This is a genomic window from Magnetococcales bacterium, from assembly GCA_015232395.1.
Lineage (GTDB): Bacteria > Pseudomonadota > Magnetococcia > Magnetococcales > JADFZT01 > JADFZT01.
Genome location: JADFZT010000002.1, coordinates 20249 through 135591, shown reverse-complemented (window position 1 = coordinate 135591; position 115343 = coordinate 20249). Strand labels below are relative to the sequence as shown.

The 115343-nt window shown below is 54.5% G+C and carries 90 protein-coding genes, 7 tRNA genes and 1 pseudogene (1 of these 98 cut by a window edge); 36 read left to right on the top strand and 62 right to left on the bottom strand.

The window, feature by feature from the left end:
• A protein-coding gene (gene uvrA, locus HQL52_01395; protein MBF0368083.1) for an excinuclease ABC subunit UvrA crosses the window boundary here: on the top strand, positions 1 to 2739 show its 3' portion. Its footprint begins 96 nt before the window's first position; 2739 of the gene's 2835 nt are visible here — the last part of the coding sequence; its start codon lies off the left edge, out of view; it ends in the stop codon at positions 2737 to 2739.
• Positions 2740 to 3253: 514 nt separating this feature from the next.
• On the opposite strand, the gene HQL52_01390 is transcribed toward uvrA, so the two are convergent.
• The 35 genes from HQL52_01390 to HQL52_01220 form a co-directional block, all read right to left on the bottom strand.
• Positions 3254 to 3787 (bottom strand): MucR family transcriptional regulator, encoded by a 534-nt coding sequence (locus HQL52_01390; protein ID MBF0368082.1) that lies wholly within the window; start codon positions 3785 to 3787, stop codon positions 3254 to 3256.
• A gap of 1231 nt (positions 3788 to 5018) precedes the next feature.
• Entirely contained in the window at positions 5019 to 6122 is a 1104-nt protein-coding gene (aroC, locus tag HQL52_01385) for a chorismate synthase (GenBank protein ID MBF0368081.1), read from the bottom strand.
• A gap of 4 nt (positions 6123 to 6126) precedes the next feature.
• Positions 6127 to 6909, bottom strand: a complete 783-nt coding sequence (locus HQL52_01380; protein MBF0368080.1) for an enoyl-ACP reductase — start codon at positions 6907 to 6909, stop codon at positions 6127 to 6129.
• A gap of 100 nt (positions 6910 to 7009) precedes the next feature.
• A complete protein-coding gene (locus HQL52_01375) occupies positions 7010 to 8179 on the bottom strand; it encodes an SAM-dependent methyltransferase (protein MBF0368079.1) in 1170 nt (389 codons plus the stop codon).
• An 84-nt stretch (positions 8180 to 8263) separates the two neighbouring features.
• On the bottom strand, positions 8264 to 9715 hold the full coding sequence (gene nuoN / locus HQL52_01370) for an NADH-quinone oxidoreductase subunit NuoN (GenBank protein ID MBF0368078.1): 1452 nt from the start codon (positions 9713 to 9715) through the stop codon (positions 8264 to 8266).
• Between the two features lie 106 nt (positions 9716 to 9821).
• Positions 9822 to 11306 carry an NADH-quinone oxidoreductase subunit M gene (locus tag HQL52_01365; GenBank protein MBF0368077.1) on the bottom strand — a complete coding sequence of 495 codons (1485 nt, stop codon included), beginning with the start codon at positions 11304 to 11306 and terminating at the stop codon, positions 9822 to 9824.
• A 46-nt stretch (positions 11307 to 11352) separates the two neighbouring features.
• Positions 11353 to 13272 carry an NADH-quinone oxidoreductase subunit L gene (gene nuoL / locus HQL52_01360; GenBank protein MBF0368076.1) on the bottom strand — a complete coding sequence of 640 codons (1920 nt, stop codon included), beginning with the start codon at positions 13270 to 13272 and terminating at the stop codon, positions 11353 to 11355.
• Between the two features lie 25 nt (positions 13273 to 13297).
• Complete coding sequence (gene nuoK / locus HQL52_01355; GenBank protein ID MBF0368075.1) at positions 13298 to 13600, bottom strand: NADH-quinone oxidoreductase subunit NuoK; 303 nt, start codon at positions 13598 to 13600, stop codon at positions 13298 to 13300.
• Entirely contained in the window at positions 13597 to 14193 is a 597-nt protein-coding gene (locus tag HQL52_01350) for an NADH-quinone oxidoreductase subunit J (GenBank protein ID MBF0368074.1), read from the bottom strand. The genes nuoK and HQL52_01350 overlap by 4 nt, the downstream gene beginning before the upstream one ends.
• Positions 14194 to 14209: 16 nt before the next feature.
• The gene (gene nuoI, locus HQL52_01345) at positions 14210 to 14707 is read right to left on the bottom strand and encodes an NADH-quinone oxidoreductase subunit NuoI (protein MBF0368073.1); all 498 of its coding nucleotides are present in this window, start codon (positions 14705 to 14707) and stop codon (positions 14210 to 14212) included.
• A gap of 13 nt (positions 14708 to 14720) precedes the next feature.
• Positions 14721 to 15749 carry an NADH-quinone oxidoreductase subunit NuoH gene (gene nuoH, locus HQL52_01340; protein MBF0368072.1) on the bottom strand — a complete coding sequence of 343 codons (1029 nt, stop codon included), beginning with the start codon at positions 15747 to 15749 and terminating at the stop codon, positions 14721 to 14723.
• Between the two features lie 132 nt (positions 15750 to 15881).
• A complete protein-coding gene (gene nuoG, locus HQL52_01335) occupies positions 15882 to 18281 on the bottom strand; it encodes an NADH-quinone oxidoreductase subunit NuoG (protein ID MBF0368071.1) in 2400 nt (799 codons plus the stop codon).
• Between the two features lie 16 nt (positions 18282 to 18297).
• Positions 18298 to 19578: an NADH-quinone oxidoreductase subunit NuoF gene (gene nuoF, locus HQL52_01330; protein ID MBF0368070.1), complete on the bottom strand. Its 1281-nt coding sequence runs from the start codon at positions 19576 to 19578 to the stop codon at positions 18298 to 18300.
• 178 nt (positions 19579 to 19756) lie between these two features.
• Complete coding sequence (gene nuoE, locus HQL52_01325; GenBank protein ID MBF0368069.1) at positions 19757 to 20269, bottom strand: NADH-quinone oxidoreductase subunit NuoE; 513 nt, start codon at positions 20267 to 20269, stop codon at positions 19757 to 19759.
• Between the two features lie 72 nt (positions 20270 to 20341).
• Positions 20342 to 21523, bottom strand: a complete 1182-nt coding sequence (locus HQL52_01320; GenBank protein MBF0368068.1) for an NADH-quinone oxidoreductase subunit D — start codon at positions 21521 to 21523, stop codon at positions 20342 to 20344.
• 38 nt (positions 21524 to 21561) lie between these two features.
• Positions 21562 to 22137 (bottom strand): NADH-quinone oxidoreductase subunit C, encoded by a 576-nt coding sequence (locus tag HQL52_01315; protein MBF0368067.1) that lies wholly within the window; start codon positions 22135 to 22137, stop codon positions 21562 to 21564.
• On the bottom strand, positions 22134 to 22637 hold the full coding sequence (locus tag HQL52_01310; GenBank protein ID MBF0368066.1) for an NADH-quinone oxidoreductase subunit B: 504 nt from the start codon (positions 22635 to 22637) through the stop codon (positions 22134 to 22136). The genes HQL52_01315 and HQL52_01310 overlap by 4 nt, the downstream gene beginning before the upstream one ends.
• Positions 22634 to 22990 carry an NADH-quinone oxidoreductase subunit A gene (gene ndhC / locus HQL52_01305; protein MBF0368065.1) on the bottom strand — a complete coding sequence of 119 codons (357 nt, stop codon included), beginning with the start codon at positions 22988 to 22990 and terminating at the stop codon, positions 22634 to 22636. The genes HQL52_01310 and ndhC overlap by 4 nt, the downstream gene beginning before the upstream one ends.
• A gap of 411 nt (positions 22991 to 23401) precedes the next feature.
• Positions 23402 to 26134 (bottom strand): CoA-binding protein, encoded by a 2733-nt coding sequence (locus HQL52_01300; protein ID MBF0368064.1) that lies wholly within the window; start codon positions 26132 to 26134, stop codon positions 23402 to 23404.
• 93 nt (positions 26135 to 26227) lie between these two features.
• Positions 26228 to 27499, bottom strand: a complete 1272-nt coding sequence (locus HQL52_01295) for a carboxylate--amine ligase (protein MBF0368063.1) — start codon at positions 27497 to 27499, stop codon at positions 26228 to 26230.
• Between the two features lie 198 nt (positions 27500 to 27697).
• Positions 27698 to 27774 (bottom strand) — tRNA-Asp (locus HQL52_01290).
• Between the two features lie 120 nt (positions 27775 to 27894).
• A tRNA-Val gene (locus tag HQL52_01285) sits at positions 27895 to 27970 on the bottom strand.
• Between the two features lie 79 nt (positions 27971 to 28049).
• A complete protein-coding gene (locus tag HQL52_01280) occupies positions 28050 to 28370 on the bottom strand; it encodes an HU family DNA-binding protein (GenBank protein MBF0368062.1) in 321 nt (106 codons plus the stop codon).
• 176 nt (positions 28371 to 28546) lie between these two features.
• A complete protein-coding gene (gene lon / locus HQL52_01275; protein ID MBF0368061.1) occupies positions 28547 to 31003 on the bottom strand; it encodes an endopeptidase La in 2457 nt (818 codons plus the stop codon).
• Between the two features lie 15 nt (positions 31004 to 31018).
• Positions 31019 to 32290 (bottom strand): ATP-dependent Clp protease ATP-binding subunit ClpX, encoded by a 1272-nt coding sequence (gene clpX, locus HQL52_01270; GenBank protein MBF0368060.1) that lies wholly within the window; start codon positions 32288 to 32290, stop codon positions 31019 to 31021.
• A 63-nt stretch (positions 32291 to 32353) separates the two neighbouring features.
• Positions 32354 to 32950, bottom strand: a complete 597-nt coding sequence (gene clpP / locus HQL52_01265; protein MBF0368059.1) for an ATP-dependent Clp endopeptidase proteolytic subunit ClpP — start codon at positions 32948 to 32950, stop codon at positions 32354 to 32356.
• A 642-nt stretch (positions 32951 to 33592) separates the two neighbouring features.
• On the bottom strand, positions 33593 to 34918 hold the full coding sequence (tig, locus tag HQL52_01260; GenBank protein ID MBF0368058.1) for a trigger factor: 1326 nt from the start codon (positions 34916 to 34918) through the stop codon (positions 33593 to 33595).
• Between the two features lie 289 nt (positions 34919 to 35207).
• Positions 35208 to 37985 (bottom strand): response regulator, encoded by a 2778-nt coding sequence (locus HQL52_01255; GenBank protein MBF0368057.1) that lies wholly within the window; start codon positions 37983 to 37985, stop codon positions 35208 to 35210.
• Between the two features lie 141 nt (positions 37986 to 38126).
• A complete protein-coding gene (locus tag HQL52_01250; protein MBF0368056.1) occupies positions 38127 to 41204 on the bottom strand; it encodes a filamentous hemagglutinin N-terminal domain-containing protein in 3078 nt (1025 codons plus the stop codon).
• A gap of 387 nt (positions 41205 to 41591) precedes the next feature.
• Positions 41592 to 42602, bottom strand: a complete 1011-nt coding sequence (locus HQL52_01245) for a hypothetical protein (protein MBF0368055.1) — start codon at positions 42600 to 42602, stop codon at positions 41592 to 41594.
• A gap of 525 nt (positions 42603 to 43127) precedes the next feature.
• The gene (locus tag HQL52_01240) at positions 43128 to 43484 is read right to left on the bottom strand and encodes a thioredoxin family protein (GenBank protein ID MBF0368054.1); all 357 of its coding nucleotides are present in this window, start codon (positions 43482 to 43484) and stop codon (positions 43128 to 43130) included.
• A gap of 391 nt (positions 43485 to 43875) precedes the next feature.
• A tRNA-Leu gene (locus HQL52_01235) sits at positions 43876 to 43961 on the bottom strand.
• Between the two features lie 129 nt (positions 43962 to 44090).
• Positions 44091 to 44166: transfer RNA gene (locus tag HQL52_01230), tRNA-His, on the bottom strand.
• A 97-nt stretch (positions 44167 to 44263) separates the two neighbouring features.
• Positions 44264 to 44339 (bottom strand) — tRNA-Arg (locus HQL52_01225).
• Positions 44340 to 44450: 111 nt separating this feature from the next.
• Positions 44451 to 44527: transfer RNA gene (locus HQL52_01220), tRNA-Pro, on the bottom strand.
• Positions 44528 to 44810: 283 nt separating this feature from the next.
• Between HQL52_01220 and rplU the strand changes: the two genes are divergently transcribed.
• The 9 genes and pseudogenes from rplU to HQL52_01175 all read left to right on the top strand — a co-directional run bounded on the left by rplU (position 44811) and on the right by HQL52_01175 (position 51189).
• Entirely contained in the window at positions 44811 to 45116 is a 306-nt protein-coding gene (gene rplU / locus HQL52_01215) for a 50S ribosomal protein L21 (protein ID MBF0368053.1), read from the top strand.
• A 79-nt stretch (positions 45117 to 45195) separates the two neighbouring features.
• Entirely contained in the window at positions 45196 to 45453 is a 258-nt protein-coding gene (rpmA, locus tag HQL52_01210; GenBank protein MBF0368052.1) for a 50S ribosomal protein L27, read from the top strand.
• A 34-nt stretch (positions 45454 to 45487) separates the two neighbouring features.
• Positions 45488 to 46720: a GTPase ObgE gene (gene obgE / locus HQL52_01205; GenBank protein MBF0368051.1), complete on the top strand. Its 1233-nt coding sequence runs from the start codon at positions 45488 to 45490 to the stop codon at positions 46718 to 46720.
• Positions 46717 to 47874, top strand: coding sequence for a glutamate 5-kinase (locus HQL52_01200; GenBank protein MBF0368050.1), 1158 nt, complete (start codon positions 46717 to 46719; stop codon positions 47872 to 47874). Before obgE ends, HQL52_01200 begins: the two co-directional genes overlap by 4 nt.
• 131 nt (positions 47875 to 48005) lie before the next feature.
• Positions 48006 to 49274, top strand: coding sequence for a glutamate-5-semialdehyde dehydrogenase (locus tag HQL52_01195; protein ID MBF0368049.1), 1269 nt, complete (start codon positions 48006 to 48008; stop codon positions 49272 to 49274).
• 13 nt (positions 49275 to 49287) lie between these two features.
• Complete coding sequence (gene nadD, locus HQL52_01190) at positions 49288 to 49980, top strand: nicotinate (nicotinamide) nucleotide adenylyltransferase (GenBank protein ID MBF0368048.1); 693 nt, start codon at positions 49288 to 49290, stop codon at positions 49978 to 49980.
• Positions 49977 to 50335, top strand: a pseudogene (gene rsfS, locus HQL52_01185) (ribosome silencing factor). Before nadD ends, rsfS begins: the two are co-directional and overlap by 4 nt.
• A 36-nt stretch (positions 50336 to 50371) precedes the next feature.
• Positions 50372 to 50812: a 23S rRNA (pseudouridine(1915)-N(3))-methyltransferase RlmH gene (locus HQL52_01180; GenBank protein ID MBF0368047.1), complete on the top strand. Its 441-nt coding sequence runs from the start codon at positions 50372 to 50374 to the stop codon at positions 50810 to 50812.
• 50 nt (positions 50813 to 50862) lie between these two features.
• On the top strand, positions 50863 to 51189 hold the full coding sequence (locus HQL52_01175; protein MBF0368046.1) for a hypothetical protein: 327 nt from the start codon (positions 50863 to 50865) through the stop codon (positions 51187 to 51189).
• A gap of 245 nt (positions 51190 to 51434) precedes the next feature.
• Here HQL52_01175 and HQL52_01170 read toward each other — a convergent pair whose 3' ends face one another.
• From HQL52_01170 to HQL52_01160, 3 genes are all read right to left on the bottom strand, one after another.
• Positions 51435 to 52268, bottom strand: a complete 834-nt coding sequence (locus HQL52_01170) for an SDR family oxidoreductase (GenBank protein MBF0368045.1) — start codon at positions 52266 to 52268, stop codon at positions 51435 to 51437.
• A gap of 306 nt (positions 52269 to 52574) precedes the next feature.
• A complete protein-coding gene (locus tag HQL52_01165; protein ID MBF0368044.1) occupies positions 52575 to 53189 on the bottom strand; it encodes a flavin reductase family protein in 615 nt (204 codons plus the stop codon).
• A gap of 128 nt (positions 53190 to 53317) precedes the next feature.
• A complete protein-coding gene (locus tag HQL52_01160) occupies positions 53318 to 53587 on the bottom strand; it encodes a hypothetical protein (GenBank protein MBF0368043.1) in 270 nt (89 codons plus the stop codon).
• A 484-nt stretch (positions 53588 to 54071) separates the two neighbouring features.
• Between HQL52_01160 and HQL52_01155 the strand changes: the two genes are divergently transcribed.
• Both HQL52_01155 and HQL52_01150 read left to right on the top strand, forming a co-directional pair.
• On the top strand, positions 54072 to 58091 hold the full coding sequence (locus HQL52_01155; protein ID MBF0368042.1) for a hypothetical protein: 4020 nt from the start codon (positions 54072 to 54074) through the stop codon (positions 58089 to 58091).
• Positions 58092 to 58228: 137 nt separating this feature from the next.
• Positions 58229 to 61729 carry a hypothetical protein gene (locus HQL52_01150; protein MBF0368041.1) on the top strand — a complete coding sequence of 1167 codons (3501 nt, stop codon included), beginning with the start codon at positions 58229 to 58231 and terminating at the stop codon, positions 61727 to 61729.
• Positions 61730 to 61770: 41 nt separating this feature from the next.
• Here the strand turns inward: HQL52_01150 and HQL52_01145 are convergent, their stop codons facing one another.
• From HQL52_01145 to HQL52_01135, 3 genes are all read right to left on the bottom strand, one after another.
• Positions 61771 to 62541 carry an SPOR domain-containing protein gene (locus tag HQL52_01145; protein ID MBF0368040.1) on the bottom strand — a complete coding sequence of 257 codons (771 nt, stop codon included), beginning with the start codon at positions 62539 to 62541 and terminating at the stop codon, positions 61771 to 61773.
• Positions 62542 to 62748: 207 nt separating this feature from the next.
• Positions 62749 to 62946, bottom strand: a complete 198-nt coding sequence (locus HQL52_01140; protein MBF0368039.1) for a hypothetical protein — start codon at positions 62944 to 62946, stop codon at positions 62749 to 62751.
• 357 nt (positions 62947 to 63303) lie between these two features.
• Complete coding sequence (locus HQL52_01135) at positions 63304 to 64068, bottom strand: sel1 repeat family protein (GenBank protein ID MBF0368038.1); 765 nt, start codon at positions 64066 to 64068, stop codon at positions 63304 to 63306.
• A 636-nt stretch (positions 64069 to 64704) separates the two neighbouring features.
• On the opposite strand from HQL52_01135, the gene HQL52_01130 reads away from it, so the two are divergent.
• Positions 64705 to 66723 carry a tetratricopeptide repeat protein gene (locus tag HQL52_01130; GenBank protein MBF0368037.1) on the top strand — a complete coding sequence of 673 codons (2019 nt, stop codon included), beginning with the start codon at positions 64705 to 64707 and terminating at the stop codon, positions 66721 to 66723.
• Between the two features lie 437 nt (positions 66724 to 67160).
• On the opposite strand, the gene HQL52_01125 is transcribed toward HQL52_01130, so the two are convergent.
• The 6 genes from HQL52_01125 to HQL52_01100 form a co-directional block, all read right to left on the bottom strand.
• Positions 67161 to 67481, bottom strand: coding sequence for a hypothetical protein (locus HQL52_01125; protein ID MBF0368036.1), 321 nt, complete (start codon positions 67479 to 67481; stop codon positions 67161 to 67163).
• Between the two features lie 90 nt (positions 67482 to 67571).
• Complete coding sequence (locus HQL52_01120; GenBank protein ID MBF0368035.1) at positions 67572 to 68444, bottom strand: hypothetical protein; 873 nt, start codon at positions 68442 to 68444, stop codon at positions 67572 to 67574.
• A gap of 112 nt (positions 68445 to 68556) precedes the next feature.
• Positions 68557 to 68871 carry a hypothetical protein gene (locus tag HQL52_01115; GenBank protein ID MBF0368034.1) on the bottom strand — a complete coding sequence of 105 codons (315 nt, stop codon included), beginning with the start codon at positions 68869 to 68871 and terminating at the stop codon, positions 68557 to 68559.
• 183 nt (positions 68872 to 69054) lie between these two features.
• A complete protein-coding gene (locus HQL52_01110; GenBank protein ID MBF0368033.1) occupies positions 69055 to 70443 on the bottom strand; it encodes a glutamate--cysteine ligase in 1389 nt (462 codons plus the stop codon).
• Between the two features lie 290 nt (positions 70444 to 70733).
• Positions 70734 to 71192, bottom strand: coding sequence for an NfeD family protein (locus HQL52_01105; protein MBF0368032.1), 459 nt, complete (start codon positions 71190 to 71192; stop codon positions 70734 to 70736).
• Positions 71192 to 72124: an SPFH/Band 7/PHB domain protein gene (locus HQL52_01100; GenBank protein MBF0368031.1), complete on the bottom strand. Its 933-nt coding sequence runs from the start codon at positions 72122 to 72124 to the stop codon at positions 71192 to 71194. Before HQL52_01100 ends, HQL52_01105 begins: the two co-directional genes overlap by 1 nt.
• 139 nt (positions 72125 to 72263) lie before the next feature.
• Here HQL52_01100 and HQL52_01095 point away from each other — a divergent pair, with 139 nt between their 5' ends.
• Positions 72264 to 73799, top strand: coding sequence for an NAD-binding protein (locus HQL52_01095; protein MBF0368030.1), 1536 nt, complete (start codon positions 72264 to 72266; stop codon positions 73797 to 73799).
• A gap of 72 nt (positions 73800 to 73871) precedes the next feature.
• Here the strand turns inward: HQL52_01095 and argB are convergent, their stop codons facing one another.
• On the bottom strand, positions 73872 to 74756 hold the full coding sequence (gene argB, locus HQL52_01090; GenBank protein MBF0368029.1) for an acetylglutamate kinase: 885 nt from the start codon (positions 74754 to 74756) through the stop codon (positions 73872 to 73874).
• Positions 74757 to 74914: 158 nt separating this feature from the next.
• On the opposite strand from argB, the gene HQL52_01085 reads away from it, so the two are divergent.
• The 7 genes from HQL52_01085 to HQL52_01055 all read left to right on the top strand — a co-directional run bounded on the left by HQL52_01085 (position 74915) and on the right by HQL52_01055 (position 80727).
• Entirely contained in the window at positions 74915 to 75610 is a 696-nt protein-coding gene (locus HQL52_01085; GenBank protein ID MBF0368028.1) for a TIGR04211 family SH3 domain-containing protein, read from the top strand.
• Between the two features lie 16 nt (positions 75611 to 75626).
• Positions 75627 to 76376, top strand: a complete 750-nt coding sequence (locus HQL52_01080) for a DUF1538 domain-containing protein (protein MBF0368027.1) — start codon at positions 75627 to 75629, stop codon at positions 76374 to 76376.
• Between the two features lie 4 nt (positions 76377 to 76380).
• Positions 76381 to 77166, top strand: a complete 786-nt coding sequence (locus HQL52_01075) for a DUF1538 domain-containing protein (protein MBF0368026.1) — start codon at positions 76381 to 76383, stop codon at positions 77164 to 77166.
• Positions 77167 to 77170: 4 nt separating this feature from the next.
• On the top strand, positions 77171 to 77518 hold the full coding sequence (locus tag HQL52_01070; protein ID MBF0368025.1) for a P-II family nitrogen regulator: 348 nt from the start codon (positions 77171 to 77173) through the stop codon (positions 77516 to 77518).
• 350 nt (positions 77519 to 77868) lie between these two features.
• Positions 77869 to 78276: a CBS domain-containing protein gene (locus HQL52_01065; protein MBF0368024.1), complete on the top strand. Its 408-nt coding sequence runs from the start codon at positions 77869 to 77871 to the stop codon at positions 78274 to 78276.
• Between the two features lie 45 nt (positions 78277 to 78321).
• The gene (locus HQL52_01060; GenBank protein ID MBF0368023.1) at positions 78322 to 79938 is read left to right on the top strand and encodes a 4Fe-4S dicluster domain-containing protein; all 1617 of its coding nucleotides are present in this window, start codon (positions 78322 to 78324) and stop codon (positions 79936 to 79938) included.
• Positions 79939 to 80361: 423 nt separating this feature from the next.
• Positions 80362 to 80727: a hypothetical protein gene (locus tag HQL52_01055; protein ID MBF0368022.1), complete on the top strand. Its 366-nt coding sequence runs from the start codon at positions 80362 to 80364 to the stop codon at positions 80725 to 80727.
• A 152-nt stretch (positions 80728 to 80879) separates the two neighbouring features.
• On the opposite strand, the gene HQL52_01050 is transcribed toward HQL52_01055, so the two are convergent.
• The 8 genes from HQL52_01050 to maf form a co-directional block, all read right to left on the bottom strand.
• Positions 80880 to 82031, bottom strand: coding sequence for a formylglycine-generating enzyme family protein (locus tag HQL52_01050; GenBank protein MBF0368021.1), 1152 nt, complete (start codon positions 82029 to 82031; stop codon positions 80880 to 80882).
• A gap of 110 nt (positions 82032 to 82141) precedes the next feature.
• On the bottom strand, positions 82142 to 83767 hold the full coding sequence (locus HQL52_01045; protein MBF0368020.1) for a DUF3369 domain-containing protein: 1626 nt from the start codon (positions 83765 to 83767) through the stop codon (positions 82142 to 82144).
• A 37-nt stretch (positions 83768 to 83804) separates the two neighbouring features.
• Entirely contained in the window at positions 83805 to 86609 is a 2805-nt protein-coding gene (locus HQL52_01040; GenBank protein MBF0368019.1) for a PAS domain-containing protein, read from the bottom strand.
• Positions 86610 to 86765: 156 nt separating this feature from the next.
• Positions 86766 to 87233, bottom strand: coding sequence for a rhodanese-like domain-containing protein (locus HQL52_01035; protein ID MBF0368018.1), 468 nt, complete (start codon positions 87231 to 87233; stop codon positions 86766 to 86768).
• A gap of 836 nt (positions 87234 to 88069) precedes the next feature.
• Positions 88070 to 90274 carry a response regulator gene (locus HQL52_01030; GenBank protein MBF0368017.1) on the bottom strand — a complete coding sequence of 735 codons (2205 nt, stop codon included), beginning with the start codon at positions 90272 to 90274 and terminating at the stop codon, positions 88070 to 88072.
• Positions 90275 to 90479: 205 nt separating this feature from the next.
• Positions 90480 to 91295 carry a prolipoprotein diacylglyceryl transferase gene (locus HQL52_01025; GenBank protein MBF0368016.1) on the bottom strand — a complete coding sequence of 272 codons (816 nt, stop codon included), beginning with the start codon at positions 91293 to 91295 and terminating at the stop codon, positions 90480 to 90482.
• Positions 91296 to 91443: 148 nt separating this feature from the next.
• Positions 91444 to 92196, bottom strand: coding sequence for a hypothetical protein (locus HQL52_01020; protein ID MBF0368015.1), 753 nt, complete (start codon positions 92194 to 92196; stop codon positions 91444 to 91446).
• Positions 92197 to 92242: 46 nt separating this feature from the next.
• On the bottom strand, positions 92243 to 92953 hold the full coding sequence (maf, locus tag HQL52_01015) for a septum formation inhibitor Maf (GenBank protein ID MBF0368014.1): 711 nt from the start codon (positions 92951 to 92953) through the stop codon (positions 92243 to 92245).
• Positions 92954 to 93193: 240 nt separating this feature from the next.
• Between maf and HQL52_01010 the strand changes: the two genes are divergently transcribed.
• The 6 genes from HQL52_01010 (at position 93194) to HQL52_00985 (ending at position 99804) form a co-directional block, all read left to right on the top strand.
• Positions 93194 to 94186 carry a polyprenyl synthetase family protein gene (locus tag HQL52_01010; GenBank protein ID MBF0368013.1) on the top strand — a complete coding sequence of 331 codons (993 nt, stop codon included), beginning with the start codon at positions 93194 to 93196 and terminating at the stop codon, positions 94184 to 94186.
• 79 nt (positions 94187 to 94265) lie between these two features.
• Positions 94266 to 94342, top strand: a tRNA-Pro gene (locus tag HQL52_01005).
• 185 nt (positions 94343 to 94527) lie between these two features.
• A complete protein-coding gene (yhbY, locus tag HQL52_01000; GenBank protein ID MBF0368012.1) occupies positions 94528 to 94878 on the top strand; it encodes a ribosome assembly RNA-binding protein YhbY in 351 nt (116 codons plus the stop codon).
• A 229-nt stretch (positions 94879 to 95107) separates the two neighbouring features.
• Positions 95108 to 95404 (top strand): hypothetical protein, encoded by a 297-nt coding sequence (locus HQL52_00995; GenBank protein ID MBF0368011.1) that lies wholly within the window; start codon positions 95108 to 95110, stop codon positions 95402 to 95404.
• 219 nt (positions 95405 to 95623) lie between these two features.
• Positions 95624 to 99403 (top strand): response regulator, encoded by a 3780-nt coding sequence (locus HQL52_00990; protein MBF0368010.1) that lies wholly within the window; start codon positions 95624 to 95626, stop codon positions 99401 to 99403.
• Positions 99404 to 99405: 2 nt separating this feature from the next.
• Positions 99406 to 99804 carry a response regulator gene (locus HQL52_00985; GenBank protein MBF0368009.1) on the top strand — a complete coding sequence of 133 codons (399 nt, stop codon included), beginning with the start codon at positions 99406 to 99408 and terminating at the stop codon, positions 99802 to 99804.
• Between the two features lie 836 nt (positions 99805 to 100640).
• Here the strand turns inward: HQL52_00985 and HQL52_00980 are convergent.
• Positions 100641 to 101582, bottom strand: a complete 942-nt coding sequence (locus HQL52_00980) for a chemotaxis protein CheV (protein ID MBF0368008.1) — start codon at positions 101580 to 101582, stop codon at positions 100641 to 100643.
• 185 nt (positions 101583 to 101767) lie between these two features.
• On the opposite strand from HQL52_00980, the gene HQL52_00975 reads away from it, so the two are divergent.
• The 4 genes from HQL52_00975 to HQL52_00960 all read left to right on the top strand — a co-directional run bounded on the left by HQL52_00975 (position 101768) and on the right by HQL52_00960 (position 106494).
• Positions 101768 to 104344: an ABC transporter substrate-binding protein gene (locus tag HQL52_00975; GenBank protein MBF0368007.1), complete on the top strand. Its 2577-nt coding sequence runs from the start codon at positions 101768 to 101770 to the stop codon at positions 104342 to 104344.
• Entirely contained in the window at positions 104341 to 104994 is a 654-nt protein-coding gene (locus tag HQL52_00970) for a response regulator (GenBank protein MBF0368006.1), read from the top strand. Before HQL52_00975 ends, HQL52_00970 begins: the two co-directional genes overlap by 4 nt.
• A 703-nt stretch (positions 104995 to 105697) precedes the next feature.
• Positions 105698 to 105964, top strand: a complete 267-nt coding sequence (locus tag HQL52_00965) for a hypothetical protein (GenBank protein ID MBF0368005.1) — start codon at positions 105698 to 105700, stop codon at positions 105962 to 105964.
• A 101-nt stretch (positions 105965 to 106065) separates the two neighbouring features.
• Entirely contained in the window at positions 106066 to 106494 is a 429-nt protein-coding gene (locus HQL52_00960) for an IS1 family transposase (GenBank protein ID MBF0368004.1), read from the top strand.
• Positions 106495 to 106834: 340 nt separating this feature from the next.
• Here HQL52_00960 and HQL52_00955 read toward each other — a convergent pair whose 3' ends face one another.
• Entirely contained in the window at positions 106835 to 107173 is a 339-nt protein-coding gene (locus tag HQL52_00955; protein MBF0368003.1) for a PilZ domain-containing protein, read from the bottom strand.
• Positions 107174 to 107684: 511 nt separating this feature from the next.
• Between HQL52_00955 and HQL52_00950 the strand changes: the two genes are divergently transcribed.
• Positions 107685 to 108035, top strand: a complete 351-nt coding sequence (locus tag HQL52_00950) for a glycine zipper family protein (protein MBF0368002.1) — start codon at positions 107685 to 107687, stop codon at positions 108033 to 108035.
• 98 nt (positions 108036 to 108133) lie between these two features.
• Positions 108134 to 108853, top strand: coding sequence for a hypothetical protein (locus tag HQL52_00945; protein ID MBF0368001.1), 720 nt, complete (start codon positions 108134 to 108136; stop codon positions 108851 to 108853).
• Between the two features lie 158 nt (positions 108854 to 109011).
• Here HQL52_00945 and HQL52_00940 read toward each other — a convergent pair whose 3' ends face one another.
• From HQL52_00940 to HQL52_00930, 3 genes are all read right to left on the bottom strand, one after another.
• A complete protein-coding gene (locus HQL52_00940; protein ID MBF0368000.1) occupies positions 109012 to 109779 on the bottom strand; it encodes an ABC transporter permease in 768 nt (255 codons plus the stop codon).
• A 25-nt stretch (positions 109780 to 109804) separates the two neighbouring features.
• Positions 109805 to 110713 (bottom strand): ABC transporter ATP-binding protein, encoded by a 909-nt coding sequence (locus HQL52_00935; GenBank protein MBF0367999.1) that lies wholly within the window; start codon positions 110711 to 110713, stop codon positions 109805 to 109807.
• A gap of 425 nt (positions 110714 to 111138) precedes the next feature.
• On the bottom strand, positions 111139 to 111534 hold the full coding sequence (locus tag HQL52_00930) for a cytochrome c family protein (GenBank protein ID MBF0367998.1): 396 nt from the start codon (positions 111532 to 111534) through the stop codon (positions 111139 to 111141).
• A gap of 307 nt (positions 111535 to 111841) precedes the next feature.
• On the opposite strand from HQL52_00930, the gene HQL52_00925 reads away from it, so the two are divergent.
• From HQL52_00925 to HQL52_00915, 3 genes are all read left to right on the top strand, one after another.
• The gene (locus HQL52_00925) at positions 111842 to 112267 is read left to right on the top strand and encodes a hypothetical protein (protein ID MBF0367997.1); all 426 of its coding nucleotides are present in this window, start codon (positions 111842 to 111844) and stop codon (positions 112265 to 112267) included.
• A 2-nt stretch (positions 112268 to 112269) separates the two neighbouring features.
• Positions 112270 to 112878 (top strand): sigma-70 family RNA polymerase sigma factor, encoded by a 609-nt coding sequence (locus tag HQL52_00920; protein ID MBF0367996.1) that lies wholly within the window; start codon positions 112270 to 112272, stop codon positions 112876 to 112878.
• Between the two features lie 164 nt (positions 112879 to 113042).
• The gene (locus tag HQL52_00915; protein MBF0367995.1) at positions 113043 to 113870 is read left to right on the top strand and encodes a hypothetical protein; all 828 of its coding nucleotides are present in this window, start codon (positions 113043 to 113045) and stop codon (positions 113868 to 113870) included.
• Between the two features lie 147 nt (positions 113871 to 114017).
• On the opposite strand, the gene HQL52_00910 is transcribed toward HQL52_00915, so the two are convergent.
• The gene (locus HQL52_00910; GenBank protein MBF0367994.1) at positions 114018 to 115196 is read right to left on the bottom strand and encodes a response regulator; all 1179 of its coding nucleotides are present in this window, start codon (positions 115194 to 115196) and stop codon (positions 114018 to 114020) included.
• Between the last annotated feature and the right edge of the window lie 147 nt (positions 115197 to 115343).

Genomic DNA, 115343 nt, shown 5'->3' with positions numbered 1-115343 from the left:
GGCGTCTCCGGCTCCGGCAAATCCTCCCTGGCCTTCGACACCCTGTCGGCGGAAGGGCAACGGCGCTATGTGGAGTCCCTCTCAGCCTATGCCCGGCAATTTTTGAGCATGCGCTCCAAACCCGACGTGGATGCCATCGAGGGTCTCTCCCCGTCCATCTCCATCGAACAAAAATCCACCTCCAAAAACCCCCGTTCCACGGTGGGTACGGTGACGGAGATTCACGACTATCTGCGCCTGCTCTTTGCCCGCATCGGCAAACCTTTCTGTCATGGCTGTGGCGATCCCATCGAAAGCCAGACCATCAGCCAGATGGTGGATGCCCTGCTGGATCTGCCGGAAAAAACCCGCATGCTCCTCACCGCTCCCATCGTCATGGGTCGCAAGGGAGAGTATCGCAAGGAGTTTGCCCAGCTGCAAAAACAGGGATTCACCCGGGTGCTGGTGGATGGCGAAACCCATGAGATCAATGAAGTCCCAGCCTTAAACCGCAAAATCAAACACACCATCGCCGTGGTGGTGGACCGGCTGGTGGTCAAACCCGGCATTGAAGCCCGACTGGCCGACTCCCTGGAGACCGCTCTGGGACTCACCGAAGGCATTGTCAACGTGCTCATTCCCGGCGCCGAAGCCCGGGAAATTCTCTTTTCCGAACGCCACGCCTGCATCCGCTGCAACATCTCCTATCCGGAAATCGAGCCCCGGCTCTTTTCCTTCAACAATCCTTTTGGGGCCTGCACCCGCTGCGGTGGACTGGGTAGCGAAGAATATTTTGACCCGGAACTGGTGGTCCCCAACCCCGACCTCACCCTCCGGGGTGGAGCCGTCGCCCCCTGGGCCAAACCCACAGCCCACCAATCCCGGGAAATTCTCTATACCGTGGCCGAACATTTCGGCATCGACATCCGCACCCCCTGGACAGATCTGCCCGAAGGGGACCGGGAAGTGTTGTTAAACGGCGGTGGGGAGGAAAAAATCCGTTTTAAATATCGCGGTTTTCGACGCCGACGGCGCACGGTCCACCAGCAGTGGGAGGGCATTCTCGACCTGCTGGAAAAACGCTATGTCGAAACCGAATCCGACGAAGTGCGGGAAGAGTTGCGCCAATATCGCTCCGGCTCCCCCTGCCCCACCTGCCAGGGACAGCGACTGCGCAAGGAAGCTTTGCATATTCGGGTGGGCCAAAAAAACATCGCCGAATTTTCAGCCCTCCACCTGGACCACGCCCAGACATTCCTCCACGACCTGAAGCTCACCCCCCGGGAAACAGAAATCGCCCGGCGAATTCTCAAGGAGGTGCAGGACCGTTTGGGTTTTCTCATCTCCGTCGGCCTCGATTATCTCACCTTAAACCGCTCAGCAGCCACTCTGAGCGGTGGGGAAGGGCAGCGGATACGCCTGGCCAACCAAATCGGCTCCGGGCTCACAGGGGTGCTCTACATCCTGGATGAGCCCAGTATCGGTCTCCACCAACGGGATAACCGCCGCCTGCTGGATACCCTCTTCAAGCTTCGGGATCTGGGGAACACCGTGGTGGTGGTAGAACACGACGAAGAGGCGATCCGCTGTGCCGACTATCTGGTGGATATGGGACCGCGAGCGGGAGAGCACGGGGGAGAGGTGGTGGCCAGCGGCAAACCTGAGGTGATCACCCAATCGGCCAACTCCCTCACCGGCCAATATCTCTCCGGCAAGTTGACCATCGCCATCCCTGAAAAACGGCGAGAGCCGGACCTGAAACGGATCATCTCTCTGTCAGGAGTCGCCACCCACAACCTGCGCAAAGTCGACGCCACCCTGCCTCTGGGGCTATTCAACTGCATCACCGGGGTTTCAGGTTCCGGCAAATCAAGTCTGATACTGGATACCCTCTACCCGGCTCTGGCCCAACGGCTCCACTCCGCCCGGGTCGCCTCCGGCGTGTTTGACCGGATTCAAGGGCTCTCCCAGCTGGACAAGGTGATCCACATCGACCAATCCCCCATCGGTCGCACCCCCCGCTCCAACCCAGCCACCTACACCGGGCTCTTCACCCCCATCCGAGAGCTCTTTGCAGCGGTTCCCGAGGCCCGGGCCAGGGGTTATAAGCCGGGACGCTTCAGCTTCAACGTCAAGGGAGGCCGGTGTGAAGCGTGTGCCGGTGAAGGCCTTTCCAAAATCGAAATGCTTTTTTTACCGGACATTTTCGTCACCTGCGATCTGTGCGATGGCTCCCGATACAACCGGGAAACCCTGGAAATTCTTTTCAAGGGCCTCTCCATCTCCCAGGCATTGAATCTCACGGTGGAAGAAGCCCTGGAGCTCTTTACCGCCTTCCCGGCCGTACGCAATAAACTCAGCACCCTGATGGATGTCGGCCTCGGTTATATCCGCCTGGGACAGGCCGCCACCACCCTCTCCGGGGGGGAGGCCCAGCGGGTCAAAATTGCCCGGGAACTCTCCAAACGCGCGACGGGCCGAACCCTCTATATTTTGGATGAACCCACCACCGGCCTGCACTTTGACGACATCCGCAAGCTGTTGGAGGTGTTGCAACGACTGGTGGAATCAGGCAACACCATCGTCGTCATCGAGCACAACCTGGATGTCATCAAGTGTGCCGACTGGATTATCGACTTGGGACCGGAGGGGGGTGAAAAAGGGGGATGCGTGGTGGCGGAAGGCTCCCCGGAGATCGTCGCCAACAAAAAAGGCTCCTGGACTGGAAGCTACTTGAAAACCATCCTGGAAAACCAATAAAACCCGCTTTGGCAGCAAAGACAATTCTGATGAAGAAAACAAAATACCGTTCCTACAGTCAGCATCCGTTTAGCCCTGGTATAGCAGGCCCACCTTAAGAATTGGACACTCTTCTCTGACGCGTCCCCCCTGCAAAAGTGAGGATCCAGGGAAATAATGATGGCCCTCAAGAAACAATCAACTCTTCAGAAAATCAGGTGAAGGTGGTCAAGGTTTGGAAAGGTTCGTGCCAAGCCCCCTATTCCCACCTTCGCGGCAATAACGGCAAAAGTGCAACGGTATACATCCAGCTCTTAATGGGAATGGCTATAGAAAAAACAGCCCCACCGCCAAGCCCTCCCTGGCGATAATCTCCCACGACCACTCAACCAGCCCTGAACCAAACGGGTGTCCAAAAAAACGCCAAAAAAAACGGGTCTTCCCCATGGAAAGGCCCGTTTTTTTTATCCTAATCATCAATCCTTCAAACCGCCTGCCCACCCCTTGCAGCAATCAGAATCCAGCTATCCACCTGTTAGGGTTTGTTTTTTTTTGAACGCTTTTCCTTGCGGGATTCACGCAGCTTTTCCCCCAATCCGGCATCAATAGCCAACTGGCGCCGTCGAGCGGAATAGGAGGGTGAAACCAGAGGAAAATCTTTAGGCAAGTCAAACATCTGCCGATAGTCATCGACATTGACCTTGTGGGAGCGGGTCAGATGACCTTTGAGCGCCTGACAGGCCTTGCCGCAAATCAGGCAGGTTACCGCATCTTCCCGTACAGCCTTATCGATGGCGACGGCAGGCTTGGGCTTGATTTTAGGAGCAGGTTTGCGTGAAGTTGCTGCAATGCTTTTTCCTTCGGCACTATTTTTTTCCTGTTTGGCCGACTCGTCAGCTATCGGATGAGGGACCGGATAAGCCATCTCCTCAAGTTTTCCCCCGGAGAGGCTGCTCAGGGTGCCGTAAATTTGATTAATCAAACCGGGCACCTCGTTAGCTCGTATTTCATTATTTGAAACGTAGGCACCGACAATCTCGGCGGCGTGCTTGACTAAATCAGATGACATCTCATTTCCCTTTCTTTAATTAAATCCCTTCTTACTATAATTATTTTTTTTCTTTTCCAATTGTCAAGAAGTTTTCTGGTTTTTTCCCTTTTATAAAGTCGAAATCACCAACGCCAGGATGTTCCAACACCGACTCAATCAAGAAACGGTCTCCTTTCCAACCAGACCCATTTCGCTACTGACCTCTTCTTCCAGTTCTATACCAGACACTTTCAGGACCAATTTTTACATTTTTTTCTTGTCATAAATTCCTGCAAGGCATGAAGATCCTGAATCACGATATCCCTTTGAAACGATATAGGATTGAAAGTTCCGGGACAGGAATTGATAAGGGATCATTTCCCATACTTCCAGCAGTTAAAACAATCCAGGCGACATCTCGACCTCAGGCTGGAAGAAACCGAAAAATGCCGACACGATCAAACCAACGGCATTTCTGGATAAGGCCCTTCCCTCTTCCTGTAACTCCAGAAAAAATCCTGAAAAATATCGAGAGCTTTCAAGGACTACCCGGCTTATTTCAAAAGGCAGGGTGATGGCATTAAAAATGGGGATCTCTACTCACCTGCCATGGGAGTAAAAAAACCTGGAATAATCGTCAATTTTTTATTGAGGCAAAGCTGGCTGGTGAGGTCTGTCATTCTGCCAGAGCCCCGCATTTCAATGTCTATTTAGATCAGGCTCCTACCTTACCCCTTTGCTTGGCCTCTTTAATCAGAAATCGTTGGCAAGGAATGCCAGATCCCAGCCTCAAGTTGGCCCAACACTCAAAATAGCAAGATAGGCTGGACAGCCCACTCCCCATGAGTCCTACTGGATCATATGTTTTCAAACCAAGAACGGTCTGCAAATCATGACCACCTCCTTACCTTGGGAGGGTGCCAAGCCGGAATGGCCTACCTCTCCACCGGCCCCCTGAAGGGATAAATAAGACATAAAATTATCATCAAAAAACTGTCCGTAAAATACAATTGTACTTTTATGTCAGATGATAGCCCATATAGGGTGGGCATGGTCAAGGTGAATACCAACTAAGGAGAAATTTTTTCTCATAATCATTGCCTCACATCCTTATCGACAGGAGGCTGACTGGAATGGTGAGGGAAAATCGGGACAGGAATGGTGGGAAAATTCCCCGCAATACCAAGAGAACAGGGAAAAAGGAGGACAAAAACAGGATGTTTTTGTGAACGACGGAAAATGAAGAAATGGATCTCCAGGCAGGGGAGGGTCAGGGCATGAAGGTCCCTGTAACAAGCTCATTACGGCTTTTGAACTGTAAAAAATGATCGATCAACACCAGAGCGACCATGGCTTCAGCAACAGGCACAGCCCGAATGCCCACGCAGGGGTCGTGGCGCCCTTTGGTAACGATCTGGGCAGGGTTGCCATGGATGTCTACGGTTTGTCGGGGCACGCTGATGGAAGAGGTCGGTTTGACGGCCAGGCGCATCACAATCTCCTGGCCACTGGAAATCCCCCCCAGGATCCCTCCCGCATGGTTACTTGAAAATTGAACCTCCCCAGTACCATCACCGGGAAACATTTCGTCAGCCATAGCCGATCCGGTGCCATCGGCTGCAGCCATGCCAGCACCAATTTCGACCCCCTTAACGGCGTTGATGGACATCAATGCCTTGGCCAAATCAGCATCCAGTCGATCAAATATCGGCTCCCCCAATCCAGCCGGAACCCCTTGGGCCACGACCTCCAGCAAGGCCCCCACTGAATCCCCTGCCTTGCGAATGGCGTCAAGTTCGTCGGCAAATTGTTCTGCCGCCAGGGCATCAGGACAAAAGAAAGGGTTGCGCCCCACCTCCTGCCAATCCCACCGCGCCCGGTCAATTTTATGACCTCCCATACCGATCAGAGCACCGCGAATGGAGATACCTTGGCTTGAGAGCAGCTTTTTGGCAATCCCCCCGGCAGCCACCCGCATGGCGGTTTCCCTGGCTGAGGAGCGCCCCCCACCCCGGTAATCCCGAACCCCATATTTTTTCCAGTAGGTATAGTCGGCGTGACCAGGCCGAAAGAGATCCTTGATAGCGGAATAATCCCGGGAGCGCTGATCGCTGTTTTCGATGAGCAGACCGATGGGGGTGCCCGTGGTGACCCCTTCGAACACCCCGGAGAGGATGCGTACCTGGTCCGCTTCCTGGCGCTGGGTCGTGTGACGGCTTTGACCAGGCCTTCGACGGTCGAGATCAGTCTGAAGATCCTGCTCAGTCAGGGGTAACCCTGGAGGACACCCTTCCACCACCGCGCCGATGGCAGGGCCGTGGCTCTCACCAAAGGAGGTCACTCTGAACAACAGTCCGAAACCGTTACCAGACATACCGTCAGTCATCCACCGCCTTCATGCCGACGATGTGATAACCAACATCGACATGGAGAACTTCACCAGTGATTCCACTACCATGATCAGAGAGCAGGAAAAGGGCCGCCTCACCCACTTCGGAGGCATCGACGTTGCGTCGCATGGGGGCGTTATCCCGGTTCCAGTTCAATATGGATTTAAAATCCCCAATACCGGAGGCGGCCAGGGTTTTGATGGGACCGGCGGAGATGGCGTTGACGCGAATACCACCAGGGCCCAGATCAGCTGCCAGATAACGGGTGCTGGCCTCAAGAGCCGACTTGGCCACTCCCATGACATTGTAGTGGGGCATCACCCGCTCGGCCCCCAGATAGGAGAGCGTCACCACGCTGCCCCCCGCTTTCATGAGAGGAGCGGCCTCTCGACAGATAGCCGTCAGGGAATAGACCGAAATATCCATCGCCAGGTGAAAACCTTCCCGGCTGGTCTGGACATAGTGACCCTTTAATTCCTCTTTATTGGCAAAAGCAACGGCGTGCACCACAAAATCGACCCCACCCCAGCGTGCTCCCAGTTGCTCGAACACCTCTTTTATTTCAGCATCAGAGCCCACATTACAGGGAAACAACAGGTCGGATTCCACCTGTTCGGCCAATGGGCGAACGCGTTTTTCCAGCGCCTCACCCAGATAGGTAAAGGCCAGATCAGCCCCTTCACGGTGGCAGGCCCGAGCAATCGCCCAGGCAATGGACCGCTCATTGGCTACCCCAAAAATCACACCCCGCTTGCCATTCATGATGCCCATCACACCAACCTCTGCGCCATTGATTGATGACCTGTCATTGACCGATCCTATGCCGACTATTGTTTAAACTTGTCATAATCTATCATCAATGCTTGGCGGATCAAAGGCGATCACGTTGATTGTTCAATCGGAAACCCAAAAGCCCGCCGATTTCCATCCCTCTTCCCTGGACCAAAACCTTGAATCGCTCCCCCATCTCCTGGGGCAGGATAAGACGCATGACAGCTTGTCGAAGCTCAGCCCCCTTGGCGGAATCCAACCCTTCCTTCGCCAAAACCATCTCCAACCGCTCCAACATGCCAACACCCATCAGATACCACGCTTGGGTTGTATAGCCATAGGTGGTAAGCCCGCCCGCCACACCAGATCGGGCCAAGGCTGAAAAATCCACATGCGCCGTCAGATCCATCTGCCCCGGATAGAGCAGGGGGTCATCTACCCGATGGTGCCCCCGATGGCCTACAAGGGTTCCACCTGCCCGCAACGGCGCATAATATTCCCGACTGGTGTAGCCATAATCGATCGTTACCATCAGGCCTCTGGCTATCTTGCCCGCCATCTGCTCCACCCATCGACAGCCAGGAAGCCCCACCTCGGTACGATAGCCTACAGCCAGATCCACTCCAATCGACTCAAAATAGTTTGAAACAAGAGGTGACACAGGTTCAATCAGGTTGGTTTCAAACCCCTCCCCCCCTGAAACCACAGCCAATTCCTTGAGCCCCTCCGTGGTCATTTCAACCCAGTGCACTGGAAAGGCATCCAAAAGTTCATTGGAAAAAATCACCCCATGAATCGACCGATCGGCCAATTCATCAGGATCGCTCAACCACTGAACCTTTTCCTCCTCCAGTAGCATCTCCTGAAGATATTTTTTTTGCTCGGAACGAAAATCGGGGCTTTTCTCCAATAATATATAGTGCAGAGCAGCATTAAATTGAGGAAATCTTTTGGCAGTCCGCAAGATATCTCCAGCAAGGCGGCCACTTCCCCCCCCACCTTCCACCACCTGAAAAACAGACGGCTTGCCCAAGGCTTCCCAGACCCGGATCCATTCCAGAGTCAACAACTCCCCAAACAGGGAGGTCATTTCCGGGGCAGTGACAAAATCCCCTTCACGCCCCAGGCGGGTTCTGGCCCCCATATAGTAGCCATGCAAAGGGTGGTAAAGAGCCAACTCCATAAAACGCCTGAAGGGGAGCTTCAAGCCAAACTGATCCATCTCCTGCCGGATCGTCGCTGCCAAGGGAAAAGTGGAAGAATCACTCATGTCAAAAAACAGAAACCCCCCTGCCTTGATCCAGCAGAGGGGTTGATTTTTCAGGAGGAAGGTTCATTCAGATACGGTCGCGTATCATAGAAAGTTCTGAATGGATGCCTCTGTCCAGGAGAGAAGATACCCGGGGAAGATTCCCCACACCAGAACGACAAAACTGCTCACGGCGATCACCACGCGACTGTAGGAGGTAACCGGCATTTTGAAATCATCTTCGGCTTGGTCGAAGTACATGAATTTGACAATGCGAAGATAGTAGAAGGCACCCACGGCGGAGAAGAGCACGCCCATGATGGCTACTCCCAGCATGCCGGACTTGACGGCGGCCATGAAGACATAAAACTTACCGACAAATCCTGCCAGAGGTGGGATGCCTGCCATGGAAAACATAAACATCGCCATAAGAAAGCCAAGGAGCGGTCTTTTATGGGCCAAGCCTTTATAGTCGGTAATGGATTCGCCGAACTCCCCATCGTGATTCAAGACCAGGATCAGAGCAAAGGCTCCCAGGTTCATAAAGATATAGATGGCGAGGTAGACCAGAACCGCTTGAAAACCCTCAGCCCCCCCAGCAGCCAATCCGATCAGGGCATAGCCCACATGACCGATGGAGGAGTAAGCCAACATGCGTTTGATGTTGGTTTGTACGATGGCGGCAAAGGCACCTACAGCCAGTGACAGCAGAGCCAAGAGCTGGAGAATGGTGCTCCACTGCTCCTGCAAATGGCCAAAAGCCCCGGGTAGGATGCGATAGATAGCGGCGAAGGCGGCGAGTTTGGGAAGAACCGCCATGAAAGCTGTCACCGAGGTGGGTGCCCCTTCGTAAACGTCAGGTGCCCACATGTGAAAGGGTGCAGCGGCAATCTTAAAAGCCAAACCGGCGATCACGAGAACCAGACCCAGCCCCAACCCGGCACTCAAATGTCCTTGTTGCAAGATGGCAGGCAGCTCACTAAAGAGAGTCGTGCCGGTGTTGCCATAAATCATGGAAATGCCGTAGAGGAGCAGGCCGGAAGCAAGGGAGCCCAGCAGAAAATATTTAAGACCCGCCTCGTTGGATTTGGGATCGTCCCGACGATAAGCAGCCAGGATGTAGATGGAGAGGGACATCAGTTCAAGACCAAGGTAGAGGGTGAGAAAATCACCGCTCGAAGCCATGATCATGGCACCCAACAGGGAAAACAGGGTCAGAACGTAGAATTCACCGTTGGCTATACCGATTCGCTTGGAGTAGTCCCACCCCAGAAGAATCGCCATGATGGTGGCCAGATACATCAGCACCTTCATGAAGACTGAGAAATAGTCGGCGACAAAAAAGCCGCCAAAGGTGGTCTCAACCGCTTGACCATTCCCCCCAACAATGGAAAAGAGGGCTGCCACGGCTATTGCTGCGATGGCGGCCAGCCCTATCTTGCGCTGGCCGTCCTTGCCCAGCCAAGCGCTTGCAAGCAGTAGTGCTGCACCAGCCAGGGTGATGATGATTTCGGGCAGAAGCAGCGAAAGATCGATATCCGGCATTTGGACTGGCATTTCTTTCAGAGGCTCCAAAGCAGTCGGGTCATTGAGGTCTCACACCGGGAGAGCTTTCAACTGCCCTACGATTGGTATGAATAGTGGGTCCCTGGAAGTCCCGTCTTCAATACATGGCCAGGGCGGCTGATCCTGTTTTTACAGTATTGGCCTGAATCAGCAGGTGCTCTACAGAGACGTGGAACATATCCAAAAATGGTCCGGGATAAAATCCAATCCAGAAGACCAACACGATCAACGGCACGAACATGGCGATCTCCCGCTTGTTCATGTCCATCATGGCCTTGACATCGTCGTGGCGAATGTCACCTAAGACCACTTTCTTATACATCCACAACATATATGCAGCACCAAGAACCACACCTGTAGCGGCCACAGTCGCCACCGCCTTGTTGGCTAGAAAGGCTCCGACAAGAATCAGGAATTCTCCGACGAAGCCGTTGGTGCCAGGAAGCCCAACCGAGGCCATGGTGAAGAGCATGAAGATAACAGCATAGACCGGCATCCGTATGACCAAACCGCCGTAGCGGGCAATCTCCCGGGTGTGGAGTCGATCATAGACGACACCAACCAATAGGAAGAGTGCGCCTGAGACGATACCGTGGTTGACCATCTGAAGAATGGATCCTTCCACCCCTTGTTGATTCAGGGAGAAAAGCCCCACGGTGACAAACCCCATATGGGAGACCGAGGAGTAGGCGATCAATTTTTTCAAGTCGGACTGAACGAGGGCGACCAGCGCGGTATAAACGATGGCCACCATCGAAAGACCAAAGACGAGGGGCACGAAAAAGCGCGTGGCATCTGGCAACATCGGAATGGAAAAACGCAGGAAACCGTAGGCACCCATTTTCAGCAGAATACCAGCCAGGATAACGGAGCCTGCTGTGGGGGCTTCCACATGGGCGTCCGGCAGCCAGGTATGGAAGGGCCACATGGGCACCTTGACTGCGAAGGATATAAAAAAACCTAAAAAGATCCAGGCTTGGAAGTTGAAGCCAAAGGGAATCTCCATCAGATCCGGAATGGAGAAGGTGCCCCCTTTGATGGAGATGGAGAGCACGGCGATCAACATCAACACCGAGCCAGCCAGCGTGTAGAGGAAAAACTTGAGTGCCGCGTAGACGCGCCTGGGTCCCCCCCACACTCCGATGATCAAAAACATCGGAATCAACATCGCTTCCCAGAGGATGTAGAAAAGGACGAAATCGAGAGCGCAAAACACCCCAATCACGAAACTTTCCAAAGCCAGGAAGGCGATCATGTACTCCCGCACATGCTTCTGGATCACATCCCATGAGGCCAAAATACAGATGGGCGTGAGTAGAGCGGTGAGGAGAACAAATGGCAGACTGATGCCATCGATGCCCATGCGGTAGTAAACCCCAAAGGCGGGTAGCCAGTTGGCTTCTTCAGTAAACTGAAAGGTCGCAATAGTTGTGTCGAAGCCTGCATAAAGCCGCAAGCAAAGCAGAAACGTCAGAACCGACGTTCCCAGAGCGACTTTTTTGGCAAGTTCGACGTTGTTCCGGACCAGAATGAAAATGGCCAGGGCGCCGATCAGTGGTAGAAAAGTAACCAGACTCAGCATAGCCTAAGATTCCCGCAGGGGCTTTTGTTCACTAAGGGTCCGAACATCAGGGATAGAAGGTCACGAGCGCCATGACACCGATGATCATGGCAAACGCGTAGTGGTAGACATAGCCAGTTTGCAGCTGTCCCATCCCTTTGGCCCATCGCACGACAGTAGCGGCGAGGCCATTGATGCCATATCCATCGATAATGTTTTCATCACCGGTTTTCCAGAGCCCTTTGCCGATGGACTTGGCAGGCTCGATGAAGATCCGACTATAGAGCCGGTCGAAATACCAGGCGTTCACAAGGAAATTGTAGGTCTTGTTCCATTTGGCAGCCAGGTTGCCTGGTATATGCGGAGACTTCATGTAGAGGATGTAAGAGAAAATCACCCCCAACAGAAACATACCGAAGGGCAGCCACTTAACGAAAAAGCCAACATGATGGGCATTTTCAAGGGCGTTGTGACCAGGAGCCAACACAATGGCATCACCAAACCAGCCAGCATGAATCATCGGCAGCCCGATCAGCCCGGCAAAGACCGCACCAACTGACAGCACCAAAAGGGGCCCCCGCATGGTCCATGGCGCTTCATGGGCGTGATCATAAGCGTGCTGATCAGCCGGTTTGCCGTGGAAGGTCATGAACACCAGTCGGAATGAGTAGAAGGTGGTCATACCAGCGGCAATGATACCCAAAATCCAGGCATACATTCCCGGACCTGTATGTGCTGCAAAGGCGGATTCGAGTATGGCATCTTTGGAATAAAAACCGGCGAAGAGGTAGGGAAATCCGGTCAGGGCCAAGGTGCCAATCATCATGATGGCGTAGGTGATGGGGATTTTTTTGATCAGCCCCCCCATCTTGCGCATGTCCTGTTCGTGGTGCATGGCGTGAATCACTGCACCGGCCCCAAGGAAGAGCAGGGCTTTGAAGAAGGCATGGGTCATCAGGTGAAACATCGCTGCAGCGTAGGCAGAGACACCAGCGGCGAAGAACATATAGCCCAGCTGGGAACAGGTGGAGTAGGCAATCACCTTCTTGATGTCATTTTGTACCATCCCCACGGTCGCAGCAAAGAAAGCTGTCGAGGCTCCGACGATGGTGACGACCATCAAGGAGGTCTCGGAAAGCTCGAAGAGCGGGGAAGCACGACAGACCAGGAAGACACCGGCAGTCACCATGGTGGCAGCGTGAATCAGAGCAGAAACCGGGGTCGGACCTTCCATGGCGTCGGGGAGCCAGACATGGAGCCCAAGCTGAGCCGACTTACCCATGGCACCGATGAAGAGCAACAAGGTGATCAGGGTGATGGTCTCAACCTGCCCGAAGATCAAAAAGTCGACGGTCTGGGGATATTGCCCGGTCCCGGCCATCTGAAACACCTCTTGGTAGTTGAGGGTTCCAAAGACCATGAAGATGGCAAAAATACCCAGAGCGAAGCCGAAGTCGCCAACCCGGTTGACCAGGAAAGCTTTGATGGCAGCATTACAGGCGGACTCTTTCTTAAACCAGAAGCCAATCAGCAGATAGGAAGCCAGACCGACCCCTTCCCAGCCGAAGAAGAGCTGGAGAAAGTTGTCGCCGGTAACCAGCATCAGCATGGCAAAGGTAAAGAAAGAGAGATAGGCGAAGAACCGGGGGTTATCCGGGTCATCTTCCATGTAGCCAACCGAATAGATGTGGATCAGGGTCGATATCCCTGAAACAACGATCAGCATGATGGCGGTCATCCGGTCGATCAAGATACCGAACGAAACCTTGAAATCCCCAGAGACGATCCAGGAGAACACCTCCTCGTGGATAATCGGGCCATCTCCCACGGCAACTTGAAAAAAGACCGTGATGGATAACAGTGTGGAGAGCAGCATGCCGACAATGGTCGTCATCTGACACATCCACTTACTGAGATACCGACCGAAGAGTCCGGCAATCAGTGCCCCGATCAGGGGAAACAGAATGATGAAAAGGTTCTTGCTCATACCCTCGTATCCAACTCCGTCAGGGTCAACCTTTCAGGGAATCGATATCTTCGACATCGATGGTGTTGCGGCTACGGAAAAAGGTGACCAGAATCGCCAACCCGATTGATGCTTCCGCTGCTGCCACGGCCAGGACGAAAAAGGTAAAGATTTGCCCTGTTATGTCCCCCATGAAGTGGGAGAAAGCCACAAAATTGATGTTCACTGAGAGGAGGATCAACTCAATGCTCATCAAGATGAGGATGACATTCCTCCGATTCAGAAAAATCCCGAATACGCCGATGGTGAACAGTAAGGCGCTCAATACTTGATAGTGGGTCAAGCTCATGGTTTGGACGCCCCTTCACCAGATGCCACATCTACCAGCTCGATGGCATCGTCGCGGGTTCTGGCCAACTGGTCGGCGATATTTTGCCGTTTGGCCCGAGCCCCTTCCCTAAACGTCAGTGCCACGGCTCCGATAATGGCAACCAGTAACACTACCGATACAATCTCAAAGGGGTAGAGAAAACGTGTGAAAAGTACCCGCCCGATTTCCAGGGTATTTTCCACCTCTACGCCACCTGCCTCCACATGCGTCCCATGATGACTTAATGCGATGATGACCATTTCTGCCAGGATGACCAGCCCCACTGTGATTCCAAGGGGCAGATGCTTGACCGCTCCTTGACGCAGTTGGGCAAAGTCCAAATCCAGCATCATCACCACGAACAGGAAGAGGACAGCCACCGCTCCCATGTAGACCATGATCAGGATGGCGGCCAAAAACTCCGCTCCGATCAGCACAAAAAGTGCGGCGGTGGTGAAAAAGGTCAGCACCAGGAGCAACACCGAATGAACGGGGTTCCTGACCGTGATAACGCCCAGGGCGGCTACCACGGTGATCAGTGCAAACAGGTAGAACACGAAATCCGCTACCATTGCAGGGTCTCTCCAGCTACCGGTACTTGGCGTCTGCCTTGAGGTTTTCGTTCAGTTGTTTTTTCCACTGCTCACCATTGGCCAGCAGTTTGTCCTTATCGTAAACCAGTTCTGCCCGGGTCTCGGCAAAAAATTCAAAATTGGGACCCAGGACAATGGCATCGACAGGACATGCTTCCTGACAAAAACCGCAGTAGATGCATTTGCCGTTGTCGATGTCATAAATACTTGTGCGCCGATCAGGGGCTTCGCTTTCGATATCAATTTCGATAAAGATCGCTTGCGCCGGGCAGATCGCCTCACACAACTTACACGCTACACAGAGTTCTTCACCCGTACCATCATCCCGTCGCAGTGCATGCTCTCCCCGAAAACGCGGGGATTGGGGCGTGCGCTCCTCCGGATATTGAATGGTAATCTTGGGTTTGAAAAAATATTTCAGCGTTACGCCCATCCCGGCAAAAAGCTCCCGGAGGGCCAAGCTACTGATGAAGGTTTTGATATCCGCGCCCATGATCATAATCCTCCTATGCCTTGCCGATCAGGTGAAGAACGGTTCCGGTGAGGAAAATCCAGAACAGTGAGATCGGCAGGAATACTTTCCATCCCAGTCGCATGAGTTGATCGTAGCGATAGCGCGGGAAGGTAGCTCGCAGCCAAAGGAAGACAAAGAGCAGGAAACCCACCTTGGCGAGCAACCAGACCAGTCCCGGAATGAAGGAGAGGAAGGCCACTGGGGGCAACCATCCACCGAGAAAAACGATGGCACCAACGAAGGAGACTAAGATCATGTTGGCATATTCCCCCAGGAAAAACATCCCGAAGGTCATCGCCGAATATTCAACATTAAATCCGGCTACCAACTCCGGATCAGCCTCTGGCAGATCGAAGGGCGCGCGGTTGGTCTCTGCCACGACGGATATGAAGTAGATGACGAAGAGAGGCAGGAGCGGAATGATGTTCCACATATCTGCCTGTGAAGCAACAATTTTGCCCAGATTGAGGCTACCGGCCAGCATCACTACCGGTATAAGGGTAAACCCCATGGAGACTTCGTAAGAGACCATCTGTGCCGCTGAACGAATCGCTCCCAGGAAGGCATACCTGTTGTTGGAAGCCCAGCCCGCCATGAGTACGCCATATACCCCCAGTGATGAAATGGCGAGGATATAGAGCAGGCCTACGTTGATATCGGCCAAAACCAGTTCGGGGGAGAATGGAATCACCGCCCAGATCACTAGTGCCGGTATCAGCGTCAGGGTGGGAGCCATCAAGAAGAGCACCTTATCCGAACGTTCTGGAATAAGGGTTTCTTTCATGAAGAGCTTGACCGCATCGGCCATGGGTTGCAGGATTCCGAAAAATCCGACCCTGTTGGGGCCGATACGCACCTGCATGTAGCCGATGACCTTGCGTTCCGCCAAAGTCAGGTAAGAGACGGCAGTCAGGACCGGTACCAGAACGACCGTGATCTTGATCACCACCCAAACCAGGGGCCACAGAATTCCCAGATAACTCTCTCCGAGACTGTGAATCTGTTGTAGAATTTCAGCCATTCTTTAAGCTCACAGTGCCTTCAGATCGTTTCTTGGTTTCACCGCCTGTTCTCTCTTGCAGCGAAACAACCGTCAAACGGGCAGCCAGCAGCCCCATCCAATGGATCCACCTCTCCCCCGAAGGGGAGTTAATCATAAACCGACCAAACTGACCGACGGGAGGCCTTCACCGCCAGAGCTTAGCCCTTGAACCAAAGCGTCTGCCTGGCCGTAGGAGCCAAACAAAACCCCTGAAGGAACGTCACCGTCGATGAGAGCTTCCAGCTCAATGCTCTCTTCTCCTTGAATGAGGCGTACCTTCTGACCATCTTGAATTTTTTTGGTTTGGGCATCTTCAGGGCTGATCCGTATACGGGATCCACCGGCCAGAAGTCCCATCACTTTGGAGCGTCGTGAAACGTTATCGTCTTGGTAAAAGGAGGGTTCGAAAACCAAAACCATCCCGTCACCTGAAACTTTTCGTTTGCCATCAGCCGGTTCGAGACCAGTCGTTACCGGGCTGTGATCGCAGGCCGGAGCCATTTCGTCCTTACCCAAGGTGTCCAGACTGTAGCGATGATCCGCCTCGGCCATGGCCTTTCGAAGGGCCTCTATGGTGTTGTAGCCAAGCGGGGCGGCAAATCGGTCACTCAGAGCGCGCAAAATACGCCAATCCTCTTTGGACTCAATGGGTCCCATGATGGCTCGTGGGCTCCGTTGCACCCGCCCCTCACAGTTGGTCAGGGTGGCGTCACGCTCTCCGGGGGCTAGCCCAGCCAAAACCACCTCGGCATTCTGGGCAGCCTCGGTATCAAAGGCCCCAAGATAAATCACTTGAGCCTTTTCAAGAGCCTGTTTGGCCAGTTGGGTATCAACGGCGTCAAGCCCCGGGTCACCACCCAGAACAAAAAGGACTTTGATCTCTCCTGCTGCTGCTGCTGCAAGAATTTTCCGAGCGTTATAACCCTGACTATCAAGCTTTCGGTAGCCAGGACCGCGATGGGGTACAACCCCCAGATCCAGTGCCGCAGCATTGCTCCGAGCGGGAATCCGGTTAAAACCATTCCACTCGCTGCCAAGGGCACCCAGTTCATTCAGAATAGCAACGGTACGCCGCCGTAGGGTTTCAGCCTCGGGATGGTTAACCGCATATTCCCCCAAAATGATGGCCGGTTTTTTAGCAGCCTTAAGGGCTTGAGCGATAGCCCCGGCCTCACCTTGGGCAGAACCGTTTTTAATCCCTTGCTGAACATCCGCCAGAAATCCAGCTTCGCTCCCTGGGCTGAGAACGACTCCCTGAAGGCCAGGCAGATTGCTTTCCAGTGTTCTGGGATGAACTGCAAAAACCTTGGCACCCGCAACGATCGCTTTTCTCACCCGTAGATTGAGAAGAGGAACCTCATAACGACTGTCCAGACCAACCAGGATAATCGCATCGGCCTGCTCCAGCTCTGCGAGCGGAGTGTTCATCAGGAGGTCGGCCCGGGTCAGAATTGTATCGTCGGAGCTGAAATCCCGTTGCCGCAGACGATGGTCCAGATGTTGGGTTCCGATGCCATTTCGCATCAGATCCTGAAAGGCAAATAGCTCTTCAGCCCCCTGCCCTACATCTGTAGCCAGTCCGGCTACTTCTTCGGGTTTAACACCCTTCAAGATTTCTGCTGCACGGTTGAGGGCATTCTGCCACGACGTTTTGCTAAGCCCTTCCCCGTTGCCAACTCGGATCATCGGTGCTTCGAGGCGCTCTTCACCCAGTCCGTCGTAGGCGAAGCGGCCTTTATCACAGATCCAGCTGATGTTGATGGGCAGACAAGGTACCGCCATCACCCGCTTGACCTGGTTATCCATCTGGTCGGTACGGGTACGGCAACCAACAGGGCAGTGACCACACACCCCGAAGGTGCTTTTCAGCTCCCAGCCCCGGGCTTGAAAATGAAAGGGCTTGAGATTGAGAGCACCCACCGGACAGAGTTGTGCCAAGTTGCCGGAAAGTTCTGAAGAGAGGGTCTTCTCAACGTAGGTTCCGACCCGCATGTGATCACCACGGAATACGGCACCCATCTCTTCAACGCCAGCGATTTCGGCAGAAAAACGGATACAGCGCGTGCAGTGAATACAGCGGTTCATCTCGGTTTCGATCAGATGGCCGAGATTGGGGTTTTTCAGCTCACGCTTGGTTTCGTGGTACCGGGAGCGATCACGGCCATATTTCATGGCCAAATCTTGGAGTGAACATTCCCCGCCCTGATCGCATACCGGACAATCCAGGGGGTGGTTGATCAGCAAAAATTCCAGAACCCCGGAACGGGCAGTCTGAACCATCTCGCTGTCGGTCTTGACCACCATTCCGTCGGTGACCGGCATGGCACAAGAGACCACAGGCTTGGGCATTTTTTCTACTTCCACCAAGCACATCCGACAGTTTCCGGAAATGGAAAGCCTGGGGTGGTAGCAAAAATGGGGGATGGGGATTCCGAGCAACTTGGCCGCCTCCATGATGGTGGCACCCGGCTCGACGTTGATCTCCTTCCCGTCGATGATCAAAGTAGGCATTTTGTCAGTTCGCTCCTCACCCCACCATGCAGCGGCCGTGTTCGACGTGGTGGACGAACTCGTCCCGGAAGGCCTTGATGGCCCCAACCACCGGCATGGCAGCGGCATCTCCCAGGGCACAGATCGTTTTCCCCTGGATATTCACACAGACATCCAAAAGAAGATCGATGTCCTGATGTGTTCCTCGACCCGACTCAATTCGTTCCATGGTCTGGGCCAGCCAGCCGGTACCTTCCCGGCAAGGTGTACATTGCCCACAGGATTCGTGGCGATAGAATCGGGAGAGCCTGGCAATGGCGCGTACGATGCAAACCGATTTATCCAGCACAATCACCGATCCAGCACCCATCATGCTACCCGCTTTGGCCAAACCATCGTAGTCCATGGTCACTTCAGCACAGATATCCGCCGTCAGTATAGGTGTGGAAGAACCACCGGGAATCACGCCCTTGAGATTTTCCCACCCACCTCGAACGCCCCCTGCATAATCATTGAGCAGAGTCTTCAAAGGAATGCCCAGTTCAACCTCGTGCACACCGGGCTTGTTGACATGCCCGGAGATTGAAAAAAGCTTGGTTCCGGAAGATTTGGCTACACCCAGTCCAGCGTACCACTCTCCGCCATTCGCCAAAATATCGGGAATGGAGGTGAGAGTCTCCACGTTGTTGATAACCGTGGGACAGCCCCAGAGTCCGATATTGGCTGGAAACGGTGGTTTAAGGCGGGGTTGGCCCTTTTTGCCTTCCAAGGACTCGATCAGCCCGGTTTCCTCACCGCAGACATAGGCACCAGCTCCCCGATGAACGTTCAGTTCGAATCGAATGCCCTTGCCCTGAATATTGTCACCCAGGTGGCCTGCCTGATAGGCTTCGTCTATCGCAGACTGGAGGCGTTCAGCCTCACGAACAAACTCGCCACGGATGTAGATATAGCCCCGTTCAGCTCCTACCGCGTAAGCGGCGATGATCATCCCCTCAATCAGCAGGTGGGGATCGTGCCGAAGAATTTCCCGATCCTTACAGGTGCCGGGTTCACCTTCGTCGGCATTACAAATCAGATATTTGGGCCTTGGATCATCCTGGGGAATAAAAGACCATTTGAGCCCCGCTGGAAACCCAGCACCACCCCGCCCACGGATTCCGGACTTCTTGACCTCATCGATGACTTCCTGGCGACTCATGGCGAGTACCTTGGCAGCAGTCGAATAGGTTCCCTGGGCTTCAGCCACAGCAAGCGTGTGGCTGTTTTCCAGGTGAATATTCTTATAGACGACCTTGATGGTCGAGGTTTGGCTCATGTTCGGTCTCGTCCGTTCTTTTCCCGTGACCGGGAATGGCTTGTTCGGTCTCGTCCGTTTAGACAATACTCAGGCTGAGCGTTTGGTCAGATCAGCGCTGGGCCGTCTCAAGCTTGTTGCTGTTTAAAACGGGTAAACTACCGTTCTTTTGGTAGAACCCTGGGACCAACTTGCCTTCTCAGGGTAGCCGGTCAATCGCTTCCGCTACTTTTTCAGGCGTCAGATCTTCGTAATAATCATCGTTGATCTGCATCATCGGGGCATTCACACAGGCCCCAAGACACTCCACCTCGGTCAATGTAAAACGACCATCTTCACTGGTTTCGCCGCCCTTGACCTTGAGCTTTTCAGCAAGAGAGCCCATCACCATGTCTGAACCGCACAGCCAACAGGAAATATTGGTGCATACCTGCACGTGGTATTTCCCTACGGGTTTCAGATTGTACATGGTGTAGAAGGTCGCCACCTCATAGACCCGCATGGCCGGAATGTCCATATATTCCGCAATGTAGGCCAAAACTTCAGGTGAAAGCCAGCCACCAAATTCCCGCTGTGCCAGATGCAGAATTGGCATCACTGCGGATTGGCGATACGCCTCGGGGTACCGTTTATAGATCCCTTCGATCTCTTGACGGGCCTCCGGGGAGAACCGGGGCTTTTCGCTTCTTTGATCTTGTTGCAATTCGCTCATGAAACGCGCTGCCGCCTGGTCTTGTTTATTGCCGTTAAGTCCGATATTGACCGGACCGTTTGTGCTGCTCTTTTAACGGTCGATCTCACCGAACACGATGTCGACTGTGCCGACAATGGTCGTCACATCCGCAAGCATATGGCCCTTGGTCATATATTTCATGGCGTGGAGATGAGGATACCCAGCTGCCCTGATTTTGACCCGATAGGGTTTGTTCCCGCCGTGGGAGATGATATAAACCCCCAATTCCCCTTTGGGCGTTTCCGTCGCGGCATAAACTTCCCCAGCCGGTACGGTAAAGCCTTGGGAAAAGAGTTTGAAGTGATGGATCATATCTTCCATCCCTTCCTTCATCTTTTCCCGATAAGGTGGCGAAATTTTGAAATCTTCGTGCCTGACCGGGCCATCTTTCATCTGGTCAAGACACTGGCGGATAATCCGATTGGATTGCCGCATCTCTTCAACCCGTACCAGATAGCGATCATAACTATCGCCATTCTTGCCGACGGGAATATCAAACTCGATTTTGTCGTAAGCGTCGTAGGGCTCCGCCCGACGTAGATCAAAGGCGATACCCGACCCCCGCAGCATCGGTCCGGTAAAACCCAGATCCAGAGCCTTTTCCGGGGATACGATTCCGATATCCACCAGCCGCTGTTTCCAGATGCGGTTGTCGGTGAGCAGGGTTTCGTATTCATCAATTCGGCTGGGAAAGGTCTCGGTGAAAGCACGAATTTTTTCCGCAAGACCGTCAGGAAGATCCTTGGCCACCCCACCGGGACGAAAGTAAGCCGCGTGAATCCGGGCACCGGAGACCGCTTCATACATGTCGATGATCTCTTCCCGCTCCCGGAAGCAGTAGATAAACATGGTCATGGCACCGACATCCAGACCATGGGCCGCCAGGAAGAGCAGGTGATTGAGAATCCGGGTCAGTTCTGCAAAAATAACGCGGATATATTGTGCCCGCTCAGGCGCTTCGATCTCCAGAAGACGCTCAACGGCAATCACCCAGGAATATTCTTCACTCATCATGGACATGTAGTCCAGACGGTCAAAATAAGGGGTTCCCTGGAGATAGGTCTTATGCTCCAGAAGCTTTTCAGTGCCCCGATGCAAAAAACCGATATGGGGGTCGGCCCGCTCCACAACCTCGCCGTCCAACTCCAAGAGCAGACGCAACACACCATGAGCCGCCGGGTGTTGAGGCCCGAAGTTGACGGTGTAGTTTTCGAATTGTTTGCGTTCCGACATCCGATTGCCTTTTCGAAAAACTGGAAACGGCTAGTCTGTTAACGACGCCGACGTTTTTTACCGTAATATTCCCGATTGTCCCGGGTCACATTATCAGCGGTGAGCTGCAGGGGTTCCTGCACGACCCGCCCGAGATTTTCGTCGTAGCGCATCTCATACAAGCCAGTGACTGGGAAATCCTTGCGTAGCGGATGACCTTCAAAGTCGTAATCAGTCAAAATCCGACGCAGGTCAGGGTGTCCGCTTACCGGTATACCGAACATGTCGTAAAGCTCACGCTCATACCAGTCCGCCACACTCCAGATCTCAATAACCGAAGGGATGATTTCACCTTCAGCCAGAGCGACCTTGATACGCAAACGGTGATTTGAGTAGACCGATAGCAGCTGGTAGACCACCTCCAGAGGTTTTTGCCGCTCTGGATAGTGCACGCCAGCGATATCCACCAACATTTTAAAATCAAGCTCATCCTCATCTCTGAGGCGGGTCATCGTCGTGAGGAGATCAGCCGCTTCAACCCGAAGAACCAGGGCATCGCCCAGTCGTTCCAGTGTGCAACCGGCAAAGGTCTCCTTGACCCGGGATTCCAGTTTGTCGAGTCGAGCCGAACTCATTTCGACTCCTTCCAACCAGAATAGAGGGTGGCTTCCCGCTGAATCTTGCGGTGCAGTTGCAGGACTCCGTAAAGAAAGGCCTCTGCCGTGGGTGGACAGCCAGGGATAAAGACATCCACCGGGACGATCCGGTCACAGCCGCGAACCGTGGAGTAGCCATAATGATAGTAGCCACCGCCGTTGGCACACGAACCCATGGAGATCACCCATCGGGGTTCAGGCATCTGGTCATAAAGCTTGCGCAGTACCGGAGCCATCTTATAGGTGAGGGTACCGGCGACAATCATCACATCCGACTGCCTGGGGCTGCCCCGAAAGACGATACCGAAACGATCCAAATCGTAACGGCTGGCCCCGGCCTGCATCATCTCTACCGCACAGCAGGCCAGACCGAAAGTCATAGGCCACATGGAAGAGGTGCGTGCCCAGTTGATGAGTGTGTCGGCAGAGGTGAGCATAAAGCCCCGGTCCGCCACTTCGGTGCGAACCTCCTCGATCATTCCCATTCCAATGCTCCCTTTTTCCATGCATACACATAACCCACCAGGAGCATGGCCAGAAAGAGAATCATCTCGATAAAGCCGATGAAACCGATATCAAAAAAAGCCATGGCCCATGGGAACAAAAAGGCCGCTTCTATGTCGAAGACGATGAAGAGAATGGCAATCAAGTAAAAGCGAACGTCGAAGCGAATGCGAATGGAACCGATGGGTTCGAATCCACACTCGTACTGATCACGCTTTTTAAGGTAGGGACGCTTGACGCCAAGGAAATATGAGCCGCCAAGCATGAAAACGGACATGCCAACAGCGAGAAACAGAAAAACCAGGATCGGGAAATAGTTTTCAAGCATTCTTAAGCCTTAGCCCCCAATCGAATCAAACCTTGTAAAACAATCCCCCCCGGGAGCGCAGATATTACGCATTTTCGAAGGGTGACGTCAAGGTTGTGAGCCGACTATTGCCAAAAAAAACCTTCGATCCTTATCGGACAGAAGGGTGTCCCCTGCCGAAAAGCCCTTTCAAAACCAACTCAACACCGCAAAAACGGCCTGTTTTCAAACACCTTGCCAAGCATATCGCTCAAGCATATCGATAAAAAAATCTTCTGATCCAACTTGGTTTTCATCCAAAAAAGAGCCTATCCCCTGACAGCTCCCTAAAGCCCCAATCACCGCCGGGCCTGACGTAAAATTATATTTCAGGTCAGACAGGGCATGCCACAGCCGAAACTGTGACATGCCCTGAAGATAAAACAGTCTCAATCAGCCAACAAAGCTGCAGGCGCTGGCCTTGGAGCGGGTGTCCATGTTGCGACCCCGGTTGGTGTGATCATCAATCTCTGCGGCGCTGCCGATCATACGACCAAAGAGGAAGGTGGTGAAAGCGGCATTCTCCATGGAGCTGTCACTGATCTTCCCTTCACTGTAAGGCTTCCAGAGAATTTTCAGCAGAATGACGGCGATCACCGCATCAACGTTGACGCAGTAGACGTTCTTGCTCACCTTGGCCTTGAAGAGCGCGTGGACCAACTTTTGGTAGAAGTCCTGGAAAACGTTGTAGTCGCCCCGCTTTTTGAAGAGCTCCCCAACAAAAACTTCCCGAGGGTCAAAGTTGACATCCTGACCCTTGAACACCGGGTGGTTGATGCAGGGAATCTTGGCATAGTTCAGCTGCCCATCCGCCTTGGCCTTCACCTTGTAGGCGAAATATTCCTTGGCATAATTCAGAGCAATGGCGTTCAAATTCAAACCATGCCCCTTGTCAGTGGGATCGGTCAGGCCAGTATCCTTGAAGCGCTCTACCAGGAAGGCAATCGCTTCGAAGCCGTTGCCACCGTGGGCAAATCCAGTGTGGGTCAGGAAGCCGAGATAGCCCTTGTTGACCTGAACTCTCGAAGGCACCTCAGGACCGTCGGCACTCACCGCACCCTTGGCCCCTTGTGCAGAGATGGTACCGGGACCGTTGGTGATGATGAGACCCAACAGCACGGAAAAAGAGAACAGCTCATCTTCTGTGGGACGCCGTCCCAAAAGAGCCAGGAAGGCGGTTTCGGTGAAGCTCCAGGATTGGGCCAGCTCACCCACGTCCACTCCGGAAAAGGATTTCTTGTCCGGCTGCAGTTCAGCGCTGACCGCAGCACCAACCAGGGTGCTGAAGATGCGAAAATGCCAAGGCATATTAACCAGGGTGATCACCGAAAGTCGCTTACGCTGTAGAGGTTTCCAACCCAGGTGAGCGGTTATGGCACCCAATACCGCATGATCCCGGACGGCACCGCCGGTCTTTTCGGCCAAGGCCTTCAAAAACTCCACGAAGACCGACTTGCTACCCCGAGCCTCGATGGCAGCCAGCATGGTCTTGCCCCGCTTGCCGCCCTTTTTCTCAACCACCAGAAGCTCTTTGAGTGCTCCACCAGCAGCCTCTTCTACCATGGGTGTGGTATCAAAGTCGGTCGCTGCCGGATCTTCCAGATCGGTCTGTCCGAACAGGTCGATCAGGGCCTGAACCACATCTTGAGCTGGCTTGACCTCCTTGGGGCCAATGATACCGATCGCCGTGGAGAGTGCTGCGTTGGGGCTGCTGCCCGCTTCCCTCGCGGCATCTGCTGCTGCCAAACCGGGCGTACCGCTCTGATTGATAAAGGCGTTAAGAGCGACGTTGGCCAGAGCCTCGCCGTTCTCATCGGGATATTCCCGAATCAGAGACTGAACCAGGTTTGCCTCGAAGGTGTGGGTAGAGGCATCCAGGATGGAGAGGCCATGGATCTGACTCACCTGAGTCTTTGGATCCATCCGGGAAGCCCCCGAACAATCCTTCATGGTTTGGCGGGGGAAGATGGTACCCACCTGTTTCTTAAGACCCGCAATCTGTTCGTTATAGGGCGCGATCGCTTCCGTCAGAGGGAGCTTCAGATTGTCGGGAAGATCCAGACCGGCGTTACCGGAAAACCAGCATTTGGGCTCCAGATTACCCCGGGGCTCGAAGTCCGGCTTGATGCCGTTCATCATCATGACGGCTGTCATGGCTTGGGGAATATGGGAAATGTTGGTTACCACCGCGCCCTTCGCAGAGCAGATGGGGGCATCCGGGGTAAAGATCCCCTTGACGCCAAATTTTTCCAGAAACCACCCTTCCTTGGCGGCAGCATCATCACCACTACCTGCTACCGCACCGGCATGACCACAGGAGCGGGTCAGTTTGGCCTTCCAGCGCCCAACGATACAAGCCACTACCGGCTTTTCAAATTCCAGATCCCGCTCGTAATATCCGCCCGGCTCAATGTACATCACGGCGGCCTTGGAGCGGTCGTCATTATGGAGCCCGTAGGTAAACTCGGGAGCAGCATAGTGGATGTAGACATCCTTACCCGAGGAGACCGACACCGTGGTGCCCCACCCTTGGGTCAGGAGATAGGTGGCAATGGTAGTGGTAAAGTTTCCGGAGTTGGAATAAAGCGCAATGGAACCCGGTACCAGGGACTCTTCCGGGGAGTTACCACCCAGTGCACCACCGAGGCGGATTCGGTTGTGGGCATCTGCCACACCCAGGCAGTTGGCACCAAACACATCCACACCCCGCCACTGACAATATTGACGGATGATCCGGGAGTGTTTGACCTTCACTTTTTCGGTGAGGATGATGATTTTTTTGAGTTCGGGATTGACCCGGACCGCTTCAATCACCGCATCCTTCACACCCGAAGGGGGTACATAGACCACGGCCACATTAAACTTGTGACCCGCTTCCAGGGCCTCCAGCACGTTATTGTAGACCGGAATGTTCCCCTTTGAGGTTTTCATCACCGATCCGGAACGCCCCGGCATGGTTCCACAGACAATGTTACCACCTGAAAAAGCGTGACTGGTGGGAGTAACGGTACGACTCTCCCCGCCCAGAATGTTGAGCACGCACACCTTGTCGTCCTTGGTGGCGATATCGGCCAGAGAGCGGACCCCGACAAAATAGGGAAACTCATCCACCCCCCGGGCGTGCATAAAGTTGAAGCCTTTGTTTAAATCAGTATTCACATCGTTCATGGCATTACCTCGATCCTTTGGCTACGACATCCAGGAAAAACGGGTGATCGATTATTTGATCCCCAGTTTTTTGGCAATGGCCTGTCGGCCGCCACCGGCCATCCACTCGTCCACATCCTTGGCGAAGTTAACCACCTCGCTCATGGCCGAGTCGTAGCCGAACATGTTGTAGGGAAGCCCCAGGGAATCGAGGGTATCCTGAAGATAGCCCAGGCCTCGAACCAGGTTGGGACCGCCTCGTCCCACCACCACAAAGATCGGTGTAGGACCGTGGCTGCCGAAATGCTCCCGCAGGGCGTCTGCCATGGCGCGGAAGGTTTCGTAGATGTCGGTATTGTTGGCCTTGCCCCCAATCAGGAACAGGACGTTGGTCTGCTTGAGCCAATATTTATAGGTAATCCGGCTGATCTCTTTCATCTTTTCGTAGGGCGGGTTGCCGCCAAAGTCCGAAGAGATGGTTGCCGTGTCACCCAACAACTCGGTCACAAGAGCGTTGGCTCCCCCACCAAAAGTCATGGCGGTGATGGTGCCGGTGTCGTTGACCACATACACATCCGACTGCCCCTGGTAGGTGCGCAGCTGGTTCACTTCCAGCTCATAATCGGAAAGTTCGTCGCCATCCACATCCGCAGGCAGATGCAGCCTGGCGGCGTTGCGATCATCGGTGTCAAAGGCACACTTGAAGTCACAAGCCACCGGGACCAGACGCCCTTTGGCATTGCGGCTCATACGGATGGGGTTCAGCTCCAGCGTGGTCATGCCGTAGTTCTGGAACAGATCCCACAGCTTGGAAATGTTCTGAACCAGGGGGCTGATAATCTCGTTGGGTGCCTTGAGTTGATTGAGGGCGTTGGAGACGATGAATCCTTTGAGACCGGTCAGCGGATCGAAAGGAACAGTCGCTATCTTGGTAGGAGGAAGCTCTTCGATGTCCATCCCACCGTGATGGGTAATGGTCAGGGTAGGCGCACGAAAGTTGGTATTATCGGTGATGGAGACATAGATTTCGTGCTCCGCATCGATAAAGCTTTCGAAGGTGACCCCTTCAGCCTTGGCGTAGGCGTTGCCGTGCTGGTGCTCGGCAAAATAGAGGCGCTCTTTTTCTTTGAGTGCAGTGCGTACATCTTTGGCGATACCCAACAAACCGGCCTTACCCTTCTTGCCGATTCCCCCTTTGAAGATAGGCTTGACAAGTACACCTCCGTACTTGTCGATCAGGCCCTGAATCTCCTCAGGGGAAGCTTCCGGACCCAACACTTCAGCGGTGGGAAAATCAACATACTGCAGAAGCTTGGCCCCCCATTTCATTCCTGTAATCTGCATAAGTAGGCTCCTTGCTCACTCTTCTTGGGGATGTTCAGCGAATTGTCTTCTCCGCCGTCACCCGATCGAAAACCCCTCCCACGAGTGCAGCCAAAAATGTTAACTGGCCGCTCAGGCAAAGTATTGAACCTTCCCGAGGGTTTCCCAAAAAAAAGGCAAGTCCAGAAAAACCGGCTTGCCTTCTCTTCTTGCTGTTTATGGCGGGAGCGACGGGACTCGAACCCGCGACCTCCGGCGTGACAGGCCGGCATTCTAACCAACTGAACTACGCCCCCATAAACGCTTGTATCATCCAAATTCTATATCTGACTTAGCAGCTCCTTTATTCTCCTCCTCTGACCGTTTAAGTCAAGGGGAGATAAGAGTAACTCCCTGTTTTTTTTTGCAAGTTACTTTGGTGGGCGGAACAGGGCTCGAACCTGTGACCCTCGGCTTGTAAGGCCGATGCTCTCCCGGCTGAGCTACCCGCCCATTGCTGTCAGACTCCTGGCTTTTTCGACTTTTAAAATTATCACCAGGCTAAAAATGGATCAAAACTCTGGATTCAGACTTACTTTTTCTTCTTCTTGGACTTAGCCTTGGCTTTCGGCTTTTCCTTGATCGCTACGGCATCCTTGAGTCCCTTGCCTGGACGAAATTTCGGCAGCTTGGCTGCAGGAATTTCGATCTCTTTACCGGTACGGGGATTGCGTCCCATACGGGCGGCTCGCTCGGTGACTGAAAATGTCCCGAAACCTACCAGCCCAACCTGATCTCCATTTTTCAGGGCGTCCTGGATGGCATTGAGCACGGCTTCAACAGATGCGGCGGCCTGTACCTTGGTTAATTCGGTCTCCGCAGCAACAGCCTCGACGAGTTCGGTTTTGTTCAATGTATTTCCCTCCCAAATCTATACCCTGCCCGGGTGTGATGCCGTTAACGTCTGAGGCTTATATCGGGTAGCCACCCCCCCTGTCAAGCGGCTTTCCGACAGGGGGGGGATTTTTTCTTGGATTTTGGCAGTCATAATGGAAGGAATTGCAGACTTTGCTGATGAAAAACAGCTGTTCAATGGGTCACAGAAGGGGCATCCACTTCGGGACGATCCTTGTCGATCACCAGCTCCTTGCCAGCGGCAGGAGCCTCTTTACCATCGGCTGTGGCAGCTGTTTTCAGGGTATCTACCAGCGCCAGTTCGAGCACCTCATCCAGGTGTGTAACCGGATGAATTTCCAGCTCTTTCAGGATGGTCCAGGGGATATCCTTGAGATCCTTGACGTTCTCCTTGGGAATCAAGACATGGGAAACACCAGCCCGGTGTGCGGCCAATAGTTTTTCCTTCAACCCCCCGATCACCAACACCCGACCCCGCAGGGTGATCTCACCGGTCATGGCGGTATCCCGGCGTACCGGAATCCCTTTGATGGCGCTGACCAGAGAGGTACACATGGCAATACCTGCCGAAGGTCCATCTTTGGGAGTGGCCCCTTCGGGAACGTGGATGTGGATATCCCGCTTTTGGAAAAAGTCGATATCCTCAATACCCCACTCCTGGGAGCGGGAACGGGCGTAAGTAAGGGCAGCCTGGGCCGACTCCTGCATCACATCGCCCAGCTTACCGGTAATCCTGACGCCGCCCTTGCCAGCCAACAACATCGCCTCAATGGAGAGCAACTCCCCTCCCACCTCGGTCCAGGCCAGACCTGTGGTTACTCCCACCAGATCTTCATCTTCCGCCAAACCGAACCGGAAACGACGCACTCCCAAAAATTTGGATAAATTACCACTACCTACAGAGACTTGTTTCTTGTTTTCCTCACCCAGAAGAATGCGGGCGGTCTTGCGGCAGAGGCTGGCGATCTCCCGCTCCAGATTACGCACCCCGGCTTCCCGGGTGTGATAGCGGATGATATCCAGCAGTGCCGGATGGGAAATCTTGATCTCCCCCTCTTCCAGGCCATGGACCTCTTTCTGCCGGGGAACCAGATATTTTTTGGCAATACGGGTTTTTTCGTCTTCGGTATAACCCGCCAAGCGTATGACCTCCATCCGGTCCAGGAGAGGCCTGGGTATGGAGAGGCTGTTGGCGGTGGTGATGAACATGACGTTGGAAAGGTCGTAATCCACCTCCAGATAGTGATCGTTGAAGGCGTTATTTTGCTCCGGATCCAACACTTCCAGCAGTGCTGAGGAGGGATCACCGCGAAAATCAGAGCCAACCTTGTCGATTTCATCCAACAAAAAGAGCGGATTGTTACTGCCCGCCTTTTTCATGGATTGAAGAATTTTGCCAGGCAGGGAGCCGATATAGGTTCGGCGGTGGCCTCGGATTTCAGCTTCATCCCGAATGCCTCCCAGAGAGATGCGGACATATTCCCGGCCACTGGCCCGGGCGATGGATTTGGCCAGAGAGGTTTTCCCCACCCCTGGAGGCCCCACCAGACAGAGGATGGGCCCCTTCATCTTTTTGACCTTACGGGTCACCGCCAAATGTTCGAGGATACGCTCCTTGACCTTTTCCAACCCCCAATGGTCCTCCTCCAGGATCTCCTCGGCCCGTTTAAGGTCGTGGGTCAACTCTGTGGATTTGCTCCAGGGAAGATTGACCATCCAGTCGATATAGTTGCGCACCACCGTGGCTTCCGCCGACATGGGGGCCATCTGCTTGAGCTTGCGCAGCTCGGAATCGGCCTTCTTGCGCGCTTCTTCGGGGAGGTCGGCCTCTTCAATCTTTTCGGCCAGCTCTACCAGTTCGTCCTTGTCATCATCCTTGTCCCGGTCACCAAGCTCCTTCTGAATGGCCTTCATCTGCTCATTCAGATAGTAATCCCGATGACTCTTCTCCATCTGCCGCTTGACCCGGCCCCGCACCCGTTTTTCCACCTGCAGGACATCGATCTCCTGCTCCAGAGCGAGGAAAAGGCGCTCCAGACGGTCGGTCACCGGGAGAATTTCCAAAATCTCCTGTTTTTCCGAAACGTTGGCGTTCAGGTGGGAGGCGGCGATATCAGCCAGCCGCTCGGGATCGGTGGTGGATTGGAAGGTGACCAGAATTTCGGAGCCCACCTTTTTGTTGAGCTTGGCGTAGGCTTCAAACTGGTTGACCACCGCCCGCATCAGTGCCTTGGCCTCGGTTTCATCATAGGCAGGCGGCTCAGCATAGGCCCCATCCACCAGGAAGAAGGGTTCCTCCTGGATGAAATTCTGGATCTCAACCCGGCGCCCCCCCTCCACCAACACCTTGACGGTGCCGTCGGGGAGTTTCAGCAGTTGCAAAATTGTGCCCACCACCCCCATACGATGGATCTCCTCCTCCCCGGGATTGTCGGTGGAGGCATCCATCTGGGTGGCCAGCAGAATGCGGCGGTTTTCATCCTTGCCCGTCACCGTCTCCAAGGCCTTGATGGAGCGGTCACGGCCCACAAAAAGTGGAACGATCATGTGGGGAAAAACAACGATGTCCCGTAAGGGAAGCAGCGGGATCCGCAACAGTTCCCCGTCATTCGTTCCTTGTGGTTCCTTCATATGGTGACCTCCGGGTCAGGCTTGAGCCTCCATGGGGCTGTCGGCATAGATCAGCAGGGGTTCAGCTTCATTTTCAATCGCTTCCCGATTGATCACGACCTCACGGACATCCTTCATGGAGGGGATATCGAACATGACGTCCAGAAGCAGGGCTTCGAGTATGGCACGCAACCCCCTCGCTCCTGTCTTGCGTTTTTTGGCCTTGTCAGCGATGGCCCGTAACGCCTCGTCGGTAAATGTCAAACTTACCCCTTCCAACTCCAGCAGTTTTTGATACTGCTTGACCAGGGCATTTTTCGGTGCCACAAGAATTTGGATCAACGCTTCAAGATCCAGTTCCCGCAAAACCGCCACAACCGGCAGGCGACCAACGAATTCAGGAATCAGACCAAACTGCAATAGATCCTCCGGCTCCAGCATGGCCAGCAGCTCGTTGGTCTTGTTTTCGGCAGATTCGCTCTTCACTTCCGCCCCAAAACCGATACCGTGATGCTTGTTGGAACGGCGTTCAATCACCTTGTCCAGACCATTGAAAGCCCCACCGCAGATCACCAGAATGTTGGTGGTATCCACTTGCAGATATTCCTGTTGAGGATGCTTTCGCCCCCCCTGGGGAGGCACACTGGCAACCGTGCCCTCAATGATTTTCAACAAGGCCTGCTGCACCCCTTCCCCGGAAACATCCCGGGTGATGGAGGGATTATCGGACTTACGGGATATCTTATCGATTTCATCAATGAAGACAATCCCCCTTTGGGCCTTTTCCACATCGTTATCCGCAGCCTGAAGCAGGCGCAGAATGATGTTTTCCACATCCTCACCCACATATCCCGCTTCGGTCAGGGTGGTGGCATCGGTGATGGTAAAAGGGACATCCAGAATCCGGGCCAGGGTCTGGGCAAGAAGGGTCTTGCCCGATCCGGTAGGACCGATCATAAGCACGTTGCTCTTGGCGATCTCCACATCCTCATCACCACTGAGACCGGTATTGGACTCCAGGCGTTTGTAGTGGTTATAAACCGCCACCGCCAGGACTTTTTTGGCCTGCTCCTGACCGATCACATATTCGTCCAGGGTATCCTTGATTTCTGAAGGGGTGGGCACCCCCATATCTTTGATGCCCCCGCTATCCTTCTTCTCTTCCCGGATGATTTCAGTGCAGAGCCCGACACATTCGTCACAGATGAATACCGACGGTCCCGCAATCAACTTGCGTGCTTCGTGCTGGGTTTTGTTACAGAAGGAGCAGTGTAGCACGCTCCCGGAATCAGAACTCTTGTTGGCCATGAGAATGTCCTCGATTTCTTGTGGACGGATTGCCCGGAACTCCCTTCAGGTTTCGAAAGGGCTTCATTCCGTGGGCGTTTCCCGCTCTTCAATGATCCGGTCCACCAACCCGTAGTCGCAAGCTTCTTTTGCGGTCATAAAATTGTCACGTTCGGTGTCTTGATGAATCTGCTCCAGAGGCTGTCCGGTATGTTCGGACAGAATACCATTCAGGGTACCCCGAATCCGCTCCATCTCCTGGGCGTGAATCCGGATATCGGTAGCCTGCCCCTGAAATCCCCCCAAGGGTTGATGAATCATCACTCGGGAGTTGGGAAGCACCAACCGTTTATCCTTGGCTCCGGCTGACAGCAATATCGCCCCCATACTGGCAGCCTGCCCCACACAGAGGGTACTGACATCCGGGCGGATAAAACGCATGGTGTCGTAAATGGCCAACCCCGCCATCACATGTCCGCCAGGGCTGTTGATATAAAAATAGATGTCCTTTTCCGGATTTTCCGATTCCAAAAAGAGCAACTGGGCCACGATCAGGTTGGCCACGTTGTCGTCAATGGGGCCCACCAGAAAGATCACCCGCTCCTTGAGCAGGCGGGAATAGATGTCGTAGGCGCGTTCTCCACGATTGGTGGTCTCTACCACCATTGGTACCAAATTCATCTGCACCGACCTTCGCCTCCAGTTTGAGCTGTTGGATAATCGTTCCGATACCGGATCCACACCTTCAAGCCTCAAGGCCGATGTAGCTCCCCTGCGGAACAGTTCCCACCACAAGTCGTTTTTATCTCAGACCACCGACCCCGAGAACCGTTTCATCCCAAAAGCCGTAAAACCGGCCAAAGGAAGTCAAACCCGATGGGATCGACACGCACCGAATCTCTCAAACCGATCCCATGTTACCTGAAAAATCCAGGATGAAGACCCCGGGAGGTGGATCAGCCAAACAGATTGGAAATACCGACTTTTTTTGCGCCCCCTCTCTTTGCAGGATATCCTCGCCACAAAATCGGCGCTGGCCTATCACTGGCAGGAAGCCACCTCCCTACTTAGGAAGATGAAGCACTGATCGCAGGTTTTGTGCCGAAACCCCATGCCCTCACCTGAGGGGAAGTGCTGAACCGGTATTCATGCGCTTTGAGCGACTTGTTGGTTTGCCGTCGCTGGGGAACATCTCTCCCCCTCCAACGGCTTACCCCTACAGCCTCTAGCAAAAACCGAACCGAAAACAAAATGGTTGTTCACATGAGCGATCTGAGGGGAAAGCCTCCTGGAGGTGGATTATTTTTCCGGGAGAGGGGGTGATTATTGCCCGCTTCTCTGCACCAATTCCTTAAAGGTGCGCTCTTCCTTGACCACAGAACCGTTATCGACAATCCAATCCATCACCTTTTTCTCCAGTACGGCTCCCCGCAAATCCTCCATTCGGGCGTTATCCTTCTTAAGCCAGGATTTCATGGCGGCAGCCTCAGCGCCATAAGGGGCTACCAGGGTCTCCAGGTGTGCCTCAACTTCGGCTTCTTCCACCTTGAGGGCCTCTTTTTGCCCAATGGTGCCGATCAAAAGCCCCAGCTTCACCCGCTCTTGGGCTCGTCCCACCAGGGATTCACGCATTTTATCTTCGGAGAGCCCCATCTGAGCGGGATCCATTCCCTGACGCTGGTACTCTTCCTGGGTCTGTTTCACCATGCCATCAAGCTCCCGCTCCACCACCTGATCGGGAAGTTCCATGGGGTTGGCTTCCAGAAGTTTGTCAAGGATCTGGCGCTTTACATCCCGCTCCACCGCTTCGGCGGCCTCTTTTTCCAAACGGGCATTCACTTCCATCCGCATAGCCGACACCCCTCCCTCCTTGACCCCGGCCAGCTCAGCCAGTTTATCGTCTATTTCGGGAAGTAAGCGGGCACGAACCTCGTGGATGTGGCACTTGAAAAGGGCTTCCTTACCAGCGAGTTCAGCATTTCCATAAGCTTCCGGGAAAGAGACGGTCACTTCCCGATCCTCACCAGGTTTGGCACCGATCAGCTGCTCTTCAAATCCAGGGATAAACTGGCCACTGCCCAGTTCCAGGACATAGTTGTCAGCTGTTCCACCCTCAAAAGCGGTCTCTCCCAGAAACCCCTTGAAATCCAGCTCCACCTGATCGCCGCTCTGGGCCTCACGCCCCTCTTGGGCCTCAAATTTGGCGTTGCGGGTGCGGATCTCCTCCACCACCTGATCCACCTCGGCATCACCGATGGTGGCTTCCGGACGCACCAGATCCACTCCTTTGTAGCCCTGGGGATCCACCTCCGGCAAAACCTGAAAAAGGACGGTATAAGTAAAATCCTGCCCCCGGGCCACATCCCCCATATCCAACATCGGGGCAGTGGCGGGAAAGACCGCTTTTTCCTGCAGGGCCTGGGAATAGGTGGTCTTGAAGATTTTTTCAGCAACGGTACCAGACAGTTCTTTGCGGTATCGGGATTCCAAAACCTTTTTTGGCACCTTACCGGGACGAAAACCAGGCAGTTTTGCAGTCGTGGCCAGCTGGGCCAACTCCCCATCAAGCAGGGTATCTACCTGGCTTGCGGGAACTTGAATAGTGAGACTCCGGTCAAATCCGCCTTTTTCTTCTAAGGTAACTTCCATGGAACCCTTCCAAAAGCAGTAGGAATAACGAGTGAGTGCACCATACATTCACCCGGGTTCAAGAGCAATGGGCGCACAGCACCCTTCGACTCGGGATCGAATCTTTGAAAGAGCCCCCAGGATGTCGCATATGGCTTCAAAAGGTCAATCGGAACGCAGCACTCATTCGGGAAATGCTGAAGCGCATCACCCCCCGCCAAATCGAAAAAAACCAACACACCCCCTTCGAAATCAATAACCCGTTCACGCCTGTTGCCAAAACACACGATCTCACACCTGCCCGGGCTCCTTAAGGATCACGATCCGCAATACCAGCGAGAATTTCAGGAATTTTTTTGGAATTGCGGGAAAAAACCGCCTCTCGAATCTCCTGCAAAGCCCCGAGAAAGGGGGAGTGATACCCTTGGCAACGCCCCAGCAAACGATCGCACACCCCCACGATCCGACCCGATTCATAAAGGGGCAAAGCGGCAATTTCCTGAAGGCCTGCACGAACTTCCCGTTGGATCCGCCCAGGCATTTCCCTCACCTCCCCGCTCAACGCCCCATCATCGGCCCTCTCCCCTCTGGCCAGATATCGGGCCAGAATGGGCAGCAGCGCTTCCAGATCCACCGGCTTGGTTAAAAATTCGTTCATTCCACCGGCCAGGCACTCCTCTTTGCGTCCCACCAAGGCATCCGCTGAAACCCCAATGATGGGAATCCTGGCCAGCTGGGGGTCGGAACGAATCTTTCCAGTGGCGGTCAAGCCATCCATCACCGGCATATGAAAATCCATGAGAATCATATCGGGAACCAATTCCCGGGCCCGGGCCACACCCAGGGCACCATTTTCAGCACACGTCACCTGAAGACCGACTCTCTCCAAGACCGTCTGGAGCATTTCCCGGTTGAGGGGATTGTCATCTACCAATAACAGATGCAGATCCGACGGAAACGTATAATGATGCCAATTTTGTTCCCGACCCTCCCGGGCAGGCTCATCCACTTCTTCCAGAGGCAGACCCACGGTAAAGAGTGTCCCACGACCAGGCTCGCTCTCTACCTCCACCGTCCCCCCCAAAAGCCCGGTCAGACTTTTGACAATGGAAAGCCCCAGCCCTGTTCCTTTCTGTTGCGTATTGTGGATATCCTGCACCTGCTCGAAAGGCTCAAAAATGGTTGTCAGCTTGTCAGGGGGAATTCCCACCCCTTCATCCGCCACCCGAAATACCAACCACTCCTCGGCTACGGCTACCCGGATCGCCACGGAACCTCCGGAAGGGGTAAATTTGATGGCGTTGACCACCAGGTTCATCAATATCTGATTGACCTTGGTACGATCCGATAGAATCAACCTTGGAATCTCCGGGGCCACGTCATAGGTCAGCACCACCCCCTTCTCCCCAGCTCGGACCTTGTTTATATGATGGAGGCTCTGAACCAACAGTCGGATCTCGATCGCCTCTTTTTCCACCACCTCCTTGCCCGCCTCGATTTTAGCCAAGTCCAGGACATTGTTGATAATTTCTGCCAAGTTGTCACCACTGATACGGATATTCTCCAGATAGTGCTGATAACGTGTGGGAATCTCATCACGGTTGTCGAACAATATCTGGGCAAAACCGACGATGGCGTTCAGGGGGGAGCGAATTTCGTGGCTGACGTTGGCTAAAAAGGCGGTTTTGGCCTGATTGGCTGATTCCGCCTGCTCCTTGGCCTTCAACAAGGCCCGGTCGGTTTCCACTTGGCTGGTAATATCCAATATCGCCCCGATGACCCCGGAAGAACCGCCATCCACAGCGCGCAGGCGATCTTTGTGAAACACCAGATGGCGTGCCTCCCCCCAAGGGCCGGGCAGAGTGGTTTCAAAAATGGCTGGCAGCTCTGAACCAACCCAGCTCTGTCCCAATGCAGATCCTTGTTTCCCAGATGGAAAAACCTCCCCAGCGGACTTCCCGATCAACTCCTTCCGGGAAATATTCAACAATTTTTCAAAGGCGGTATTGCATTCCAAAAAACGGGATTCCCGGTCGGTGTAATAGACCGGAATGGGGAGGGCATTCAAAAAATCCTGGCGCCATTTCAACTGGTGGCGAATCTGTTCGCGGCTTCGCATGACCGAATAAACCAGATAGATCAGTGCGGCCCCTGCCACCAGCACCGGAGCGGAAATCATCCAGACAAAATCGAGAAAGACCCCCAGACCATGCTGGGACATGGAAAGGTGGATAAAAAAGAGCCCCACCACCCGTTTTCGGGCGTCCTGCAAAGGAAAAAGGCCCACCCGGGTCTCATGGCCATCCCCAAAAGAAATATCGTGGAAAACAACCCCGGCGTCAGGATCAAAACCAGCCAGCAGCTCAGCAATCCGGGTATTGGTACCCTTTTGAGTCTGACTTATCTGGACATGGTCGCCATATTGAGCCCAATCGTTGGCGCGACCCATGCGATCCATGGTGGCTGACCACTGTTTTTGATCCAGATGGGCCTTGTCGATAAACACCTGAATCCCCACATCCTGAACCGTTCGAATGTGGTCCAGCAGATGATCGATCTCCTCACCCAACTCCAAATAACCGATCAACTCCCCATTCCGCCGCCAGGGCAGCACCACCCGCAGGGTAAAGGTACCCAGTGGCCCCATCTCCAGGCCAAAGGCACTTTTGCCGGTGCGTTGCGCCTCCAGAGTGGTAAAACGGTCGATCCGGTCGCCGTGGCGATTGGGAGAATGAATCCGTAAAAAATTGACCCGATTGAGAGCGGTAAAATAGAAGTGGGTGATGTGGCTGGTTTGGTTGAGTTCTTGATAGATGGGGTTTGCCAGGGCGAGCAGCCTCTCGGCATCCCCCGCCAGGAAGGCTTCCTGAAGAGCCGGATGACGGCTCAAGGAAGCGAGAGCCCCCTGCATAAGCGCCACATCCCGCTGCACCTCTTCATGGAAGTGACCGAGGACATTTTTCTGCATGTGCTCCACATGGGAAGCGATGTGACCCTGTTGATTCAAAAAGGCCCAGAAGACAAACCCACCCAAAAACAGAAGAATGAAAATCGGAAAAATGATTTGCGCTCGGATCCGGTGGGTCATGCCCCTCTCCCATTCCCAATAACCGTTATTCCGAATGCCCATACTCCCTTCAGATCTGATCGTCTCCTCAATTCTTTTACCTGGATCCCTCGACAGAAGCCACCGCTTGGGATTTATTCCACCCCCCTCTCCTCACACGGCTCAAGGAAAAAGAGCCGTCGCCCCGCACTCTCCCTCTGCTCCCCACACGATGAGGGAACCATCTCCAGCCCCCTCCTCTCCACAGGCCGCCCCAATCAACGGCATCTCCTCTGGAATTATTCCGGACAGAAAGGCCACGACCTTGCCTATTACCCCAGTCTCCTCAGCCCCCTGGACCACCTCACCTCTGACCTGCAGACTGGCTACAGCAGAGAGCAGGGAGTCGGAATCAACAGTCAACTGCTGGGTAGTGATATCAATCGCTCCTCCCGCCTCCCCCCCAACCCCATACGTGCTGATGGTGCTGTCGACAAGCACGACGTGAATAGGATCGATGGTGATATTGCCCCCCTCCCCGGCCATGACCGAAGTAGTGATGCCGCTGCCATCCAGGGAAAGAGTCTCCTGGGCATTCAAGGTGATATTGCCTCCACCACTCTCCACGGTCTCCGTGGCAATGCGTGCGTTGGAAAGCGTCGTGGAGTTCGCCTCCAGCAATATATCTCCGGCATCTCCCGCAGCCGTGGCATAGCTCACAATTTCAGCGCCGTCCGTGAGGGTGATCTCATCTGCTGCCGACAACACCAATGCCCCACCACCCCCCTCCCCACTGGAAAAGGCATAGATACCGCTCGATTCCCCTGCCAGGGTGAGAGAGCCCGAAGCGGTCAGGGTCAGCCCCCCCCCATCCCCGGTATCGGTAGTACCCACCTGGATGATGCCGCCATCGCTCATTTGCAGATTTTCCACTTCAGCCGCAATTTCACCACCATTGCCGGAACCAAAGGTGACGGCCTGGATGATGCCACCACTGGAGAGGGTCATAAGAGGGGTGTTGAGAGCAATGTCCCCCCCATCACCACGCCCACCTGCCGAGGCGGAAATCCCCGAAGCCAGATCCAAAATATCCCCAACGCCTGTGAGAGTGATGCCCTGAAAGGCCTCGATGGTGATGCTGCCAGCTCCAGCCCAACTGGCCGTATCCGCCAGAATCAGCCCACCATTTTCGAGAGCCAACGCCCCCACCTCCAGATAGATCGATCCAGCGCGACCACTGAAAGCCTGCTCGGAAGAGACTGTCAGATAGCCGCCGTCACCAATCGTCAGCTCTGGCGAATAGATCGAGATGCTGCCGCTGTTGCCTTCTCCGGAGGTCGCTGTTGCGATCCGGGAGATACCGCCAAAGGGACCGTCACTTTCAGCCACCCCCTCCACCAGAACCGATTCGGAGGCAACAATACGAATGTTGCCGCCATGACCGGTCCCCTGTACCAGGCTGTCGATCAACCCCTCACGCAACACCAGATTCTTGACCTGTAGCAAGATAGTGCCGCTTCGCCCGGAAGCATAACTGTCCCCCGAGAGATACCCCCCATCGACGATGTTTACCTCTGGAGCTGTAATGGAGATGGCGCCACCATGACCCGAATCAAGGGAAAAGACGGCCATATAGCCGGACTCCCCATTTGCTCCAGCCAGATTGACACTCTCGGTGGCCGAAACAGCAATCGCCCCCCCACTCCCTTCGCTTCGGGAAGAAAAGTCAATCACCCCCGCCACCATGTCGAGGGTGTCCACCTCCAGCAACAAAGAGCTACCCGCACCGTTGCCGTTATTGGAGCCGTTGATGACGCCGCCGTCGGTGAGGGAGACCTCCGGGGCGGTGATGGCGAGGGTTCCCCCGTCACCGGCATCGTAGACGTTGACATAAATGCCGGAGTTCCAGGCACCAGACCCCGAAATCTCCACGGATTCTTCGGCCTCGATGGTAAGATTCCCCCCAGCGCCGACATCGACTGTGGAGTTATCGATGTTACCGCCGTCGCTCATCAGGAGCTGACTCATCTGCAAGCTGAGATCCGGCCCGACCCCTTCGCCATAGGTGCGACCTATGATCAACCCTTCCGCTTCCAGGGAGATAGTCCCAGCTGTCAGAGTGACATCACCGGCTCCCCCGGTGCCATTGGTTTCTGAGCGAATTTGACTGACGTTGCCATCCAGGCTGCCGCTGATCAGCAGGGTATCGGTCAAGGTGAGCTGCAGCTCCCCCCCACTGCCCGCACCGTTGTTGGTGGAGAGAATGCGCCCCCCTTCGCTCACGGTGAGTTTTTCTGCCGAAATGGTCATCCCGGCCCCCTCCCCGTCCCCGGAATTGACCGTGCGGATGGTGCCCTGGGCGGTGACTGCCAGGACGCCGGTAAGCGCTATTTCGATCCCTCCCGGACTTTCCAAATCCCCAATAATGGTTCGGGCCAGGGTGGCATCACTGACGATCAACTCTTCCCCCTGAACCACCAACCCGCCACTGCCTTGAACCGTCACCTCGGCCTGAAGATCGATAAAAATAGCCCCCCCAGGATCCTCGGCATCGATCTGCCAACCATCCTCACCCAGCTGCACCTCCCCGGCCCGACTCATGGATATCAGGCTGAGATCCCCAGCATCGGTGGTGAGGGTGCCGCCGTGCATGGTGATCCCTCCAGCCACCACAGTCATCTCCCCCACAGTGAGATCTCCCCCCTGAAAAAGGATGCTGCTGGGCATATCACTTAAAAAGCCGAAAGCTTGGGGCGCTTCTGCGGAAAAAAGGCTTTCCCGCCCGAGGGAGGCGTAAAAACGCCCCTCATCCCCCACCCGCAGATATGCGGCGGTGGAAGCGTGAAAAGCACCGGTGAGGCTGAGAGAAGCGTTTTCGCCAAAGATGAGGCCGTTGGGGTTGAGCAGATAGAAGCCCGCCCCATCCACCGTGGATTGAATGGTGCCATCGATAAAGGAGTCGTTGGTTCCGGTAACGCGGCTGATAATGTTGGTCAGGGTGTCGGGTCCGGAAAAGGTGGCGGATTCGCCGGATTCGAGATTGAAATCGCTAAAACTGTGAAAAAGATTGTTGCCGGAGAGCAAACCCATCTCCGGAGTGATGGCATAGTCGTTATCCACCGCAGTGAGCGCGCCGCTCTGCGCTGAATTCATGGTGCCGTCGAGAACGATCCCATCCCCGGTACCCGCCAGCGCCCCCCAGGAGAGCATCACCCCTCCAACCAACACAACACCTATCCCGAGCGTTCCAAAACGAACCATTCCAGATTCACTCCATGAAAAAGGTTAGGATAAAAAGCTCTAAGATCCCCCTTCCGTTGCGCCCCGACATGTCAGTATACGAAACCAACCCTTCCGACGGCATTAAAATTCCACATCCTCCAGGATCATCTTGCCCAGACCACCTAAACGATAGATGATACGAATGGGTTCACCAAGCTTGGGAGGATGGTCTTGTGGTTGGCAAACAATCAGTTTTTCCCCACCCCACCCTTGGGGCCAGGAATCTACCACGACATCATATCTCACCGATGCCTGAGGTCTGCCCTTGCCACAAGAACGGTGAGTTGCCCTGACTGAGTGAATGGTTGTTTCATAAGAGGTGACTGTGGTCACACCCTATATTAAGAAATTTTTTCGCCACAGCCATCACCACTCTGGATCATATTCAATTGAATCTATCCCCATAAATCCAAGTCTGCCTGACCGATATCCAATTTTAATCGACCGACCAACCTCTGGAGAGTTTGGCCCGGACCGTTGAATAGCAAAGCCTGCAAACGCCTCCCCTGGAATCCACGATTTCACCACCACAAAGTCACAATCGACAACTTGCGTCCTGCCAGCTAAACAGATAAAACTCCACCTGTTTTCAATTTCCCTTTGAACATAGACTGGCTCTCCCACTGTTTTCCAGATATTCATAAATGACACAAAATTGTACATCAATGGAGGAGTGATTATACACAAAATGATGAAAATAATATTTTTCCCGGTCTTTCCAAGAGCAGGATTAACATCTATCTCCCACAACCACCTCCCAATTAAAAACAACACCGACCCCCACAAAGCAGCATCCAGCCAATCGGAATAGAAAATGACTGCTGAAAAACTGTAACCAGAATTAAAAACAACCACAAACAGCCAGAGAATTCCAACTAGGTAAAACCCATAAAGCTTAAAAAAATCAACCTTTGGAACTTTAATTACCCCCATAAATTTAGACAGATCAATTAAGACTGGACAAGCTTTTTCAACCATCAACTGCTTTTTTTCATCCACCACTTTCGTAGGATAGTCCGCAATAATCTCTTGCCGATCAACAACAAGTTTCTCAACACCAACATCAAACAGTTTACGCACCATCTCCCTGAACTCAGGTTTATCCAGAACATTTTTTACTTTAACTGGCGCATCCGTATATAGAGCAAAGTCGTTGTTAAACGTTTCATCACCACCAAAAAGAGCGGATCGATCATGTTGACTTATCCTATCCCTATAATCCTTTTTGTTTATATGAAAACCATGCGCCCAAGGAACATCCACATCTATTTTGATCGCAAATGCAGCCTGACCATCCGACCCCACGTCATCATAATAGCATCTTTTACCGTCCAGCATCTTTTTAACCTTAACATCACCCATAATGACACCCACCATTGTTTTCCAGGAGACAACTTCGGCTTTTTGTTTGTCATTTACAGAAATTTAATTTGTTCAGAGAACTTAAAAACACCCCCCCATACCTGACTGATATTTTCATCACCCAGCGTCCTAACCAAAACGAAAACCCAACACAACCATTCAACCATCACAGACAGCCCACACAATCAATATTCAAGCCTCTCCAACACCAACAAATCAAAAACACCCTTCCAACGCATAATCAGCTGAATATTCCAAACTAATCCTCAACTGTCCGTTGAAAGTGGCCAGGTCACCTTTGATATATCGACATTGCCTGTCATTTTGCTCATATACGCCACGCATTTCCCAATCATCCATCACGTCCATCTTCACCCTTTCAATTTACTTTTGCATTGTTTTTGTCGTTTTTCGTCCTATTCTTTATTTCCTCATGCCATGTATTCTATAAATTTTACAGTTCGAATAATAGAGCCAATGTCTTATCCAAGACGGCACCTCAATCATTCAGACGCCATTGGCAAAGAAGAGAGGGGGAGCTTATTTCGGCAGAGCGGCGAGGGATTCTTTGAGCATTTTCTTGAGGTTGCGTTCGTTTTGGGGTCCAATTTTGGTGAGGAGGTGGTGCTGTTTTCCGTAGACAAAGATGGTGGGCACGCCCTTGACCCCGTAGTCGTTGACGATGGGGGGGTGGCGATCGGCATCCACCACCACAATCTCCACTTTCCCCCCCTGCCTTTTGGCAAATTTGTGCAGGGCGTCGTAGGTCTCCTTGCAGCCGGGGCAGTGCTGGGTCATGAAGGTAAGAAAGATGATTTTATCCCGAGAGCCCTCAAAGACAATCCGGGCCAGGGTTTCGGCTGGGGCATAGTTGCTGGTGCGATCAAATGGCAGCATAAGGGTACTCCTCCTTGAGGCCACCATTCTCAGAAAGTTTTTGTCACTTGGCAATCGAAATCGAGCCATTAGCCTGAAAACTTGATAAAAGATGCCCCCTCTCAGGCAAGACTCTCCGCCCCCCTCATGGTGAACCCCTCTAATATTGCTGTCTGCTCCTTAAGATGAGTGACAGCTCTTCCTGAATGGTCACCAAACCGGGCTATCCAAGCCAACCCCATCGATCACATTTATTTTTCCAGAATCTATCGGTGGAGAGGGTCGAATTCGACAACCCACAAATCACCCGCGGCTGGATTGTTGGGAATCATGGCCCCCAGAGACCCCATACCCAGTGACAAACACAAAAAAAGGGCCTCCTCAAATTTGAGAAAGCCCTTGATATTCAAAATGGTGCGAAAGGGGGGAGTCGAACCCCCACGGCTATTAACCACTGGATCCTAAATCCAGCGCGTCTACCAGTTCCGCCACTTTCGCTTGAGGATCTTAAAGCCTGGGCCTAACCCACTGACCCCATTGAGTTAAAAGCCTTTGTTTCTAAAATACAGACAAGGCAATCAGGCAGGGGAGGCGTTGGTTTGGCGGGGCTGGGGAGGATGGTAAATATGGGGCGAACGACGGGACTTGAACCCGCGACCACCGGAATCACAATCCGGGGCTCTACCGACTGAGCTACGTTCGCCACAACAGGAAAGCTGAAAGCTTCCCCAGACCAGCAGGGAGGGGATTCTAAACGAATCTTCCACCATCGACAAGAGAGAAAGGTCCTGGGACGGCTATGGCGCGCCCGGCAGGACTCGAACCTGCAACCTACGGCTTAGAAGGCCGTTGCTCTATCCGTTGAGCTACGGGCGCGAAACCTCACTGAAACGGATGTTTTTACAGAAAATCTGATTTAAAAGCCTCCGACAGCACCCGAACCGCCGGGATTGTTTCCCATGAGACGTGAAAGATAAAGAAAAAAAATGGTCGGGGTGAGAGGATTCGAACCTCCGGCCCTCGGCTCCCAAAGCCGATGCGCTACCAGACTGCGCTACACCCCGATGGCCTCATGAGCCACAATGGTACTCCGTTCATTCAGGATTTCAAATTTTCCACCGATCCCTTGCCCGTAAAGGCTGCAAACCCACAGCCAGCCAAAGCTCAGGCCATAACGAAAACCCATTCATCCTGACTTCAAGGCGAGGCAGTTTAATCCAACACGTTTCCCCAGGCAAGCACCCTTGACAATCATCTGGAAATGGAGATAATTTCGCGTTTGCCCCAAGAATGGCCTCTGGGGCGTTACATCTCTTCAACATTACCACATTTCGGAGGCGTCTCCCAATGTATGCGGTGGTCCGAACGGGCGGAAAACAATATAAGGTAGCAGTCAACGATCGACTGCGTGTGGAGCAACTGCCCGGAAGCAAGGGGGATGCCGTTGAGCTTGACGATGTACTCCTGATCTCCGGTGACGAAGGGCTCAAAACCGGTGAGGCACTCAGCAGCAGCAAAGTGACCGGCACCATCATTGATCAAATCCGGGCTCCCAAGATTTTGGTGTTCAAAAAAATGCGGCGCAAAAAATATCGCCGCACCCAAGGACACCGGCAAAATCTCACGGAACTGAAAATAACCGGCATCCAGTAAACACCCCTTCCCCACCGGTCTGAATCATCGGCCCATTCTACTCGGGGATGGATCTCTATTTTTTTTGCGGAGAAGCACAATGGCACACAAAAAGGCGGGCGGTAGCTCCAGAAACGGACGTGACTCAGCAGGGCGTCGTCTCGGTGTTAAGCGCTATGGCGGTCAAGAGGTGATTCCAGGCAACATCCTGGTACGCCAACGGGGCACCAAATTTTATCCTGGGAATGGCGTCGGCATGGGCCGGGACCACACCCTCTTTGCCCTGGTGGAAGGTACCGTCTCCTTCACGACCATCCACAACCGCAAATTCATCAACATCACACCCGTCGCCACCTGATTTTCCCAACGGCTGCGACTGATCGGTTATTGACATGCGGTTTCTGGACGAAGTCAAGATCCAGGTCCGCTCTGGAGACGGCGGGAGCGGGGCAGCCTCGTTCCGTCGAGAAAAATACATCCCCTTCGGCGGTCCCGATGGAGGGGATGGCGGGGACGGCGGCGACGTGGTTTTGATCGCCGACCCCCATCTCAACACCCTGATCGACTTCCGCTACAAACAACACCTCAAAGCCAAACGTGGTCAAAACGGCATGGGTAAATGCCGCACAGGCCGCTCGGCTCCCCCCCTGGAAGCCCGAGTGCCGGTGGGTACCGTGGTGCGCAATGATGCCACCGGTGAAATCATGTTTGACCTGACCCGGCCCGGAGAGCGGGTGGTGGTAGCGGCAGGTGGCCAGGGTGGTCGGGGCAATGTTCGGTTTAAATCCTCAACCAACCGAGCCCCCAGACAGTTCGATTTTGGGGAAGAAGGCACCGAACTCTGGCTGCGCATGGAGCTGAAACTCCTGGCCGATGTTGGCTTGGCAGGGCTCCCCAACGCTGGTAAATCCACCCTGATATCCAGACTTTCCGCAGCCCGTCCCAAAATCGCCGACTATCCCTTCACCACCCTCGTGCCCAACCTGGGTGTCGTTCGGGTGGATATGGATTCCTCCTTTGTGATGGCTGATATTCCCGGGTTGATTCAGGGAGCCAGCGACGGACATGGGCTGGGACACACCTTTCTCAGACATATCGAACGCTGCGCGGTTTTGCTCCATCTGGTGGAAGCCGCCCCCATAGATGAATCCGACCCATTGGAAAATCTCACCATTATCGAACGAGAGCTGGCGGCCTACTCCAAAAAACTCGCCGCCAAGCCCTGCTGGCTGGTTTTCACCAAATGGGACACCTTGAACGAGGACGACCGACAAGCACTCATGGAGCTTTACCAGGAACTCCGTCCCGACGCCCCCCCTCCCCTGGCCATCTCTTCGGTCACGGGTGAAGGACTCCCGGAGTTGACCCAGGCGTTGGCCGAAAAAATTGCCCTCCATAAAGCCGAAGCCCCTGACCCCGCTCCGCCCTTACCAGACGCTCCCACCAAAGCCGGAAGAGGAGTTGGTTTGCAGCCCGCTCCCCCGACGGATGAATTTCCACCCGATTCCTCCATGGATGAAGCCGGGGAATCACGCACTGAATCGAACTCTACCTCTATAATACCAGAGGAATCCTTCCCCACTTCCAGCGCAACCGCCCCGACCGGGGGTGAGGAAGGGCTGTGACCAAGTCTGCGGCAGCCGCCTGGAAAACGGCTCGTAACGCCCGGCGCCTGGTGATCAAAATCGGTTCCAACCTGCTCACCGCCGGAGGCCAAAATCTGCGTCGGGAGTGGATCCGGGCGCGATGTGGGGAGATCGCCGGGTTGATGGCTTCCGGTCGGCAGGTGGTGTTGGTCTCTTCCGGTGCGGTGGCCGCTGGCACCCCACGTTTGAAACTCAACCGTCCCTTGCGCAGCCTGCCGGAAAAACAGGCCGCCGCCGCCGCAGGTCAGGGAGTGCTCATGCGCTGCTACGAAGAAGCCTTGGCCAGCCACGACCTCCACGCTGCCCAAATCCTCATCACCCGGGATGATGTCACCCACCGCAGGCGCTATCTCAACGCCCGTGACACCCTGGAAACTCTCCTGAGCCTGGGACTCGTGCCGGTGGTCAACGAAAACGACTCGGTGATGGTGGAGGAGCTGAAATTTGGTGATAACGACACCCTGGCCGCTCTGGTAGCGGGGCTGGTGGGGGCGGATTTGCTGTTGCTGTTGACCGATGTTCCCGCCCTTTATGATGCCAATCCCCGAAAAAACCCGGACGCGAAAGCCATTCATCTGGTGGAACAGGTCACGGCTGAAGTGGAGGAGATGGCGGGGGGAACCGGCTCTCTGGTGGGCTCCGGGGGGATGGTGACCAAGCTTTTGGCTGCGAAAAAAGCCGCCCGCTTTGGCTGCCCGACAATTCTCGCCAGTGGTGAGATCGAAGCGCCATTGACCCGCATCCTTGATCCCGATTCCCCCCCCGCCGGGACGCTCTTTTTGGCCGAGGCCGGAGATCCCATCAGTCATCGCAAGCGCTGGATCGCCAACGGTCTCACTGCCCAAGGCACTCTGGATCTGGATCAGGGGGCCGTGACCGCACTCCTCAAAGGCAAAAGTCTTTTGGCCCGGGGGGTGGTGGCAGTGGAAGGAAATTTCGACCGGGGGGCTGCGGTCTACTGCCGCACACCGGATGGGGAACATCTGGGAAAGGGGCTGGTCAACTATACCGCTGATCATCTCAGGCAGATCGCCGGATGCCACAGCGACCAGTTCGAAGCCATCCTGGGCTATATGGGGGATCCGGAAATTCTCCACCGGGATAATCTGGTCATCCTCAATCTCCATCGTTGAAACCCGACAATCCCGTTTTAAAGCCCTGTTTTTGATTTTTCGATCCCTTGACGGTTTTGATCGGGACGAGATTGATGTAAAAAAACAGGATATCGACGAATGACCCGACCAGCTTTCAAGGAGCCGCACTCATGAGCGACATCACAGCGATGGTGAATGATATCTGCAAACAGGCCCGTGCGGCCGCCCGCAAACTTGCCTGGGTGGATGGTGAGGCGAAAAACCGGGCCTTGACGGTCATGGCTCAAACCCTGCTGGACCAAGCGGGACCATTACAGGTTGCCAACGCCTTGGATCTGGTTCTGGCAGAAAAAAACGGCTTAAGCGCCGCCCTCATCGACCGACTGCGCCTGACAGATGAGCGTATCGAAGGGATGGCGGAAGGGTTGGGGCAAGTGGCCGCCCTCCCCGATCCGGTTGGACAGGTGGATGATCTCAAGCGCCTGGGCAACGGCTTGCAGGTGGGCAAAATGCGCACCCCTCTGGGGGTGATCGGCATCATTTATGAATCCCGCCCCAACGTCACTGCCGATGCCGCCGCTCTCTGCGTCAAATCCGGCAATGCGGTCGTCCTTCGAGGAGGCTCCGAGGCCTACAACTCCAACAAGGCGATTGCCACCTGTCTGGCTGAAGGGCTGGCAGCGGCTGGTCTGCCCAGGGAAGCGGTGCAGTTTATCGATACCACCGACCGGGCGGCTGTCGGGGTTCTGCTCAAAAATGATCAATATGTCGATGTGATCATTCCCCGGGGGGGCAAGGGGTTGATCCAGAGAATCATGGAGGATTCCCTCATTCCGGTGATCAAACATTTGGACGGCATCTGCCACACCTATGTCGATAAGCATGCGAATCTGGAGATGGCCATCGAGCTGACCGTCAACGGCAAGATGCAGCGCACCGGGGTGTGTAATGCCACCGAAACCCTGTTGGTACATCAGGATATGGCCGACACATTTCTTCCCCAAGCGGCTCGGGTGCTGGCTGAGGCGGGGTGTGAGCTGAGGGGGTGTGAGTTTACCAGGAAAGCGGTGGGAAGTGCCGCCACCGTGACCGAAGCGCTGCCGGAAGATTGGGATACCGAATATCTGGAAGCGATTCTTTCCATCCGGGTGGTGGAGAGCTTAACCCAGGCTCTGGACCACATCGCCGAACACTCCTCTCAGCATACTGAAGTGATTGTGACCGACAACCACCCTAGGGCCATGCGCTTTTTGCGGGAGGCGGACTCCTCGGCAGTGATGGTGAATGCGTCGAGCCGCTTTAACGACGGCTTTCAGTTTGGGCTGGGGGCGGAGATGGGCATTTCCACCGACAAGCTTCACGTCCGGGGTCCGGTGGGATTGGAAGGGCTCACCACTCAAAAATATGTGGTGCTCGGAGAGGGACAGTTGCGCTCATGATCCCCTCTGGTTCATGACGCAGCGCATCGGTATTTTGGGTGGAGCGTTCAATCCCCCCCATTTTGGTCATGCCCGCATCGGGGTGGAGGTGTGTGAGGCGCTGAAGCTGGACCGACTCCTCTGGCTCCCTTCCGGGGGGCATCCCTTCAAGGGAGAGGATGTTTTGCTCCCGGTGGCGCATCGGGTAGAGATGACCCGGCTTACCATCGCGGGCCAGGCGCAGTTTGAGTTATGCACCCTGGAAGCGGAGAAGAGTGGCACCTCCTATACCTCTGATACGCTGACCGCTCTCAACCAACGCCATCCTGATGCGCTGCTGGTATTTTTGATGGGGGTGGATAATCTGGCGGAGCTGCATCTCTGGAAGGGGTGGCAGGATCTCGACCGCCATGCCCTCCTGTGTCTGTTGACTCGACCCGGTTATGGGGGGTTGATTGAGGATTCCCAGGGGAGCCGTTTTTATCAACCCACACCGATCAAACAAGCCCGTTTCGACCTGCCATCGGAGGCTCGCAAGGGGTGTCATTTACTTCCAGTCACTGCCCTGGATATCAGCTCCAGTGATTTGCGAAAGCGTCTTCAGCAGGGTCACTCCATCCGTTATCTAACCCCTGATTCTGTGATCGACCATATCCACCGCCACCAGCTCTATACCTCTTTAAAAAACATCACCCCACCAGCCGACAGGCATCCGGAGAATTCATGAACAGTCAGGAACTGACCGAATCTTTAAAAGCTACTTTGGACGATAAAAAAGCCTTGGATATTCGTGTGATTGATATTCAGGGTCGCTCGCCATTCTGTGATTTTTTTGTCATCGCCACCGGCACTTCCCAGCGCCATATCGCCTCTTTGGCCGAAGAGATGGATCGGGTTGCCAGTGAACTGGGGCAGACGGTGCGGGGGATTGAGGGGTTACCGGATGCCCAGTGGATTTTGGTGGATTTGCGGGATGTGATTGTGCATCTGTTTTTGGAAGAGACCCGGGCTTTTTATAATCTGGAAAAACTTTGGAGTCCGGAAGCGATGAAGGTGAAGGAGATGGTGGCTGGGGAGGGTAGCCATTGAAGTGGCATTTGGTGGCGGTTGGGAGAGGCATGCCTCCTCCGATCCGCACCTTGGTGGAGGATTATCGGGAACGGATGCAGCGGTTTGGGGGGCTTTCTTTGGTGGAGGTGGCGGAAGAAAAGCGCATCTCCCAAAAAAAAGCGGATCGTGAGAAGGCGCTCGTCAAGGAAGCCAAGCGGATCGGTGATAAATTGCCGGAACGGGTTTGGACTATTCCGTTGGATAGTCGGGGAAAGAGTTATTCTTCGGAGCAGTTTGCCAAGCGGGTGGAGAGTTGGCGTGAGGAGCGTGGGGAAGTGTGTTTTGTGATTGGTGGGCCGGATGGGATTCAGCGGGAGTTACAGGCCAGGTTGGGGCCTCCTCTTTCCTTTGGTCCTATGACTCTTCCTCACATGTTGGCGAGGGTGGTTTTGTTGGAGCAGCTTTATAGGGCCATGACGATTTTGCACCACGTCCCGTATCATCGCTGATCTCTTTCTCTTGCTTTTGATTTTACTATTAAAAAAAAAGATGGGGGGAGTTGGGGGGAATTCTTTCCTCCCAAGGTCTTTCCTTTGATCTTTCTTTTGATTTTGACTTTTCTTTACATCCCCCCGGGGGATTGGGGGCTGGCCCCCAAGGTCTTGATCTTTCTTTTGATTTTGACTTTTCTTTACATCCCCCCGGGGGATTGGGGGCTGGCCCCCAAGGTCTTTCCTTTGATCTTTCTTTTGATTTTGACTTTTCTTTACATCCCCCCGGGGGATTGGGGGCAGGGACACGTCAAGCTCCAAGGCATCCTCTTGAAAATATTGACGTTTCAATCAAATCCATAATCGGAGTCAAGAGAGGCCAAAATGCAAAGTGATAACACCTGGAAGCCATCGGCGATCAAATCACGCAACCTCTGGCCCCACAAGGATTTACCCTATCTGACAGCCTCGGAATGTCTCAGCGGCATAGCTTAGAACCGATGGATTTCCAGGCTTCTTCCGCTGACTTTGACGAGTCCCTGGGATTGGGGGCTGGCCCCCAAGGTCTTGATCTTTCTTTTGATTTTTTCTTTTGATTTTGACTTACATCCCAACCGCACATCCAATCACCCATCAAACCTCACAAAGCCCGCATCAGGATCCGGTCCAGCCATTTTCGCGGCAGCACCCGCTTGAGATAGCCAAAAAGGTAGGTGGGAAAAGTGACATAATAGCTTGCCTTGGGATGGGGGGATTCCAGGGCGTGGATCAGGTGTTTAACTACCGCTTCCGGGGGCAGGGAAAAGCGCCCGGTCTCGCCTTCTTTGGAGCGCTCTTCGATGCGGCGTTTATAGCTCTCTTTATGAACGGTATTTTCGGTATCGACATTTTTCAGGAAGGCGGCCAGGGCATTGGCTCTGAAGCGGGTGGTGATGGGACCGGGCTCAATGAGGGAGACGTGAATCCCGGTGCCGTGCAGTTCCAGTCTCAAGGTATCGGACAATCCTTCCAGGGCATATTTGCTGGCATTATAAGCCCCGCGATAGGGCAGTGAGACAAACCCCAGCACCGATGAATTTTGCACGATGCGGCCATGTCCTTGCTGGCGCATCACCGGAATCGCCAGCCGGGTTAATTCGTGGGTGCCGAAAACGTTGGTTTCGAATTGAGCCCGCAGCGTCTCGATGGTGATATCTTCCACTGCTCCTGGCTGACCGTAAGCACCATTGTTGAACAGGCCATCGAGTGTTCCCCCACTCCGCTCCAGCACCCACGCAAGCCCCTGGCGGATGGAGTTCACCTCATCCAGATCCAGTTGGCAACTCTCGAACCCTGCCTCTTTCAGCTTGGCTACATCTTCCGGCTTGCGAGCGGTCGCAAACACCCGCCACCCCCGCTGCCGCAATATTTCCGCCCCCACCCGACCGATCCCGGTGGAGCAGCCGGTGATGAGAACGCTGCGTTGATTGGTCATATCCTTCCCCAAAGCACTTTCCCTCTCCCTTTTGCCATTTTAAACCTGAAACCATTTTCCAATAAATGTGAAAAAAAAGAATGGACCCATACCCAATTTTTCAACCAACTTTAAAACCGTCCAACACAACAAGACATAATTTTATATTTAATTATCAATTGCTTGGAATGAAATTTCAAACAAGCCCAGTCCATACGTCTTATTTGAAATCTCTGGATCATCGAAACCAGGGAGGGAAGGGCCCGCCCCTGATCTGAATAGGGAACCAGGGGGGAAAGGCTCTTAGGAACAAGCCGGAGTCATTGATTATTTGGGGCGGGGAACTCTCAGGATTTTGCCGTTGGCGTAATATTCATCCCCTCCCAAGCGACCCAAGACATCTATTCGATCCGTGTGGATCTGAATGCGCCCGGCAGGATCACCCTCCGCGACCTCATCCGCCATATAGATAGTTTTTACCTCACCCAGGATCATCGCCTGCCCCTTGGGTCCGATCTCCTCGATTCGGTAGAGGGTGCAGCCGTAAGCGATGGGGCAGTCGGTCAAGCGGGGAAGCCTGGAGCCGGGAAAATCGCTCACCCCCAGCTGCAACATCTCCACCTCCGAGACCTCTTCAGGAAACTCCCCGGAGCTATCCACCATACTTTTCAGCAGCGGACGATCAGGAATGTGGATCACAAAATCCCGACGCTCCTGAATGTTGGCGCGGCTATCCTTGGGTGTGCCATCGCTTTTTTTACCGATGGAGAGCATCAGCAACGGCGGATCGCTGCACACCCCGCTGAAATAGGAAAAGGGGGCCAGATTCAATCCCCCTTGGGAGTTTTCCGAAAGCACCCAGGCGATGGGCCGGGGAATCAGGGTTTTGGACAACAAAAAATAGGCCTGCTTTGCTGAGGCCGCTTCCAGATCGACAATCATGAACTCCCCCCCTCATTCCAAACAAATCATCAGCTCATCAGGAAAGATCCACCCACAAACACCAGACTCTACAGGGAAATCATCCCGAAAACGCCATAACAGAAAAACAATCTCTCAGCCGCACCCGCTCAAGAACCCATCAAACACTCTTCAGGATAGCCCAAAAGCTGGTCCAATGCTGCCGCCATCTTGCGTTCTCTCAAAATCAACGCCAAAATGGTTGGATCCACCCCCTCCTCTCTGGCCTCCTTGTAAACCGAATTGAGGGCCTCTCCTGCGCTGACACCCTCTGGGCAGGACTTTTCAAGACGCCCCAAAAAATGATCCACAAAGTCAAAAAACTGGGGGGTAGTATTGGAATCAGTGACACTCCGAGCCACTTTTTGCCAGGGGTTCATACTAACGCTTCCTTCCTTGGGTCGCTCTGGTGAGGGGACACAACCTGAAAAGTACGATTAAAATCAATACGCATTCAGATATTGAGATTCATTCTCATCCATCAGGTTCCCCTTCCGATCCATTTTCCTGATTTCTTTCGGCAAGAGGCTCCTTGTGTGCGAAAACCCATGCAACTGCGATGCCCGATTGGATTGGTCCACGCCAACCCCACCCCATGACCAACCGCCACAATCTCAGCCATCCCCTTATTTTTCTGAAAATTTATCTCACTTCCCCAGGATCCTCCCCCAGTCGACCCACCCCAAGGCCAGATCTATCAACTTCAGCAGTTTGACGCTAAACTGTTTTTTTGGATGATTGCTGAAACATCGAAAGATCGACCATCCAATCGGCGCTTATTCGTTCGCCCACCCCATTGCCCTTTCCCCACCAGACCAATCAAGGTGGGGTGCGTGGCCGGAGGATCCATCAGGTTTCCCCGTCATGTCGAACCAAACCGCCAAAGAAAACACCCTCTTCGCAGCCTATGGCTCACTGGTCAGCGGCTATTTTGCTGCCGAAAACAAAATCGGCGATTCCATCTCGGTGTTCCCCAAAGAAGAAGAAGAAGATGCCACAAGCAGCCTGCCGGGAACCCACAACGAATCCCTGCGACTCAGCCAAACAGTTGATCCCAAAGCCCTGAAAAAAACCCAAGCGTCCGTGGATTATCTGCGGCGCATTCTCAGACGGGAAAAAGAGGAATCAAAGCTCCACCACATCATCCAGCAACAGTCCCAACCCTCCACCGACGAAATCGAAAAAGCGGTCGCTGAAGAACAGATCAATCATCATTTTCAAATCTTTCAGGAATCGGTCAAGGCAAAGGACGAAACAGAGCTCCAGGGAAATCCCTTCTACGAACTGACCAAGCTCATTTTCCGGCACGTTTTAGGCGGGCTGAAAAACCTTTTCGACCAGCTACAACACGCCACCTCCACCTCCCAACTGCCCAAACGGGTACGCACCTCCCGGCCCTTGAAGGAGATCTGGCGTCGATCCAAAAAACGGGAGACCCTTTTTGATAAATTATGGGAAACATTTGGGAAATGGCTGATATCCGGGCGCAGACCCCTGGCGATCATTCTCTTTTTCGGCTCCTCCCTTACCACCGCCCGGGGCATGAACGATCTTTTGCAACTGCCCGTGATTTCCCAGCAGTTGGGAGGATTTTTTGATGGCAGCCAAGCGGAAATCGCCCGCTATCTGCTCTCCATCTCAGCCGGACTCCTGCTCTCCTCGGCCATTCTCGATTTCAAGGGACGGATTTTCCACGCCATGGCCGAAGCCGGGCAGGTGCTGGCAGGCATCCGGGATGCCTTTTTGCGCAATCCCCGCTGGATGGTGCTGGCCACCCTCCTGACCCTGATCTCCATCAAGACCAACTATGACGGCATTGTCTCCATCATTTCCAAAAAAGGGGATCTCGCCCAACAGTCCCAGATGATCAGTGAACAGGTGCGCCGAGCCTTGGGAAATCCCCGAACCCTCGACGCCAACAACCCCACCTCCTTAAGAGGACTCGGGGCGAGCCTCGAACAAGCCACCCGGGAGGCCAGGGAAAAATTTCAGCTGGTGCCTGAGGATGAGGTCAAAGGAGTCGCCTCCAGCAAGGATGCCCGCAAAGGTCCACGCTACTGGGGTAAACATTTTATCGTTCACGGCGGTTTTGAAGCCGGGGTCAACGATGTCATCCTCACCTTTAACAACCTGCCCCTCTCCCAGGAAATCACCCGCATGTTGCAAGGGTCGGGCTTGGATCTGACCACCTCTATCAGCAACAAAATCAACCGCCTCCATCAACGCTATCGCGATCACCTCAGCCGCACCGAAGCCGCTATCGGGCAGGACCTCTTACAGCTCAACACCATGATGGGGGCGCAAGATTATTCCCTGGGGGAGATCCATCGGGTTTTTACCCTGGAGCATTACCAGATCAACGACATCGTGACACGCATGGTCGCGCGCCTGGAGGCCAACAAAGCACTTTTTGGCCAAGTGGCCCAAGCACTCAACCAGTTGACCGACAGCCACGTGGCCCTACTCAAACAGGTAGACAAGGCCGGTGGCGTCCGTTTCAATCAGTATGATATTGAGGCCAACCTCACCATTCCCGAGATTGCCGCCATTGATGCCCTGCGCAAAGGCCGAATTCCGGTAGCCACCCACAAAAATTTTGAAGAGTTGCAGCACTATTTGGTAGAGGCCCACGGCTTGGCCCTGGCCAGCCTGCTCCTCACCCTCATCTTTGCACTGGCCATCAGCATGGATCTGGCCGATCCCCTGATTTATGGGCGCTGGACCGCACGGCGGGGCGTTCGGGATAAACTGATCTTTCCCCAATCCCTTAAAACCCTGAAAGAGTGGGAAAACGGTTTTGTCCATCAATCCAAGCTTTTTTTTAACCGCCCCGATGTGCAAGTAGCGCTGAAGGGGCTGACTTTTCCCAACGAAAACGGCATCCGCAACGACTATCTCTCCCTCTTGGAAGAGATCAATCCCGACCTGAAACATCCAGCAGAAAGAACGCCTCTCCAACGCTTTTGGCACTGGTTCCGGTCGCTTTTTCGCAATACCCGCATCAATACCATCACCGGATATAACGACCGGGTGGCGACCATCCACGACCTGATACAACGCCGGGATCTCCACTTTCCCAAATTAATCTCGCTTCTGCTGCCTGGCGTGGAAATAAGCTCCGGACTGGGCCAGGCCACCTTTCACGATCTGCTGGTTTTGACCGCAGCAGGACAAAAGCAGAAGAAGGAACAGTTCCCGCTGGAGCTGCAAAAAGCCCGGCAGCGCAAGGCCAAAGCCGAAGTGGAGATAGTGGAACAACTGGATGAACACAAAATATTAACCGATACCATCGTCCGGATCGGCGATGAATCCCTGATACAAAATTTCCCACATCCCGCAAACAAACCAAATTTGCCCCCCCACCTGCTGCCTGGCAACGATGATCTTGAAAGTGAAAACCATTTTCCAAGCGGGGAGCATCTACAGGAACTCTTGGCAGAGGCCTATACTGAAACCACCCCACCAAGCCAACCGAACCAACGGAATTTTCAACGAAAATTACGGAAATCCATTCAACGCTTCCGGTATCTTTTATTTCAGAAATCCTTTTTACCTCCAGCCCCACCCTTTTCCCACAACCGTTTGGGCTGGCTGGAGGAGATCGCCACCCTCGACAAAAACTCCCTCGACGACATGGAAGCCCTCTATGGCTTTATTCCGGAGTTGAAACGAACACTGCTCTCCACCCTGCCCAAAATCAGGCAAGCCTCCCTGGAGCCCCTGCTGGAAATCTGTGATCGATTTAAAAATGATCCCAAACAGGCAGAGCTTTTCCAGACCGCACAAGATCTGCAAACACGCTACCTTGAAATCGAAAAGGAGACCCTGGAAATGTGGGGGGTCTCCCAGCTGCTGGGGGATGAGGCACTACTCTACTCTCGGGTCTGTATCGTGGATCTCGACGAAATGTCGAGCCTGGTGCGCCAGGAAGAAGGGGAGACATCGGTTTTTACCAACCGGATTCAAAGCTTGATCGAACAGACCATGGCTACCCTGGAGCGTGCCCAGACTTTGGAATCGGAAAGCTTTCTGCAAATGGATCTCCTGGCCGCCCAGGTAAGCAACCATTGCGAAGAGGTGATTCAGGCCACCCTGGCCATCACCATGCGGGGGTGGGAGTTGCAAAAAAAACAGCTCACACCCTCTAGCCCCCTGCAATCCTTTCAAGAGAATAAAATATTGGTGGAGCAGGCCCCAAAAATGGCCCAGGCCATTTTGGAAAGACTCGCCGAGATCGAAAGTGATTCCCACGCCAGTGCCGAAGAAAGCCTGCGATTGCTGACGGAATTAACCAAAGAGTCCCGGTCGGTTTTGGAACGGGTCAAGGAGGTCCAGAGTTCCCTGATCGAGCCCTCTGCCAGCCCGTTTCAATCCCCCGGCAACGATCCAGGTCTATTTTCTCCCATTCCCTTTCCCGGCCCGGACAATTCCGCCAGTGCACAATCCAACTCCATAGCAGGAAGCACACGCATTGCCAACACCCAGGCTGGCCCCACCTCTCCCCGGAACATCCCTACTGAGCCGCAAAATGATCCAGCTCTCCAGGAGCGCCATAAGCTATCGGCTGAAATAGATGACTATCTTCAGGATACCAACCGCATGTTGCAAAAAATCGAACAATGGGGCCGCAAGCTGCAGGAGATGACCGACACCTCTCAGGAATCCCTCAGAAATTATCGTCAACATCAGCCCAGCCTGGTGGAAGCCTCACGAAAACTGGCCACCATCGCTGAGACCAAAAACAGGCACCTGTTCAATGATTCCATAACCATGAGACACCTGCGCATCCATCTGATGGAATTGCGTTCCGAAGCCATCACCCTTCAGGGGCGGGTCAAACGATTGATGGCGGCCATGGGGCTCCAGATTGGTGTGGGCAATTAATCGCTACAATCGTAACTTCAATTGACTCATTAACATGAATTTGACAACCTACCCCCCTTGATGACCTGCTGATCCTGCTCTCAAGGGGAGCCTGTAGCGCCCAGTTATTTGACCAAATGGCCATCCATAAACCGACCATGCCCAACGCCGACGAAAAACCCAACCCACTTTTCACAACCTTCGGTCGGGTCGTGGATGGCTTTTTTCAGGCGGAAAGCAACATCGGTGACCCCATTCGGGTCATTCCCACCAAACCCGGCCATGGCCATCTGGAAAAGCAGACCGACCCCAAGGATATTCAACGCACTCAAGAGGTCGTGGATCACCTGCGCCGCAATCTGGCGGATGAGCTCAACCTCTCCAAAATTAAAAACAGGGCAGAGCCCTCCCAGGAAGCCCCCCCCTCCCCCATCCCCTCTAAAGCAGCCCCCGATCCCCAGACTGAAGGGGCCACCCACTTTCATCTCATCACCTTCCGCAAGGCTCTCCAAACCGGTGATGAACGCCTGCTCACTGGCAATCCTTTTTATGAACTGACCCGGCTTGTCTTTCGCCATAATCTAACCGCCGCCAATAATCTCTTTGACCACCTGGTGGGAAAGCTCTCTCGGCGCAAGCCCGGGATTGTCCCTCTGGCCCGCCATTATCGTGACATTTGGTTCGGCCCCCGTCGCAAACCGGGGATCGCCGCAAGAGTGCTGGAGACCCTGGGCAAGTGGCTCGTAGCAGGGCGTTTGCCTTTGGCGCTCTTGCTCTTTTTCGGCTCTTCCATCACCACGGCCCGTGGGGTGAACGACCTTTTACAGCTGTCCATAATCTCCCAGCAACTGGGAGGACTCTTCGATGGCAGCCAGGCGGAAATGACGCGCTATCTGCTCTCCATCTCAGCCGGACTCCTGCTTTCCTCGGCCATTCTCGATTTCAAGGGGCGGATTTTCCACGCCATGGCCGAAGCCGGACAGGTGCTGGGAGGTATTCGGGACGCCTTTTTACGCTCCCCCCGCTGGATGGTGCTGGCCACCCTCCTGACTCTGGTCTCCATCAAAACCAACTATGACGGCATCGTCTCCATCATTTCCAAACAAGGGGATCTAACCCAGCAATCCCAGTTGATCAGCGAGCGGGTACGGGCAGCCTTGGGACACCCCCGGCATCGCCATCCCGACCAGCCAACCTCCCTCAGAGATCTGGGGGCAAGCCTCGTACAAACCACCCGCCAGGCCCGGGAAAAATTCCGTCTCGTACCCGAAGATGAGGTCAAAGGGGTCGCTTCCAGCAACGATGCCCGCAAAGGTCCGCGATATTGGGGCAAACATTTTATCGTCCACGGCGGTTTTGAGGCGGGGGTCAATGATGTCATCCTCACCTACAACAACCACGCCCTCTCCCAAAACATCACCCGGATGCTGAAGGAGTCAGACTTGGAGTTGAGGGCCTCGATCTTCGACAAAATCACCGCCCTCGAAGAGCGTTATACCCACCACCTGGCCGAAACCGAAGCCATCATCGAAGCCGACCTCAACCGGCTCAACACCATGATGCACATGGGGGATTACAGTTTAGGGGAGATCAATCGGGTATTCACCCTGGAGCACTATCAGATCAATGATATCGTCGCCACCATGGTGATCCGCCTGGAGGCCAACAAACAGATTTTTGCCGAAGTGGCCGAAGCCCTCAACCACCTGATCGCAAGCCATGTGGCGCTCCTCAAACAGGTGGACAAAGCCGGGGCTGCCCATTTCAACAATTACGACATTGATGCCCACCTCACCATTCCGGAGATTGCCGCTATCGATGCCCTGCGCAAAGGGCAGATTCCGGCAGCGACCCACAAAAGCTTTGAAGAGTTGAAGCAGTTTTTGGTGGAGGCCTATGGTCTGGCCTTGGCTGGCATGATGCTCACCCTCATCTTCATACTCTCCATCAGCATGGATCTGGCTGACCCGTTGGTCTATGGACGCTGGGCGGCCCATCAGGGCAAACGAGACCGGAAATCGCTGAAAATATTGCTGGAAAAGTTAAAAGAGTGGGAATCCCAGCTGATTCGCAATGCTGCCAATTTTTTTGACCAAGGGGATGTTCGCCAAATTTTGAAAGGGATCACCTGCCCCAATGAAACAGGGTTACGCAACGCCTTTTTCCACTGCATCGAACAGATCGATCCCGACCTCAAGGAACCCGATGATCGCAGCTTCCTGGAGAACGGCTGGTATTGGATTCGGGGGCTGTTCCGCGCCCCCCGCATCAACGGCATGCAGGGCTACAATGATCGTGCGCGGGCGATCCATCTTTTTTTTAAACGCCGAGAGCATTTTTATCCCCTCTTTATCCAGCATGTTTTTCCCGGTCTTCGTTTCGATCAGGGGCTGGGGCAGAACACCTTTTTATCCCTGTTCGAAAAAATCATCCTGGGGCAAAAAATCAATCGGGAATCGTTCCTGCTGGAACTGCAACAGGTTCGGGAGCAGGTTCACCATTTTGCCGACGATCCCCTGGATGACGATCTGGAAGAACAAAAAGCGCTCAAAAAGACGCTTGAAAAACTGAGCAAAAGGATCAAAAAGCCTGGCCAGGAATCATCGCCTGATTCCAAAAATGGTTTCACCTACTCAGGCCATCAAGAGCTGGGAGACAGCCTGAAAGCTTCTCGCCAAGCGGTGGAAAAAAAGCTCCAGAATGCTGAAACAGCCAACCAACTGACCCCCTCCGACCTCACTGCTTATGCGCTTTTTGAGGAGCAAAAGCCCGATTCATCGTCTCACCATAAAAAGGTATACCATTTTTTCTACCCGATTTTTTTTCGCCCCATCATTCTCCCGGCAGCCTCTTTTTCCCATACCCGGCGAAACTGGCTCAAGGAGCTTGCCTTTCTCGACAAGCACTCCCTGGAAAACCTGGAAGCGCTTTACAGCTTTATTCCAGAGCTGAAAGAGACCCTGCTGACCACCCTGCCGAAACTGAAAAAGGAGCTGTTGAATCCTCTCTCGGATATCTGCACCCGTTTTCCGGAAACCTGTCGACAAAAAGGCATCAACGAACTTCAAGGGGTACAGGTTCGGGTGAAAGAGATCGAATCAGAATCCCTGGAAATGTGGGTGATCACCCAGTTGATGGGGGATGAATCCTTGATTTATTCCCGGGTTTGCAGCGTGGAGTTGGACGAATTTTCAAGCCTGGTGCGCAAGGAAGGAGACCAGAGTTGTGTCTTCAGCGACCGCATCAATGCGTTGCTGGACCAAGCTCAGGAGATGTCTGTCAGAGCCCGGAAAATGGAAAGCGCCATCATTCAGGAGATGGAGGAACTGCTGGGGGATATCGATCAGTTTTGCCAGGAGACCACCCAGATGGTATTACGCACCAACATGATGGGCTGGAACCTGCATAAAACCCAGAGCCACTCCCCCGCCACCTGGCAGGCCTATCAGGAACAAAAGGCGATATTGGAGCAGTCGGCCAAAGAGGCTGAAATGGTCTTGAAGCGCAAGGAGCAGGTATTGCAGTCGGCCAGCCCCCAAACCGAGGAAAACCTGCATCTACTAAAAAATCTAAAGCTGGAATCCTTTATACTGCTGGACCGGGCGAAAAACGCACTGACGACGATTCAAGCCCACCTGGGCTCTCAGTTTGGCGTCTAAAGCAGCCCGCTCATTTCTTACAGCAATTCGAACAGATTCCATCAGGAACAGCGACTCACCATCCGCACACCATCCCCTTTACCGGAATCGGCCACGCACCAGTTATATTTGGAATGGATATAGCGGACATCACTGCTGGTCTGGTTGCGGATCAGCACGGTCGCCTGGTTGGCTTCCTCTTCCCGCTGAAACGGCCCTACCTTGACATGCACCATCCCCCGGGATTCCTGCATGTGGGCGGGAACCCCCTGGGCGGTGAGTTGTGCCAATTTACGCCCGGCGTCCCGGGTGTTACCGAAAGAACCGGCCAGGATCAGGTAGCGGCCTGTGGCGATGGGAGGAAATCCCGGGATCACGTTGATTTCACTAAAAGACATGGAAGCGGAAGAAACGACAGGGGCTGAAGGAGCTGGTCGCGTCTGCCGCTGCGCTCTTTGGCTGACCGCTGGTTGGCGTTTGATGCCTTGACTGGGGGCTGTTACCGGTTTGGCAGGAGAGGCAGCACGGGCTGTTGTCGAATATTGAGTGGCTCCGGTTTCACCCCTGGTGAGCGCTGGCGACGTCACAGCGACTGCTGAAGTTGGTTCCGTGCTCTCTACCGGGTTGGTTTCAGTCAGGTCCAGAGGGGTTGCAGGCGAAGAAGTGGCAGGAACATCCGGCTGCCAGGAAAAAAACACCACAGCCACCAATCCCGCCAGACCACTGAAAAACAGCTTTTCCAGGCGTTTTCTCCTGAGCAGTTTCCGATGCCTTCGGTATTCCTGAAGATTCATGTGGGTATTGGCTTTCGGTTTCAAGCCTCTTGCCATCATGCCAGAACGCCTTTTTCAAGCTTGGGAAAGACCCTGTAAATGTCATGCCGAAGGGATTTCCAACAGTGGGAAATCTGCTCGGACAGTCACCACTGCAATGTGAAGAGAAGCGAACACTCCCCTGGGATAGCTCAAAAAAAACAACTCGAAGGAAACCGCAATGGGCTCCCGTTCAAAATAGCCCGGGCGAGAAAAAAGCCCTGATCCCTACACACCCATCCTCTTGAGGGTACTCTTGGTCATATTCACCACTCCCCCCACCATGTCACCCAGCAAATTGACCACGCCGGGTAGCAGGTTTTCCACCTGGACCGATTGGGTTTCGACCGCAATCTCTACCTCAGAATCATTGTTTTTCCAGGGGTTATCTTTCTTCTTTTGATCCTTCTGTTTATCTTTGCCCATGACGATCTCCCCTCCCAAAGGTATCCTCGACAAAACATCTGGAACCCCGACCTTCCCAGAGGTCAGGCTGTAACCGATCCAACCATTCACGATCACCTGGACTTATAAGAGTTTGGGATCGAAATATTCCGGGGGACCGGATTTAGGGCCTGTCAACACTTGATTCAAAGTCGCGCAGGAGACCATTTTTAGGAACAAATGGCCTCCTGCCCTTCGGGTTTTGCCTAAAAAGGCATCATGCTGCGTTTTCGTCACTTGTTTGGAGTCACCAAACGGCGTTCCTCAAGCCTTGCCTGATACCTTTTTATGCAAAAACACGATCTTCGCCTCAAGTGTTAACAGGCCCTAAAGCAAGAGTCAGTTGACCCGTTTGTTGCCGGTATTGCGGTACCACTCTTCGGTCATCTGCCGCCCTTGGTCGATCTGGCCAGGCGTTAGTTGATCCAATATTTGGCTGCGCCCCTGCTTGGCCTCTTTATTTCCGGAAAGGGTTGCCAGTTCGTACCACATGAAAGCCCTGACAGCATCCTGAGGGGCACCACGTCCTTTGTGGAACATCTGCCCCAACATGTATTGGGCCAGGGGAACCCCTCGATCAGCAGCCCGGCGAAACCAGTAGAGGGCCTCCACATCGTTGGGAGCTGTTACCTTGCCGTCGTGATACATGAAACCCAGTTTGAGCTGTGCCCAACTCACCACGTCGGGGACTGTCTCATCCAGTTGCATGCCCTGGTCGGAAACCTTATGAAACCATTTCAGGGCTTCGTAGCGATTTCGGTTGGTACCTTCACCGTTATAGTACATCACCCCAAGATTAAACTGGGCGAGCCCCTCCCCCCCCTCTGCTGCAGCCCGATACCATTGAAAGGCTTTGGCTTCACTCTGGGGTAGGCCGACACCGTAGTAGTACAGGGAACCGAGGATGGATTGAGCCCTGGCATCCCCTTTTTCCGCCACCTCCTGGAAGAGTTCCAGGGCGTAGCTTTCGGCATTTACGTTATGGAAGGGAAAAAACAGAGAGACCAGCAGCAGCAAAACCGCGCCTGCTTTCCCGTCATACAAACGCGCCAACCAGTGGGGGGTGATCTTGATGAGTGACTTCCCTTTGCTTTCCCTGGCCATGTCCGTGCCCCGTTTCCAGGCTGGCTGCCCGATACGTAAACGCTTTGAAAAATATAAATGGCTTGGATCCGCCATGACCTATACCTGTTCGAAATGGCGTTGATATATAAAATGGACTCCGGAGAGGGGCTCCTCCTGATCGAACAGAGGGTTCCCAATCGAAACAGATGGCGTTGGCCGCCATCCAAAAGGTTGCGTGGTCTGGAAAGCCCAAAAACGACAGCGCCGTCAAACCACCCAAAGCCCCCTATTTCAGAAGTGGAACGCCCCACCCCCTCAAAAACTGTCACACCCACCCTGAAAAAACCGTTAGCCAGGAGCGATTCAAGAGACAAATGCGCCCAACTCTCTCTTCTATGGGTAGTTCCGTATATTGTTAAAAACAGCCAAGCATGTCAAGTTGTCCACCCAGCCTTGGCAATGGTAGAATAAGTGGCATTTGGGCATCATTGGAAAAAAAGGGAGGAGGGCCTTTTTTTCCGACTTCAAGGTGCATTTCTTCCCCCTCTCAGCGGATAAAAACAGCCGTCTGATTCTCTCTGATGAGCCTGTTGCAACAAGCCCTGTGCAGCGGATATTTTCGCGCTTTTTTTCCGCCTGCCTCAACTGACACACAACACCGACACCTGCACATAAATGACCAGCCCAGCCCTCCCCATCTCCCTTTTGATCCTGATTGGCCTGCTGACGGGGCTCTTCCTTCAGCCTCCCCTGGGCATCACTGCCGATCAGCTTCCCCCCTCCACTGAAAAGAACCAGGCCCAACTCAACCGGGCATGGGAAAAAGTGCGACAAGCCCATCGCACCCTGGGGCCCCGTCACCTGGAAACCCTGGCCCCGCTGCTGGCGCTGGCTGACCTTTATCTGACCCTGGACCGCCCATCCATGGCCGAGCCCCTCTTGCAACAAGCGCTGAACATTCAGGAACGCCACTACGCCAAAACCGACCCCAAGGCGATGGACACCCGACTGAAACTGGTCCGGATCGACATCCAAAAAGGGCGTTATGGCCTTGTTGAACAACAGCTTAAACATCTTCTCGGTTGGTTAAAACCAACACTCGGTGCCCATCATCGGCTGGTAACCCTGTTCAACCGGGAGCTGGCCCGAACCCACCTTCATCAGGCCCTTGATTTACAGACCGACCCCCGGGCCCACACCAAGGTAATCACCCTTTTGCAGTCGGCACTGCCCATTCTGGAACGCCATCTGGATAGAGAGCTGGAGGAGGTCGCCCTGGGGAGCAAACTCCTGGCCGAACGCTATCTGGCAAGGGGAGAGATCTACCGGGCCGGATCCTATTTTAAAAAGACCCTGACGATCCGGGAAAAAGCCCATGGACGCAACCACCCCCTGGTCGCCCAATCCCTCCACGATCTGGGACGGTTTCACATGGGTCAAAAACGCTACAGCAAGGCCCTGCCCCACCTGCAACGAGCCCTCACCATCCAAAAAGCCCAACCCCATCCAGAGCTGCAACGTTGGGGGAAAATGCAATATGATCTGGCAGCGGCTTATATGGCCCAGGACAAATCAAATCAGGCTGCCAGCGCTCTGAGCGAGGCCCTGGAGGTGGAAAACCGCCGGTTGGTTGCCAACGACCTCCAAAAAGCCCGGGTTTTGATGAGTCTGGGTGGGCTGTTGCAAAAAAACAACCGCCCCCAAGAGGCTGCCCCCCTCCTCCTTCAGAGCAGACATATCGCTGAAAACCACTTTCGGGACGATGGTGCCGGGCTGATCCGCTGGCTTGAAAGCCCCACACCCTTCCCTAAACCCGAGAAAAGCAACACCCAGATGGCCGCAGCACTTTCCGGGTCCACCTTGGAGATTCAACAAAGCGCCGTCAGCACCCCCTCCAACAGCTTGACCCAAGAGCCTCCCCTGGTGGGCTGGACCTCACCGACAACCGCCCCCGGCGAAGAAAAAAAAGCTAAAAAAAACAAAGCTAATCCAGCCCAAAAAAAACCGGACATCAACTATACCCAAGAGCCCCCTCTGGTCGGTTGGCCCTCACCAACAGCCGCCCCCAGCCAGGAAAAACAGAGCAAAACAGCCCAAGCCAAACCAAAACCCACCATCAACTATGCCACAGAGCCTCCCTTGGTAGGCTGGCCCTCCCCTACCGCCGGGAAAGCCATCCCTCAGGCCAATAAACTCCCCGGGACCAAGGGAAAAGCAGCCGATCAAACACCATCCAAAAGTGTCCGCAACGGATCAAAGCAGCCAGCCATCCCCCCCGGCTCCTCCACGACGGTCAGCCAAAAATCGACCTCTCCCAAAATTCCCCTCACCACAACCGCTACGGCCCCATCAACCAGGCAAAACAGAACCAAAGGGACGACCACCGGAGCGGTTTCCAAGGTCACCACGCCCCCCTCTCCAGCAGCCACAAGCACGGTGGCTCTTGGGGTCAAGACCGGTTTTTTTGTGCCCATGGGCTGCTTTTCCACCCCGGAGTTTGCCGACGAAAAGCTGACCAAACTCATGGGCCTGGAAGTGCCCGCCTATAAAAAATCGGTTTCGGTCAAAGGCACCCCCATGAGTTGCCTCTACGGAGGGCCGTTTGACAGCCAGGAGAGCGCCAATCAAGGGGGAGATGTTGCCAAAAAACAGGGGATCATCAAATCGGTCATGATTCGCCGATACAAAAATTAAGTCCCCTTGAAAAGGCTATGGCCTTCCCATTTGAAAATGGGACACACGCCCAAGGGATCAGGACGGCAAAGCGGGATTGCAGGTACCATTTAGACCAATTCCAGCGCAACAGATGAGTCGAACAAAAAAACGGTTAGCCACAGAGGACGCAGAGAACACCAAAATCCAGCCAAAACCCGTGCCCGGTAGTGGTCGGAATATTCAGCTGTTTTTCATGCTTTTCCTCTGTGGCCTTTGTGCTCTCTGTGGCAGATTTTTCGGTTTTGAATGAAGCTCAAACGATGGCCTTAAGTTCATCGTTTGAACCAAAATTCATATTAGATGAAAGGCGATATAACGAAAAAAAGGCTTGGGGCGCAAAACGCCACCAAGCCTTTTTTGGATCCAAATTCAACCCTTCTTCCCGATTCATCATCCACCGGAAGAGGGCGCTGGAATCAGAGTTGATCCGCCACCAGGCTCAGGCCAGGCAGACGCCATGCCTTGCCGAGGAGCACTGAAACCACGCCGATCAGAGAGACCACGCTGATGAGTACCACTGAAACGCTGAAAAAGAAGCCTCCCACCACCGGCAGGTAGAGCCCAAAGATGGCGAGCACCCCCCAGATCCAGAGCACCAACCCCTGGCGCGCATGGAAATAGATGTATTCGTCATCCCGATGGAACATCAATGGAACGAGACAGAGAATGCTGAGATAGCTGAAGAGTGCCAGAATTTGCCCTCTTGCGCCTTTTTTTCTTTTCAGTGATTGCGCCATTATTTTATCCCCACCCACCAGTGTTTATATTGAGCTTTTATGGTTACCAACCGATCAGAAACCCCCCCCGACGTTTCCGTTTGATTTTTATTATTCTTTGTTGCTGTTCAGGTAGCTGTAGATTCCAACCCCCAAGGCAGCCAGAAGCCCCACCACAGCCACCGGTGCCATGGCAGAACCCAACCCCAAACCCAGCCCACTTTTACCGGACCAGACCGCTCCACCTGTCGCTGCGGTTTTGGCTGCGGCTCCAGTTCCCGTTGCAGCGGCCTTGGTGGCAGCGGCTGTTTTGGTCGCTGCCGCACCCTTACCAGCAACAGCAGCACCATTGCCGGCCATCACCCCACCGTTACCGGTCATGACGGTACCATTCCCCGTGATAAGAGCCCCTTTACCCGCGGCCTTGCCTTTGGCGGCCATGGCGCCAGCCTTGCCACCCCCGCCAGCCTTGCCTGCGGCGGCCTTGGCCACTTCCGGCGCTTCCCATTCGGCACCAGGGGGCAGATTGGCAGGCATGGTAGCCCCGGGGGCCACAGCTGCACCCGCCTTGGCACCCCCCGCTTTGGCCGCACCCGCTTTGGCCGCACCCGCTTTGGCTGCACCCGCTTTAGCACCGCCCGCTTTGGCTGCACCCGCCTTGGCACCGCCCGCTTTGGCACCAGCAGCGGCTTTGGCCCCTTCCGGTGCTTCCCATTCCACACCTGGCGGAAATGCTGCCGGAACAGCTCCTTTGGCAGCGGCACCCTTGGCACCCGCAGCCTTCGCTCCAGTTGCCTTGCCAGCGGCTCCTTTACCACCAGCCGCCTTGGCCCCGGCTCCCTGACCAGCAGCACCTGGGGTACCAGCTGCAGCCTTGGCTACTTCCGGCAACTCCCATTCAGCACCCGGCGGAATGGGACCCATGCCCGGGGGAAGCTGTACACCCGCTGCCTTGTTGGCTGCTCCAGCCGCTTTTGGAATCATGATACGCGCCTCCGAATAATCAAAGTCATTCCCACCAAAAAAAAAAAAAACGTTTTTAGTTATGTACCAGGCCACGAAAATGTGGCAGTCAAGGCCGCCTTTTTTTCAACCATCAACTCTGTGCAGGCTCTTCGATAGTTTTGGCGGCCACAGGGGGGACCGCTGCATCGGGTGCGGCGGTTTCTTTGATCAGCCAATATAGCCCTACCGTCAACACAGCCATCCCCAGGATGGGACCAAGGGTGGTCAACGCCACGCCAGCACCGCCGTTGAGAAGCCCGGTCTGGGCTTTGACCATGGCCACGGACTTGGCGGCTCCGACCTTGGAGAGCGTTACGGAGTTGGCTGTCTTCAGTTTGACCAAACCCGGTCCGGTCAGTTGTAACGAATCCTGGGCGGCCAGGGTAGTAATGACAGTCGTTCCCATATAGATGGCACTCCCGGTGATTGAAAACAAATCACTTGATAGCTTAAGACCTGGGCAATCATAGTGACTGGTGGCTGATTTTTCAACGTATTCGTGCCCCCCCTATCATTCCGGGGCTTTTTTTTCGCTTTCAACACGAAACCGTTCTCATTTACAAACGAAGAGCTGTTGAGTCAAAAGGGTTTAGCTACATTGAGCCAGGAACGAGTCAAACTCCTCTTCCCGAAAAATGGGATCCACCTGCCCTTGCCAGCGGCCATGAAAAGCCTCCAGCAAGCGCTCTGCCGGTGTGACACCACTCTCGGCAGTCTCCTCCAGTGTCTGGAGAAAAACCGCCTCATCACAGCCATCGGCATTGCGGCGATTGTGCATGTTAAGACCGGCCCGGGCATATTTAAGCACTTGGCGTGCCACCTCCCGGAGGGTCATACCCCCTGGAACCGGCGTCCTCAGCCCCAATTTGGGCACCATCCGATGGATCTCCTCCCGCTCCAGCAGGCTCCACCCCGAAACCAACTCCCACGCAGCCCCCATGGAGTCACCATGATACAAAAGCCCCTTCCAGAAAGCGGGCAGCGCGCAGAGAGTGGCGGAGTTACCGGCATCCGCTCCCCGAAATTCCAGATAGGATTTGAGCCGAACATCCGGAAAAAGGGTGGAAAGGTGTAGCGTCCAATCGGTCAATGTGGGCCGCTCTCCCGGGAGAGCTGGTAAACGTCCTGCCAAAAATTCCCCAAAAGGCACCCCCCCGGCATCCTGATATTGCCCACCCCGATAGCAAAACAGCATCGGCGCAGCCAACGCATAGTCGGCATAGGCCTCAAAGCCCATATTTTCCTCAAACACAAAGGGGAGCCAGCCGCATCGATCCGGATCGGTAAATCGCCAGATTTCCGCCCGCCAGGAGAGAAAACCGTTGGGTTGACCGTTGGTGAGGGGTGAGTTGGCAAAAAGCGCTGTGACCAGGGGTTGCAGGGCCATGGCCAGGCGAAATTTTTCCCCCATGTCCCGCTCGTCGGAAAAATCCATATTGGCCTGGACCGTGGCGGTCCGGGTCATCATCTCCAGGCTCAAACGGCCTTTTTTGGGCAGATACTCCCGCATCACCCGGTAACGCCCCTTGGGCATCCAGGGAATCTCTTCATAGGTGGATTTGGGTTGCACCCCGACCCCCAAAAAGGCGATATCAAGCCCCTGACAAACCACCCCCAGCTCCCCCAGGTGGCTGTTGATCTCCTCTTGGGTGTGGTGAATGGAGTCCACCGGTGCTCCGGCCAGCTCCAGCTGCCCCCCCGGCTCCAGGGTGATGGCGGCATCCCCTTTGGTGAGGGCGATGGGGAGCCCCTCCTCAAGCACCTGCTGCCAGCCAAACCGCTCGGCCATCCCCTCCAACACCGCCCGCACCCCGGAAGGGCCTTCATAGGGTATCGGGCGCAGATCCCGTTTGTTGAAACCGAATTTTTCATGTTCGGTCCCCACCCGCCATTGGGCTTTGGGTTTGCAGCCCGACTCCAGCCAGGCAATCAGGGGGTCGCGGGTGGTTATGGGATCAGAGAGGGAAAAATCTGGCATGTTGTTCCAAAAATTGCTCGGGTCGGGTGGCAACCCGATTCGCCGATGGGATGGATCCAATTCCAAGTGAATGCCCCCCCTCGGCAGACACCCCTGATTGGCAATAAATGTATTGAGTCGCTCTGAAAAAACAGGTCTACCCAAACATGCCGGTTTCCACCTCCGGGCTTGGCTCTGACCCGGGTAGCCGAATTTGGGCTCAACTCAAACAGCCCGGCAGTATGTCACACCCTACAGGGAATACCCAACGGACAAATGTCAATTTCATCTGACGCCAGACAGATTCAATCTCAAGCAGTTGGCGAAACCGCCTCCACCAACAGCAGCGTCCCCTTGGTGCCGGTCACCCGAACCTTGGCTCCGGAAGAGAGATCCGGGCCGGAAACTTTCCAGCCGGTGTCATCCACCCGAATGCGCCCCACACCATTTTCGATGGGTTCATCCAGGGTAAACACCCGTCCGATATATTGGGATCCCCGACGGTTCAGGGTGGGCTGATCGGTGGAGGTGGGGTTTTTTTTCAGATAACCGTGCCACACCCCGATGGAGGCGACTGCAAGCCCGGAAAACCAGAGCACCTGAGCCTTCCAGCCCATCTCCGGAAAGAGCAACAACAGCCCACCAACCAGGCCCGCAGCAATCCCCAGCCAGAGGAAAAAGACCGCAGGCACCAATATTTCCAGAATGATCAGGAGAACCGACAAAATCCACCAATGCCAGTGCTCCACTTGAGAGAGGAGGGATTCCATCACCTCACCTCAGGGCGCTGTTTGGAAAAAGCCTCCTTGGCTATTTCAGCAATCCCCCCCAGAGAGCCCAGGACGTTGGTGGCCTCCACGGGGAGGAAAATCACCTTTTGATTATCGGCTGAAGCGATCTTACCCAAGGCATCGACATATTTTTGGGCAACAAAATAGTTGATCGCCTGCACATTCCCCTTGGCGATGGCCTGGGAAACCATGTGGGTGGCCTTGGCCTCGGCTTCAGCCAGGCGCTCTCTCGCTTCAGCCTCCCGGTAGGCGGCTTCCCGATCTCCCTCGGCTTTAAGGATGGCGGACTGTTTTTCACCTTCGGCCTTGAGAATTTCCCCTTGCCGGAACCCTTCCGCCTCCAAAATCGAAGCCCGCTTTTCCCGCTCGGCCTTCATCTGCCGGGCCATGGCATCCACCAGATCCTTGGGCGGGGTGATGTCTTTGATTTCGATACGGGTGACCTTGACCCCCCAGGGATTGGTGGCCTCATCCACCACCGTGAGGAGTCGGCTGTTGATCTCGTCCCGTTTGGAGAGCAGCTCGTCCATATCCATGGAGCCCATGACGGTGCGGATGTTGGTCATGGTGAGGTTGAGGATGGCATAATCCAGATTGTTCACCTCGTAGGCGGCCTTGGGGGCGTCGAGAATCTGGAAAAAGACCACCCCGTCCACCCGGATCATGGCGTTATCTTTGGTGATCACCTCCTGGGAGGGAACATCCAAAACCTGCTCCATCATGTTGAGTTTTTGCCCCACCCGGTCAAAAATGGGGATAATCGCATTAAAACCCGGCACCAGGGTACGGGTATAACGTCCCCACCGCTCCAGGGTATATTCCCTCCCCTGGGGAACAATTTTGATACTCAGTGGCGCAACAATCACTGCCAACGCCAAGATAAAAACAACCAGTGTTGCCATGGCTTCCATGGTGAATTCCCCCTTTTTTTTCGAATTTCCCGATGACAAGAGCCCATGCAGGGTTCCGTTTCATCGCTGATATTGCTATAGGATATTGATATAGAGATATTTTTGCGACAATGAAATTCTTGGCAATGGATCCAGAACCATGACGGACTACCGACGCCGCAACAAAGTCAAGAGACTAGCTTACCATCTTTTGGAAGATCCCGATAGCGGAGCCCGCCACTACTTCAATGCCGGCATGATGCTGGTGGTGCTCTGCTCGGTGGTGGCCATGGTTCTGGAGGCGGAACCCGGCATCACCCAGGCGGAACAGGGTCTCTTCGATTATCTGGAAGATATCTTCATCGCCATCTTCATGACCGAATATATCCTGCGCTATTGGGTCTGCTCCGACTTCCGAGGGGACTATATCGCCGCCCAGACCCGGATCATTCGGCGCTTGCACGACCCCCATCCCCTCTATGTCAAGTGGCTCGCCTTTCGTGAGGCGATGATCCCCAAACTCAAATGGATGGCCGAACCCCTTTCGGTGGTGGATCTGTTGGCCATCCTACCGATCTTCCGCATGTTCCGACTCCTCAGGATCCTGCGAATCCTTCGGCTGCTCAAGCTCTTTCGCTACTCTCGCAGGCTCTCCTTTTTTAGCGACATTCTCCAGGAGCGCTCCTATGAATTAATGAGCCTTTTCACCGTCGCTGCAGTAACCTGGGGCATGGTGGCGGTGGCCTTTTATGTCGCCGAGCGGGGGGTCAACGAAAAAATCTCCACCATCTGGGAGGCGGTCTACTGGGCCATCATCACCATCACCACCGTGGGCTATGGCGATATCACCCCGGCCACCCCCACCGGGCAAGTGATCGCAGTACTGGGCACCCTGTTTGGAATGTGGGTCATCGTCTTCATGACCTCCATTATCGTTTCGGCCCTGACCGAACGCATCTTCAACTTGACGGAGCATCGCATGGAACGCCAGATAGAACGATTCAAGGACCACATCATCGTCTGCGGTCTGGACATGCTGGGCCGTTCGGTGTGCCGCACTCTGAAGGACGCAGGCATCCAATTTGTGGCGGTGGATATCAATCACGAACTGGTGGACGATGCCCAGCGGGAAGATTGGATCGCCATCCACGGGGATGTCACGGAAGAGGAGGTGTGGAGCCGGTTGGGGATCAAACGGGCCCGCAGCGTCATCAGCTCCCTGGTGGATGAGGCCGCCAACGTCTATATCATCCTCATGGTGCGGGAAGCCCAGCCCGACTGCTTTATCGTCACCTGTGGGGGGAGCAGCGATTCGGAACGCCGACTCAAGCGGGTGGGAGCGGACCGGGTCATCTCCCCCTTCCAGATCGGCGGCGCCCAGATGGCCAACACCGCTCTGCGTCCCACCGCCATTCAGTTTTTCGACATGGCCTTCAAACGGGATCATGTGGAGCTGGACATGGAAGAGGTCGCCATCGCCAAGGGCTCTACCTATGAGGGCAAACCTCTTAAAAGTGTCTATGCACGCCCAGAGTTTAACGAGGTCATCATCGTCGGCTACATGCCCACCGGTCCCGGCAGTGATATCCTCTTCAATCCCAAAGCCGACACCCAACTCAACGCCGGCGATATCCTGGTCTGCCTGGGACATGTGGACGACCTGGTCCGCTTTCGCCAAGCCTTGGAAGAGCGGTAGCCCCATAAAAAAGCCTGGAACAAACCTTCCCCTCTGTCAGACAGGGGGGAAGATATCCGGTTTTTTCAACACTCAAGTCAAAACTGTCCCGATGCCCTTATCGGTGAAGATTTCCAACAATAGCGCATGCTTGATCCGACCATCGATGATGTGGGCCGATGGCACCCCCTTTTTCAGGGCGTGCTGACAGGTTTTTACCTTGGGGATCATCCCCCCCGTGATGGTTTTGTCATTGATCAGCGTATCCGCTTTGTCTGAGGTCAGGCGGCTCTTCAGGCGGCCCTTTTCATCCTGGATGCCACGAACATCAGTCAGCAGCACCAGTTTTTCCGCCTTCAGCGCCACCGCCAGATGACCGGCCACTGTATCGGCATTGATGTTATAGGTCTCACCACTGCTCCCCACCCCCACCGGAGCCACCACCGGGATGATGTCGGAACGCTTGAACAATTCCAGCAGATTGGTTTCAATCCGCTCCACCGTGCCCACCCAGCCCAGATCGATGATTTCCGGCACTTCCGTGTCAGGCCCCCGGCGCACATGGGTGAGTTTTTTGGCTGTAATGGTGTGGCCATCCTTGCCGGAAAGCCCGGCTGCACGACCACCATTCAAGTTGATCAGATTGACGATATCCTTGTTGACCTTGCCCGCGAGCACCATTTCCACCACATTGATGGTCTCTTCATCGGTCACCCGGTGACCATCGACAAAATGGGACACAAGCCCCATTTTTTTTAAAAATGAACCGATCTGGGGTCCGCCACCATGCACTACCACCGGGTTGATGCCCACCTGGCGCATGAGGATAATATCCTGGGCAAAGGCATTTTTAAGCTCTTCGTTGACCATGGCGTGACCGCCATATTTGATCACAAAGGTCCGGCCATCAAACCGGCGCATGTAAGGCAAGGCCTCAATGAGAATATCGGCCTTGGCGATTTGTCCTTCCATGGTCATGGGTATTTTTCTTTCGACGGGTTGGTTTAGTGACGATTTTTTTTGCATAAGCTTTTGATGCTGTTTTACTCTTTCCCCGAAAGCCTCTGCAAGTCAACCGCCCCCAGAGGCTTAAACCTCCTTTATTCCCTGGCCGCAATCAGGAAGCAGGCACCTGAGTGATGATCAAACCGAGCACACTTTCCCAAAAAACGGCCTTTGGCTGGCTGGCCGTTATTCTGATTTTGACCTTGTGGCTACCCCAAAAGCTCCTGGCCGAAACCGACACAACGCCCCAGAGTGAACCTGAAAAAATCATCCGCTATGTCACCGATCAGTTCCGAATCACCATGCGCAAAGGTCCGGAAGCCACCTTTCGGGTGGTCAAGGTGATTCCCACAGGCACCCGACTGGAACTGCTGGAAAAGGGCAGCAACGGCTGGGATCTGGTGCGCACACGCAGAGGCCTGGAAGGCTGGGTGCTTCGGCGCTTTTTGATCGATGCCCCCCCGGCCCGGGAACGGATGGAAGAGGCGGAAAAGCTCCGTGAAGAGGCCTTGATAGAGCGGGATCGTCTGCAAGAAGAACTGGCTTCCCTTAAGACCCGATTGCAATCCCAGGAGGCCCTGGAAGCGGAACTCAACCAGATCACCTCCGCCTCCAACGAAGCCCTCACCCTGCGGGAGGATTATGCGGATCTCAACCAACGCTTCAAAAATATCACCGCTGAGCTGAAACAGGTCACGTTGGAAAAGGAAAACCTGGAAGGGCGTTCCGACACCCTGTTTCTGCTGGCGGGGGCTGGGGTTTTGATCCTCGGTTTCATTGGTGGCGCCATGCAGGGCCGCAGACGTCGCACCTACGATACCCTTTGAAAATCTCATCTTGAAAATCTCATTCGAACATCTCAGAGCACCCTTCAACTGGCTGACCGCAGCCGGGCGGGATCTGGTGCCCATCATTGTGGTGATCGCCTTTTTTCAGCTGGTGGTCCTGCAAAAACCCTTTCCCGATCTGGGGGAGGTGTTGGTGGGGGCTTTCATGGTGCTGTTGGGGCTGGCCTTTTTTGTTCGGGGGCTGGAGATGGGTCTTTTTCCCCTGGGGGAATCCCTGGCCCACACCCTCTCCCGCAAGGGAAGCGCCTTTTTACTCCTCACCTTTGCCTTTGCCTTGGGTTTTTCCACCACTGTGGCCGAGCCCGCCCTGATTGCTGTGGCCGACGAAGCCGCCCAGGTAGCCGCCACCGCCGGGGCCATTGCCGGGGATCTGGAAGCCCGGGAGTCCTATGCCTGGGGCTTGCGGCTGGCGGTGGCACTCTCAGTGGGAACGGCCATCACCCTGGGGGTGTTGCGCATCGTCCTGGGCTGGCCTCTGCGCAACCTGATCATCGGTGGCTATCTGGTGGTGGTGATCATGACCATTCTGGCCCCGGTGGAAATTATCGGCATCGCCTATGACTCCGGAGGTGTCACCACCTCCACCGTTACCGTCCCCCTGGTGACCGCTTTGGGCGTTGGACTTGCCAGCGATATCCGGGGACGGGATCCCATGGTGGATGGTTTTGGACTGATCGCCCTGGCCTCCCTGCTTCCCATGATCTTCGTCATGGGATATGGCATCCTCATTTTCGGTAAGGGGTGAGCAGATGTCCCTTCTCTGGCAGCTGTTAACCACCCTCTGGACCACCATCACCGATGTGGTGCCGATCCTGGCGCTGCTGGTGGGATTTCAAGTATTGGTCCTCAAGCGCACCATTCCCGATTGGCGACGGCAGGTGGTGGGATTTATTTATGTTCTATTGGGATTGGCCTTTTTTCTGGTGGGGTTGGAGCGCGCCCTCTTTCCCATCGGGCAGATCATGGCGGCTCAATTGACCGATCCTCTGTGGGTTTTCGGCACCGCCCAAGCCCCGGCCGTGATCTCCTGGCTCGATTATGGCTGGGTCTATCTCTTTGCCGCACTCATCGGTTTTTCCACCACCATCGCCGAGCCCTCGCTGTTGGCGGTAGCGTTAAAAGCCAACGAAGTCTCCCGAGGGGCGATTCATCCCACGGGACTGCGGGTAGCGGTGGCCCTGGGGGTGGCCATTGGTATCGCCTTGGGCGCTTTTCGCATCGTCAGCGGCCTGTCGCTGGTCTATTTTATCGTCACAGGATATGTCGTGGTGCTGCTCCAAACCTTTTTCACCCCCCCCATGATCGTGCCCCTGGCCTTTGACTCCGGCGGTGTGACCACTTCAACGGTGACCGTCCCCCTGGTTGCCGCTTTGGGGCTGGGACTTGCCAGCACCATACCGGGCCGAAATCCCATTTTGGATGGTTTTGGGCTCATTGCCTTTGCTAGCCTGTTTCCAATCATGTCGGTTATGGGTTACGCTCAACTGGTTCAGTGGCGGGCCAAGCGCGCCCGACTCTCAACAAGCAAGGAGTGAGTAGATGCGTTTCAAACTGGTGGTGGCTACAGCCCGAACCGATCTGACCAACATTATCGTCGATGCCGCCAAGGAAAAAGGGGCCACCGGCGCCACCATCATTCCGGCCCGGGGTACTGGCGTCAACGAGGCCAGAACCTTCTTCGGCCTCTCCCTGGAGATCCAGCGGGATGTGATGCTCTTTCTGGTGGAGGAGCACCTGACCAGGCCGGTGGTGGATGCCATTCAGGAGGCGGGTGAGTTTACCAAACCCGGCACCGGCATCGCCTTTGTCCTGGATGTGGAACAGGTAATCGGCCTGGAAAGCCAGATCCCCCGCTTCCAAAAAGAGGTCAGCCAACACTACTATTGAGGCTGACTGGAGCGGGTATTGTGGCTGGCTGGAGCGGGTATTGTCCCTGGCTGGAGCTGGATAGAATGATGGTTGCTCACAAAGCCTTGACGAAACCATTCAGCTGAAGCCATAGCGTTTTAACAGCTGTGCCCTAAGAGGCTGTTTGGTGATTGTGGATTGCGCCGCCCCGGCAAGGCAAAATCGCGCGGAAAACCGGGCGTACTCCAGTACGTGAGGATTTGAGCACGATTTTAACGCCGCCGCAGCAAGCAGGACGCAATCACCAAACAGCCTCTAATCACCGGGGAGCCCAGGGAGTGCCTGGCTCCTCTTGCCATCTTTGACCTTTAACACCTACCGAGGCCCCCATGTCGGAACAACGACAAATCATGACTGCCAAAGACTTGATGAAAGCTGGAGTCGTCACCATCGACGGCATGGCTACCGTACGGGAAGCCATGCGCAAAATGCGGGATAATAATGTCACCTGCCTGGTGGTCAAAAAACGCCACCCCAACGATGCCTGGGGGCTCATCGCCGTTTTGGATCTGGCCAAAGGGGTGATTGCCACCAACCGCAACCCCGACCAAACCCACGTCTATGAAGTGATGGCCAAACCCATCATCACCGTGCGCCCGGAGCTGGACATTCGCTATGTCGCGGGACTCTTCAGCAACCACCGCCTCAGACGAGCGCCGGTGGAAGATGGCAACGGTGATCTGATAGGGATGATTTCCCTCTCCGATCTGGTCTTCAAGGGTGCGGATATTCTCTAATCCGACCATCGTGGAGCGTGGCGTTGCCCTGAGTGCGGGTCGGATGTGAGTGAATCCCTGAACTATGACATCGTGGTGGTGGGTGCCGGGCCCGGGGGTTTGGCCACCGCCCTGGGCTTGCGCCGGAAGGATCCCCAAAGGCAGCTCTCCATCTGCGTTTTGGAAAAGGCCTCCCGCATTGGCGGGCATCTCCTCTCCGGTGCCCTCCTGGATGCCTCGATTCTCGAACAGCTCTTTCCCCAAGTCGACCCACCGCCTCCCCTGGATGCCCAAGTCACCCGGGAAGAGTTTCTCTTTTTAAGCCGCGACAACGCCCATCCCCTGCCCACCCCCCCACCCTTCAGCCACCTGGGCCACCACATGATCTCCCTGGGTCGCCTCTGCCGCTGGATGGGAGAGCGGGCAGAAGCGCTGGGGATCGATCTTTTTCCCGGTTTTCCCGCCCAGGAGCTGCTTTTTGACCATAACCGGGTCGTGGGGGTGCGTACTGGAGATCAGGGCCGGGATCGAACGGGCACCCCCAAAGCCGGTTTTCAACCCGGGATCGAGATCCACGCCAAGGTCACCGTGCTGGCTGAAGGGTGTCGGGGCTCTCTCACCACCCCCCTGATCAAACGCCTGGGGCTCGATGCCGGCCGCTCCCCCCAAACCCACGCTCTGGGTTTCAAGGAGCTGTGGGAGCTTCCCAAAGCCTCCCCGGGGCTTGCCGTGCACACCCTGGGCTGGCCCCTCTCCGGCACCGCCCACGGGGGAGGGTTTCTCTATCACCTGTCGGAAAACCGCCTCGCTCTGGGCATTGTCGCAGGCCTGGACTACCAAAATCCCTGGTTCGACCCCTTCGAAGCTTTTCAGAGCTGGAAAATTCACCCCCAGGTGCGAGCGCTCCTGCAAGGGGGGCGACCTTTGGGGTTTGGGGCCCGGACGTTGGTTCAAGGTGGCATCGGTGCCCTGCCCGCTCTGGCCTTTGATGGGGGGGTGTTGGTGGGGGATGGGGCGGGTTTTCTCAATGCCGCCAAACTCAAAGGGATCGGCCCGGCTATCCATTCGGGTTTGCTCGCGGCCAGAGGTATCGCCAAGGCTTTTGAAAATGAAGATTTTTCCAGGGAGGGGCTGCACCACTATGAGACCCTCTTCCAGGCCTCGCCCCTGGCCCGGGAGCTTAAAGCCGCCCGCAATATACGCCCCGGATTTCGCCAAGGGCTTTGGCTGGGACTCATCAACGCCGCCTGGGAAGCCCTGACCCAAGGCCACTCCCCCTGGAGTTGGCGGCTGAACAAAAAAGATCGGGAGCGGCTCAAAAGCGCCAAAAGCTCCCCTCCTCCACCCACCGCAAAGCCTATCCCCGGAATCAGCCACAATCGTTCCGCAGCCCTGGCCCTGAGCGGACTCCACCATCCACCGGAGCAGCCGTGTCATATTGTCGAACAAACGGCTCAAAAAACGACCGCAGCGTCCGATCCCGCCCGGTTTGCCCACCCCCAAACCCGTTTTTGTCCCGGCGGCGTGTTTGAGCTGGCCGAAACAAACGATGGCGCTCAACAGAGCCGAAAAACCCCTGACAACTGTCTTCACTGCAAAACCTGCGACATCAAGGATCCCCTGAAACGTTATCGCTGGACCCCACCGGAAGGGGGAAGTGGGCCGGACTATCGGGATCTTTGACCTCCTATATTGAAAACAGAACCGTTATTCCGCTTCCAACACCTCATCCTGCAAACAAAATTGACATATCGCAAAAACATTCACAAAAACACCGCACAAACACGCCATGAAGACAAAGTTTTTGTTTAAATTTCAACACCATAAAGCAAGCAAGAAAACAACGAAAACCCCGGATCATTTGCAATACAGCCCCAGGCAAATTAATATTAATTCACTGGGAGAAGCCTTGTGTTGCTTTACAAACAAACATAAACGCCCAGAACCTGTAAAAACCGTCCGTCCTCGGGGGAGGATCCCATTCCAGGGAAAGTATGTTTAAATTCTTTTAATACCTGGACGCCCTGGCAAGCCTTTGCACTCTCCTGGCATTGGATGCAAACGATCACACGCACACCACAAACAACTCATAACGGGGCACACCCGATGAAAATTTTCCAAAAAATAGTCGGACCCAAATCGAGATACGACAAATCCATCCCCTACCTCTACGAAGCCCGCTATCCCATCGAGGGCCTGGAGGGGACGTTTCATTCGTTTCATGCCGAAACGGTCTGCTCCCTGGTGGAACAGCTCCACCATACCGACATGGATCCAGCCAAAGTCCGGGTTTATGAGGTGTATCAGGATCAGGAAAAGGAGATCGAAAAAAAGTTTTGGCTCAACGAGAAGGGAGAGTGGCTCTTCAAACCAGAGATCTGCCGCTCTTTTGAGGAACACTATCCGGGCCACATCCACGAAAAATCGTGCTCATTCGAAGATCGGGACAAAACCGGCCACGGCCCCTACTGACTCTTTCCGGGAAGAGGGGCCAAATCTATCGCTCCCAACCACCCAGCATCCGGGTCGTTGGGAGTGAGGGGGTTGTATTGAAGCGTTTCAGGGTCACAGGATAGGGGTTGCAGCCCTCACAAAAGAGCGGTTGCCCCTCTATCCAGCAGGCTTCAGGGGCGCTGCATCAGCAGCCGAAAGCCCAACAAACGATCCCGATGGCCCGGGGGATAGCGATAACGCACTGTCGCCCCCACCTGCCGTGCACCGTCAAACCAGCTCCCCCCTCGATTCACCCGCGCTTCTCCCTGCCCGGGCCCCTGGGGATTGTGACGGGGGCTTTGGCCATAATAGTCCGCGCCATAGCGATCCCCCACCCACTCCCAAACGTTGCCGTTCATGTCGTGGAGCCCAAAGGCATTGGGCTGCAACTCGCCCACCGGGTGATGGGTCATGCCGGAGTTATCCATAAACCAGGCCACTTTTCCCAACGCCCCTTCCCCGCAAAAATCGGTATGGCGTCCTCCCGAGCGGCAAGCATATTCCCACTCGGCCTCGGTGGGTAGGCGATAGCGCTGGGCCGGTCCACGGCCATTCAAACGGCGGATAAAAAGCTGGGCATCGTTGAAGCTGACACTCTCTACGGGGTGGTCGTCGCCTATTTTAAAATAGGCCGGGTTGTCTCCCATCACCTGTTGCCACTGCCCCTGGGTGACCTCATGCTTGGCCAGCCAAAAACCATCTACGCACACTTCATGGGCTGGGGATTCATCGGTATATCCCCTATTGCGCCCCATTTGAAAACACCCCTTGGGCAGCTGGACGAACACCATACCGGTGACCGGATCCCGCCACTGACCCTCCACGCTTTTGGGCGAGGCAACAGAGGCCTGTACTGAAAGGGGGTTGAGCACCGGAGGGCGGCTTTTGCCACAATCCTTCTCCAACCGTTCGGCTTCAGCACGATTTTCATCCTGGGGCTGGGCTTTTTGGCGATATTTTTTCAGCTCCACCCGAGCCGCTTCCAGCTTTTCAGAGCGGCAAAGCACCTGGGCATAGTGAAAATGAAAAGAGGCCGGCGGTTCCACAAACCAAGCTCTGAGCAGTCGCTCCAGATCCTGGACGGTGGCACTCTCCTGGTTTTGGAACAGGTCACGGCGCTTGGGAGAGACCCTGGGCTGGGGAGAAAGATGCGGCGGCACAGCAAACATCCCCCCCACCTGGAGGGCGTCTGCCTCGGTCAGGAGGGGAGCCGCAACCGCACCCCCTCCCACGGATAAAAAAAGCCCCCCCGCCACCAGGATCCCCACACCCCATCGTTTCATCGCAACACCATTTCCACTGCCCGTATAGACCACCACCAACCCCGACCACCAAGCGCCATCACAGACACACGAGCGGGGCCACCAATCCTTAGCATATCATGCCCAACGGGCTAGGGAATCGGGGAATCTGCCGGAGCCTCCGACTCGGGGATTTCAGCGAAGGCTTTCTGGATATCGAGAAAGTCGGAAATGTTGGCCAGAAAAAGATCCACCAATCGGGGTTCGAAATGGCTGCCCCGCTCTTTTTTAATGAGATCCAACGCCTGAGCCGTAGACCAGGCCCTTTTGTAGGCTCTCTCATGGGTGAGGGCATCGAAAACATCGATCAAGGCGGTGATTCGGGCAAAAATGTGGATCTCCTCCCCCTTGAGCCCTGCCGGATAGCCGCTGCCGTCCCACTTTTCGTGATGCTGAGCACAGATGATCCCACCAGTGCGGATAATTTCCTGATCGTTGGATTCCAACACCTGATAGCCGATACGGGTATGATTTTGCATGGTTTGCCACTCGGTATCGGTGAGCTTGCCGGGTTTGTTCAAAATAGCGTCCGGGATGCCGATCTTGCCCAGATCGTGCATGGGAGAGGCGATCCAGATCATCTCCACCTCATCCGCAGAAAGCCCGGCCAACTGAGCCAGCAATCGGGAGCTTTCCGCCACCCGGCGCACATGCTGCCCCGCCTCCTCACTTCGGGCCTCAATAATCTCCCCCAGGGTAAAGGTGACATCCTTCTGGGTTTTGGAGATGGCGCGATTGAGAAACAGCTGCTCAAAAGCCGAAGCGATACTGGATGAAAAAACCTCGATCAGATCCCGATCCACCTCGTTCAGCTGCCGATGGCCCCGGAGATAGATCAAATTTTCCATGCCGTTGCGGGTCTGGAAAAAGCCCAGATAATCCCGTTCGGTAAAAACCGAACGCTTTTCCCCCTCGGCGCGTTTGACGATGGCCATCACCTCGGGGCCGACCGTCTCGCTGACCGGCGCTCCGACAGAGCCTTCATATTTGCCAAAAGCGGCATAAATGTTAAGCAAACCGTGTTTTTCGGTAGCAGCAAAACATTCGACGGGATAGTCGGAACCCTTCCCATCGTCATGACTGATGAGAGCCGCCAGCTGGGTGAGGATGCCGGTAGCGAGCTGGCCCAGGGAGTTGGGTTCGTAGAGACGGCTGGTGGCTTGGATGATTTTTTTCAGGCCCACCCGGGTATTTTCGATGGTGCGCAGCAGGTTGAATGCTCTCAGACACGAGGTGACCGAGGTGATGAGCTTTTGGCTGCTCATGGACACCTTGTCCTTGTAGTCGTCGATATCAAAATTGGCAATCACGTGGGATTCCGGGGCACTGCCCGGTTGGCCGGTGCGCAGAATAATCCGGATAAAGGGGTTTTTCAGCTCTTCCCGGACATGGCGGACCACCTCCAGCCCCTCCTGGTCACTCTCCATCACCACATCCAGCAGGAGAATGGCCGTGTCGGGGTGTTCCATGAGCAAGCGTCTGGCGTCTGCGCCGGAATAGCCGTTGATAAACTGCAAAGGCCGACCCTGGAAGCGCATTTTTTTCAGCACCATTTGGGTCAAAGGGTGCACATCGGGGTCGTCGTCGATGACTAAAACTTTCCAGGGGTGTTGGAAATCATCGTTTTTACCACCCCCTTCTTCTCTCCCAGCCCCACCTTCCTCCCCCACGGTCATTTTTCCATCCAGGGGAAACAACAGATCCACCTCGTCCGTCACGTAACCACTCCTTGAACAGGAAATTGTTTGAAACTTATTAAACTTGTTTCGGAAATTGAATCAAGAACCGGACCCCTTCTCCGGGGCCACTGTCACAGTGCAAGGTGCCGTTCAGTCGCTGGGTCACCAGATTGAAAACAATGTGCATCCCCAATCCACTCCCGCCCTTATTGCGGTTGGTGGTAAAAAATGGCTCATACATGCGTTTCAAGGTGTTGGCATCCATCCCCTGACCGTTATCGGTATAGCTTAGGGAGATGGTTCCATTATCTGAAACCGCCTCCAGGCAAATCTCGCCGCTCTCTTTTCCATCAAACCCATGGTCAAGAGAGTTCATGATAAGATTAGTGACAATCTGTGACAAGGCCCCGGGATAATTTTTCACCTCTACCCCCTCCGGACAGATAACCGCCACCTTGTGATCACTCTTTTTCAGTTCGGGACGCAGGCTTAAGAGAATTTCATCCAGATAGAGGCCGAGATCAAAGGTGCGTTTTTCCTGACTGGTTTGATCCACCGCCACCGCCTTGAAGCTCTGGATCAGCTCTGCGGCCCGTTTGAGGTTGTTGATGATCAACTCCGAGGCCCCCTCCACCTCGTCCAGATAAACCACCAAATCAGCCCGGGCCAGTGTTCCTTCCTGAAGTTTATCCAAAAACCGCTTGGTTTCAGTCTCCAGATGAGTGGCGGAGGTGTAGCTGATACCCACCGGGGTTTTGATTTCATGGGAGATCCCGGCCACCAGCCCCCCCAGGGCCGCCATCCGCTCGGAGCGCACCAGTTGATCCTGGGCCTCCTTCAGTGATTCCACATATTCCTGTAGCTCCAGGGTGCGCTCTTGAACCCGCTCTTCCAGGCTGACGTTCAGGGTGCGCATGTTTTCCTCAGCCCGCCCTCTTTCGATGAGGCTGGCAATGGAGTTGCCCACCGCCTTGAGCAGATCCTCCTCCTCTGGCTCCCGGATGTGGCCATCTTCCAGGTAGAGAGTCAACACCCCAATCAGGCGCTGACCAGTGACCAGAGGCACCACATAATGACCATGGGGGGCCATATCCGGGAAGGTGGTGTCGTGACGATCATCTACATGTGCCGCATGGATGACCCGCCTTTCCAGGGCAGCACGACCACAGAGACAGTGACCAAAGGGCAAGCGGGCGCATTGGGTCAACAACGCATCCGGCAATCCCTTTTGAGCCACCAGACGCAGCTCCCTGCTATCCTCATCCACCAAAAATATGGCCCCTTTGGATTGCACAAAAAGCCAGGGAATGGTGAGTACTTTTCCAAGGGCCCGGCCCAACTGATACTCCAGGGGGATATCTTGGAAGGAAATTTGGTAGATGGCATTGAGAACCATCTGAAAAGTGATGGAACGCTGGGTTCTTTTTTCATTTTCACTGCGCCGGGTGATATCCCGGAACACCACCACTGCCCCTTTGATTTCATCCCCCTCCCGAATGGGCGTGGAGGTATATTCCACCGCAAAGCTGGTGCCGTCCCGCCGCCAAAAAAGTTCATTATCCTTAAAATGGACCTGGCCATCCTGACTGGCGGCATGAACGGGGCACGCTTCTGCCGGATAGGGAGTTCCGTCGGGCCGGGTGTGATGAAGGAGGGCATGCTGGGGTTTGCCGATCAACTCCTCAGGCTCCCAGCCGACCATTTTGGCACCAGCGGGATTGATGAAGGTGGTATGACCTTCCAGATCGATACCGTAAATCCCCTCCCCGGCCCCCTCCAACAAGAGTTTGTTCTGTTGACTCAACGCCTGGAGATCAGATTGAGCCTGTTTGCGTTCAACCACCTCCCGCTCGGCAGCCTCCTTGGCTCTGGTAAGGCGCTCCCGGCTCTCCTCAATCGTCTGGCTGAGAGCACGGATCCCCTGATCAATGCGCTGCAATTCATCCGGGTTGGCCACCGTCTGCCCATGATCCAAAGCCCGCCCCTGGGAAATCCAGTGGAGCATGTCGAGGATGGATCCGGTACGCCTGCCCAGCCAGATCAAAAAACGATAGATCAGAATAAGGGAGAGAAGAATCTGGCCGCTCAGAGTCAAAAAGGTAATCCGCTCCGATTTTTCAAAGGCCTTGTAAAGAACCGAAAGATTTTCGGTAACCGTGACCTGGGCGATGGGATGGCCTGCTGCGTTAGTGAGAGGATAGTGATATTCAGCCAGATGGTGCTCCCGCAGATGGTAGTGGCCACTCTGACCCTTCTCCCCATCCTTCCAAACCTCCAGCACGACATTATCCACCCCGACAATCGTGCTGAACTTCTTTAAAACCTGATCAAAATCAATTCCCTGCACCACCAGGTTATAGGGTTTTCCCGGGGCGTTGAAATAGGGGGAAACCTGCATCAGCCGGACTTGGCCGTCGGGAAATGTTTCCACCCCGAAAGCAGCCCGCTTTTCCCTGGCGACCTGCTCCAGGAGCGGAACGCTAAAATCGTCCAACCCGGCCCCCATCTCTCCCATGGCATAAAGAATTTTCCCTTGGCTCTCCTCCTGACGCCAAAAAAAGAGCACCTGAATCCCGTCGGAAACCTGGTTCCAAAGGTTGTCGGTATGGTTGGCGATGGTAGCGGCATCACCGTTTTTCAGGGATTGAATGAGGGGTTTGTTTTGCCGGATCAGGGTGGCGCTGAAGGAGAGAAAATCCCCCTTGGAGTGGATGATCGAATCCAGGGTGTTGGCATAATAGTCGTGCTTGGTGTGCAGGATCTGTTCGAAGTTGGTATCCTCCAAGGCAAAAATAGATGCCAGGGAGGTGATACCTACGACCAATAGTGGCAGAATTACAACCAGTAACAGCTGAGTGCGGAGGGTTGGTTTAAAGGCCATGTTATTAATTTTTTTATCAGCTATCGATCAACGGCCCGTTAAACAGACCCGGTTTATACATGCAACACTTGGTTTATTCATGGCTTGCACCATTTTCCTCAACCTGATCATCTTATTTTATCAGGCCGCAACTCTCGCGCCATGGCAAGCCGGATCCTACTCCATGGGCAACCCCAGGCGTTTCCAATCATTCATGCCTGCGCGATACCAAAGGATATTCAAAAACCCAATTTTTTCAAGAGCCAAAGCTCCCTTGCCACTCCGCCAACAATGCACCCCGTTACAAAAAACCACGATCCGCTGGCTGGGGTCGGCCTGATTGATATCAGGGCAGGATTTAAAATCCTGTAGAGTCTGCTCCACCTCTGAGGGGGAGAGTTCGGGTGCCCCTGAAGTGACCCGGCAGTTGATGGCCCCGGGGATGGTGCCATGCTGATAATCCGATCTTTTTCTGGCATCCACAAACAGGGTATCCCCCCCTTCCATCAGCTCAAGAACTTGTTGGGAATCCACCACCGGAATACCCTCCAGGATGAGAGGTACCTCGGGATGCTCACCGGCTTGAAGGGTGGTAGCCGAAAAAATCAAACCAAATACAACAACGATCCAGGCAAACGTTTTCATCCCCCACCTCTATGATTTTTTCGGCAAAAACGACATTCCTGAAAGGGTGTAATGCTGGTCGATCCAGCACTCTTAATTCTTTAACAAATCCAACCTCAACATTTAACGCAAGAACTGTTTTTATCATTAAAGAAAAAAATCATCTGCAAATGCGCGCTTCATCCAAGCTATTTTGGCCTCCCAATCGGCAAAGCCAGAAAACAGGGGCTTATAATCGATGGGGGATACCCCATTTACGTAACATAGCTGAATCACCTCCAAAACGCACGCTCCAACAAAACAACAATTTCAAAGAACCGACACCCCAACAGCTCATTGTGATATAACCCAGACAGAATAAAACACGCCTCTGCCGTGCAGTCGACAACCCCTCTTTAATATAATTTAAGGGTTTTTTTGAGCATTCACGACCCCATCTATAGAACAAACATGATAGAGTGATGGGGAAAATCATGTTGCCATCGGTCCTGGCCAGCCAAGCGTAGTTCGATACCGACAACTGAGGGCCGACATCTGAGGGGATCCCCAATCCATAATCCTAAATCCGGCAGTTGGGCGTACGTACATGCCCCAGCCTCTTGATCCACCAGGCAAATCGGGAGAAAGTCTTGTGACCAATAAGGTGACAGCGATTTCTCCCAATTCACTATGCGAACCAATATTCTGCACCAGCCACACACGCCCAACTGCCGGATTTAGGATAATCAGAAGCGATCAGGCGGCTATGGGAGAGCAAGGAAAGATCGTCGTCGTTTGGGAGGGTAGCGGCATCTACCAGCAGAAAGCGGCAAATACCGGTAACGGATCAAAATATCCAGAAGGAAAAAACAGCCCCTTCACCGGGAGGAGTCCGCCATGGCCTTTTCCAGAGATTGCATCAAGCTCACCAGATTTTTCAGATGCATCGCCTCTTTTTCCACCCGTTCCATCCGGGCAGCCATCACCAGGCGCAAACCCTCTCCCTTCACCTGCACCGCCCCCACCTCCTGGGCTGCTTTCTTGAATTTTTGCGCTTCTGCCTCCAGTCGGCCATGGTTGCGATCTTCCAGGGCCATTGCCATCATTTCCAAAGAGAGGGCCGCCCGCTCCAAAAAGAGTTCCCGCGCCTGACGCAGAGAGGAATCCTCCACTGGCGGGGAAAAAAGCGGCCCCTTGGGCAAGGTTGGCCGAGGGCTCTTTTGAACATCTGCCGACATCTCCCGCTTGGCAGAGCTCCCCATCACCCGACGGATCTCCTGAAGCAGCGCACCGCCCTTGAAAGGCTTGGCCAGACAACCATCAAAACCAGCTGCAAGCGTGGCTTCCCGGTCCTCTTTCCGGACATGGGCCGTCACCCCCAAAATGGGAATTTTCGGGTTGAGTCCAGGGATATCCCCCTTGCGAATGGTGCGGGTCAGGGAAATCCCATCCATCTGGGGCATGGCCAGATCCAGCAAAACCAGGTCGAAGGTTTCCCGCTCCAACATTTCCAGGGCCTCCTGGCCGTTCCAGGAGCACACCACCGAATGCCCCCCCTGCCCCAACACCTCCTGAATGACGGTCTGGTTGCGCGGATCGTCATCTACGCTGAGAATCCGCATGGGGGGTAATGGTTTGCCGGAGACATCCGACTCACTCCCCCCCTCACCGGAAAGGGAGATGGAGCGGCCCAAAGCGCCATTAATGGTCCGCAAAAGGGTATCCCTTCGAATGGGTTTGACCAGGCTTGCGGAGATATCCATCTTGCGAAATTCAGGAATGTCGGTGGGGCGGTGCCGGGTGGGGAGCATGACGGCGGTTTTCCAAACCCAATCGGGATTGTGGCGTATCCGATCAGCGATGGCGAAGCCTCCGATATCGGGCATGCGGCAGTCGAAGAGCACCAGATCAAAAGGCCGCCCCGCCCGCCAGGCGTTACGCAGGGAGGTGAGTACATCCCGCCCGCTTTCCACTGTAGAGATAACAGCGCCACACATGGAGAGCAGACGCCTCAAGCGCTGACGATCAGAATCCGAACAGTCCGCCAGCAATATCCGCATGCCGGTGAGGTCCGCTTCCTGGGTGAAAAAGGATTTTTTACTCACCGAATGGTCCAGCTTCAAGGGCAGCATAAAGTGAAAGGTGCTTCCCTCTTCCGGCACACTCTCCAACCACATCCGCCCCCCCATGAACTCCACCAACTGGTGAGACATGGAGAGCCCCAACCCCGATCCACCAAACCGCCGGGTGGTACTCCCTTCCACCTGGACAAAGCTTTGAAAAACCGTGGTCCACTTATCCTTGGGGATGCCGACCCCGGTATCGGCTACCTGGAAATGGAGCCAAACCGGTGGATCATCCGATGGTGGGGTGTCGGGCTTGGGGGAGGGTTGTTCTTCCGCCAACCCCACCTTCAGCACCACCTCTCCCACCTGGGTAAACTTGATGCCGTTATCGAGCAGATTGCGTAAAATTTGGCCCAGCCGCATCGGATCCCCCAGAAGATATTGGGGCACGGTGGGGTCTACGGAAAAGACCAGAGCGAGATTTTTACGATGGGCCAGAGGGGCCAGATTTTCACTGACATGCTCCACCACCTCTTGCAGCTTGAAACCGCAGTGGTCGAGCTTCATCCGCCCCGCCTGGAGTCGGGAATAGTCCAGAATACCGTTCAGGGTGGAGAGAAGGGCGTCCGCCGATTGCTGGACTATTTCCAGATATTGCCGTTGATCCAGATCCAACTCAGTGGCCAAAACCAAATCACTCATTCCCACGATGGCGTTCATGGGGGTGCGGATTTCATGGCTCATGTTGGCTAAAAATTCTTCTTTGAGACTCTGCGCCTCAGCGGTCTCCTTGCGGGCTTGGGCGGTCTCCTTGCGGGCCTCGTTCAACGCCTCTTCCAAGCCGCTGCATCTTTCAAGCAATCCCCGACAAACCTCCAGGAGGGCATCATGGGATTGGGCCAAAGGGTGAACTTCTCCCTCTCCCCGACTCCGGAGCCGCCGACCGGCAGCGAGAACAGCCCTCTCCTGCTCGAAATCATCCTTCACATCCATATCGATCCAATCCAATGCTGACACAACATCCAATCAAACGGCCCCACTATCCCCCCAAAAATAATTTTATACAATGATCGTTCCCGACTCGACCCCTCAAAAAAAACCTGCAACAGATGTCTCTATCTCGCACCCGGCCAGAAGATCGATGGATGGTCGGAAAAACCATCCACCATCGCGTCAAATTTTTCCAAAACAGCCTGCAAACAGCACCACTCACGCCACCCGATCAGGGTTCAGCGCACGCCCCCCTGCGCCAGACCCGAACCAAAAATCCCGATCCGATCATAAACCCCACCAACGAGATGATCTGCCTGGGAGATAGCCCCCAATAAAAGGTGGTTTCCGGCCGCACATCCCCCCGAAAAAAGGTGGTCAAAAAATAGGGTCCAAAGAGCCCCACCAGCGCCATCCCCAAAATCGCCTCCGGTCCCCGGTGACGAAAGGGGGAGAAGGCCATAAAGCCATAAGCAACCAAAGCCCCCACCGCCATATAGAGCTGGGTGGGATGCACCGCAAGCCCCGGCAGAGGCCCCACGCCCAGGGTGTCGGGAAAACGCACCGCCCACATCACATCCGTCGGCGTACCGTAGCAGCAGCCAGCGGAAAAACAGCCGAAGAGACGTTGCAGCCCATAGCCCAGGATAAAATAGGGGAGCAGAAAAGCCAGAACCCGTATAAAGGAGAGATGCTGCCAGCGGCAATATAAAATCAGCAGGAAGCCAAACAGGGCCACAATGGGAAAGGTTTCAGCTGTTTGCAGGTTTTGGGGATCCAACAACCCGGGCAGCCCGGAGCCCCCTCCCCCCTCCAACCCGGAGCCTGTAACCGAACCCAGCAGGTGGCGACCCAACAGCCAAAAAGCCCCCCCAAACCAGATGGAAAAAACCACCATGAAGGAGATGTGGCCCAAGCGTTTTTCGGTGATTTCCACCCCATCAATCTGCCGGGAAGCCAAAAAATAGAGCAAAAACAGTATGGCCATCATGGTAAAGCCGTAGGTGAAAAACGTCACCTGGCCCACCTGAAACAGTATCGGATGCATCGTTAGGTTTCCTATTTTGCCACGCCGCTCCCCACGAGACCCCGGTTTGCTCCACCCTGGGACGATGGGGGATGGCTGATTTATTTCAGACCCCGGGAGAGTTGTTATGCCTTCATTTTCCTCAGATCACGCCTTCATCCTCCCCAGATCATGTCTGCCACATCTCCCGGTCACGATCCAGTTTTTGGCCCATGTCTGCCAGACGGTTGATGATGATGGCGCTCAAGCCCCAATCAAGGGGGAGCGTGATATCCACCCCCAAACTTGAAAAATAAGGGTTGCGGTAGTGCCAATACCCCTCCTGGATGGCGCTATATTCCCCCACAGCCCCCAAAATCCCAGCCACAAAAAAAATCAAAACATCCCGCTCCCTCAGCTGATGGCTGCCCAGGAAAACGATCACCACACTATAGAGCCCGATGATCAAGGGGCCTTTTTCCATCAGAAAGAGCGCGACCATGCAAAAAATCAGCAGCACACCCCCCAAGCTGCCAAACAGAATGCTTCGGCCAAGCCCCCACACATTAAAATAGTCCAGCAGAGCCAACATCAGCCGCATCAACCGACGAAACAGAACAAAAAGGTTGGCCCAAACCAGAGGCAGCCATAGAGGCACCCCCCAAACCAACACCGATGCGTGATAGGTCCACTCCCCCAGATAGACCTCCACCATCTCCGCTGGCGTGCCCAACAATGGGGCGATCAGCATCACCCGGTCATCCCCCGGCTGGCGCCCCACCCGCCACTGGGCGATCAGCAGGCCAGCCAGGCAAGCGGCGGTGACCAGGGGAAACGCCCAGGTCAGCATGACGCCTGCAAAAAGCCCCAGCCCCACTAAAATGCAAAACAGCAGCTCACCCACCAGGGGCCGGGTAGAGAAAAACTTTACCATTTTTTTCATAGCCGCCACTCTACCCCGAAACCCGGATCCACAACAGGAAAGCGGCTCACCCCCGCTCCCCTCCGGCTTCTCTATTCTGAAACCCGGCGATCATTTCCAGGGTTTCGAAAAGGGGCAGCCCCACCACGCCGGTGTAGGAACCCTCCAGGTGGGAGACCATAAAGCCTCCCAGCCCCTGGATGCCGTAGGCCCCGGCTTTATCCAGCGGTTCTCCAGAGGCGACATAGGCGTTGATTTCCTTCTGGCTTAAGGGTTTGAACCACACTTTCGTCACCACCGCCCGGGAGCGGCAGAGCTGATCCACAGGGCGCAACACGGCCACCCCCGTGACCACTTCGTGGGGACGATCCGAAAGCTGCTTAAGCATTTCCCGGGCCTCCTGTTCATTTTCAGGCTTGCCCAATATATGTTCTCCCACCACCACGACCGTATCCGCCCCGATCACCAGATCCACCCCATCCCCCACCACCGCCGCTTCGGCTTTGGAGCGGGCCAGACGCTCCACAAAGGGTTTGACCCCCTCTCCGGGATGTCGGCTCTCATCGATATCCACCGGCAAAACCTCTGGGTGCAGACCCACCTGGCCCAGGAGTTCCAGACGCCTGGGGGAGGCCGATGCCAGACAAATTTTCAGCTTTGGGTTCCCCCAAGGCAAACCTGAGTTAAATATCGTCACGATTTTTCCTTCATTGTTTGCCTGGTTCCTGGGATAATCTTTCCCCTGGTGCGGTAAGCTCTCCTCGTGGGTATCCGGCATTCTGATTTATCGGAAATTCGGACATGCATCACCAAAGGGGAAAGCAGGCATCTTAAACAAAACACCAAGCCTGTCCAGATAGTAAAAAAATGTCGGATCCCAGCCACATCCGGGCCGATCTGTTTTTTTGGGCGGGTTATTTTTTTCCGGATTGCCCTGCCTTTGCAATCGCAATTGGCAGATAGCCACGTGACGGCCCCATAAGACCGGTTACCCTAATCAAGTCGGATTTCACTTCACATGTCCCAAACCAAAGCAGGGATCCTGGCAGAGTTACACGCCTTGATCGGCGACGATCTGGAGCGGACCAACCAGATCATTCTGGACAACCTGAAAGCCAAGGAAGAGCTGATTCCGACCTTGGGCGCCCACCTGATCAATGGTGGCGGCAAACGGCTGAGGCCCATTCTCACTCTGGTGACCTCCAAGCTTTTTGGCTATAAAGGCAACCAGGCTGCCCTGATGGCAGCGGTGATTGAGTTTATCCACACCGCCACCCTCCTCCACGACGATGTCGTCGATCATTCCGACACCCGGCGGGGCCAAGCCACCGCCAATTCCGTGTGGGGATTGAAAGCGCCGGTCCTGGTGGGAGACTTTCTCTTTTCCCGAGCCTTCCAGCTCCTGACCGCCTATGGCGACCTGCGCATCCTCGAAATCATCGCCGATGCTTGTGCGGTGATCAGCGAAGGGGAAGTGAAACAGCTGGTGGTGAGCAACGATCTCAACACCACCGAAGATAAATATCTGGAGGTGGTGAGTGGTAAGACCTCCACCCTCTTCGCAGCCGCCGCCCAGATCGGTGCGGTGCTCAACGAGCGCCCCAAAGAAGAAGAAAAAAGCCTCGCCCGCTATGGACTGCTCCTGGGCAACGCCTATCAGGTAGTGGACGACACCCTGGACTATGCGGCCAGTACCAAGACCCTGGGCAAGGCCATCGGTGATGATTTCCAGGAGGGTAAAATCACCCTGCCGGTGATCCACGCCTACCATCACGGCACCGAGGAAGAGCGGGCCTTCTGGCGGGATTGCCTGGAGGATGGCCAGCAGACCGACACCAGCTTCAAGCGGGCGCTGGAGCTGATCAACAAGCGGGGCTCCATCCACTATGCGATGGACAAAGCCCGGGCCTTTGCCATGGAAGCCAAAACCTATCTGGATCCGCTGCCCAGCACCCCGGAACGGGACGCCATGGCGAAGCTGGCCGATTTTTCCGTTGACCGCTCCTTCTGATCCTTCTAGTTTGTCTGCCCACCGCCCCTGGATGCCATCACAGATTCAGGGGCTGTACGATTTTAGTACCAAATGATATCGGGGTGTAGCTCAGCCTGGTAGAGCACTGCCTTCGGGAGGCAGGGGCCGATGGTTCGAATCCATTCACCCCGACCAAAATTCCCGGTTTTATCAAGCGGTTAGAGCCAATACTCTAACCGCTTTTTCTTTGTCCGATCAACCACGATGACGCAACAACGATTCTCTCCCAAAAACGGATGGATTTTGGGTTGCCTGGAATGATTGGAGCCAAAGCATGCATTCCAGCGACATTTCGGTGAAAAAAAGGAGTAACTGATACTGTGTTAAATCCAGCCCAGAAAAAATATTTGCGGGGATTGGCCCACTCTCTCAAGCCACTGGTCTTGATTGGCGGCGGTGGGGTGACCCCCAGCCTTCTGGCCTCTGTGGAAGAAGCGCTGGAGGGGCATGAGCTGATCAAAATTCGTTTTAACGATCACAAGGAGCAAAAAAAAGAGCTGCTTGAGAAAATCACCCAAGAGACCGGCAGTGAGGCCGCTGGAATGATCGGCCACGTCGCCACCCTCTACCGGTCCCGGGAAGAGCCGGAAAAACGGAAAATTTTTTTCCCCGGCGAAAAGCCCCCAAAAAAAACAAAACCCTCGAAAACAGTGATCAAAAAAGATCGGTAGCCACCGCAACCTGAACAGGACTCTTCCCCACCTCACCCGCTTCTGCCATCTCTCATTCAGCTGGCTCTTGCAAAAGAGGGTTCATCCCGAAGGAGAGAAAGAAAATACCGGAACGGGATTTTTTGGGAACTTGCCTGCTGTTTGGCCAGTCAGTAAGTTCTTTAAGACAAGAGCTGCCATGTTGGTGATGGCAAAAGGTTTAAAAACGTAAGTAACCCTGGAAGAAGCGATGACAGCTGACAATGAGGAGTTTGATGACTGCCCCGCAGGCCAGGAAGTGGACAGCTTTCACGACCGGATCCGGGATGGCTTGCAGGATGCCTTTTTGGAACTGGCTGATCGACATCAGGAAATCAGCCGGATGGCACCTGAAAAGCGCAGCTCGGATGAGGAGTTGTTTTTGACACTGCACCGACAAGTTCAAGAGAGACTGGAAAAAGTGGGTAGCGCTGAGCTGGCTTACGACAAGAGATACGAACTGGCCCAGGAAATACGCGAAAGTTTAACGGAGATGGAATTCCTCTGAGGAGAAGGATCAACCGACAAACCAACAGCTCACTCCCCATTGAAAGCCCACCCCAAGCCTTTCCAAACCTCCCCTTGCCTTCAAACCATTTCCTGATGACCTCCCCCCCCTTGAAACACCTGATTATGGCGTCGTTTTGTCAATAGAAATGGTATAGAGTACATTTTGCTACAAAATAGCCATTAAACTCCTTGCCATTTCCATCCTGAGGTCAACTGGATGAGTGTTCGAAAAAAATTGATCCTGGGCTTTCTCGGTATCGCCTTTTTTGTGTCGATTTTGGGAGGGGCTGTTCTTTTTTTCAGTCACGACATCCAGGAAAAAGCAGAAGAAATCCGAAAGAGCAACTATCTGGAAATCCATTCTGCCAATGAAATTCGCTATCGTATCCAGCGCATCAAATCCAACATTCGCGAAATCTTTCTGGAGCTTCAGGAAGTGGTCATCGAAGCCCATGAGGCCACCCACCACCAAGCGGGCAATAAAGCTGAACCAGAAGAGGAGGAAGAGAGCCGTCAGAGAACGGAAATTCATCACTCTTTAAACGCTATTGAACAAAGCGCCTCCATTCTCGGCGACACCCTGCAAACCTGGGAGCAGGCGATCCATCTGGCCATTATCCAAGGCCGCTTTGAAGAAGAAAACAGGACGGATGAACAGGAGGAAGAGGCTCCTGACCCAAAAAACCTGGGGAACGATACCGAGGAAACAGAGACGGATGATGCCGATGAAGCATTCCATAAAGCCAGTGAAGCAGAGGAGCTGGAAGAGCTGCTGGAATTCAAGGAAATGTCCACCGAGTTTATCGGGTATGCCAATCGATTTGTCACCACGTTAAAACCAATTCTCACCTCCCCTTCCCTGAATCCAAAATCTCTTGAGCATACCGCCCAACAGCTGCGGGAGGAGTTTGAAACCTCCCAGGAACCATTAAGCCGAAACATGCAGTTGGAAATCGAAGAGCTCGAAGAAGAAGCTGAGGGTGAAATGCTGGAGGTACTGCAAATAATCCAGGACGACGCCGAAGAATCAACCCAGGCGAGCCTGTTTCTGGCAGTTTTGGCCCTCTTTTCAGCCATTTTGGTAGCACTTCTGCTGGCCCGCAAAATTTCCCACCCCCTGGCAAAACTCCTCCACGCAACCCATGTCGTGGGCAAGGGCCGCTTTGATCTCGATCTCGATCTCGATCTCGATCTCGATCTCGATTCCCAGGATGAAATCGGGGAGTTGGCCCAGGCATTCAAGCAGATGGCCCGTGATCTGGAAAAGGAGCGTTGCGCTCTGGAAGCTGCGAAAAAATATAACGAACTCCTGATGAACTCCGCTGGAGAAGGGCTCTATGGGCTCAACTCCCACGGCGTCGCCACCTTTATCAACCCTGCTGGAGCCAAAATGGTCGGCAGGCTCCCGGAGGAGCTAATCGGCAAGTCACTCCACGCTCTTTTCCACCACAGCCACGCCGATGGCCGCCCCTATCCGGCCACGGAATGCCCCATCCATAAAACCTTTCGCCACGGCCACTCCCACACGGTGGAAAACGAAGTGTTCTGGCGCAAGGATGGCACCGCCTTTCCGGTGGAGTATACCAGCAACCCCATTTTTGACGGGGAGCAGCTGGATGGGGCCATCGTGGTGTTTCGGGATATCACCGAACGCAAACGGATGGAGACCATCCTGGCCTCGGCCCGGGATCAGGCGGAGCTGGCCAGCCAGAGCAAAAGTGAATTTTTGGCCAACATGAGCCACGAAATCCGCACCCCGATGAATGCGGTGATTGGCTTGGCGGATCTGGCTCTTCAGACCCAGTTGCCCCCCAAAACCCACGACTATCTCAGCAAAATTTCCAACTCTGCCCGCTCCTTGCTACGCATCATCAACGACATTCTCGATTTTTCCAAAATCGAAGCCGGACACATGGAGCTGGAAAAATCCGACTTTCTCCTGCGCAATTTATTCGACCACTTGGCAGACATGTTCCGGGCTCAGGTCACCAACAAGCACCTTGAATTGATCATGTGTGCCAGTGAGGAGTGCCGCTACGAACTCCACGGCGACTCCCTGCGCCTGGAGCAGATTTTGATGAACCTCATCGGCAATGCGATCAAATTTACCGACGAGGGAGAGGTGGAGGTACAGGTGCGCACCCTGGCTGAGTCAGCCCAACAGGTGGAGCTGGCTTTTTCGGTGCGGGATACCGGCATCGGCATGACCCTGGAGCAGACGGCCAAACTTTTTGAAGTATTTACCCAGGCGGACAGCTCCACCACCCGCAAATTTGGTGGCACCGGACTCGGGCTCTCCATCAGCCGCAAGCTGGTGGAGTTGATGGGGGGACGCATCTGGGTCGAGTCCGTTCCCGGGGGGGGAAGCACCTTTCATTTCACCATCTCCATCGCGCGCCGGCTGGGACTTGAAGAAGCTGACATGATCCCTCCAGAGGAGATGGAGCGACTGGAAACCCTGGTGGTGGACGACAACCCCGCCGCCCGCAACGCCCTGATGAAAATGCTCACCACCTTCGGCTTCAAGTCCACGGGGGCGGCTTCCGGAGAAAAAGCCCTCGAAGCCATCGCCCATCGCCAAGCTTCAGACCCTCCCTTGCAGATGGTGGTGGTGGATTGGTTCATGCCGGGAATGGATGGCCTGGAAACCGCCCGCCAAATCCGTGAGCTGGCCTCTCAAGAAAATCAAGACCAGCTGGATCCAGCCATCAAAATTCTTTTCATGGTGCCCTTTGGCCGGGAAGAGGAGGTGCGCGCCCAGGGAGATATGGTTGGGATAAACAGCTATCTCATCAAACCGATCAACTGTTCCATTCTGTTTGATACCACCATGGAGGTGTTCGGCAAGGAGGTCGCCAAGGCGCTGCGTCCAGGGCGAGAGGGCATCAAACCCACCGAAGTGATTCGCCAGGTGGGAGGGGCTCGGGTGCTGTTGGTAGAGGATAACGCCATCAACCGGCAGGTGGCCATTGAGATTCTGGAGGGGGCCGGTCTGGTCGTGGAAATCGCCACCAACGGCCTGGAAGCGGTCACCATGGTGACTGAAATGAGTTATGACCTGGTTTTGATGGATATTCAGATGCCGGTGATGGACGGCTTCCAGGCGACCCATCGGTTGCGACATGAGATGGCTCTCCACGACCTCCCCATCCTGGCCATGACCGCCCACGCCATGGCGGGAGACCGGGAAAAATGTCTCGATGCCGGGATGAACGACCACATCACCAAACCCATTGACAAAACCCAGCTTTATAGCGCCCTGATCAAATGGATTCGTCCCCGGAAAGGGTTGGGGGGGAATGTACGGGTAGCCCACCAACTGGAGATGGATCAAGATCAAATCGGCATTCCACAAAGCATGCCCGGCATCGATATTTCTGCGGCCCTTGAGCGTTTAAATGGCAACCGCCGTCTGTTGCGCTCCCTGCTCTTCGAATTTCTCCGGGATTATGAAAAGGCCCCTCAGGAGATTCGTTCTGCCCTGGCAGGCCACCGCAAAAATGACCGGAAAATTGCCAGCAGATTGCTTCACACCATCAAGGGAATGGCCGGTAATTTTTCTGCCAAAACGCTCTTCCATACCTCTCAAACCCTGGAGCAGGAGATCACCAACCAGCCCCAAGGCATCCCCAAAAGCATCGTCCCTTTCGAAGAGGCCATGGAAGCGGTGATTGCTGCCATCCTAAAAATAAAATCCGAAGAGGATCAAACCGCCCGAGCCGAAAAGGAGCATGGCCAAAAGGATGGCCCCACTCCCATCGACCAGGAAAAACTCACCCCCCTGTTCAGGACTCTGAACAGCCACATTCAGGGGATGGAGTTCGAGGCTGAAGAAATGTTCTATGAGATCAAACCACTCCTGATCGGTGCTTCCCCAGAGGTGGATCAACTTTTGCAGCAGTTCGAAGAACAGCTGGAACGGATCGATTTTAAAGCCGCTGGAACCTCTCTAGAAGCCCTGGCCCGACTGGTTAAGATCGAGATTGAGGAAGGCTGAAAATGACTGCAACCCCAAAAAAACCCCGAGTACTCATCGTTGATGATGTCCCCAGCAACGTCAAAGCCCTGGCTGTTGTTCTAAAAGGGAACTACCAGGTGGTGATGGCTGCCAATGGTCCGGATGCCCTGGAGGCCGCTGCCAAGGGAAATGTGGACCTCATTCTGCTGGATGTGGTGATGCCGGATATGGATGGTTATGAGGTGTGCGAACGGTTGAAAGCAAACCCCGAAACAGCCCAAATTCCGGTGATTTTTGTCACGGGTCGCCGGGAAGCCCCAGACGTGGAACGGGGCTTGGCATTGGGAGCGGCGGATTATCTCAGCAAGCCGGTGGATCCCTCCACCCTCCAAGGCTTGGTGGAAATTTCCCTGGCTGGCGTTGGCAAGCCGCTCCCCTGAAGGCGCTTTGCCACCCCTCACCCAGCCTCATGCAACCATATTTTGACACGTCCCGCCTACCACGCTATCTGGGCATCCTCTCGGTCCAATCCATCCCCTGCTGTTCAATCCGATAATTCCTGCCGATTCAACCTCCTGAACAAGCTGCTCCACACAGAGATATCAACTAAAAACAGCCTATATTCCATATAGATATCCACTCTTTTCGACAACTCCCCCCACAAGCAGGAATCCAGGCAGATCCGGATCAACACCCAAACAGCATGAACTGGCCCAACAGACGACAGTTATCGGACATATTTGGTGCTATTCTTGCAGGTTCTACCTGAACGCTGCCATTCAGAAAAGTGAGGCTGGAAGGGGAGGCGAAGGTCTGCTGCTTTTGGGCGGGATTTCAAAAAAATGAAACGACCATAAAACGGAATGATCCAGTTATGTATATTTCTAATTATCTTTTTTAGAATATTCTAATTATCTTGTACGCACTGTTTATCTGTCCAATAACCTTTTTGGGAGAATCCCCATGAAAATGGAATCCGCTTTCACCCTGCTGGTCGTTGTAGGTCTCTTTGCCGGGCTTTCCGCACTGCCGCTGATGTTTGGCTCCTGACAAGCTAAGCCGGGATTTTTTTCTATCGGACGATCTTTCGAATCGGAAGCCATCCGGAACTCATGGATTGAGCCCGGCTCCGGTTTGGTGGCATAGGGAGAGGCACTGGAAGCGATCCCCCTATGCACCGTCTGCCAAACAGCAGGCACGCTTGATGGAAAATCACCTGACAGATAGATCCATCTGACGGGAATGGTCTGGGACGGAAGTTGACAGGCTCAGGGTATCAGCCGTTCACATTGGCCTTTTCCACCTGCTCAAGAACAATCTTGGCCATGTTGTCGGGGGTAAATTTGGGGACAAAATCGTTGGCCCCCATCTGTTCGGCCTTCAACTGATTGGATCGATTGGAAAGAGAGCTGTTAACGACCAGATGGACGTGGTCGAGCTTGTGGTTTGCCCGAACCTTGCGGGTAAAGGTGAAACCGTCCATCACCGGCATTTCAATATCGGTAAACACCATCGTAAAGCTGCTTTTGCCATCGGCACCGATGGAACCCTCCAAAATTTCCAGGGCTCGGGGGGCATTGTCCACGACGGTGTGACGGATGCCCATCTGGTCCAACACATCCCGAATCAACGAACAGGCCGCCTTGGAGTCATCCACTGCCAGAATGTGGTGGGCATCGGTGACGATCTCCTTGCCTTTTTCCACCAGTTCGTCGGAAATCTGGATATCGATACCGACGATCTCCCCCAATATTTTTTCCACATCCAGCATCTGCACCATCACCTCATCGTGATAAGTGATGGCGGTGAGGCAGCTGCTGTCGTAGATGGCACCATCAGGCTTGATGATGTCATCCCATCCCTTGGTGATCAGCACGTTGGGCTGGGTGACGAGAAACCCCTGTGTGGTCCGGCTATATTCACAAATCATCACATAGCTGATTTCATTTTTGAAATCCACCGGGGGCATCCCCAGATATTCCCCAATATCGATCAGGTTGATGGCACTGCCCCGAAAGTCGATAGCCCCCTTGATGGTGGGGTGGCAATAGGGAATCCGGGTGATGGTTTTGGGGGTCTCGAAAATTTCGATAATCTTAAACACATTGAGGCCATAGAGCTGCTTGTCGTTCAGGTAGAACGTCAGCATCTCCATCTCATTGCTCAAGGCCAGATTGGCCCGTTTTTCCACCTCGTCGAATAGTTGATCTGGCGCCATGATTTCCGCCCTCCTTGGTGGGCTTGATGGTAACGAGGTTTCGGAGCACCCCTCCTTTGGAACCCTTCTCCCTTCAGACCCTTGGCAGCGGGTCCGGGTTCCCCTCTCCTTGAGACCAAGTAGTATACGTCACCAACTGTGCAAAAGGGGGAGTTATTTTGTTTCCCCGCCACTCAAAGGGTGCAATGAAGGCGGGAAGGATCGATAATGCCCCCATGACGGCTTATCGGCTATTATCCATTCTGGCGTTTGTGTGGGTATTAACCCCCATAAATCTCCAGGCAAACCAGCAGGTTACCCTGCAACTCCGCTGGCACCACCAGTTCCAGTTTGCCGGGTATTATGCCGCCTTGTGGCAGGGATATTACCAGGACGCCGGGCTTGATGTGACCATCCGGCCTGGGATTGAGGATGGAAAAATCCTCAACGCCCCCCAGGAGGTAGCTGAAGATCGGGCGGAATTCGGCATCGCCGCTACCGATCTACTGCTGGCCTATGATAAAGGCCTGCCGTTGATCTCCCTGGCCCCCATCTTTCAGGAAAGCGCCCTGGTGCTGCTTTCCCAGCCTGAATCCGACCTGCTGGAACCGGCTGATTTAACCCGGATGCGACTGGGCCTCTTCCAACGAGATGGCGTGGGAGAAGCGGAAATCAAGGTGATGCTGCACGGGGCAGGACTCGATCCGACAGAGGATTTTCCGGCGGCAATTCTGGTCCAGGATGGAATGGAGGCACTCCAAAAAGGCCAAGTGGATGCCACCGCCTACTCTTCCATCAATAGCGACTGGATCACCTGGAAAACCGGCCAGGAACCCGCTCAGATGAAACCCGCTCACTTTGGTGCGGACTTTTACGGCGACACCCTTTTCACCTCGGAAAAAATCACCCAACAACACCCCGAACTCGTCAAACGCTTTCTGGCCGCCAGCTTCAAGGGGTGGCGCTATGCCCACATCCATCACGATAAAATTTCTGATCGGATCGCCCGGGAACTGCCTGCGCCATTCACCCTCAGCGAAAGAGTGCACTACAATCGACTGCAAATCCCCGCCGTCATGGCACTGACCCATTATCCGACCATCCCCCTGGGTTATAACGATCTCCAACGCTGGCAGCGCCTCTACGACAAACTGGCCGCAGCCGGGGTGGTGGCATCAACACGCCTCCCGGACACCTTTGTTTGGGATCCCCAACGGGAGATTTCGGAAGGGAGCAACCGTTCCCGAAACATCATCCTGGCCATTGGGCTTCTGGCCTTTGGTGCGGTGTTCGGCTCCTGGTATCTCCACCGCAGACAGGCCGCCAGGAGCCTTGCTGAAAGCGAACTGCGTTATCGGCTCCTGGTGGAAACCATGTCCCAGGGGATGATTTCCCTGGATGAAGCGGGCCTTTTTACCTTTTGCAACACCTCATTCATCGAAATGCTGGACCGCCCCCTGGAGGAGATCACCGGGCGACCCATCACCGACTTTCTCACCCCCCAATCCCGGGCTTGGTTCAAGGAGCAGTTTGCCTGGCGCAAATTGGGTGGCAATCGCCAATATAAAATTGTATTCGTGGATAGATCCAATTCCGAAATATCCACCCTCATCTCCCCTCAGCCCCTCTTTTCCGGGGATGGGCTTTTTTTAGGCTCCTTCGCCCTGATCACCAACCTGACCGAACAGCTCGCCTGGGAAAAGCGGCTACTGGAAAACGAAGAGAGAAAAGACAAGGCGCAAAGCTTGGCCCACATCGGTGACTGGGAATGGAACCTCAAAACCAACGATGCCCTGCTCTCCAAGGAGGCCTACCGTATTTTTGGCCTGGAGCCTGATTGCTACCCCTTCACCTACCAAATGTTTATCAGCCGCATCCACCCCGGAGATCAGGAACGGGTGGAGAACGCCATCAAACAGGCCATCAAGGAGAGCACGCCTTTTCAGGAAAACTTCCGCTTGAATCCTTTTAAGGGGCGGCAGCGGCACATCGTCGCCATCGCCCGGCTTGAACAAGACAGCCGGGGCGAGCACACCTTCATGATCGGCACCATTCACGACACCACCGAACAGGAAGAACTGGAAAACCGCCTCCGAGCCTCTCGCTGGATGTTTTCCCTGGGACGCATGGCCATTGGCCTGGCCCACGAGGTCAACAACCCCCTCACCAGCGCCTCCATCAATCTTCAGGAGCTGAAACTGGCCCTGGAGGCCCCCCACGCCCACTCCGCCAAGCCCAGCCACTATCTGGAGGTGGTGGAACGCAACGTCCATCGCGCCGCCCAAATCGTCAAGGAAGCCCAGATCCAGGTCGGCCACGAAAAAATGGGGCTTTCCATCGTCGATCTCAACGAAGTTCTGGAATCCGCCATTTTTTCAGTGGGTGTCGGTCTGGAAGGGGTTACCCTCAAGGAATCTTTGGAGGATCCGATTGAGGTGATGGGGGTTTTTGGCAAGCTGGAGCAGGTGTTCGTCAATATCCTTAAAAATGCTCTGGAAGCGATGCCTGAAGGGGGAACGCTTTTCATCTCTTCCCGAAAGGAGGGGCCGGGTTGCGTCGTGGCCATCCGGGATAGTGGTGAGGGGATGGATGAAAAAACCCTCGAAGAGGCGATGGAGCCTTTTTTTACCACCAAACCACCCGGCAAGGGGACCGGTCTCGGGCTCTGGATCAGCTATGGCATTCTGGTTCAATATGAAGGCCATCTGGCGCTATCAAGCACTCCGGGAGAGGGAACCGAGGTAACCGTACGACTACCATTGGCTCAGGAGAACAGCAAATGATACGTGTTTTGATTGTGGATGACGATGCCGACCTGCGGGATAGCCTCTGCACTTCCCTGAACAATCGGGGGTTTAGCGCTGAGCAGGCCGAGTCGGGACCGGTGGCTGAAAAAATGGTCACCGCCAACCCCTATGACATGGTGCTCCTCGATCTCATCATGCCCCTCCAGGATGGTATTGAGACCCTTTCCAACCTGAAAAAAATCCGCCCCCATCTGAAGGTGATCATGCTCACCGCCTTCGCCACCATCGACAACGCCGTTTTCGCCATCAAAAAAGGGGCTCATGACTATATTTCCAAGCCCTTTCAGCTGGACAATCTGATTCTCACCATCCACCGGGTCAGGGAGGAAGCCCGGTTTGAGGAGGAGGTGCGTATCGGCGATCTCGATCAAACCCTGGTGGCGCTATCCAATCCCACCCGACGCAAAGTGGTCGAACTCCTGAGCTCCGGGGAGCCCAAACGATTGGTGGAGCTGGCCCAACAGCTCAAGATCAATGATCGTTCCAAGGTATTGTTCCATCTGAAATCCCTGAAGGAGGCGGAAATCATCGACCAAAACCGCTCCCGAGCCTATCAACTGACCCCAACCGGAAAAAATCTCCTCACCGGCCTCAAGGAGTTACGCAAACACCTGGCATCTTCCTGATCCGAACTCTCTATCAACCTTTTTTTACCTGATAGGGGCGCCTTGGCACTGTCCAAATCGACTCAATGCCCTGTCCAATGATTGCAAGACTGCAACGATTCCATGCAGATTCATAAAATAAACACTCACCATTTTGAGTAAAGTATAATCATTATTCAACTCAACTTTTCTGTTGCAAACTTCTTCGTTATCAGGTGATATTGAACTTTCATTCAATTCAAAATATCCAACCAAACAGCCCTCCTGACCGAAGAAGAACAGCACACCCTTTTTCCTTTCTTCTGCCCCTCTCCACCACCATCATCACTTTTGCAAACTTTTTTGAAACAGAATCAACCCTGGCAACCTCCCCGCCATCGTTTGCACTGGATTGATTTTTTTAAAAAAACATAAAAATTATCCGCATCATTTCCCAACGCGACCTTCTACCCCAATACCCACACCATCTTCTATCCGGTCATAACGAATACTTATAAACCATCCTTCCTCAACCCCAGTTCCCGAACCACTTTCTGTTGAAACAAAATTCAACTTTACCCCCCAAACAAAAAAAAAAAAACACATTTCTTTCCAATTTCAATATGTTACGCTTGCTCTCAAGACATTTTGACGAAGTATTTGCACAAAAATCCGCAACAAATTTTGATGACAGTCCGTACTGAGCCCTTCAATAGTCAATTATTTCCTGAAAAAAGGAGAAACAATGGTCGGCACATCGTTGCAAACAAAACTTGCCGTTGGAGAGACCATACAGGTAGCTGGACCCGGCCCGGTGATGGTCAAAGCTGGCAACGCTGTACAAATTTCAAAGCTTGGCGGTGTTGCCAAAGCCACGGCAAGCGCCAGCACCAAACTGGCTCTACCCACCTTCGCCACCGGGCTCCATCTGGGGCCTGTTCTGGGATTCGTAGGGCTGACCATAGCCACTTATTATCTTATTCAAGCCGCACTACCTAAAAAACAGGGATAATCCCCATGCATTCAGAGCCTCCCCCAATCGAGACACGCTCCTGGGAACCCTCTCAAACACCCTCAATTTCCAAAAAACAAGACGCGGAAGGTTCAACGAAAATGTCGCCAAACTGTCCCAAATGCCAGGAAGGTCATACCGTAAAAAATGGCCGCCTACATGGCAGACAGCGCTACAAGTGTCAGGGCTGTGGTTACCAATTCACCCGCATGACCCCCCGGGGTCGCCCAGCCTCTGAAAAAATGTTGGCAGGGCTCCTGTATCAAAACGGCTTCTCCATGAGCGCCATTGCCCGCCTGCTGGGACTCTCCACCCCCACGGTACTCAAGTGGGTCCGTCAGCAGCCCGAGTTGGCTGCCAGTCGGCAAAAAACCAACCGCAACAATAAAATCATCCCCCTGGCAGAGCTGTGTGAACACCTGGGCAGCAGCGATGCCACCGCCCACTCCGGTCGCGTGCTGGTTTCCATCCCGGTCCAGGCGGCGATTGGCGATATGGCGGTGGTGATCAATCCCACACCGCCAGCCTGACTCGCATCCGAAAGAACAATCCTGCCTGCCAGGCGGGTTGGAAAGTTTCAGGTATTGACGAATCGCCAAGGATGGCCTCCAGCTGATAAGGCGCCAAGGATGGTGCTCAGCTGACTCGCTGCCGACAGCCTGGCAAGGAAACCCCAACGCCGGGTCACGGCATCCTACACGGACTGGATTGTTTTAGAGGAAAAAAGAAGCTTCAGGGGGGGAGAAAAAATCTGTAGAAGACAACCAGCTTTGAAACGCCTCGCAACAACTGACGCCCATCCAATCTACTGAAAAACCGACCGGCTCTTGCAGACAGTCCGAGCTGTAGCCAGCCAGCTGATGGGATCTATCACGAAGACTGCTGATCCAGGTTGTTCTTCATCTTATGGTAGATATCGTGGGAAATGGACATGCCGAACTGGGCCTGATGCTCGGTGATGGAGAGTGCCAACCCATTTTTGGCCACCCGGATCACCCGACAAGGAAACTGCATGGCATCCTTGCCGGACATCATACGCAAAATCCCCTCATCACCAACACAAACGCCAAACACAGAACCTTCCACCTCCAGGAAGACCCCTCCCAGGGAGACATCCCGGCTCCACCCTTTCAGTCGGCGCTCTCCACCAAGCTCCAACACCAGCACTTTGTCGTGGCGAAGACGATCGAACTCACGATGCTGTTCCATACCCCTCCCCTCAAAAATGAACCCGGTTGGTTTGGTCTGCTCCAAAAAAAGTGCGGCCATAATCTCTGACAATCGCCACATCTCTGTCTGAAGCTGCGCGCATATTGGCCAAATAATCCTCAAGGAGCAAGTTGACTCAGAGCCCAGCATCTAAAAAAAGGGGCTGCCATGCAGCTCACCCCCTCTTTTCACCGGCTCCAATCAGCGGCCTGATCTGCTCTTTTACGACTCCCGCCATTATGCCTCATACCACCTGAAATGGCCTACCTTATTTTTTTATATATTACTTTTTACTGAACATTATCATCCAACTATTTCGACCCTCTGCTCCCCAGACAGCTCCACAATTCCCCGAGGTACCGCTCTTTTTTTTTATCCCCTCCCGAACTTTTCGGGCACACCCCGTTACCTACTTTCCAAATGCCATCATGATTGATGAGCACCAAACAACATGACAGTCACCCGTCAAACCAGAACGGGAAATGACGATAGATCCAACGGGAGGGTTCCCATGAAAAAGTTTTTTGCCACCACCTTTTGCGCCGCACTGCTCTTTGCTTCAGCCCCAGCCAGCGCTTCCAGCCTGGGGAGCGTGATATCCGGTCCCGTGGATGGGGTCATCACCGGCGCTTTGGTGGGTTCGGTATTTGGCCCTGACGACGAACATCGCCTGGAAAATGCCGCCATCGGTGCTGCTGTGGGGCTCATCGTCGGCTACACCGTGACAGAAACCACCACCCAGCCCCACAGGCCCCGGCCCCAACATCGCCCGGTGATCCATCACACCCCCCCGCCCCCACCCCGGGTAGTCCATGTGGTGCACCATCATCATGTTCATAAAAAACAGCGCAGCCGCTGGTAATCGACCTGTCGCCCGGGGAATGAATTTTTCCGACAGACGGCCCTAAAACATATTCGCCAAAGACAACCAAACCAGATCAGCCAAACAGGATAGAAACCATGAACACACGCCTCCATCACATCCTTCGGGCCACCATGCCGGCGCTGCTCTTTTTCTTTTTTCTCACCGGAACCGCAGCTGCAGCTGCAGCTGCCGACAAGCGTGTCATCCTCCATTACGACAACCAGCGCTTTTCAGGCTTCAACAATGAGCTGAGATTAAAATCCGAACTCAAAAAACATTTTCCCGACCTCAATCTCAAACGCTACCAACTGGCTGAGGTGGAGCTGAAGGCCACAAGCCGCAAAGGTCGTGCCAAGGCCCAACTGAAGGTGGGCTCCTGGAAATCGGAAACCCAACGCATCCCCGGCAAAAAGCGCGGTCATTATAAAAAACGGGGCCATTTCAAAAAAGAGGCAAAAAACTCTGATGAGCTTCGCTTCGAAAATGAATCCGACCGCTCGGCAGGAAAGTGGCGGCTGGTGTTGAATGGGGATGTGAAGGTGCAGCAGGTGACCCTGAAACTGGAAAAAAAGCGACGTTACAAAGCCTGGAGGCCCAACAGCCGGAATTCAAACAGTTGGCAATCCCACAGCTGGCAATCAGATAACTGGAAACTCAGTATCTGGAAATCCAACAGCAGGGAATCCAACGACTGGGAATCCAACGACTGGGAATCCCGCGACTGGGAATCCGACAGCGAAGAGTCCGACAGCTGGAGATGGCGTAACCGGGTGGTTCGACCAGAGGATAATGACGAGTGGTCAGAGGATGGTTAAGTCCCAAGCCTGAAACGAAAGAAAGAAAATCAGATGGATCAGTAAACCGGGAGGGCCTGTGAGGAGTATTCTTTCTGACATCCCTCCCCTCCTCCCCCGGCAGACTCTCCCCTCCCCACAACTGCCGGGGGAGGTAAAACCAAGGAGAAAAAACGAAGTCAGCTCTTAATCCGATATCCCCGCTGAATCACCCCCACCGCCACCATAAAAAAAGCCACCACAAATCCCCCAACAGCCGCTACCGCCACGCCAGGGTCACTCTGGGAAACATCAATCAGGGCGTAGCGAAAGAGATCCACCAGATAAAAAACCGGATTGCCCAGGGCCACCACATGCCAACTCTGGGGCAACATGGAGAGGGAGAAGAAAACCCCTCCCAGGTAGATCATGGGGGTCAGCAAAAAATTACCCACCGTCGCCACATCGTCATAGTTGCGCCCCCAAACCCCCACCAGCAGACCAAAAATACCGAAGATCGCCGACAGAGAGACCGAAGCAAAAAGCAGGAGCAGGGGGTGGGCCAGACCAAAGGGGACGAAAAACCGTGAAACCAGCAAAATCACGCTCCCCACCAAAAGTCCCCGGGCCACCGCCGCACCGGTGAAAGCCAAAACCAGCTGAAAAGAGGTCAGGGGCAGGGCCAAAAAATCCGCTGGCAGCATCCCCAAATATTTCATCTGCACCATGGAGGAGCTGCTGTTTTGATAGCTGTGCTGCAACATCCCCATCGCCGCCAGCCCCGGCACCAAAAAGGCCAGATAATCCACCCCGTCCGTGGTGCCGATCCGCTCCCCCAAAATCCCGCCAAAGACCGCAAAATAGAGCAGAGAGGAGATGAGCGGCGCCCCCACGGTCTGCATCCACACCTTTAAAAATCGGCGGGACTCCCTGCGGAAAAAAGACCAGGTGCCGTACCAGTTCATCATGATTGTCGATCCCGGGTGAAAGGCTTCATGGTTTTCGATCCCGGGTCAGATGCAAAAAGACATCTTCCAGGCTCGCCCGCTCAATCCGCACATCCGCCACCCGGTGGGCCTGGTCGGCCAACCACTGAAAAAGAGTCTTGGAGTGCTCCGGGGTGAACGAGCCGGAAATCCGCACCCCCGCGTCACTGGGTTCACAATCGGCTTCCAAGGGGAAGGTCGCTTCGCTGTCAGAGAGAAGAATTTCAAACCAGCGGTTACCAAAAGATTCCAAAAGCGCCTCGGTGCGATCACACGCCACCACCTGGCCATCCTGCAAAATCGCCACCCGATCCGCCAACTCCTGTGCCTCTTCCAGATAGTGGGTGGTCAAAATCACCGTGGTCCCCTGGGCGTGCAGCTCCCGGACAAAGGCCCAAAGCCCATGGCGCAAGGCCACATCGACCCCAGCGGTGGGCTCATCCAGGATCAATAGTTTCGGCTTGTGCACCAAGGCCTTGGCGATGGTGAGGCGTCGCTTCATGCCACCGGAAAGCATGCGGCTGCTCTTATGGGCGGAGTGTGCCAGATCCAGGCGCTCGATCAGGGTTTCGATCCATTCGCCATTATCCCGAATGCCGTAATAGCCGGAGTGGTTATGGAGCACGTCCCGGACACTGAAAAAGGGATCGAGGGCAATCTCCTGGGGGGTTACGCCCAGGAGCATCTTGGCCCGCTGGGGCTCCCGGTCGATGGAGACGCCAAATATTTCCACCTCTCCCTCCCCCTTGTGGACCACTTGGGAGACGATGTTGATCAGGGTCGATTTACCGGCACCGTTGGGGCCCAAAATCGCAAACAGTCCCCCGGTTTCAATTTCAAGATTCACCCCTGATAGAGCGGTGAGCCCCCGGCCATAGCGTTTGGTGAGGTTTCGGATCGTGAGAGCTGGTTTCATGGTGGGCCATTCTAGAGAAACCGGATGGGGAAAACAAAACCCCGCGTTTAATTCCATCCCGATCAGTAAATTCCCCCTCCAGCCCCTGACCGACTCCTCTTGGGATAGAGCATTGGGCGGTTTGGTTCCCCAGTTGCGATGCCAGCCGCGATCCCAACTTTAGAATCATGACAAAAAAAGACCCAAGAGGTGGAAGGAAACCTCTTGGGCCAAGGGGAAAGCGCAACATGGTAACCGGCTCGACACACCAACCCAGCTGTCACACCAAACCTAAAAACCAAATACTTAAAAAAAAGCCGGAGAGGGGGAAGGGGGACCTCTCCGGCCAAAGGGAAGGGATATCGAGCCGACCTCAGGCAGGTCGGCTCGAAAAATGTCCGAAGAGGCACTGGCAGGGCAAACCTCTTCGGTCATTGGAGAGGGCCTTATTGCATCGTTTTCAGATAGGCGATCACCGCATCCCGATGGGCCTTTTTCTTGAGGCCGGGAAAAGCCATCCGGGTCTTTTTGATCACTTTGCGAGGGTTGGCCAAATAGCTGTCCAGGGTCGCCTCATCCCAGGTCAGCCCGGATGCCACCATTCCCTTGGAATATTTGGTATAGCTCTCTTTGACCCCGGCCTTGCGTCCAAACACCCCGTGAAGGTTGGGACCGACACGATCCTTCTCTCCCGCTTCGATGGTGTGGCAGGTGCCACACTTTTTCTTGAAGGTTTTTTGGCCAACCGACACTTCGTCCGCCTGAGCCACACCACTGCCGAGGGCCATCGCCAGGGCCAATCCCATCACCATCCGCACACTCAATTTTTTGGCCAAACGCATTTTCATCTCCTTTGAAACTCTCTTGGAAGCTGTCCTTTTCGCCCTCGATCCGAGCGCCATTTGAAGAGTGAGTAGCGCGCCTGAATAAATTGTTTCAAAAAAAATTGACGATCCGCAAAAAAAATCAATCCATTCCCCCCTCTCCCCCTCCATGCCCACCAAGAAGGGTTCGCCCATCTTTAAAAAGGGAGTATCATAAGAAGATGGATCTGTGGCTGGAGGCGTTTACGTTTTTTTGGAACCAATTGCCGCCACCTCGCCACCCATGGTCAAACCGAAAACGTTTTCAATGTTATCTGGAGGATCCATGACCATCACGGCCTATCGGGGCTTTTTGGCCTTCCTGGGATTTTTTCTGCTGGTGCTGACACCCGGAGCAGCTGACGCCTTTTGTGTACTCAACAAAACCACAGTGGCGCTCCACGTCCGCGCCCTGGACTCCAGCCCCTTCAACACCGACATCGAACCCGGCAGTGAGGCTTGCTGTAGCCCGGATGGATGCGTCAAGCGTGGCAAGGATATGACCCCCCTTCTGGTGATGGGGGGATTCGTACCGGTTCGTAAAGGCAACCGCCCCGGCTGGGATTCTGAATGCCGGGCACGGGTCAGCCGGGGAGGAACAGTGCGGGTCACGGGCGATATCAACAAAATCATCTGTCACGTCGGTGGGGCAGCTGGACCGGGATCTGGCAAAAGAAGAGCCCGTCAGCCACTGCCTCCCCATCTGCGCTGACCATGCCCCTTTCTGCTCCCGGCACTTATACCGCCATCTATCCGGGGGACCCGGATGCCGATGCGGTGACCGCCGCCCGACGAGGGAATAAACCCGCCTTTACCGAGCTGGTTCGCCGACTGGAAACCCGGGTTTTTCGCTTTATCAGCCGCCAGATTCACACCCCCCAGGATGCCGAAGATCTCACCCAGGAGACCTTTCTGGAGGCCCATCGGCGTTTTGCCCATTTTCGGGGGGAGTCCCGTTTTTCCACCTGGGTGTTGGGCATTGCCCGCAACATGGTGCGCAACCACATCAACCGCTCCCCGGGCTACCGCTACAATCAAATCCCCACCGACGAAATGGCGGAGATTGCCGACTCTGAAAAAGGCCCCGAAGAGCAGGCCCAGGCGGCCGCCCGCCTCCAAGCCCTGAAAGAGGGGCTCGGCAAGCTCACACCAGACCTGCGGGAGGCCCTCACCCTGGTCTCTCTGGAGGGGATGAACTATGACGAAGCCGCCCAAGTGATCGGCATCCCCATGGGCACCCTGAAAACCCGCATCTTTCGAGCCCGATCCGCTCTGCGCAAGGCGCTGAAGCAGTCGGGCCAAATGGATCTCTTCAAAGGATGACGGGAATTTGAAAAAAATGGCCAACCTGGAGAACTTTCATCCCACCCTGGTTACCCACTCCTCAGGCAAGGTGCGTTCGACCACCGATGCGCTGACACCCAAGAAGGGATCTGAACCCACGATCCCCCGGCAAATCGGAGCAAAAATGCCAATGGAGAGATGTCATGGAACGGGATGAGATATCAGAACTGATCAGCCGGGGGCTGGAAGCGGATCTCAACCGGGAAGAGATGCGTATTCTCTATCGCCTGGCCGCCTACGATGCCGAAGCCCAGGAAGAGATGGGTGAGTTGGTGGAGATGGAAGAGGGACTTCTGGATCTGGGAGGGCTTGCCGACCTGAAATCCCCCTCGCCCCAACTCTCCCAACGGATCGAAAGCGCCATCCACCAAAACGCCTGGCAGGAAAAACCAAACCCCCTCCATCGCATCTGGAGCTGGTTCAACTCCCCTCGGGGTCTTTCCATGCAGCCCCTCTCCTTTGCCACAGGGCTGGCCAGTGCCCTGCTGGTGCTGGGGCTGATCTCCCCCATGCTCTCCCAACAGCCCGGAATCGCCCCGGCCCGGATGGAGGCCGCCCGTCTACAGATCCAGGATGTGCAGTTTGTCAACGCCGAACCCCGCCTCGACTGGACCAACCGCTTTATCGTCAACCCTGGGGATTCCACCCAGGTGGCTCTGAACGCTGGTGCCAACAAGCCGGTGCATCTGCAATTCGAATCTTTCGAACCCACCGGGCTGCAAGTCAAACATCACAACCCCGAAACCAAAAAAGATCAGGTCCACACCTTCACTGTGGATGGCATCACCTACGCCTCCCTCAGCAAACCCCAATCGGGTGACGCCGTCACCATCCGCAACAACGGCCAAGCCCCAGTGGTGGTCTTCACCCACAGCGCCAGCCCCGAAAACGAAAGCATCAGCCTCTACACTCCCATCGAAAGCGCCAACGACACCGAAAAAAAGGGTGATCGTAGCGCCCGGGGCATCTGATACGCCCCCCTTGGGCAACATCCGTCTTAATGGATGGGGCTCCCACGGCTCACCACATCCTGTGCAAATCTCCCCCCCGGAGATGCCACATCAGGGCAAAGCCTCTGTGCTTTTCTGAATGTGTGGAAGATTGGATCTCGGAAAAAATCAGAGGGTATTGACGAAGAGAACCAACTTCCAGATCTCCGTCTCACCCAACTGCTCTTTAAAGGCAGGCATATCCGTTCCCAATACCCCTCCCCCTTCGGCAATGGACCAAAAGAGATAGTTGTCCCGGGTCAAAACCCCCTCACCGGCAAAATCAAGCCGCTTGGGAGGAAAATTCAACTGTACCGCATCCCGCCCCAACCCCCGACCCGAATCCCCATGGCAACGGGCACACTTCCGGGAAAAGAGCACCGCGCCATCTTGGATGTTGCCGAACCCTGATTTCAGAGGGTTCAACTGAATGGGCACATTTTCACAACCGGTTTTGAGATAGTGGCGGCAATAATAGCCGGTGAGCTTTTGGGTATAATAATAACCGACTCGATCCACCTCCACCCCCCCCTCCTTGGGCAGCGGCCACATCCCCCCACCAAATCCCTGCTGCGCCGATTGCTGCGTTTCGGTGACCGCTGCGACGGGTGGCAGCTCTTCCCAACCGGGTTGAACCAGATCATCCTTCAACAAAACAGCGATACCCGCCAATATCAGCAAAACCACCCCCCCGGCCAAAAACCATTTACCCATCCCTGGAGAGGCGGATACGGGAGGCCTTAAATGCAGACCTGTAGAAGCATGGGAAAAAGCTGGCGCGGTTGGTATTTTCAGATCCGACCCCTGAGCCAGATGAGAGGGCAGGGATTTGGCGGCAGGACAATTGGTGGGAAAGGGGTTGCTGGCAGAAGTAGGATCAATTGGCGGCTTGAGGGCCTGTTCTGGCTGGGCCTGCTGTTTCTGTAAATTTTCCAGGGCCTGCTTGCGTCGCTCCAAAGCGATTTCGGCCACCTCTACCATCTTGATGACATCCACCGGCTTTTCCAAAAAATCCACCGCCCCCGAACGCACCGCCTGCACAGCACCGGAGACACTCCCTTCACCGGTGATCACCACCACCTCCGAGGGAATCTTTTCCTTTTCGATCAGCTCCAAAATTTCCAGGCCGTGACAGTCGGGTAGATTGAGATCCAGAAAAATCACCTCGGGATAATCTTTACGGACCAAGCGAAAGAGGGCCTCCTTACAGGTCTCGACACTGGTCACCTGCCAGCCATCCAGCTCCAGGGTTTCCCGATAGAGCTGGGCCAGATCCAGATCGTCCTCAATGATCAGCAGCTTTTTCATTCCCCTCCGCGTTCCAACCCCATGCCAGTCATAGCAGTTCTGCTTCAAGCCGTTCGCTTCAAACTCCTACTTCCATTAGATGATTTTTTGGTTGTGGCCAGAGAATTTATCCTACCGGATCTGTCCCGGTCAGCATTGGATCGTTGT

Bases quoted from the DNA above. Each gene is read 5' to 3' on its own strand.
- HQL52_01390 (MBF0368082.1), bottom strand. From the start codon at position 3,787: ATGTCATCTGATTTAGTCAAGCACGCCGCCGAGATTGTCGGTGCCTAC.
- aroC (MBF0368081.1), bottom strand. From the start codon at position 6,122: ATGTCTGGTAACGGTTTCGGACTGTTGTTCAGAGTGACCTCCTTTGGT.
- HQL52_01380 (MBF0368080.1), bottom strand. From the start codon at position 6,909: ATGGGCATCATGAATGGCAAGCGGGGTGTGATTTTTGGGGTAGCCAAT.
- HQL52_01375 (MBF0368079.1), bottom strand. From the start codon at position 8,179: ATGAGTGATTCTTCCACTTTTCCCTTGGCAGCGACGATCCGGCAGGAG.
- nuoN (MBF0368078.1), bottom strand. From the start codon at position 9,715: ATGCCAGTCCAAATGCCGGATATCGATCTTTCGCTGCTTCTGCCCGAA.
- HQL52_01365 (MBF0368077.1), bottom strand. From the start codon at position 11,306: ATGCTGAGTCTGGTTACTTTTCTACCACTGATCGGCGCCCTGGCCATT.
- nuoL (MBF0368076.1), bottom strand. From the start codon at position 13,272: ATGAGCAAGAACCTTTTCATCATTCTGTTTCCCCTGATCGGGGCACTG.
- nuoK (MBF0368075.1), bottom strand. From the start codon at position 13,600: ATGAGCTTGACCCACTATCAAGTATTGAGCGCCTTACTGTTCACCATC.
- HQL52_01350 (MBF0368074.1), bottom strand. From the start codon at position 14,193: ATGGTAGCGGATTTCGTGTTCTACCTGTTTGCACTGATCACCGTGGTA.
- nuoI (MBF0368073.1), bottom strand. From the start codon at position 14,707: ATGGGCGCGGATATCAAAACCTTCATCAGTAGCTTGGCCCTCCGGGAG.
- nuoH (MBF0368072.1), bottom strand. From the start codon at position 15,749: ATGGCTGAAATTCTACAACAGATTCACAGTCTCGGAGAGAGTTATCTG.
- nuoG (MBF0368071.1), bottom strand. From the start codon at position 18,281: ATGCCTACTTTGATCATCGACGGGAAGGAGATCAACGTCGAGCCGGGT.
- nuoF (MBF0368070.1), bottom strand. From the start codon at position 19,578: ATGAGCCAAACCTCGACCATCAAGGTCGTCTATAAGAATATTCACCTG.
- nuoE (MBF0368069.1), bottom strand. From the start codon at position 20,269: ATGAGCGAATTGCAACAAGATCAAAGAAGCGAAAAGCCCCGGTTCTCC.
- HQL52_01320 (MBF0368068.1), bottom strand. From the start codon at position 21,523: ATGTCGGAACGCAAACAATTCGAAAACTACACCGTCAACTTCGGGCCT.
- HQL52_01315 (MBF0368067.1), bottom strand. From the start codon at position 22,137: ATGAGTTCGGCTCGACTCGACAAACTGGAATCCCGGGTCAAGGAGACC.
- HQL52_01310 (MBF0368066.1), bottom strand. From the start codon at position 22,637: ATGATCGAGGAGGTTCGCACCGAAGTGGCGGACCGGGGCTTTATGCTC.
- ndhC (MBF0368065.1), bottom strand. From the start codon at position 22,990: ATGCTTGAAAACTATTTCCCGATCCTGGTTTTTCTGTTTCTCGCTGTT.
- HQL52_01300 (MBF0368064.1), bottom strand. From the start codon at position 26,134: ATGCACGCCCGGGGGGTGGATGAGTTTCCCTATTTTGTCGGGGTCCGC.
- HQL52_01295 (MBF0368063.1), bottom strand. From the start codon at position 27,499: ATGCAGATTACAGGAATGAAATGGGGGGCCAAGCTTCTGCAGTATGTT.
- lon (MBF0368061.1), bottom strand. From the start codon at position 31,003: ATGAAGGAACCACAAGGAACGAATGACGGGGAACTGTTGCGGATCCCG.
- clpX (MBF0368060.1), bottom strand. From the start codon at position 32,290: ATGGCCAACAAGAGTTCTGATTCCGGGAGCGTGCTACACTGCTCCTTC.
- clpP (MBF0368059.1), bottom strand. From the start codon at position 32,950: ATGAATTTGGTACCAATGGTGGTAGAGACCACCAATCGTGGAGAACGC.
- tig (MBF0368058.1), bottom strand. From the start codon at position 34,918: ATGGAAGTTACCTTAGAAGAAAAAGGCGGATTTGACCGGAGTCTCACT.
- HQL52_01255 (MBF0368057.1), bottom strand. From the start codon at position 37,985: ATGACCCACCGGATCCGAGCGCAAATCATTTTTCCGATTTTCATTCTT.
- HQL52_01250 (MBF0368056.1), bottom strand. From the start codon at position 41,204: ATGGTTCGTTTTGGAACGCTCGGGATAGGTGTTGTGTTGGTTGGAGGG.
- HQL52_01245 (MBF0368055.1), bottom strand. From the start codon at position 42,602: ATGGTGGGTGTCATTATGGGTGATGTTAAGGTTAAAAAGATGCTGGAC.
- HQL52_01240 (MBF0368054.1), bottom strand. From the start codon at position 43,484: ATGCTGCCATTTGATCGCACCAGCAACTATGCCCCAGCCGAAACCCTG.
- rplU (MBF0368053.1), top strand. From the start codon at position 44,811: ATGTATGCGGTGGTCCGAACGGGCGGAAAACAATATAAGGTAGCAGTC.
- rpmA (MBF0368052.1), top strand. From the start codon at position 45,196: ATGGCACACAAAAAGGCGGGCGGTAGCTCCAGAAACGGACGTGACTCA.
- obgE (MBF0368051.1), top strand. From the start codon at position 45,488: ATGCGGTTTCTGGACGAAGTCAAGATCCAGGTCCGCTCTGGAGACGGC.
- HQL52_01195 (MBF0368049.1), top strand. From the start codon at position 48,006: ATGAGCGACATCACAGCGATGGTGAATGATATCTGCAAACAGGCCCGT.
- nadD (MBF0368048.1), top strand. From the start codon at position 49,288: ATGACGCAGCGCATCGGTATTTTGGGTGGAGCGTTCAATCCCCCCCAT.
- HQL52_01180 (MBF0368047.1), top strand. From the start codon at position 50,372: ATGCCTCCTCCGATCCGCACCTTGGTGGAGGATTATCGGGAACGGATG.
- HQL52_01170 (MBF0368045.1), bottom strand. From the start codon at position 52,268: ATGACCAATCAACGCAGCGTTCTCATCACCGGCTGCTCCACCGGGATC.
- HQL52_01165 (MBF0368044.1), bottom strand. From the start codon at position 53,189: ATGATTGTCGATCTGGAAGCGGCCTCAGCAAAGCAGGCCTATTTTTTG.
- HQL52_01160 (MBF0368043.1), bottom strand. From the start codon at position 53,587: ATGAACCCCTGGCAAAAAGTGGCTCGGAGTGTCACTGATTCCAATACT.
- HQL52_01155 (MBF0368042.1), top strand. From the start codon at position 54,072: ATGTCGAACCAAACCGCCAAAGAAAACACCCTCTTCGCAGCCTATGGC.
- HQL52_01150 (MBF0368041.1), top strand. From the start codon at position 58,229: ATGCCCAACGCCGACGAAAAACCCAACCCACTTTTCACAACCTTCGGT.
- HQL52_01145 (MBF0368040.1), bottom strand. From the start codon at position 62,541: ATGATGGCAAGAGGCTTGAAACCGAAAGCCAATACCCACATGAATCTT.
- HQL52_01140 (MBF0368039.1), bottom strand. From the start codon at position 62,946: ATGGGCAAAGATAAACAGAAGGATCAAAAGAAGAAAGATAACCCCTGG.
- HQL52_01135 (MBF0368038.1), bottom strand. From the start codon at position 64,068: ATGGCCAGGGAAAGCAAAGGGAAGTCACTCATCAAGATCACCCCCCAC.
- HQL52_01130 (MBF0368037.1), top strand. From the start codon at position 64,705: ATGACCAGCCCAGCCCTCCCCATCTCCCTTTTGATCCTGATTGGCCTG.
- HQL52_01125 (MBF0368036.1), bottom strand. From the start codon at position 67,481: ATGGCGCAATCACTGAAAAGAAAAAAAGGCGCAAGAGGGCAAATTCTG.
- HQL52_01120 (MBF0368035.1), bottom strand. From the start codon at position 68,444: ATGATTCCAAAAGCGGCTGGAGCAGCCAACAAGGCAGCGGGTGTACAG.
- HQL52_01115 (MBF0368034.1), bottom strand. From the start codon at position 68,871: ATGGGAACGACTGTCATTACTACCCTGGCCGCCCAGGATTCGTTACAA.
- HQL52_01110 (MBF0368033.1), bottom strand. From the start codon at position 70,443: ATGCCAGATTTTTCCCTCTCTGATCCCATAACCACCCGCGACCCCCTG.
- HQL52_01105 (MBF0368032.1), bottom strand. From the start codon at position 71,192: ATGGAATCCCTCCTCTCTCAAGTGGAGCACTGGCATTGGTGGATTTTG.
- HQL52_01100 (MBF0368031.1), bottom strand. From the start codon at position 72,124: ATGGAAGCCATGGCAACACTGGTTGTTTTTATCTTGGCGTTGGCAGTG.
- HQL52_01095 (MBF0368030.1), top strand. From the start codon at position 72,264: ATGACGGACTACCGACGCCGCAACAAAGTCAAGAGACTAGCTTACCAT.
- argB (MBF0368029.1), bottom strand. From the start codon at position 74,756: ATGACCATGGAAGGACAAATCGCCAAGGCCGATATTCTCATTGAGGCC.
- HQL52_01075 (MBF0368026.1), top strand. From the start codon at position 76,381: ATGTCCCTTCTCTGGCAGCTGTTAACCACCCTCTGGACCACCATCACC.
- HQL52_01070 (MBF0368025.1), top strand. From the start codon at position 77,171: ATGCGTTTCAAACTGGTGGTGGCTACAGCCCGAACCGATCTGACCAAC.
- HQL52_01065 (MBF0368024.1), top strand. From the start codon at position 77,869: ATGTCGGAACAACGACAAATCATGACTGCCAAAGACTTGATGAAAGCT.
- HQL52_01055 (MBF0368022.1), top strand. From the start codon at position 80,362: ATGAAAATTTTCCAAAAAATAGTCGGACCCAAATCGAGATACGACAAA.
- HQL52_01050 (MBF0368021.1), bottom strand. From the start codon at position 82,031: ATGAAACGATGGGGTGTGGGGATCCTGGTGGCGGGGGGGCTTTTTTTA.
- HQL52_01040 (MBF0368019.1), bottom strand. From the start codon at position 86,609: ATGGCCTTTAAACCAACCCTCCGCACTCAGCTGTTACTGGTTGTAATT.
- HQL52_01035 (MBF0368018.1), bottom strand. From the start codon at position 87,233: ATGAAAACGTTTGCCTGGATCGTTGTTGTATTTGGTTTGATTTTTTCG.
- HQL52_01025 (MBF0368016.1), bottom strand. From the start codon at position 91,295: ATGCATCCGATACTGTTTCAGGTGGGCCAGGTGACGTTTTTCACCTAC.
- HQL52_01020 (MBF0368015.1), bottom strand. From the start codon at position 92,196: ATGAAAAAAATGGTAAAGTTTTTCTCTACCCGGCCCCTGGTGGGTGAG.
- maf (MBF0368014.1), bottom strand. From the start codon at position 92,953: ATGCCGGATACCCACGAGGAGAGCTTACCGCACCAGGGGAAAGATTAT.
- HQL52_01010 (MBF0368013.1), top strand. From the start codon at position 93,194: ATGTCCCAAACCAAAGCAGGGATCCTGGCAGAGTTACACGCCTTGATC.
- HQL52_00995 (MBF0368011.1), top strand. From the start codon at position 95,108: ATGACAGCTGACAATGAGGAGTTTGATGACTGCCCCGCAGGCCAGGAA.
- HQL52_00990 (MBF0368010.1), top strand. From the start codon at position 95,624: ATGAGTGTTCGAAAAAAATTGATCCTGGGCTTTCTCGGTATCGCCTTT.
- HQL52_00985 (MBF0368009.1), top strand. From the start codon at position 99,406: ATGACTGCAACCCCAAAAAAACCCCGAGTACTCATCGTTGATGATGTC.
- HQL52_00980 (MBF0368008.1), bottom strand. From the start codon at position 101,582: ATGGCGCCAGATCAACTATTCGACGAGGTGGAAAAACGGGCCAATCTG.
- HQL52_00975 (MBF0368007.1), top strand. From the start codon at position 101,768: ATGAAGGCGGGAAGGATCGATAATGCCCCCATGACGGCTTATCGGCTA.
- HQL52_00970 (MBF0368006.1), top strand. From the start codon at position 104,341: ATGATACGTGTTTTGATTGTGGATGACGATGCCGACCTGCGGGATAGC.
- HQL52_00965 (MBF0368005.1), top strand. From the start codon at position 105,698: ATGGTCGGCACATCGTTGCAAACAAAACTTGCCGTTGGAGAGACCATA.
- HQL52_00960 (MBF0368004.1), top strand. From the start codon at position 106,066: ATGTCGCCAAACTGTCCCAAATGCCAGGAAGGTCATACCGTAAAAAAT.
- HQL52_00955 (MBF0368003.1), bottom strand. From the start codon at position 107,173: ATGGAACAGCATCGTGAGTTCGATCGTCTTCGCCACGACAAAGTGCTG.
- HQL52_00950 (MBF0368002.1), top strand. From the start codon at position 107,685: ATGAAAAAGTTTTTTGCCACCACCTTTTGCGCCGCACTGCTCTTTGCT.
- HQL52_00945 (MBF0368001.1), top strand. From the start codon at position 108,134: ATGAACACACGCCTCCATCACATCCTTCGGGCCACCATGCCGGCGCTG.
- HQL52_00940 (MBF0368000.1), bottom strand. From the start codon at position 109,779: ATGATGAACTGGTACGGCACCTGGTCTTTTTTCCGCAGGGAGTCCCGC.
- HQL52_00935 (MBF0367999.1), bottom strand. From the start codon at position 110,713: ATGAAACCAGCTCTCACGATCCGAAACCTCACCAAACGCTATGGCCGG.
- HQL52_00930 (MBF0367998.1), bottom strand. From the start codon at position 111,534: ATGCGTTTGGCCAAAAAATTGAGTGTGCGGATGGTGATGGGATTGGCC.
- HQL52_00925 (MBF0367997.1), top strand. From the start codon at position 111,842: ATGACCATCACGGCCTATCGGGGCTTTTTGGCCTTCCTGGGATTTTTT.
- HQL52_00920 (MBF0367996.1), top strand. From the start codon at position 112,270: ATGCCCCTTTCTGCTCCCGGCACTTATACCGCCATCTATCCGGGGGAC.
- HQL52_00915 (MBF0367995.1), top strand. From the start codon at position 113,043: ATGGAACGGGATGAGATATCAGAACTGATCAGCCGGGGGCTGGAAGCG.
- HQL52_00910 (MBF0367994.1), bottom strand. From the start codon at position 115,196: ATGAAAAAGCTGCTGATCATTGAGGACGATCTGGATCTGGCCCAGCTC.